At 71.3% G+C, this 113,741-nt stretch carries 103 protein-coding genes, 1 tRNA gene and 2 pseudogenes (1 of these 106 running past the window's edge); 53 read left to right on the top strand and 53 right to left on the bottom strand.

Annotated features, from left to right (window positions below; translation table 11 throughout):
- Positions 1-27: 27 nt before the first annotated feature.
- The gene (gene ppc / locus SNA_RS04325; protein ID WP_044363354.1) at positions 28-2,787 is read right to left on the bottom strand and encodes a phosphoenolpyruvate carboxylase; all 2,760 of its coding nucleotides are present in this window, start codon (positions 2,785-2,787) and stop codon (positions 28-30) included.
- Between the two features lie 405 nt (positions 2,788-3,192).
- Between ppc and SNA_RS04330 the strand changes: the two genes are divergently transcribed.
- Positions 3,193-4,155: an acyl-CoA desaturase gene (locus SNA_RS04330; RefSeq protein ID WP_030066911.1), complete on the top strand. Its 963-nt coding sequence runs from the start codon at positions 3,193-3,195 to the stop codon at positions 4,153-4,155.
- Between the two features lie 62 nt (positions 4,156-4,217).
- On the top strand, positions 4,218-4,904 hold the full coding sequence (locus tag SNA_RS04335; RefSeq protein ID WP_030066912.1) for a TetR/AcrR family transcriptional regulator: 687 nt from the start codon (positions 4,218-4,220) through the stop codon (positions 4,902-4,904).
- Between the two features lie 93 nt (positions 4,905-4,997).
- Here SNA_RS04335 and SNA_RS04340 read toward each other — a convergent pair whose 3' ends face one another.
- The gene (locus SNA_RS04340) at positions 4,998-5,819 is read right to left on the bottom strand and encodes a trans-aconitate 2-methyltransferase (RefSeq protein WP_030066913.1); all 822 of its coding nucleotides are present in this window, start codon (positions 5,817-5,819) and stop codon (positions 4,998-5,000) included.
- A gap of 210 nt (positions 5,820-6,029) precedes the next feature.
- Here SNA_RS04340 and SNA_RS04345 point away from each other — a divergent pair, with 210 nt between their 5' ends.
- From SNA_RS04345 to SNA_RS04355, 3 genes are all read left to right on the top strand, one after another.
- A complete protein-coding gene (locus SNA_RS04345) occupies positions 6,030-6,527 on the top strand; it encodes a MarR family winged helix-turn-helix transcriptional regulator (protein ID WP_030066914.1) in 498 nt (165 codons plus the stop codon).
- 113 nt (positions 6,528-6,640) lie between these two features.
- Entirely contained in the window at positions 6,641-7,438 is a 798-nt protein-coding gene (locus SNA_RS04350) for an SDR family NAD(P)-dependent oxidoreductase (protein ID WP_044363356.1), read from the top strand.
- Positions 7,439-7,478: 40 nt separating this feature from the next.
- On the top strand, positions 7,479-9,506 hold the full coding sequence (locus tag SNA_RS04355) for a beta-galactosidase (protein WP_030066916.1): 2,028 nt from the start codon (positions 7,479-7,481) through the stop codon (positions 9,504-9,506).
- Positions 9,507-9,543: 37 nt separating this feature from the next.
- Here the strand turns inward: SNA_RS04355 and SNA_RS04360 are convergent, their stop codons facing one another.
- The 4 genes from SNA_RS04360 to galT form a co-directional block, all read right to left on the bottom strand.
- Entirely contained in the window at positions 9,544-10,329 is a 786-nt protein-coding gene (locus tag SNA_RS04360) for a response regulator transcription factor (protein WP_044363359.1), read from the bottom strand.
- Positions 10,330-10,580: 251 nt separating this feature from the next.
- Complete coding sequence (gene galK / locus SNA_RS04365; RefSeq protein ID WP_030066919.1) at positions 10,581-11,771, bottom strand: galactokinase; 1,191 nt, start codon at positions 11,769-11,771, stop codon at positions 10,581-10,583.
- Positions 11,768-12,739, bottom strand: coding sequence for a UDP-glucose 4-epimerase GalE (galE, locus tag SNA_RS04370; protein WP_030066920.1), 972 nt, complete (start codon positions 12,737-12,739; stop codon positions 11,768-11,770). The genes galK and galE overlap by 4 nt, the downstream gene beginning before the upstream one ends.
- Positions 12,736-13,782, bottom strand: coding sequence for a galactose-1-phosphate uridylyltransferase (galT, locus tag SNA_RS04375; RefSeq protein WP_030066921.1), 1,047 nt, complete (start codon positions 13,780-13,782; stop codon positions 12,736-12,738). Before galT ends, galE begins: the two co-directional genes overlap by 4 nt.
- Positions 13,783-14,087: 305 nt before the next feature.
- On the opposite strand from galT, the gene SNA_RS04380 reads away from it, so the two are divergent.
- The 3 genes from SNA_RS04380 to SNA_RS04390 all read left to right on the top strand — a co-directional run bounded on the left by SNA_RS04380 (position 14,088) and on the right by SNA_RS04390 (position 18,049).
- Positions 14,088-15,758, top strand: a complete 1,671-nt coding sequence (locus SNA_RS04380) for a sodium:solute symporter family protein (RefSeq protein ID WP_030066923.1) — start codon at positions 14,088-14,090, stop codon at positions 15,756-15,758.
- An 82-nt stretch (positions 15,759-15,840) separates the two neighbouring features.
- Positions 15,841-16,146 carry a hypothetical protein gene (locus SNA_RS04385; RefSeq protein ID WP_030066924.1) on the top strand — a complete coding sequence of 102 codons (306 nt, stop codon included), beginning with the start codon at positions 15,841-15,843 and terminating at the stop codon, positions 16,144-16,146.
- Positions 16,147-16,336: 190 nt separating this feature from the next.
- Positions 16,337-18,049, top strand: a complete 1,713-nt coding sequence (locus SNA_RS04390) for a serine/threonine-protein kinase (RefSeq protein WP_030066925.1) — start codon at positions 16,337-16,339, stop codon at positions 18,047-18,049.
- Positions 18,050-18,102: 53 nt separating this feature from the next.
- On the opposite strand, the gene SNA_RS04395 is transcribed toward SNA_RS04390, so the two are convergent.
- The 9 genes from SNA_RS04395 to rsmI form a co-directional block, all read right to left on the bottom strand.
- A complete protein-coding gene (locus SNA_RS04395; RefSeq protein ID WP_030066926.1) occupies positions 18,103-18,630 on the bottom strand; it encodes a DinB family protein in 528 nt (175 codons plus the stop codon).
- Between the two features lie 143 nt (positions 18,631-18,773).
- Positions 18,774-19,511 carry a response regulator transcription factor gene (locus tag SNA_RS04400; RefSeq protein ID WP_030066927.1) on the bottom strand — a complete coding sequence of 246 codons (738 nt, stop codon included), beginning with the start codon at positions 19,509-19,511 and terminating at the stop codon, positions 18,774-18,776.
- Between the two features lie 197 nt (positions 19,512-19,708).
- Positions 19,709-21,508: an ABC-F family ATP-binding cassette domain-containing protein gene (locus tag SNA_RS04405; RefSeq protein ID WP_044363362.1), complete on the bottom strand. Its 1,800-nt coding sequence runs from the start codon at positions 21,506-21,508 to the stop codon at positions 19,709-19,711.
- A gap of 114 nt (positions 21,509-21,622) precedes the next feature.
- Positions 21,623-22,540, bottom strand: a complete 918-nt coding sequence (locus SNA_RS04410; protein WP_030066930.1) for a 4-(cytidine 5'-diphospho)-2-C-methyl-D-erythritol kinase — start codon at positions 22,538-22,540, stop codon at positions 21,623-21,625.
- Entirely contained in the window at positions 22,537-23,424 is an 888-nt protein-coding gene (rsmA, locus tag SNA_RS04415) for a 16S rRNA (adenine(1518)-N(6)/adenine(1519)-N(6))-dimethyltransferase RsmA (protein WP_044363364.1), read from the bottom strand. The genes SNA_RS04410 and rsmA overlap by 4 nt, the downstream gene beginning before the upstream one ends.
- A gap of 32 nt (positions 23,425-23,456) precedes the next feature.
- Entirely contained in the window at positions 23,457-24,611 is a 1,155-nt protein-coding gene (locus SNA_RS04420) for a resuscitation-promoting factor (protein ID WP_044363367.1), read from the bottom strand.
- 138 nt (positions 24,612-24,749) lie between these two features.
- Complete coding sequence (locus SNA_RS04425) at positions 24,750-25,658, bottom strand: TatD family hydrolase (protein ID WP_030066934.1); 909 nt, start codon at positions 25,656-25,658, stop codon at positions 24,750-24,752.
- A 48-nt stretch (positions 25,659-25,706) separates the two neighbouring features.
- Complete coding sequence (locus SNA_RS04430; RefSeq protein WP_030066935.1) at positions 25,707-26,189, bottom strand: hypothetical protein; 483 nt, start codon at positions 26,187-26,189, stop codon at positions 25,707-25,709.
- 171 nt (positions 26,190-26,360) lie between these two features.
- Positions 26,361-27,239 (bottom strand): 16S rRNA (cytidine(1402)-2'-O)-methyltransferase, encoded by an 879-nt coding sequence (rsmI, locus tag SNA_RS04435; RefSeq protein WP_044363370.1) that lies wholly within the window; start codon positions 27,237-27,239, stop codon positions 26,361-26,363.
- Between the two features lie 178 nt (positions 27,240-27,417).
- On the opposite strand from rsmI, the gene SNA_RS04440 reads away from it, so the two are divergent.
- The 3 genes from SNA_RS04440 (at position 27,418) to SNA_RS04450 (ending at position 32,105) form a co-directional block, all read left to right on the top strand.
- Positions 27,418-29,193: a dolichyl-phosphate-mannose--protein mannosyltransferase gene (locus SNA_RS04440; RefSeq protein ID WP_044363373.1), complete on the top strand. Its 1,776-nt coding sequence runs from the start codon at positions 27,418-27,420 to the stop codon at positions 29,191-29,193.
- Between the two features lie 200 nt (positions 29,194-29,393).
- Positions 29,394-31,052 carry a penicillin-binding transpeptidase domain-containing protein gene (locus tag SNA_RS04445; RefSeq protein ID WP_044363375.1) on the top strand — a complete coding sequence of 553 codons (1,659 nt, stop codon included), beginning with the start codon at positions 29,394-29,396 and terminating at the stop codon, positions 31,050-31,052.
- A gap of 201 nt (positions 31,053-31,253) precedes the next feature.
- Entirely contained in the window at positions 31,254-32,105 is an 852-nt protein-coding gene (locus tag SNA_RS04450) for a DMT family transporter (RefSeq protein WP_030066941.1), read from the top strand.
- A 60-nt stretch (positions 32,106-32,165) separates the two neighbouring features.
- Here SNA_RS04450 and SNA_RS04455 read toward each other — a convergent pair whose 3' ends face one another.
- The gene (locus SNA_RS04455) at positions 32,166-32,438 is read right to left on the bottom strand and encodes a putative antibiotic biosynthesis monooxygenase (protein WP_030066942.1); all 273 of its coding nucleotides are present in this window, start codon (positions 32,436-32,438) and stop codon (positions 32,166-32,168) included.
- A 148-nt stretch (positions 32,439-32,586) separates the two neighbouring features.
- Between SNA_RS04455 and SNA_RS04460 the strand changes: the two genes are divergently transcribed.
- Positions 32,587-33,168, top strand: a complete 582-nt coding sequence (locus SNA_RS04460) for a TetR/AcrR family transcriptional regulator (RefSeq protein ID WP_030066943.1) — start codon at positions 32,587-32,589, stop codon at positions 33,166-33,168.
- 116 nt (positions 33,169-33,284) lie between these two features.
- On the opposite strand, the gene SNA_RS04465 is transcribed toward SNA_RS04460, so the two are convergent.
- The 4 genes from SNA_RS04465 to SNA_RS04480 form a co-directional block, all read right to left on the bottom strand.
- Positions 33,285-34,502, bottom strand: coding sequence for a serine hydrolase domain-containing protein (locus tag SNA_RS04465; RefSeq protein WP_044363377.1), 1,218 nt, complete (start codon positions 34,500-34,502; stop codon positions 33,285-33,287).
- A gap of 160 nt (positions 34,503-34,662) precedes the next feature.
- Positions 34,663-35,448: an energy-coupling factor ABC transporter ATP-binding protein gene (locus SNA_RS04470; RefSeq protein WP_044363380.1), complete on the bottom strand. Its 786-nt coding sequence runs from the start codon at positions 35,446-35,448 to the stop codon at positions 34,663-34,665.
- Positions 35,436-36,197: a cobalt ECF transporter T component CbiQ gene (gene cbiQ, locus SNA_RS04475; protein WP_030066946.1), complete on the bottom strand. Its 762-nt coding sequence runs from the start codon at positions 36,195-36,197 to the stop codon at positions 35,436-35,438. Before cbiQ ends, SNA_RS04470 begins: the two co-directional genes overlap by 13 nt.
- Positions 36,197-37,348 (bottom strand): energy-coupling factor ABC transporter permease, encoded by a 1,152-nt coding sequence (locus SNA_RS04480; protein WP_030066947.1) that lies wholly within the window; start codon positions 37,346-37,348, stop codon positions 36,197-36,199. Before SNA_RS04480 ends, cbiQ begins: the two co-directional genes overlap by 1 nt.
- A 435-nt stretch (positions 37,349-37,783) precedes the next feature.
- On the opposite strand from SNA_RS04480, the gene SNA_RS04485 reads away from it, so the two are divergent.
- Entirely contained in the window at positions 37,784-39,004 is a 1,221-nt protein-coding gene (locus tag SNA_RS04485; protein WP_030066948.1) for an esterase/lipase family protein, read from the top strand.
- Between the two features lie 93 nt (positions 39,005-39,097).
- Here SNA_RS04485 and SNA_RS04490 read toward each other — a convergent pair whose 3' ends face one another.
- From SNA_RS04490 to SNA_RS04500, 3 genes are all read right to left on the bottom strand, one after another.
- Positions 39,098-39,295, bottom strand: coding sequence for a DUF397 domain-containing protein (locus SNA_RS04490; protein WP_030066949.1), 198 nt, complete (start codon positions 39,293-39,295; stop codon positions 39,098-39,100).
- A gap of 68 nt (positions 39,296-39,363) precedes the next feature.
- Positions 39,364-39,552 carry a DUF397 domain-containing protein gene (locus SNA_RS04495; protein WP_030066950.1) on the bottom strand — a complete coding sequence of 63 codons (189 nt, stop codon included), beginning with the start codon at positions 39,550-39,552 and terminating at the stop codon, positions 39,364-39,366.
- An 11-nt stretch (positions 39,553-39,563) separates the two neighbouring features.
- Positions 39,564-40,481 (bottom strand): helix-turn-helix domain-containing protein, encoded by a 918-nt coding sequence (locus SNA_RS04500; protein WP_338059798.1) that lies wholly within the window; start codon positions 40,479-40,481, stop codon positions 39,564-39,566.
- A 155-nt stretch (positions 40,482-40,636) separates the two neighbouring features.
- Between SNA_RS04500 and SNA_RS04505 the strand changes: the two genes are divergently transcribed.
- Positions 40,637-41,059: an ATP-binding protein gene (locus tag SNA_RS04505; protein WP_030066952.1), complete on the top strand. Its 423-nt coding sequence runs from the start codon at positions 40,637-40,639 to the stop codon at positions 41,057-41,059.
- A 36-nt stretch (positions 41,060-41,095) separates the two neighbouring features.
- On the opposite strand, the pseudogene SNA_RS04510 reads toward SNA_RS04505, so the two are convergent.
- Together SNA_RS04510 and SNA_RS04515 are read right to left on the bottom strand one after the other, a co-directional pair.
- Positions 41,096-41,655, bottom strand: a pseudogene (locus SNA_RS04510) (isochorismatase family protein).
- A gap of 9 nt (positions 41,656-41,664) precedes the next feature.
- Entirely contained in the window at positions 41,665-42,717 is a 1,053-nt protein-coding gene (locus tag SNA_RS04515; RefSeq protein WP_063752674.1) for an ArsR/SmtB family transcription factor, read from the bottom strand.
- Positions 42,718-42,899: 182 nt separating this feature from the next.
- Between SNA_RS04515 and SNA_RS04520 the strand changes: the two genes are divergently transcribed.
- Positions 42,900-44,228: an alpha/beta hydrolase family protein gene (locus tag SNA_RS04520; protein WP_052808876.1), complete on the top strand. Its 1,329-nt coding sequence runs from the start codon at positions 42,900-42,902 to the stop codon at positions 44,226-44,228.
- A gap of 194 nt (positions 44,229-44,422) precedes the next feature.
- On the top strand, positions 44,423-47,737 hold the full coding sequence (locus SNA_RS04525; RefSeq protein ID WP_044363382.1) for a S41 family peptidase: 3,315 nt from the start codon (positions 44,423-44,425) through the stop codon (positions 47,735-47,737).
- A gap of 111 nt (positions 47,738-47,848) precedes the next feature.
- Here the strand turns inward: SNA_RS04525 and SNA_RS04530 are convergent, their stop codons facing one another.
- The 4 genes from SNA_RS04530 to SNA_RS04545 form a co-directional block, all read right to left on the bottom strand.
- A complete protein-coding gene (locus SNA_RS04530) occupies positions 47,849-48,790 on the bottom strand; it encodes an RICIN domain-containing protein (RefSeq protein ID WP_157879861.1) in 942 nt (313 codons plus the stop codon).
- A 121-nt stretch (positions 48,791-48,911) separates the two neighbouring features.
- Entirely contained in the window at positions 48,912-49,793 is an 882-nt protein-coding gene (locus SNA_RS04535; protein WP_030066957.1) for an SDR family oxidoreductase, read from the bottom strand.
- The gene (locus SNA_RS04540; RefSeq protein WP_044363386.1) at positions 49,790-50,755 is read right to left on the bottom strand and encodes an alpha/beta fold hydrolase; all 966 of its coding nucleotides are present in this window, start codon (positions 50,753-50,755) and stop codon (positions 49,790-49,792) included. Before SNA_RS04540 ends, SNA_RS04535 begins: the two co-directional genes overlap by 4 nt.
- 73 nt (positions 50,756-50,828) lie before the next feature.
- On the bottom strand, positions 50,829-52,379 hold the full coding sequence (locus SNA_RS04545; RefSeq protein ID WP_044363389.1) for a flavin-containing monooxygenase: 1,551 nt from the start codon (positions 52,377-52,379) through the stop codon (positions 50,829-50,831).
- Positions 52,380-52,662: 283 nt separating this feature from the next.
- On the opposite strand from SNA_RS04545, the gene SNA_RS04550 reads away from it, so the two are divergent.
- Positions 52,663-53,409, top strand: a complete 747-nt coding sequence (locus SNA_RS04550) for a MerR family transcriptional regulator (RefSeq protein ID WP_030066961.1) — start codon at positions 52,663-52,665, stop codon at positions 53,407-53,409.
- Between the two features lie 28 nt (positions 53,410-53,437).
- On the opposite strand, the gene SNA_RS04555 is transcribed toward SNA_RS04550, so the two are convergent.
- From SNA_RS04555 to SNA_RS42095, 3 genes are all read right to left on the bottom strand, one after another.
- Complete coding sequence (locus SNA_RS04555) at positions 53,438-54,613, bottom strand: methyltransferase domain-containing protein (RefSeq protein WP_030066962.1); 1,176 nt, start codon at positions 54,611-54,613, stop codon at positions 53,438-53,440.
- A gap of 3 nt (positions 54,614-54,616) precedes the next feature.
- On the bottom strand, positions 54,617-54,739 hold the full coding sequence (locus SNA_RS44640; protein ID WP_275041983.1) for a hypothetical protein: 123 nt from the start codon (positions 54,737-54,739) through the stop codon (positions 54,617-54,619).
- A 174-nt stretch (positions 54,740-54,913) separates the two neighbouring features.
- Entirely contained in the window at positions 54,914-55,114 is a 201-nt protein-coding gene (locus SNA_RS42095) for a hypothetical protein (protein ID WP_030066963.1), read from the bottom strand.
- A 144-nt stretch (positions 55,115-55,258) separates the two neighbouring features.
- Between SNA_RS42095 and SNA_RS04560 the strand changes: the two genes are divergently transcribed.
- Both SNA_RS04560 and SNA_RS04565 read left to right on the top strand, forming a co-directional pair.
- The gene (locus SNA_RS04560) at positions 55,259-56,095 is read left to right on the top strand and encodes a helix-turn-helix domain-containing protein (protein WP_044363391.1); all 837 of its coding nucleotides are present in this window, start codon (positions 55,259-55,261) and stop codon (positions 56,093-56,095) included.
- On the top strand, positions 56,092-56,301 hold the full coding sequence (locus tag SNA_RS04565; RefSeq protein WP_104531906.1) for a DUF397 domain-containing protein: 210 nt from the start codon (positions 56,092-56,094) through the stop codon (positions 56,299-56,301). The genes SNA_RS04560 and SNA_RS04565 overlap by 4 nt, the downstream gene beginning before the upstream one ends.
- Before the next feature lie 60 nt (positions 56,302-56,361).
- On the opposite strand, the gene SNA_RS04570 is transcribed toward SNA_RS04565, so the two are convergent.
- Together SNA_RS04570 and SNA_RS04575 are read right to left on the bottom strand one after the other, a co-directional pair.
- On the bottom strand, positions 56,362-56,715 hold the full coding sequence (locus SNA_RS04570) for a hypothetical protein (RefSeq protein ID WP_030066966.1): 354 nt from the start codon (positions 56,713-56,715) through the stop codon (positions 56,362-56,364).
- Between the two features lie 189 nt (positions 56,716-56,904).
- Complete coding sequence (locus SNA_RS04575; protein WP_030066967.1) at positions 56,905-57,708, bottom strand: exodeoxyribonuclease III; 804 nt, start codon at positions 57,706-57,708, stop codon at positions 56,905-56,907.
- Between the two features lie 80 nt (positions 57,709-57,788).
- Here SNA_RS04575 and SNA_RS04580 point away from each other — a divergent pair, with 80 nt between their 5' ends.
- From SNA_RS04580 to gph, 7 genes are all read left to right on the top strand, one after another.
- Positions 57,789-58,313 carry a GNAT family N-acetyltransferase gene (locus SNA_RS04580; RefSeq protein ID WP_030066968.1) on the top strand — a complete coding sequence of 175 codons (525 nt, stop codon included), beginning with the start codon at positions 57,789-57,791 and terminating at the stop codon, positions 58,311-58,313.
- Positions 58,314-58,394: 81 nt separating this feature from the next.
- Complete coding sequence (locus tag SNA_RS04585) at positions 58,395-59,183, top strand: MerR family transcriptional regulator (RefSeq protein WP_044363394.1); 789 nt, start codon at positions 58,395-58,397, stop codon at positions 59,181-59,183.
- 63 nt (positions 59,184-59,246) lie between these two features.
- The gene (locus tag SNA_RS04590; protein WP_030066971.1) at positions 59,247-60,545 is read left to right on the top strand and encodes a glycosyltransferase; all 1,299 of its coding nucleotides are present in this window, start codon (positions 59,247-59,249) and stop codon (positions 60,543-60,545) included.
- 563 nt (positions 60,546-61,108) lie between these two features.
- Complete coding sequence (locus SNA_RS04595; protein ID WP_030066972.1) at positions 61,109-62,383, top strand: MFS transporter; 1,275 nt, start codon at positions 61,109-61,111, stop codon at positions 62,381-62,383.
- 199 nt (positions 62,384-62,582) lie between these two features.
- Positions 62,583-64,145 carry an L-tyrosine/L-tryptophan isonitrile synthase family protein gene (locus SNA_RS04600; RefSeq protein ID WP_078969677.1) on the top strand — a complete coding sequence of 521 codons (1,563 nt, stop codon included), beginning with the start codon at positions 62,583-62,585 and terminating at the stop codon, positions 64,143-64,145.
- Positions 64,142-65,644 (top strand): hypothetical protein, encoded by a 1,503-nt coding sequence (locus tag SNA_RS42100; protein ID WP_044363396.1) that lies wholly within the window; start codon positions 64,142-64,144, stop codon positions 65,642-65,644. The genes SNA_RS04600 and SNA_RS42100 overlap by 4 nt, the downstream gene beginning before the upstream one ends.
- Positions 65,645-65,658: 14 nt before the next feature.
- Positions 65,659-66,450 carry a phosphoglycolate phosphatase gene (gene gph / locus SNA_RS42105; RefSeq protein WP_157879862.1) on the top strand — a complete coding sequence of 264 codons (792 nt, stop codon included), beginning with the start codon at positions 65,659-65,661 and terminating at the stop codon, positions 66,448-66,450.
- A gap of 61 nt (positions 66,451-66,511) precedes the next feature.
- On the opposite strand, the gene SNA_RS04615 is transcribed toward gph, so the two are convergent.
- The 7 genes from SNA_RS04615 to galU form a co-directional block, all read right to left on the bottom strand.
- Positions 66,512-66,584: transfer RNA gene (locus tag SNA_RS04615), tRNA-Ala, on the bottom strand.
- Positions 66,585-66,687: 103 nt separating this feature from the next.
- Positions 66,688-67,719, bottom strand: coding sequence for a divisome protein SepX/GlpR (sepX, locus tag SNA_RS04620; RefSeq protein WP_044363399.1), 1,032 nt, complete (start codon positions 67,717-67,719; stop codon positions 66,688-66,690).
- A gap of 152 nt (positions 67,720-67,871) precedes the next feature.
- Positions 67,872-68,486, bottom strand: a complete 615-nt coding sequence (locus SNA_RS04625) for a GNAT family N-acetyltransferase (RefSeq protein WP_030069449.1) — start codon at positions 68,484-68,486, stop codon at positions 67,872-67,874.
- Between the two features lie 14 nt (positions 68,487-68,500).
- The gene (locus SNA_RS04630) at positions 68,501-69,004 is read right to left on the bottom strand and encodes a MogA/MoaB family molybdenum cofactor biosynthesis protein (protein ID WP_030069447.1); all 504 of its coding nucleotides are present in this window, start codon (positions 69,002-69,004) and stop codon (positions 68,501-68,503) included.
- A complete protein-coding gene (gene moaC, locus SNA_RS04635) occupies positions 69,001-69,483 on the bottom strand; it encodes a cyclic pyranopterin monophosphate synthase MoaC (protein WP_030069445.1) in 483 nt (160 codons plus the stop codon). Before moaC ends, SNA_RS04630 begins: the two co-directional genes overlap by 4 nt.
- Positions 69,484-69,546: 63 nt before the next feature.
- Positions 69,547-70,863: a molybdotransferase-like divisome protein Glp gene (gene glp / locus SNA_RS04640; protein WP_030069442.1), complete on the bottom strand. Its 1,317-nt coding sequence runs from the start codon at positions 70,861-70,863 to the stop codon at positions 69,547-69,549.
- A gap of 4 nt (positions 70,864-70,867) precedes the next feature.
- Positions 70,868-71,770, bottom strand: coding sequence for a UTP--glucose-1-phosphate uridylyltransferase GalU (galU, locus tag SNA_RS04645; protein WP_030069440.1), 903 nt, complete (start codon positions 71,768-71,770; stop codon positions 70,868-70,870).
- Positions 71,771-71,894: 124 nt separating this feature from the next.
- On the opposite strand from galU, the gene SNA_RS04650 reads away from it, so the two are divergent.
- Positions 71,895-72,569, top strand: coding sequence for a 5-formyltetrahydrofolate cyclo-ligase (locus tag SNA_RS04650; RefSeq protein ID WP_078969678.1), 675 nt, complete (start codon positions 71,895-71,897; stop codon positions 72,567-72,569).
- A 114-nt stretch (positions 72,570-72,683) separates the two neighbouring features.
- Here SNA_RS04650 and SNA_RS04655 read toward each other — a convergent pair whose 3' ends face one another.
- Complete coding sequence (locus tag SNA_RS04655) at positions 72,684-75,392, bottom strand: penicillin acylase family protein (protein WP_030069436.1); 2,709 nt, start codon at positions 75,390-75,392, stop codon at positions 72,684-72,686.
- A 173-nt stretch (positions 75,393-75,565) separates the two neighbouring features.
- Between SNA_RS04655 and SNA_RS04660 the strand changes: the two genes are divergently transcribed.
- The 5 genes from SNA_RS04660 to mscL all read left to right on the top strand — a co-directional run bounded on the left by SNA_RS04660 (position 75,566) and on the right by mscL (position 81,693).
- Positions 75,566-77,164, top strand: a complete 1,599-nt coding sequence (locus tag SNA_RS04660) for a potassium/proton antiporter (protein ID WP_078969679.1) — start codon at positions 75,566-75,568, stop codon at positions 77,162-77,164.
- Between the two features lie 339 nt (positions 77,165-77,503).
- On the top strand, positions 77,504-78,796 hold the full coding sequence (locus SNA_RS04665) for an MFS transporter (protein ID WP_030069432.1): 1,293 nt from the start codon (positions 77,504-77,506) through the stop codon (positions 78,794-78,796).
- A gap of 193 nt (positions 78,797-78,989) precedes the next feature.
- Positions 78,990-79,313: an FmdB family zinc ribbon protein gene (locus tag SNA_RS04670; protein ID WP_030069430.1), complete on the top strand. Its 324-nt coding sequence runs from the start codon at positions 78,990-78,992 to the stop codon at positions 79,311-79,313.
- A gap of 100 nt (positions 79,314-79,413) precedes the next feature.
- Complete coding sequence (locus tag SNA_RS04675; protein WP_078969680.1) at positions 79,414-80,313, top strand: S-methyl-5'-thioadenosine phosphorylase; 900 nt, start codon at positions 79,414-79,416, stop codon at positions 80,311-80,313.
- 885 nt (positions 80,314-81,198) lie between these two features.
- Positions 81,199-81,693, top strand: coding sequence for a large conductance mechanosensitive channel protein MscL (gene mscL / locus SNA_RS04680; protein WP_030069427.1), 495 nt, complete (start codon positions 81,199-81,201; stop codon positions 81,691-81,693).
- A gap of 39 nt (positions 81,694-81,732) precedes the next feature.
- Here the strand turns inward: mscL and SNA_RS04685 are convergent, their stop codons facing one another.
- Entirely contained in the window at positions 81,733-81,948 is a 216-nt protein-coding gene (locus tag SNA_RS04685; protein ID WP_030069425.1) for a hypothetical protein, read from the bottom strand.
- A 177-nt stretch (positions 81,949-82,125) separates the two neighbouring features.
- Here SNA_RS04685 and SNA_RS04690 point away from each other — a divergent pair, with 177 nt between their 5' ends.
- Positions 82,126-82,503, top strand: a complete 378-nt coding sequence (locus SNA_RS04690; RefSeq protein WP_030069423.1) for a MerR family transcriptional regulator — start codon at positions 82,126-82,128, stop codon at positions 82,501-82,503.
- A gap of 83 nt (positions 82,504-82,586) precedes the next feature.
- On the opposite strand, the gene SNA_RS04695 is transcribed toward SNA_RS04690, so the two are convergent.
- Positions 82,587-83,108 carry an AMP-binding protein gene (locus tag SNA_RS04695; RefSeq protein ID WP_241779542.1) on the bottom strand — a complete coding sequence of 174 codons (522 nt, stop codon included), beginning with the start codon at positions 83,106-83,108 and terminating at the stop codon, positions 82,587-82,589.
- Positions 83,109-83,379: 271 nt separating this feature from the next.
- On the opposite strand from SNA_RS04695, the gene SNA_RS04700 reads away from it, so the two are divergent.
- Complete coding sequence (locus SNA_RS04700; protein WP_078969683.1) at positions 83,380-84,735, top strand: MFS transporter; 1,356 nt, start codon at positions 83,380-83,382, stop codon at positions 84,733-84,735.
- Positions 84,736-84,842: 107 nt separating this feature from the next.
- Here the strand turns inward: SNA_RS04700 and SNA_RS04705 are convergent, their stop codons facing one another.
- The gene (locus SNA_RS04705; protein WP_044363406.1) at positions 84,843-86,222 is read right to left on the bottom strand and encodes an MBL fold metallo-hydrolase; all 1,380 of its coding nucleotides are present in this window, start codon (positions 86,220-86,222) and stop codon (positions 84,843-84,845) included.
- Positions 86,223-86,382: 160 nt separating this feature from the next.
- Between SNA_RS04705 and SNA_RS04710 the strand changes: the two genes are divergently transcribed.
- From SNA_RS04710 to SNA_RS04720, 3 genes are read left to right on the top strand one after another with little or no spacing between them, the layout of a single operon-like run.
- Positions 86,383-87,210: a GntR family transcriptional regulator gene (locus SNA_RS04710; RefSeq protein ID WP_044363408.1), complete on the top strand. Its 828-nt coding sequence runs from the start codon at positions 86,383-86,385 to the stop codon at positions 87,208-87,210.
- Between the two features lies 1 nt (position 87,211).
- Positions 87,212-87,973, top strand: coding sequence for a sulfite exporter TauE/SafE family protein (locus tag SNA_RS04715; RefSeq protein ID WP_044363410.1), 762 nt, complete (start codon positions 87,212-87,214; stop codon positions 87,971-87,973).
- A 48-nt stretch (positions 87,974-88,021) separates the two neighbouring features.
- Positions 88,022-89,233, top strand: coding sequence for an NAD(P)/FAD-dependent oxidoreductase (locus tag SNA_RS04720; protein ID WP_030072128.1), 1,212 nt, complete (start codon positions 88,022-88,024; stop codon positions 89,231-89,233).
- A 207-nt stretch (positions 89,234-89,440) separates the two neighbouring features.
- Here SNA_RS04720 and SNA_RS39160 read toward each other — a convergent pair whose 3' ends face one another.
- Together SNA_RS39160 and SNA_RS42110 are read right to left on the bottom strand one after the other, a co-directional pair.
- Positions 89,441-90,187, bottom strand: coding sequence for an ATP-binding protein (locus SNA_RS39160; RefSeq protein WP_052808877.1), 747 nt, complete (start codon positions 90,185-90,187; stop codon positions 89,441-89,443).
- Positions 90,184-90,429: a hypothetical protein gene (locus tag SNA_RS42110; RefSeq protein ID WP_030072122.1), complete on the bottom strand. Its 246-nt coding sequence runs from the start codon at positions 90,427-90,429 to the stop codon at positions 90,184-90,186. The genes SNA_RS39160 and SNA_RS42110 overlap by 4 nt, the downstream gene beginning before the upstream one ends.
- 215 nt (positions 90,430-90,644) lie before the next feature.
- On the opposite strand from SNA_RS42110, the gene SNA_RS04740 reads away from it, so the two are divergent.
- The 5 genes from SNA_RS04740 (at position 90,645) to SNA_RS42115 (ending at position 95,808) form a co-directional block, all read left to right on the top strand.
- Positions 90,645-91,514 (top strand): helix-turn-helix domain-containing protein, encoded by an 870-nt coding sequence (locus SNA_RS04740; RefSeq protein WP_030072121.1) that lies wholly within the window; start codon positions 90,645-90,647, stop codon positions 91,512-91,514.
- Positions 91,514-91,717, top strand: coding sequence for a DUF397 domain-containing protein (locus SNA_RS04745; RefSeq protein WP_030072119.1), 204 nt, complete (start codon positions 91,514-91,516; stop codon positions 91,715-91,717). The genes SNA_RS04740 and SNA_RS04745 overlap by 1 nt, the downstream gene beginning before the upstream one ends.
- A 214-nt stretch (positions 91,718-91,931) precedes the next feature.
- Positions 91,932-94,544, top strand: coding sequence for a hypothetical protein (locus SNA_RS38175; RefSeq protein ID WP_052808878.1), 2,613 nt, complete (start codon positions 91,932-91,934; stop codon positions 94,542-94,544).
- A complete protein-coding gene (locus tag SNA_RS04755) occupies positions 94,526-95,266 on the top strand; it encodes a hypothetical protein (RefSeq protein ID WP_030067647.1) in 741 nt (246 codons plus the stop codon). Before SNA_RS38175 ends, SNA_RS04755 begins: the two co-directional genes overlap by 19 nt.
- A 152-nt stretch (positions 95,267-95,418) precedes the next feature.
- On the top strand, positions 95,419-95,808 hold the full coding sequence (locus tag SNA_RS42115) for a hypothetical protein (protein ID WP_157879863.1): 390 nt from the start codon (positions 95,419-95,421) through the stop codon (positions 95,806-95,808).
- A 202-nt stretch (positions 95,809-96,010) separates the two neighbouring features.
- Here the strand turns inward: SNA_RS42115 and SNA_RS04760 are convergent, their stop codons facing one another.
- Positions 96,011-97,102, bottom strand: coding sequence for a MerR family transcriptional regulator (locus SNA_RS04760; protein ID WP_030067646.1), 1,092 nt, complete (start codon positions 97,100-97,102; stop codon positions 96,011-96,013).
- A 208-nt stretch (positions 97,103-97,310) separates the two neighbouring features.
- Positions 97,311-98,693: an amidohydrolase gene (locus SNA_RS04765; protein ID WP_078969685.1), complete on the bottom strand. Its 1,383-nt coding sequence runs from the start codon at positions 98,691-98,693 to the stop codon at positions 97,311-97,313.
- 179 nt (positions 98,694-98,872) lie between these two features.
- Between SNA_RS04765 and SNA_RS04770 the strand changes: the two genes are divergently transcribed.
- The 5 genes and pseudogenes from SNA_RS04770 (at position 98,873) to SNA_RS04790 (ending at position 104,050) form a co-directional block, all read left to right on the top strand.
- Complete coding sequence (locus SNA_RS04770; protein ID WP_030067644.1) at positions 98,873-99,904, top strand: methyltransferase; 1,032 nt, start codon at positions 98,873-98,875, stop codon at positions 99,902-99,904.
- Positions 99,905-100,045: 141 nt separating this feature from the next.
- Complete coding sequence (locus SNA_RS04775) at positions 100,046-100,372, top strand: nuclear transport factor 2 family protein (protein WP_030067643.1); 327 nt, start codon at positions 100,046-100,048, stop codon at positions 100,370-100,372.
- Between the two features lie 37 nt (positions 100,373-100,409).
- Positions 100,410-101,511 (top strand): annotated as a pseudogene (locus SNA_RS04780) (low temperature requirement protein A).
- Positions 101,512-102,010: 499 nt separating this feature from the next.
- Positions 102,011-102,835 carry a L,D-transpeptidase family protein gene (locus SNA_RS04785; RefSeq protein WP_030067642.1) on the top strand — a complete coding sequence of 275 codons (825 nt, stop codon included), beginning with the start codon at positions 102,011-102,013 and terminating at the stop codon, positions 102,833-102,835.
- A gap of 81 nt (positions 102,836-102,916) precedes the next feature.
- Positions 102,917-104,050, top strand: coding sequence for a P1 family peptidase (locus SNA_RS04790; protein WP_037791313.1), 1,134 nt, complete (start codon positions 102,917-102,919; stop codon positions 104,048-104,050).
- A 76-nt stretch (positions 104,051-104,126) separates the two neighbouring features.
- On the opposite strand, the gene SNA_RS04795 is transcribed toward SNA_RS04790, so the two are convergent.
- On the bottom strand, positions 104,127-104,843 hold the full coding sequence (locus tag SNA_RS04795; protein WP_044363413.1) for a VIT1/CCC1 transporter family protein: 717 nt from the start codon (positions 104,841-104,843) through the stop codon (positions 104,127-104,129).
- An 85-nt stretch (positions 104,844-104,928) separates the two neighbouring features.
- Here SNA_RS04795 and SNA_RS04800 point away from each other — a divergent pair, with 85 nt between their 5' ends.
- Positions 104,929-105,543, top strand: a complete 615-nt coding sequence (locus SNA_RS04800) for a YIP1 family protein (protein ID WP_241779543.1) — start codon at positions 104,929-104,931, stop codon at positions 105,541-105,543.
- 42 nt (positions 105,544-105,585) lie between these two features.
- On the opposite strand, the gene SNA_RS04805 is transcribed toward SNA_RS04800, so the two are convergent.
- Complete coding sequence (locus SNA_RS04805) at positions 105,586-105,846, bottom strand: hypothetical protein (protein ID WP_044363418.1); 261 nt, start codon at positions 105,844-105,846, stop codon at positions 105,586-105,588.
- 314 nt (positions 105,847-106,160) lie between these two features.
- Between SNA_RS04805 and SNA_RS04810 the strand changes: the two genes are divergently transcribed.
- Both SNA_RS04810 and SNA_RS04815 read left to right on the top strand, forming a co-directional pair.
- Positions 106,161-107,411, top strand: coding sequence for a CaiB/BaiF CoA transferase family protein (locus SNA_RS04810; RefSeq protein ID WP_044363440.1), 1,251 nt, complete (start codon positions 106,161-106,163; stop codon positions 107,409-107,411).
- A gap of 83 nt (positions 107,412-107,494) precedes the next feature.
- Positions 107,495-108,820, top strand: a complete 1,326-nt coding sequence (locus SNA_RS04815) for a L,D-transpeptidase (RefSeq protein WP_030067636.1) — start codon at positions 107,495-107,497, stop codon at positions 108,818-108,820.
- 424 nt (positions 108,821-109,244) lie between these two features.
- On the opposite strand, the gene SNA_RS04820 is transcribed toward SNA_RS04815, so the two are convergent.
- A complete protein-coding gene (locus tag SNA_RS04820) occupies positions 109,245-110,246 on the bottom strand; it encodes a sigma-70 family RNA polymerase sigma factor (RefSeq protein WP_030067634.1) in 1,002 nt (333 codons plus the stop codon).
- Between the two features lie 172 nt (positions 110,247-110,418).
- On the opposite strand from SNA_RS04820, the gene SNA_RS04825 reads away from it, so the two are divergent.
- Both SNA_RS04825 and SNA_RS04830 read left to right on the top strand, forming a co-directional pair.
- A complete protein-coding gene (locus SNA_RS04825) occupies positions 110,419-111,051 on the top strand; it encodes a GNAT family N-acetyltransferase (RefSeq protein WP_030067633.1) in 633 nt (210 codons plus the stop codon).
- Positions 111,052-111,391: 340 nt separating this feature from the next.
- Positions 111,392-111,952 (top strand): hypothetical protein, encoded by a 561-nt coding sequence (locus tag SNA_RS04830; RefSeq protein WP_030067632.1) that lies wholly within the window; start codon positions 111,392-111,394, stop codon positions 111,950-111,952.
- Between the two features lie 124 nt (positions 111,953-112,076).
- Here the strand turns inward: SNA_RS04830 and SNA_RS04835 are convergent, their stop codons facing one another.
- Positions 112,077-112,502, bottom strand: coding sequence for a pyridoxamine 5'-phosphate oxidase family protein (locus tag SNA_RS04835; protein ID WP_030067631.1), 426 nt, complete (start codon positions 112,500-112,502; stop codon positions 112,077-112,079).
- A gap of 349 nt (positions 112,503-112,851) precedes the next feature.
- Here SNA_RS04835 and SNA_RS04840 point away from each other — a divergent pair, with 349 nt between their 5' ends.
- Positions 112,852-113,741 carry the 5' portion of a questin oxidase family protein gene (locus SNA_RS04840; protein WP_044363421.1) on the top strand. 160 nt of this gene lie beyond the right edge of the window, so only the first 890 of its 1,050 coding nucleotides appear in the window; the start codon lies at positions 112,852-112,854; its stop codon lies beyond the right edge, outside the window.

Consider the following 113,741-nt stretch of genomic DNA (forward strand, 5'->3'; position numbering starts at 1 on the left):
GCCGTCGTGTGTGTGCCGTGCGGGTCGTCAGCCGGTGTTGCGCAGGCCGGCGGCGACGCCGTTGACGGTGAGGAGCAGGGCGCGAGAGAGCACCGGGTCGGCCTCTTCTCCTCGGGCGGCGGCCTCGCGCTGGCGGTGCAGCAGGGAGACCTGGAGGTAGGAGATCGGGTCGAGGTAGGCGTCGCGGATGTGGAAGGTCTGCTTGAGGACGGGGTTGGAGTCGAGCAGTTCCTTCTCGCCGGTGATGCGCAGGACTTCCTGGACGGTCAGTTCGTGTTCGGCCTTGATGAGGTCGAAGACGTGCTTGAGGTCGTCGGGGACGAGGGTGTCGACGTAGTGCTCGGCGATGCGCAGGTCGGTCTTGGCGAGCGTCATCTCGACGTTGGACAGGAAGTTGCGGAAGAAGTGCCAGTGTGCGTGCATTTCGTCCAGGACGCTGTCGAGTCCGGCGTCGCGGGCGGCCTTGAGGCCGGTGCCGACGCCGTACCAGCCGGGGACGATCTGGCGGGACTGGGTCCAGCCGAAGACCCAGGGGATGGCGCGCAGTCCGTCGAGTCCGGCGCCGGAGTCGGGGCGGCGGGAGGGGCGCGAGCCGAGGTGGAGTTCGGCGAGCTGGTCGACGGGGGTGGACGCGAAGAAGTACGCGGGCAGGTCGGGGTCTTCGACCAGGCGGCGGTAGGAGCCGTGGGCGGCCTCGGAGACGGTCTCCATGGCGGCGTCCCAGCGGGCGAGGGCCTCGTCGGACTGGCGGGGGGCGGTGTGCAGGGCGGATGCCTGGAGGGTGGCCGCGACGGTCAGTTCCAGGTTTTCGCGGGCCAGTGAGGGCACCAGGTACTTGTCGGAGATGACCTCGCCCTGTTCGGTCACCTTGATCTCGCCTTCGAGGGTGCCGTAGGGCTGGGCGAGGATGGCGTCGTGCGAGGGGCCGCCGCCGCGGCCGACGGTGCCGCCGCGGCCGTGGAAGAGGCGCAGCCGTACGCCGTGCCGGTGGGCGACGTCGCGCAGCAGGCGCTGGGCGCGGTGGATTTCCCACTGGCTGGTGGTGATGCCGCCGAACTTGGAGGAGTCGGAGTAGCCGAGCATGACCTCCTGGACGTCGCCGCGCAGGGCGACCAGGCGGCGGTAGGACGGGTCGGAGAGCATCTCGTCGAGCAGCTGGTCGGCGATCTTCAGCTCGTCCGTGGTCTCCAGCAGCGGGACGATGCCGATCTTGGCCCAGCCGGCGTGCAGATCGATCAGACCGGCCTCGCGGGCCAGGACGGCCGCGGCGAAGACGTCGTCGGAGCCCTGGCACATGGAGATGATGTACGACTCGATGACCTCGGGGCCGAAGGTGTCCTTGGCCTTGAGGACGGTGCGGAAGACGCCGAGGGTCTTGGCGCCGGCCTCGTCGAGGGGGGCGGGCGTGGGGGCGAGCGGGCGCCGGGAGCGCAGTTCCTTGGCCAGGAGCTTGCGCCGGTATTCGCGGGGCATGTCGACGTAGCGCCAGGATTCTTCGCCGAGGCGGTCGAAGAGCTGGCCGAGGGCCTGGTGGTGGGCGTCGGCATGCTCGCGGACGTCCATGGTGGCGAGCTGGAGGCCGAAGGCGGCGATGGTGCGCAGGGTGCGCTCCAGGCGGCCGTCGGCGACCAGGCCGCCGCGGTGTTCGCGCAGCGAGGTCTGGATGAGCGCGAGGTCGTCGAGGAGTTCGGCGGTGCCGAGGTAGTCGCGGCCGGGGACGTGGGGGGTGTCACCGGCGAGGCGTTCGCGGGTGTTGAGGAGCTTTTGCCGGATGCAGGTGGCCTTGAGGCGGTACGGCTCTTCGGCGTTGAGGCGCTTGTAGCGGGGGCTGAACTCGGGCAGCACTTCCAGGTCCCGCTTGAGCGAGTCGAGCAGCTCCTGGGTGGCTCCGCAGTTGCGGATGGAGTTCGACAGGGCGCCGCGCAGCTCGTCGATGTGCTCCAGGGCGTCGGTGATGCCGTGCTCGTGCTGGAGGATCAGGACGTCCCAGGTGACCTGCGGGGTGACGTTGGGGTTGCCGTCGCGGTCACCTCCGATCCAGGTGCCGAAGGTCAGCGGGCGGGTGCCGGCGGGCAGCTCGGTGCCGGCGCGCTCCAGTTCGGCGGCGAGGTCTTCGAGGACGTCGCCGACGGCGCCGCGGCCGAGCTCGTCGAGGTAGTAGATGGCGTTGCGGGCCTCGTCGGTGGGCTCGGGGCGGGCCACGCGCAGCTCGTCGGTCTGCCAGATGAGGTCGATGTTCTCGGCGAGGCGCAGGTCGGTGCGGCGGCGCTCGGTGGCGTCGGGGTGGTCCAGGAGCTCGGCGACCTTGCGCAGCTTGGTCAGAACGGAGCGGCGGGCGGCCTCGGTGGGGTGGGCGGTGAAGACGGGGCGTACGCCGAGGTTGCGGGCGGTCTGGGCCAGGTGCTCGGGGTCGGCGTCCTTGAGCATGTCGGCGGTGCGGGCCAGGATGCCGCCCTCGGCGGCGCGCCGGGCGCGCAGTTCGCGGCCGCGGTGGACCTGCTCGGTGACGTTGGCGAGGTGGAAGTACGTGGAGAAGGCGCGGACCAGCTTGGTGGCAGTGGCCAGGTCGGTCTCGCCCAGGAGCCGGGCGGCGGCCTCGCCGTCGGACCGGGTCAGGGCCCGTACGCGCTCGACCAGATCCAGCAGCTCGTCGCCTTCCTGGCGGACGAGGGTCTCGCCGAGGAGGTCGCCGAGGCGGCGGATATCGGCGCGCAGGGCGGTGTTGTCGCTGGCCGCGTCGTCCGTGGGGGTGGTTGCGGACGGGGCGGCGTTGTCGGCACTGCTCACAGGTGCGGCTCCTTGCAGCGGTCTAGGCGGGGCGTCGCGACCGGGCCCGTCTCGTGGGCGGTGGCGGGCGACGATGCCGTCTGGGCTTGCGGGCGGGTGCGGACCGCGCTGTCCGACGTCCCCAGGATAGGTCTCCCCGATTTCGGCGGATCACACCGTCCGAGTGCTGGGCAGCGGGTGCGGTGCGTGACGATCTCGGGAGCAATGGGGCGTCGCGACGCCGATCCCCTTGCTTCCCAGGGCGTAAGGGTGAGGCGCCTGTCACGGCCTTGCCCGGGACGGTCGCGCTGCCATACTTACGAATCCGTAGGTTACGGTCCCGTAGCCGCTGCTGAACCCCGCTCCGGGAGTGATCTTGCTCCCCGAGTTCCCCGAGCCCCCGAGACCCCCGCCGAGGGACATCACATGACCGCTGGTCCGGACACCGCCGAAGAGTCACCGATTTCCACCGTTTCGCCGCTGCCGTCGGCGACGTTGGGCAGCGACAAGAAGCGCTCGCTCGAACAGATCACCCTGCTGCTCTTCATCACCGTCCCGTTCCTGGCCCTGGTGGCCGCGGTGCCCCTGGCGTGGGGCTGGGGCGTGAGCTGGCTCGATCTGGGCCTGATGGTGACGATGTACTTCATCGGCTGCCACGGCATCACCGTCGGCTTTCACCGCTATTTCACCCATGGCGCCTTCAAGGCGAAGCGTCCGCTGCGCATCGCGCTGGCGATCATGGGTTCGCTCGCCGTGGAGGGCCCCCTGGTCCGCTGGGTCGCCGACCACCGCAGGCACCACAAGTTCTCCGACGCCGAGGGCGATCCGCATTCGCCCTGGCGCTACGGCGAGAGCGTCCCGGCGCTGCTCAAGGGGCTGTGGTGGGCCCATGTGGGCTGGATGTTCGACCAGGAGCAGACCCCGCAGCACAAGTACGCGCCGGATCTGATCAAGGACCCGGCCCTGCGCGCGGTCTCCCGCCAGTTCGTCCTGTGGACGACGGTCTCGCTGGTGATCCCGCCGCTGGTCGGCGGGCTGGCCACCTGGTCCTGGCAGGGAGCGCTGACGGCCTTCTTCTGGGGATCGCTGGTCCGTGTGGCGCTCCTGCACCACGTCACGTGGTCGATCAACTCCATCTGCCACGCGGTGGGCAAGCGGCCGTTCAAATCGCGTGACCGCTCCGGCAACGTCTGGTGGCTCGCCGTGCTCTCCTGCGGCGAGTCCTGGCACAACCTGCACCACGCCGACCCGACGTGTGCACGTCATGGCGTGCTGCGCGGCCAGCTGGACTCCAGCGCCCGCCTGATCCGCTGGTGCGAGCGGGCGGGCTGGGCCTACGACGTGCGCTGGCCGAACGCCTCGCGGCTGGATGCGCGGCTCCTGAAATAGGCGGGTGCCCGCTGGGGGTACCCCCCGGCGGTAGCGGGGGAAGGCATGATTGACGAGTGGCGATCGACGACAGCAGCGCAGACAGCAGCAAGGGCAAGGACCGACATACCCCGTCCGCGGGCAGCCGGCGGGCCCGCAGGGTGCGGATGACCGGCGCCGAGCGCCGCGAGCAGCTGCTGGACATCGGTCGCACACTCTTCGCCGAGCGCGGGTTCGAAGGCACCTCGGTGGAGGAGATCGCCGCGAAGGCGGGCGTGTCCAAACCGGTCGTCTACGAGCACTTCGGCGGCAAGGAGGGCCTGTACGCGGTCGTCGTGGACCGCGAGATGCGCCAGCTGCTCGACATGGTGACCGGCGCGCTGACCGCCGGCCACCCGCGTGAGCTCCTCGAACAGGCCGCGTTCGCGCTCCTCGACTACATCGAGACGTATACGGACGGTTTCCGCATCCTGGTCCGCGACTCCCCCGTCGCCCAGTCGACGGGCACCTTCGCGTCCCTGATCAGCGACATCGCCACCCAGGTCGAGGACATCCTCGGCCTGGAGTTCAAGGCCCGCGGTTTCGACCCCAAACTGGCCCCTCTTTACGCCCAGGCCCTGGTCGGCATGGTCGCCCTGACCGGCCAGTGGTGGCTCAACGCCCGCAAACCGAAGAAGGCCGAGGTGGCCGCCCACCTGGTCAATCTGGCCTGGCACGGGCTGGACGGGCTGGAGGCGAAGCCGCGGCTGATAGGGCACCGGAAGGCGTGAGGCGACGTGCGCCGGGCCGGCCGCGCACCAGGAGCCGCGGCGGGCGGTAGGCGGTCGAGGCCGGTGCTCACGGCGCGTCGCTCCCCCCGGGAGTCATTCCGTGGCTTTGTGGGCCACGGCGAAGATGCGGCGGAACGGGAAGACCGTGCCGTGGCGGCCGGGCGGATAGGCCTTGCGCAGCAGATCGCGGAATTCGGCGAGGAAGGCGTCGCGGGCGGCCCGGTCGTCGTCGAGGGCGGTCAGGACCGGGCGCAGAGCGGTGCCCTTGACCCAGTCCAGGACGGGGTCCTCGCCCTGGAGGAGCTGGACGTAGGTGGTCTCCCACACGTCGGCGGTGCAGCCGAGGTCCGTGAGGCGTTCGAGGTACTGGGCCGGTTCGAGGATGTGGACGAAGCGGCGGCCGTGGGTGGGCAGGCGGTCGCGCCAGTGCGGGGCGTCGCACAGCTCGCCCAGGAGGGCGTGGCTGGGCGAGGTGAAGTTGCCCGGCACCTGGAAGGCGAGGGTGCCGCCGGGCGTCAGGGCGTCGATCCAGCAGGGAAGGGACTCCGGGTGGTTGGGGACCCATTGGAGTGCCGCGTTGGAGACGATCAGGTCGTACGGCTCGTCCGGGGTCCAGTCGGCGGCGTCGGCCGGCGCGAAGTCGATCAGTCCGCCGCCGTGGGTCGGGCCCGCGTAGGTCTTGGCCTCGCTGAGCATCTCGGGGGAGTTGTCGAACCCCGTGATGTGCGCATCGGGCCAGCGGTCGGCGAGCTGGGCGGTGACGTTCCCGGGACCGCATCCGAGGTCGGCGATACGGGCGGGGCCCGTGTGCCGGGGGAGCTCGGGTATGCGGGTGAGCAGATCGTGGAACGGGCGGGTGCGGTGCCCGGAGTGGTGAAGATACTGCTGCGGATCCCAGGTTGGTGCGTCGTGCATGTTCGAAACCCCTTCGCTGGTACAGGGCTGACACTGTGCTCACCGGCGGTTGGTTCTGGCCAACGCTGATGGAGCGAGCTTCGGGCCGACGATGCCCAATAGTCCATCGAAATATATCTCGATAGCGAGATATTCGATTACGAGAAGCTTGATATCAAGATACTTTACACCAAGAGACTTCACATCGACAGACCCCTTACACTGATCGCCATGGAGGACGAGGTCGACCGACTGGTCGCAGCATGGCGCCGCGAGCGCCCGGACCTCGACGTGGAACCGCTAGAGGTCCTCAGCCGGGTCTCCCGGCTGGCCCGGCACCTCGACCGGGCCCGGCGGATCGCCTTCGCCGAGGTGGGGCTGGAGCCCTGGGAGTTCGATGTGCTGACCGCCCTGCGGCGGGCCGGCGCGCCGTATCAGCTCTCGCCCGGCGCGCTGCTCACCCAGACCCTGGTCACCTCCGGCACGATGACCAACCGCATCGACCGGCTCGCCAAGAAGGACCTCGTCGAGCGCCTCCCCGACCCCAGCGACCGCCGCGGCGTGCTGGTCCGCCTCACCGCCGAGGGCCGCGACAAGGCCGACCAGTCGCTGGCCGGACTGCTGGCGCAGGAACGGGCCATCCTGGCCGAGTTGTCGCGCCAGCAACGGCATGAACTGGCCGGACTGCTGCGCCGGCTGACGGGGCCTTTCGACAACATTCCGGGGTGAGCCCGCACGGCGGCGGCGCCCGGCGCCCGCCCGGCCGAGTCGTGTCGCCCCTGGGGTGACACCCGCCCCGCGCCCCCTTGCCCCCGCTCCCCCGCCGGGCCAGGATGCGCGCCATGAGTCAGCAGCGCGCACCGCACCCGGCGAGCGGCGGCCACGGCGGCGCCCGCTTCACCGGCCGGACGGTCCTGGTGACCGGGGCCGCGGCCGGGATCGGGGCGGCGACCGCCCACCGGCTGGCGGCCGAAGGGGCCGCCGTCCTGCTGCTGGACATCGACGACGAGCGCGGGGAGCACACCGCCCGCCGCATCCGGGCGGCCGGCGGGCGGGCCTCGTACGAGCACTGCGATGTGGCGGCGGAGGCCGACTGGCAGCGCGCCGTCCAGGCGGCGCGGCGGCGGTACGGCCCGGTGGACGGGCTGGTCAGCAATGCCTTCGTGCCGTATCTCGCGGCGGCCGAGCACACCACGCTCGCGGACTGGGAGCGGCAGCTGGCGGTGAACCTCACGGGCTCGTTCCTGGGGGTGCGCGCCGCGCTGGAGGATCTGCGGGCGCGGCAGGGCGCGGTGGTGCTCACCTCGTCCGTCCACGCCCTGGTCGGGCTTCCCGGACGCCCCGCGTATGCCGCGTCCAAGGCCGGACTGACCGGGCTGGGGCGGCAGTTGGCCGTGGAGTACGGGCCCGAGGTGCGGGTCAACAGCGTGCTGCCGGGGCCGGTGCTGACCGCCGCCTGGGACGGCATCGGCGAGGCGGAGCGGCGGGCCAGCGCCGGGGAGACCGCGGCGGGGCGGCTGGGGCGGCCCGAGGAGGTCGCGGCGGCGATCTCGTTTCTGCTCTCTGCGGAGGCGTCCTTCGTCACCGGGGCGAGCCTCGTCGTCGACGGCGGCTGGAGCGTGTACAAGAACTCGAGTTGAAGCGGAACAGCGAGAACCGAACTGCGACCCTGGGGGTCCGATGCGCGGCATTCACTTCGGCGGCGACTACAACCCCGAGCAGTGGCCCGAGGAGGTGTGGGCCGAGGATCTGAAGCTGATGAAGGCGGCCCAGGTCACCATGGTCACCGCCGGGATCTTCTCCTGGGCCAGGGTCGAACCCCGGCCCGGGGAATGGGACTTCGGGTGGTTCGACCGGGTGCTGGACGGGCTGGCGCGGGCCGGTATCGCGGTCTGCCTGGCCACGATGACCGCCTCGCCGCCGCCCTGGCTGAGCCGCGCCCACCCCGAGATCCTGCCCGAGGGCCCCGACGGGCAGCGCCGCTGGCCCGGCGGCCGGCAGCACTACTGCCCCTCCAGCCCCGTCTACCGCGCCCACGCCGTCCGCCTGGTCGAACAGCTGGCCGCCCGCTATGCGGGACACCCGGCGCTGGCCATGTGGCATGTGGGCAACGAGTACGGATGCCACACCCGGCAGTGCTTCTGCGAGGTGTCGGCCGACGACTTCCGGCGGTGGCTGCGGGAGCGCTACGGCAGCATCGAGGCGCTGAACGAGGCGTGGTCGACGGCCTTCTGGTCGCAGGGGTACGGGGACTTCGACGAGGTGCTGCCGCCGCGGACCGCGCCCACCTTCCCCAATCCCACCCAGCAGCTGGACTATCTGCGGTTCTCCGATGCGGCGCTGCGGGACTGCTATCTGGCGGAGAAGGAGGTGCTGGAGCGGCTGACGCCCGGGGTGCCGGTCACCACCAATCTGATGCCGCAGCACAAGCCCGTCGACGCGTTCGCCTGGTCCGCGCACATGGACGTCATGGCGCTGGACTTCTACCAGGACCCGTATGTGCCCGACGACCACATCCGGGCGGGGTACGTCTTCGATCTGATGCGCTCGGCGCGGGACGGGCAGCCCTGGCTGCTGCTGGAGCAGGCGCCCGGCGCCGTCAACTGGCGGCCGCGCAACGGGCCCAAGCCGCCGGGGGCGATGCGGCTGTGGAGCTGGCAGGCCGTCGCCCAGGGGGCGGATGCGGTGCTGTTCTTCCAGTGGCGGCAGTCGCTGGGCGGGGCGGAGAAGTTCCATTCGGCGATGCTGCCGCACGGCGGGACCGACACCCGCATCCACCGTGAAGTGACCGCACTGGGGCGGGAGTTGGCGTCGCTGCCGGAGATCGCGGGGTCGCGGTCGCGGGCCGAGGTGGCGCTGCTGGCGGACTGGCACAGCTGGTGGGCGCTGGAGGTGGACTCCAAACCGTCGACGGCGCTGGACCACTCGCAGATCGCCCTCGCCCACTACCGGCCGCTCTTCGAGGCGAACGTGCCCTGCGACATCGTCCCGCCGCAGCGGGAGCTGACCGGGTACCGGCTGGTGATCGTCCCCAATCTGTATCTGCTCACGGCGCGGGACGCGGCGCGGCTGGCCGCGTATGTGCGCGGCGGCGGGCAGCTGGTGGTGTCGTTCTTCTCGGGGATCGTCGACGAGCACGACCGGGTGCATCCGGGCGGCTGTCCGGCGCCGCTGCGGGAGCTGCTGGGGCTGCGGGTGGAGGAGTTCTGGCCGCTGGATGCGGGCCGTACGGTCGCCATCGGGGGCGGGGACGGGGTGTACACGGGGGCGGGCGACCTGTGGTCGGAGGCCGTCGATCTGGAGGGCGCGCGGGCCCTGGCGTCGTTCACGGACGGGGAGCTGGCGGGGCGGCCCGCGGTGACCCGGCACGCCTACGGGCGGGGCGCGGCCTGGTACGTCGCCACGCGGCTCGAACCACGGCTGATGCGGGCGCTGCTGGACGCCGTACGGGCAGCGGCCGGGGTGGCGCCCGTGCTGCCGGGGCTGCCGGACGGGGTCCAGGCGACGGTGCGCGAGGACCCCGAGGGGCGCTACGGGCGGTTCACGTTCCTGCTGAACCACCGGACCGAGCCGGTCGAGGTCGCGCTGCCCGTGCCGATGGCGGATGCGCTGGCGGACACCCCCGAGGCCGCGGCCGAGCCCGCCGAGCGGATCACCCTGGCCGGGCGGGGCGTGGCCGTCCTGACGGAGCCGGGGCCGGGCGCCTGAGACCCGTCCCGGTGCCGGGCGCCCGGGCCCTGTCGGCCTAGCGCACGCCCACCGGGGGGCCCAACGGCGCGGCCGCCTGCTCGACCTCCGCCGGGCCCACCCCGGCCCGGCGGGCCAGCGCCACCGCCGCGAGGGTGGAGTGCACCCCCAGCTTGCCGAGCACGTTCTGCATATGGGTACGGACGGTGTGCGGGGAGAGGAACAGCCGCTCGGCGACCGCCTTGCGGCCCAGGCCCGCCACCATGCAGCGCAGGACCTCGCGCTCGCGCGGGGTGAGCGTCTCCACCAGCCGTTCGCTCTCCGTACGGTGCCTGCGGGCCGCGGTCAGCTCGCGCAGGACGCCGGTCAGCAGGGCGGGCGGCAGATGCGTTTCATCACGCAGGACGCCGCGGATGACGGCGAGCAGCCGGGAGAGCGAACAGTCCTTGGCGACCCAGCCCGAGGCACCGGCCTGGAGGGCGGCGGCCGCGCGGCGCGGATCGTCGCGTTCGGCGAGGACGACCGTACGGAGGTACGGGTGGCTGGTGCGCAGGCCGGAGACGAGCGCGATTCCGGCCGCGGGGGCGGGGCGGGGGGCGCCGTCGCGGCCGGCCGTCGGCTGCGGCGGCACCGCCGCCAGCGGCGCGACGGCGGCCAGTTCGGCGTCGGCGAGCACCACATCGAAGCGGCGGCCCTCGGCGGCGGCGCGCTCCAGATTGCGCAGGGCGGCGGGGGCGCTGCCCGCCGCCGCCACGTCCACGTCCTGTTCCGCCGCGAGCGCGGCCGCCAGGGATTCGGCGAAGATGCGGTGGTCGTCGACCACCAGGACCCTGATGCGTTGCACGGGAGACCCCCTGTCGCGGTGAACGGACCCTAGCGGGCACGGCGCCCGGACTGAAGATCGCCTCCGCCGCACGGCCGCCGCCGTGCCGACTCGACTACCCCACCCCGGACGCCGTACCCGACGGCCTCGCCCCCTGATAGGCACCGGCCCCCACCGGCGCGGATCTCAGCATACGGACGGAGTCCGGCCGAGGGGGGCGATTGCCCGAACTGATTCCTACCGGCGGGATTTTTTTCCCGGGTTTCCGGCACCTATGCCAGGCGCCGGGCTCCCGCGCTCGGTACGGCCGGAAAAATGCGGGGGGCGATATGGCCCGCCGCGGCGAACGCCTTGGTGACCGCGGTGCCGATGTGCTCGGCGGCCGACCGCTCGGCCAGCACGAGGGCCGAGCCGCCGAAACCTCCGCCGGTCATCCGGGCGCCCAGCGCGCCCGCCGCGAGGGCCGAGTCGACCGCGAGGTCCAGTTCGGCGCAGGAGATCGCGAAGTCGTCGCGGAGGGAGGCGTGTCCGGCGGTCAGCAGGGGGCCGATCGCGCGGATCTCGCCCGCGTCGAGGCGGGCGATGACCTCTTCGACGCGGTGGTTCTCGGTGACGATATGGCGTACGAGGTCCCGGACGGCGGGGCCGGTGCCGGAGGCGGGCTCGGCGCCCGGCTCACCGTCGAGGCGGGCCAATGCCTCGGACAGATGCGCGTACGGCACATCGCGCAGAGCGCGCACACCGAGCGCCCGCGCGCCACCCTCACAGCCGGCGCGCCGCTGCGCGTATGCGCCGTCCCCCAGTTCGTGTTGGACGCAGGTGTCCACGACGAGCAGCTGGAGCCCCTCCGCCGCCAAATCGAACGGTACTTGACGCCGGGTGAGGTCCCGGGTGTTGAGGAAGAGGGCGTGGCCCTCGGTGCAGCAGGCGGCGGCCGTCTGGTCCATGATTCCGCAGGGCACGCCGACGAAGGCGTTCTCCGCGCGCTGGGCGAGGCGGGCCAGGCGCGGGCGGTCGAGCCCGAGGCCGTAGAGGTCGTTGAGGGCGAGCGCGGTGACGACCTCCAGGGCGGCGGAGGAGGAGAGACCGGCGCCGGTGGGCACGGTGCTCTCGTAGTGCACATCCGCGCCGCCCACCGGCAGTCCGGCCTCCCGCAGGGCCCAGACGATGCCCGCCGGGTAGGCGGCCCAGCCCGAACCGGGCGCGGGCCGCAGGTCGTCGGTGCGCAGTTCCACGATGCCGCCGTCGGCGCCGCCGGAGTGCAGGCGCAGCACGCCGTCCGGGCGGGCCGAGGCGGCGGCGACCGTGGTGTGCGGCAGGGCGAGCGGCAGCACGAAGCCGTCGTTGTAGTCGGTGTGCTCGCCGATCAGGTTGACCCGGCCGGGCGCCGCCCACAGTCCTTCGGGGGCGGCGCCGTAGACGGCGCGGAACCCTTCGGCCGCCGCTGCCTGCGTCGTGCTCACTCCTGGGTCGCCTTCTCCCGCTGCTGTGCGAACTGCCAGGCGTCGGAGACGATCCCGGCGAGGTCGGCGCGGCTGGGGCGCCAGCCGAGCCGGTCGATGGCGGTCTTGGCGGAGGCCACCAGGACGGCGGGGTCGCCGCCGCGGCGGGGGGCGATGACCTCGGGGATGGGGTGTCCGGTGACTTTGCGGACGGTCTCGATGACCTCGCGGACGGAGAAGCCGTTGCCGTTGCCGAGGTTGCAGATCAGGTGCTCGCCGGGGGTGGACGCATCCAGGGCGAGGAGGTGGGCCTCGGCGAGGTCGGCGACGTGGATGTAGTCGCGGATGCAGGTGCCGTCGGGGGTGGGGTAGTCGTCGCCGAAGACGGAGATCGCCTCGCGGCGGCCCTGGGCGACCTGGAGGACGAGCGGGATCAGATGCGATTCGGGGTCGTGGCGCTCGCCGCAGCTGCCGTAGGCGCCGGCGACGTTGAAGTAGCGCAGCGAGACGGCGGCCAGGCCGTGGGCGGCGGCCTCGCCGCTGATCATGTGGTCGACGGCGAGCTTGCTGGCGCCGTAGGGGTTGGTCGGCGCGGTCGGCGCGGACTCCGTGATCGGGATCTGCTCGGGCTCGCCGTAGGTGGCGGCGGTGGAGGAGAAGACGAGCCGGCGCACACCCGCCTCGCGCATGGCGGCCAGCAGCTCCATGGTGCCGCCGACGTTGTTGTCCCAGTACTTCTCGGGCTTGACGACGGACTCGCCGACCTGGGAGAACGCCGCGAAGTGCAGGACCGCGTCGTACGAGGCGTCGAGCCATTTGCCGGCGTCGCGGATGTCGCCCTCGATGAAGGCGGCGCCCGCGGGGACGCCCGCACGGAAGCCGGTCGAGAGGTTGTCGAGGACGGTGACCTCGTGGCCCGCCTCCAGCAGATGCTGGGCGACGACACTTCCGACGTAACCGGCCCCACCCGTCACCAGGTACTTGCTCATGACTCGCTCGCTACCTCTCGCAGTCGTTCGGCCGCGGCCTCCGGCGGCACATCGTTGATGAACACGTTCATGCCGGATTCGGAACCCGCGAGGAACTTCAGCTTGCCTGAAGTGCGGCGAATGGTGAAAAGCTCGAGGTGGAGGGCGAAGTCGGTGCGCTGCGGGGCGCGTACCGGAGCCTGGTGCCAGGCGGCGATGTACGGCGTCGGCGGCTGCCCGCTTCCGAAGATCCGGTCGAAGCGCCGCAAGACCTCCAGATAGAGCCGTGGGAACTCCGTGCGGGCGGCGTCGTCCAGGGCGAGCAGGTCGGGGACGCGCCGCTTGGGGTAGAGGTGCACCTCGTACGGCCAGTGGGCGGCGTACGGGACGAAGGCCACCCAGTGCGCGCCGTCGAGGACGATCCGGCGGCCGTCGGCCAGCTCGTCGGCGACGACGTCGTCGAAGAGGTTGCGGCCGGTGGTCTCGCGGTGGGCTGCCAGGGAGGCGAGCATCCGCTCGGTGCGCGGGGTGACGAAGGGGTAGGCGTAGATCTGGCCGTGCGGGTGACCGAGGGTGACGCCGATATCGGCGCCGCGGTTCTCGAAGCAGAAGACCTGCTCGACGCCCGGGAGTTGGGAGAGTTCCGCGGTGCGGTCGGTCCAGGCGTCGAGGACGAGGGCGGCCTGCTCGTCGGTGAGGCCGGCGAAGGAGGCGTCGTGGTCGGGGGTGAAGCAGACGACCTCGCAGCGGCCGCCGTCGCCGGCGAGGGAGGGGAAGCGGTTCTCGAACACGGCGACGTCGTAGTCGTCGGCGGGGATCTCCGAGCGCCGCCCCTCACGGGAGGGGCACAGCGGGCACTCGTCGGCCGGGGGGTGGTAGGTGCGGCCCTGGCGGTGCGAGGCGATGGCGACGCGGTCGCCCAGGAGGCGGTCGTGGCGGATCTCGGAGGCGGTGGCGACGCGGTCGAGGGGGCGGGCGTCGGTGGCGTCGCGTACGGCGTCGTCGCGTGCGTCGTAGTAGATCAACTCCCGGCCGTCCGCGAGCCGGGTCGTCGTCTTCTTCACCAAGAGCTCCTCACCCTGTACGGCCTCGCCCTGTACGGCAGACACCACACAGCGACCAAACATAACCAAACACAATGAAGCACAAGTGAACAGAGGCGTCAATCTGGGGCCGCACCCGGGGGCGGGCGGGGATCCAGGCCGAAATCTTGCGCCCGGAAGGGCGGACGTAACACCCCATAACCCCCCTAAAACCATCCGCTCCCATCACGATCCAACAACTCAACCGAACAAAACTGTTCAGTTTCTGACCGCCCGCGCGTAGCTTTCTGTGCGTTCCCATCGCTCCCGAGAAGGCGAGCTACGCCATGACCACCCTGGCCGAAGGCCTCCGGCTGCCCACCAACGGGCTCGACTACACGCTGCTGGCCCTCTACTTCGTCGTCGTCCTCGGCATCGGTTTCGCGGCCCGGCGCAGCGTGAAGACCAGCCTGGACTTCTTCCTCTCCGGCCGGTCGCTGCCCGCCTGGGTCACCGGCCTCGCCTTCGTCGCCGCCAACCTGGGCGCCACCGAGATCCTCGGCATGGCCGCGACCGGCGCCCAGTACGGCGTCGCCGTCGTGCACTGGTACTGGATCGGCGCCATCCCCGCCATGGTCTTCCTGGGCCTGGTGATGATGCCGTTCTACTACCGCTCACGGGTCCGCTCGGTCCCCGAGTTCCTGCTCCAGCGGTTCGACAGGTCCGCGCATCTGCTCAGCTCGGCGCTGTTCGCCTTCGCGGCGATACTGATCGCGGGGGTGAACCTCTACGCCCTGTCGATCGTCGTCGAGGCGCTGCTCGGCTGGCCGCAGTGGGTGGCGATCGTCGTGGCGGGCCTGTTCGTCCTCGCGTACATCACCATCGGCGGACTCTCCTCGGCGATCTACAACGAAGTGCTCCAGTTCTTCGTCATCCTCGCCGCGCTCATACCCCTCTGCATCATCGGCCTCAAGCGCGTCGGCGGCTGGGGCGGTCTGAGCCACTCCCTGGAGTCGTCACACGGCCACAACTTCCTCACCGCCTGGGGCGGTACGGGCATCGGCGACGCCAACCCGCTCGGCGCGAACTGGCTGACGATCATCCTCGGCCTGGGCTTCGTCCTCTCCTTCGGCTACTGGACGACCAACTTCGCCGAGGTGCAGCGCGCACTGTCCGCGAAGAACCTGAGCGCGGCGCAGCGCACCCCGCTGATCGCCGCCTTCCCCAAGATGTTCATCGTCTTCCTGGTGATGATCCCCGGTCTGGTCGCCGCCGTCCTCGTCCCCAAGCTCGGCGGGCCCGGCTCCGGCCTGACGTACAACGACGCGATCCCCTACCTGATGCAGGAGCTGCTGCCCAACGGCGTGCTCGGCATCGCCGTCACCGGTCTGCTCGCGGCCTTCATGGCGGGCATGGCGGCCAACGTCTCGTCCTTCAACACCGTGTTCACGTACGACATCTGGGCCAAGTACGTGAAGACGGACCGCGAGGACGGCTACTACCTGCGCTTCGGCCGCCTCATCACCGCGATCGGCGTCCTGGCCTCGATCGGCACGGCGTTCATCGCCTCGTCCTTCTCCAACATCATGGGCTACCTCCAGACGCTGTTCTCCTTCTTCAACGTCCCGATGTTCGTCGTCTTCATCATCGGCATGTTCTGGAAGCGCGCCTCGATGAAGTCGGGCGTCTGGGGCCTGCTCGCCGGTACCACGGCCGCGATGGTCAACTACTTCTGGATCTACAAGCAGGGCATCATCGCCATCCCCACCGACCAGGGCGCCAACTTCGTCTCCGCCATCGTCGGCTTCGTCGCCGGCGCGGTCGTCATGGTCGTCGTCACCCTCTTCACCGCCCCCAAGCCGGAGGCGGAACTCGCGGGCCTGGTCTACAGGACGACCGCCCCCGGCCTGGAGGAGCCGCCCGCCGCGGGCGACGACGCCTGGTACCGCAAGCCGGCCCTCCTCGGCTGGGGCGCGCTCGCCCTGGCCGCGGCCTGCTACCTCCCGTACTCCCTCTGACGTCCTTCCCCCGACCTGCTCCGTCGCTCTGCTCAACCCCCCTCTGCTCCACTCCCTCTGACGACCGGAGGCATGAATCCTCATGTCCGACCTTCAGCGCGAAGTCTCCGAACTGGAGCGCAAATCCGCCACCGCGGCCCGGCTGTTCGACATCCGGCTCATCATCGGCGGCCTGTTCACCGTCTACGGCGTGATCGTCACCGTCGCCGGGTTCACCGCGTCCGACGCCGACCTGAAGAAGGCCGAGGACATCAACATCAACCTCTGGACGGGCCTGGGCATGCTCGCCCTCGGCGTCTTCTTCCTGGCCTGGATGAAGCTGCGGCCCGTCGTACCGCCGACGGTGGAGGAGCCGGCGGCGGCCGGGGGCGCACCGCCGGAGCACTGAGCCGAGGGGGCCGCCCGTGCACGGCGGCATGCGGCGCGCCTGGCGGGGTACGGGTGCGAGAGCGCCTGGCTCACCGTGAGCCGTCCGGGCCGGGAATCCGCTGGCATGGCCATGTAATCGCCAGCGGTTATGGTGCTCCCGCAACATGTCCAGGCGCGCTCCGGCGTGCAATGAAGGCGAAGGTCTCACCGTGTCCGATCTGGGGCGCCTCGTAGCCGGTCGGTACCGGCTGCTGGAGCGCGTGGGGCGCGGTGGCATGGGCACCGTGTGGCGGGCCGAGGACGAGGTGCTCGGCCGGCACGTCGCCGTCAAGAAACTGCACGTCCCGCCGCATCTCCAAGACGACGAGATCCAGAAGCTCTACGAGCGCACCCGCCGGGAGGCCCGCAGCGCCGCCCGGATCACCCACCCCAATGTGATCGTGGTGCACGACGTCGTCGATGACGAGGGCCTGCCGTGCATCGTCATGGAGTACATCCCCTCGGTCACCCTGAGCGATGTCCTGAAGCGGCAGGGCGCGCTGCCGGCCGGCGAGGTGGCGCGGATCGGCCGCGTCATGGCCGCCGCACTGCGCGCCGCGCACGCGGCCGGGGTGCTGCACCGGGACGTCAAGCCCGCCAATGTGCTGCTCGGGAACGACGGACGCATCGTCCTGACCGACTTCGGCATCGCCGTGGAGTCCGGCACCCCGTCGCTGACCAAAACCGGGGAACTGGTCGGCTCGATCCAGTACCTCGCCCCGGAACGCCTACGCACCGGAATCGCCGAGCCCGGCCCCGCCTGCGACCTGTGGTCCCTCGGAGCGACGCTGTACCTGGCGGTCGAAGGCCGCCATCCGTTCCAGCGCGACACCCCGATCGAGACGGCGTACGCCATCGCCGTCGACGCGTACGAACCCCCGCGCAACGCCGGGCACTTGGCCCCGGTGATCGACGGCCTCCTGGTGAAGGAACCGGCCCGGCGGATGGACGCGGACGAGGCGGAACGGCTTCTCGGTGGGGCTGTTGGGGTTATTGGGGCTGTTGGGGCCGGGGCCGGGATGGGAGCCGGGGTCGCGTCGGGGACCGCGTCCGGAGCGGGGGCCGGAGCCGGGACCGGGGCCTGGACCGCGGCCTGGACCGGGGCCGGGGCCGGAACCGGGACCGGGGCCGGGGCCGGAACCGGGACCGGGACCGGAACCGTTGAGCCACCCACGCGACCCGAACCCGTGACAACGACACCCGCGGCAGCGCCCGTCGCCACGCCCGCCACGCCCGCCACGTCCGCCACTCCCGCCCGAGGCGGCAAGCGCAGCAACCGTACGGCCCTGTGGTGTGCCTCCGCAGCGGTGGTCGCCGCTGCCGTCACCGGTGGCGTACTCCTGTGGCCCGAGGAAGGAGCCGCGTCGACCACCCCCCAAGCATCCCCGTCCCACCCCGCCACCGACTCTCCAAGCCCAACCCCCTCCCCGCCGCCACCGCTTCCCGCCGGCTACCACCTTCGGAAGGCCGGCCAGGGCTTCTCCGTCCCCGTACAGGACGGCTGGAAACGCAAGATCGTGCCCGGCGGCGAAATCGCCTACGTCGACCCGTCCGAGCGGGTGGCCCTGAGGGTCGACGTCGTCGAGTTCGCGGGGTCCGACCCGCTCCAGCACTGGCATGACACCGAAGAGGCCCAGACCCGTCGCGACAACCCGGGCTATGAGCGGGTGCGGATGGGCCCCACGACCTTCCGAGGCCGCCCCGCCGGGTACTGGGAGTTCACCTTCAACGGCCGGCTGCGGGAATACCGCGCGGTGGAGATCGCCTTCTCCGGCACCGACGGCACGCAGTACGTCGTCTACCTCTCGGCACCGAACGCCCAATGGACCACCTACCGGCCGGTCTTCGACACCACCGTCAAGGGAATTCGTCTTCGCGAATAGCCGGTTTCGGCCACTGTGGTCGCCAACGGCTACGTGGCGGCCGGGTTGCCCCGTCACGCACCCGTGACGCCGTCGATGCCCTCCCGGATCAGGTCGGCGTGGCCGTTGTGGCGGGCGTACTCCTCGATCATGTGGACCAGGATCCAGCGCAGGGAGACGCCCTGGTCGCCCACGTGGGCGGCCTCATGGTCCGGGAGCCTGCCGGAATCGTCCAGCGATGCATCGGCGATCAGTTCGCGGCCCCGTGCCACTTCCGCGCGCCAGACGGGCAGTACCTCATCGATCCCACGGTCGGGGGCGAGCGCGAAGCCGTCCCCGGTGCCTTCTTCATACACCGGCGGCACGTCACGGCCCGCGAACACCCGCTGGAACCAGTTGCGTTCCACCTCCGCCATGTGCTGGACCAGCCCCAGCAACGTCATCAGCGACGGTGCTGCCGCAGCCAGGCGCAGCCGGCGGTCGTCGAGCCCTTCGCACTTCAACGCGAGTGTCGCCCGATGGAAGTCCAGCCAGTTTTCCAGCATGGCTCGTTCATCGGCGTACGGGGGCGGGATCGGACGGCCGTCCGGTGTCATAGCCATGCACGTCACCCTTGCACAGGTCGCCGGCCGGCACCGGGGAACCGGCGCAGCGACGGGGTGCGAGGGCAGGAGGACGTCGGCAGGGTTCGCCGGAGGCCCTGACCTCCGTCCGAGCGTCGCGCCGCGCCACCTCGTCCCCCTCGCTACTCGCCCCCCGATTCCGCCGCCTCCTGGGGCTCCGAGTCCTCCGAGGCCCCCGCGCCCGTGCGCCGCGCGCCCACCGCCGCCCGCTCCAGCAACCCCGTACGCGCAGCCAGCGCCGCCGCCTCCAGTCGGGAGCCGACCTCCAGCTTCATCAGGACCCGTTGGACGTGGGTGCGGGCGGTGCTCGGGGCGATGTCCATGCCCGCGGCGATCAGGCGGGTGTCCTCGCCGTCGGCTACCCGCATCAGGACCTCGACCTCGCGTGGGGTGAGGAGTTGGAGGAGGCGGGCGCCCTCGTCGTCGGGTTGGGCCGCCGGGTGCAGGAGTTCCTCGAAGGCCTGCTGCAACAGCAGGGGGGAGACCGCCGATTCGCCGGCGCGCGCCTTGAGCATGGCGCGCTCGACGCCCTCGATCCGTTCGTCGTTACGGACATAGCCGGACGCCCCGGCGGCGAAGGCGGCCGCGATCCCGCGGGGGCTGGGCACCGGGCCCAGCACCACCACCGAGATCTGCGGCCGTTCCTTCTTGATCCGTACGACGGGATCGAAGACGCCGGGCGCCGCGGGCGTGGCACAGCCCAGCAGGCACACCTCCGGTGCCCGGCTGACCACCAGGTCCGCGGCGCCGGCGCTCGGCGCCGCGGCCGCCAGCACGCGGTGTCCGCGCAGCTTCAGTGCCGAGGCCAGCGCCTCGGCGAGCAGCCGGTGATCGTCGACCACCATGAGCCGCACGACCATCGAGAACCCCCTCACCTCCCGGCGCGGGGCCCGCCCCCGGCCTCCGCCGGGTCCCTTTTTTGTCCCGCGAATTGTCCCCGGGAAGCTACACGTTCGGCCGACGCCGCGCGCCCCCTCCCCGGGGGAAGACCCCCAAAATGCGGGCTTCTTGGCCAATCCCGGCCGAGAGCCGCCCCCGCGGCCCCCGGCCCGCGCCGTCAGGCGTCCTCGGCCAGCTCCAGCCAGCGCATCTCCAGCTCCTCGCGTTCACCGGCCAGTTCCCGCAGCTGGGCGTCGAGCCCGGCGACCTTTTCGAAGTCGGTGGCGTGCTCGGCGATCTGGGTGTGGAGCTTGGTTTCCTTGTCGCCGATCTTGTCGAGCTGCCGCTCGATCTTCTGGAGTTCCTTTTGTGCGGCGCGGTTGACGGCCGCGGTCTTCTTGGGCGCGGCGGACTGCTGCGCGGGGGCGGGCGTCACGGCCTCGACGGCCTTGCGGCGGCGTTCGAGGTACTCGTCGATGCCGCGCGGGAGCATCCGCAGGGTGGCGTCGCCCAGGAGCGCGTGGACCCGGTCGGTGGTGCGCTCTATGAAGTACCGGTCGTGGCTGATGACGATCAGCGAGCCGGGCCAGCCGTCGAGCACGTCCTCCAGCTGGGTCAGGGTCTGGATGTCGAGGTCGTTGGTGGGCTCGTCGAGGAAGAGGACGTTGGGCTCGTCCATCAGGAGGCGGAGGATCTGGAGGCGGCGGCGCTCACCGCCGGAGAGGTCGCCGACCGGGGTCCACTGCTTCTCCTTGGTGAAGCCGAATTTCTCGCAGAGCTGGCCGGCGGTCATCTCCCGGCCCTTGCCGAGGTCGACGCGTTCGCGGACCTTCTGGACGGCCTCCAGGACGCGCCAGGACGGGTCCAGCTCGGCGACCTCCTGGGAGAGGTAGGCGAGTTTCACGGTCTTGCCGACGACGATCTTTCCGGCCGCGGGCTGCGCCTCGCCTCCCGTACGGGCCGCCTCGGCCAGCGCCCGCAGCAGCGAGGTCTTGCCCGCGCCGTTGACGCCGACCAGGCCGATCCGGTCGCCGGGGCCGAGCTGCCAGGTCAGGTGCTTGAGCAGTTCCTTCGGCCCGGCCTGGACGGTGACGTCCTCCAGCTCGAAGACGGTTTTGCCGAGGCGGGAGTTGGCGAACTTCATCAGCTCGGCGGTGTCGCGCGGCGGCGGCACGTCCGCGATCAGTTCGTTGGCGGCCTCGATGCGGAAACGGGGCTTGCTGGTACGGGCCGGGGCGCCGCGCCGCAGCCAGGCCAGTTCCTTGCGCATCAGGTTCTGCCGCTTGGTCTCTTCGCTGGCCGCGATCCGCTCCCGCTCGGCGCGGGCGAAGACGTAGTCGCTGTAGCCGCCCTCGTACTCGTGGATCGCGCCGCGCTGGACGTCCCACATCCGCGTACAGACCTGGTCGAGGAACCAGCGGTCGTGGGTGACGACGACCAGGGCGCTGCGGCGGGCCCGCAGATGGCCGGCCAGCCACGAAATGCCTTCGACGTCGAGGTGGTTGGTGGGCTCGTCCAGGACGATCAGGTCCTGTTCGGCGATGAGGAGTTTGGCCAGGGCGATGCGGCGGCGCTCGCCGCCGGAGAGCGGGCCGATGACGGTGTCCAGGCCCTTGTCGAAGCCCGGCAGGTGGAGATCGCCGAAGAGGCCGGTCAGGATGTCGCGGACGGTGGCGTTGCCGGCCCACTCGTGATCGGCCATATCGCCGATGACCTCGTGCCGGATGGTGGCGGCCGGGTCGAGGGAGTCGTGCTGGGTCAGGACGCCCAGCCGCAGTCCGCCGCTGTGGGTGACCCGGCCCTGATCGGCGTCCTCCAGCTTGGCGAGGATGTTGATCAGGGTGGTCTTGCCGTCACCGTTGCGCCCGACGACGCCGATCCGGTCCCCCTCGTTGACGCCGAGCGAGACACCGTCGAGCAGGGCACGGGTTCCGTAGACCTTGCCGACGGCTTCCAGATTGACGAGGTTGGTGGCCATTGCGCTCCTTGCTGCCGGCCCGCGCGGCTCCGGATCGGCGCGCGCTCGTGGGGCAACCACCAGGATCCCACGGAGCCGCCCGGAGGCCGAAAGCCAGGGCTCAGGGCCATCGGACTAGGCGAGGGTGGCCCCCGGCGCCGGGGAGTCCGCGAGACGTACGTCCCGGCAGGTGCCCGAGGCCGTCAGGGCCGCCGCGACCTGCTGCGCCGCCTGGTGGTCCTTGACGAGGAAGGCGGTGGTCGGGCCGGAGCCGGAGACCAGGGCGGCCAGGGCGCCCGCGTCCGTACCGGCGGCCAGGGTGGCGCTCAGGTCGGGCCGCAGGGACAGCGCGGCGGGCTGGAGGTCGTTGGCCAGGGCGCCGGCGAGGGCGGCGGCATCGCCCGCCTCCAGGGCGGCCAGCAGGGCGGGGTCGGCCTGCGGCGCGGGGACGGCGGTGCCCTCGGTCAGCCGGTCGAACTCACCGTAGACGGCCGGGGTGGACAGCCCGCCCTCGGCGACCGCGAAGACCCAGTGGAAGGCGCCGCCGACCGGCAGCGGGGTCAGCAGCTCACCGCGGCCGCGGCCCAGCGCCGCCCCGCCGACCAGGCTGAACGGCACATCGCTGCCCAACTCCGCGCAGATCTCCAGGAGTTCCTCGCGAGTGGCGCCCGTCGACCAGAGGGTGTCGCAGGCGAGCAGGGCGCCGGCGGCGTCCGCGCTGCCGCCTGCCATACCGCCCGCGACGGGGATGTCCTTGGCGATGTGGACGTGGACGTGCGGTGCGATGTCGTGGCGGGCCGCGAGCAGCTCGGCGGCGCGGGCCGCCAGGTTCGTACCGTCCAGCGGGATCTGGTCGGCGTCATGGCCCTCGGCGGTGATCCGCAGGGCGTCGGAGGGGGTGACGGTGATCTCGTCGTAGAGGCCGACCGCGAGGAAGACGTTCGCCAGGTCGTGGAAGCCGTCGGGCCGGGCCGCGCCGACCGCCAGCTGCACATTGACCTTGGCCGGTACCCGTACGGTGACCGTCGCACCGCTCGTCCCGCTTGCCCTCATCCGCCGTCTCCCTGTCGCTTGTTCTCCGCAATCCGCGCGAATTCCTCGACAGTAAGCGCCTCACCCCGCGCCTGCGGGGAAATCCCGGCCGCCACCAGCGCGGCTTCCGCCGCGGCGGCCGAACCGGCCCACCCCGACAGCGCCGCCCGCAGCGTCTTGCGCCGCTGGGCGAAGGCGGCGTCGACCACCGCGAAGACCTCGTCCCGGCTCGCCGTCGTCTCCAGCGGCTTCTCCCGCCGTACGAGGGAGACCAGCCCGGAGTCGACGTTCGGCGCGGGCCAGAAGACGTTGCGGCCGATCGCGCCGGCCCGCTTGACCTCGGCGTACCAGTTGGCCTTGACCGACGGCACGCCGTAGACCTTGTTGCCGGGGCGGGCGGCGAGCCGGTCGGCGACCTCGGCCTGGACCATGACCAGGGTGCGGTCGATGGTGGGGAAGGTCGCGAGCATGTGCAGCAGGACGGGGACCGCGACGTTGTAGGGGAGGTTGGCGACCAGCGCGGTGGGCGCGGGGCCGGGCAGCTCGGTGACGTGCATGGCGTCGGTGTGCACCAGCGCGAAGCGGTCGGCGCGCTCGGGCAGCCGGGCGGCGACGGTGGCGGGCAGCGCGGCGGCCAGCACCTCGTCGATCTCGACGGCGGTGACCCGGTCGGCGGCCTCCAGCAGCGCCAGGGTCAGCGACCCCAGCCCCGGCCCGACCTCGACCACCACGTCGTCGGGGCGCACCCCGGCGGTGCGCACGATCCGGCGGACGGTGTTGGCGTCGATGACGAAGTTCTGGCCGCGCTGCTTGGTGGGCCGTACGCCCAGCGCGGCGGCCAGCTCCCGGACATCGGCGGGCCCGAGGAGGGGGCCGGAATCGTCACTGCTGCTGCTGTTGCTCACCCGTGAAGCTTACGGCCCGTCCCCGCAGGTCCTCACCCGTGCAGCTGGTGCCCACAGACCGGCCAGGGGCTCGCGCCCCGCGTCAGATAGAGCTTCTTGGCCCGGTAGGTCTGCTCGCCGGCGGGGGCGTCCTGCGGGCGGCCGCTGCCGCCGAGGGCGTGCCAGGTGCCGACGTCGAACTGGTAGAGCCCGCCGTAGATCCCCGACGCATCGACCGCGTCCGGCCGCCCGCCCGCCTCGCACCGCGCCAGGTCGTCCCAGGCCAGATTCTCGGCGCCGGCGACGGAGTCCGGCAGCGGCCGGGTGCCGATGTGCACGATCTGCGGGTGCGGCCGGCGCACCACCTCGGCGGCCGTCCGCCGCGGCTTCTGCCGGACGCCGTTGACGGTGCGCAGCCGGTAGGTGACCCGCCGCACGCCGGGCCGCCCCTGCCGGACCACGGATTCGGTGCCGCGGGCCAGCGTGGGGTCGTGCCGGGTGACCGTACGGAACGGGATCGGCTCCTCGCGGACCTCCTTGCGGCCGGTGATCCGCAGCACCGAGATGCTCTGCCCCTCGCGCGGGAAGCTGTCCGGCGGCACCGAGGTGGTGTCCTCGCCGTGCAGGGCGAGCCCGGCCTGCGCCAGCGCCTCGCGGACGGTGGCGGCGTTGGTGCGGATGCGGTGCTCGCGGCCGTCGGCGAGGAAGACCACGGAGCGTTCGGTGCGCACGGCCAGCTCCAGTCCGTGCCGCTCGATACGGCGGGAGCGGGAGCTGGAGAGATAGGCGCCCTCGGCCCGTACGCCGAGCTGTTGGAGCGCGCCGTCGACGGTTTCGGCGCTGGTCCACACCCGCTGTTGCTGTCCGTCGAGGGTGAGGACGACGGGGCGGCGGTGCCGGACGACGACCTCGTCGCCGCTGTGGAGGACGTCGCCGGGGGCGGGGGCCACGATGTCGTGCGGGCCGACGGGCAGTTCCTCGTCGGTGAGCAGGTCCTCGACGTCGGCGGCGAAGGTGTGCAGGGTGCGGGGTCTGCCGTCGACGGTGAGGCGGACGGCCTTGTCATGGGCGATGAAGGCGGTGGTGCCGCCGGCGAGGAAGGCCACGACCAGGGCGCGGGGCACCAGTCGCCGCAGGGTTTCGGGGCGCCGGGAGGCGCGCCTGCGACGGCCGTGTGCGGCCCGGTGGCTGCTGGGTGAAGGACTCACGACGCTCCCGATGCCACAGATCCGTATCCGGTATCCGGTTGACGGGCGGAGGGTAGCGGGAGCGGCGGTCACTCTCCAAAGTCGTTCGATTACGGAGCGTGCCGTGGGGTGTGCGGGCCGGTGGTCGCGGCGGGCGGCTCAGTAGGCGAAGGCGCGTGCCGTGTTCGCCGCGACGGCCGAGGCCAGCGCGTCCTCGGTCATGCCCTTGACCTCGGCCATCGCGCGCAGGGTCAGCGGAATGAGATACGGCGCGTTCGCTCGTCCGCGGTACGGCGCGGGGGTGAGGAAGGGGGCGTCGGTCTCGACGAGCACCAGTTCGGGCGGGGCGACGGCGAGGGCGTCGCGCAGCGGCTGGGCGTTCTTGAAGGTGACGTTGCCGGCGAAGGACATGAAGTAGCCGGCCTCGGCGCAGACCTTCGCCATCGCGGCGTCGCCGGAATAGCAGTGGAAGACCACCCGCTCGGGCGCGCCCTCCTCCCGCAGGATCCGCAGGACGTCGTCATGCGCCTCGCGGTCGTGGATGACCAGGGCCTTGCCGTGCCGTTTGGCGATCTCGATATGGGCGCGGAAGGACCGCTGCTGGGCGGCCATGCCCTCGGGGCCGGTACGGAAGTGGTCGAGGCCGGTCTCGCCGACGCCGCGGACCTCGGGCCGGGCGGCCAGCGCGTCGATCTCGGCGAGCGCCGCGTCCAGGGCGGCGTCCCCGCCGGGCTCCCGCGCCCCCTGCCGTGACCAGCCGTCGGGGTCCCCGAGCACGATCCGCGGCGCCTCGTTGGGATGCAGCGCGACGGCCGCGTGCACGCTCTCGTAGGCCGCGGCGGTGTCGGCGGCCCACCGCGAACCGGCCAGATCACAGCCCACCTGGACGACCGTGGTCACCCCGACCGAAGCGGCCTTGGCGAGCGCCTCCTCGACCTCTTGGACTCTGGGGGCACCTCCCAGCGTTAGCTGGGGGAGCATGTCGAGGTGGGTGTGCGAATCCGCGACCGGGACCCGCAGCGGGGCGGGCAGCGGCGGCGGGGTGGTCTTGTCGTCCTGCGGTGCCATGGCCGCGATCCTACGAGGACCGCGGCCAGGGGCCTTATCCGCGGGCGGTCACTTGCGCATGGCCTGGATGGGATGCAGCAGGTCGGAGAGGTGCCAGTGGTGGCGCCCGTCGTCCCCGTCACCGTCCGTACAGTCCTCGGCCGCCTCGGAAGGGGCGGCCGATTTCTTTGCGTTCTTGGCGTTCTTCGCGTTTTTCGCGTGACCGCCCTGGCGCTGATGCATGTTCGCTATCGCGTCGGAGACCATCGAGACCTGGCCCGAGCGCATGATCCTGACGACGTTACTGCCGCAGCTCACGCACAGGGGCCGGGTCAACGGGGACGGCACACGCTCGCCGTCCGCGTAGTAGACGACGTGGAGCTCGCCCTTGGCGTCCACATGGTGCTCTATTTCGTACGCCTGCTCCCAGCCGTGGCCGCACCGCATGCACGCGAAGGCGTACGCCTCATGTGCCGCAGGCTCGGCGGACCGGGGAAAAGGGGAAACTCCGCGCGGGTTTGCCGTACTGGTGGTCTTGGCGATGTCGCTCATGTGCGCTCCCTCTTGTCCACAGGACAAGGCAAGGTTCCGGGACCGTACGTCCCACACCTAGTGGACGCCCTTTCCGGCCAGATGCGCAGCTCAGCTGCTTGCTATTGGCCCAGATTTGACAGGTGGCAGGGAAAACACCCGGCTGCGCGAGGACTGCCTTTACCTTCCAGGCTAGCCATTTACCTGCCCGTGGGTCGGTTCTGGGCGAGCGGCATTTTTGGCCGCGACCACCGCGTCGAAAACCTGCCGCTTGGGCAGCCCCAGTTCCGCCGCAACCGCCGCAATGGCCTCCTTGCGCCGCTCCCCCGCCTCCTCGCGCACCCGCACCCGGCGCACCAGCTCCTCGGGGCCCAGCTCCTGCGGACCGGCCTCCGGAGCGCCCTCGACCACGATGGTGATCTCGCCCCGTACGCCCTCGGCGGCCCACTGCGCCAGCTCCCCCAGCGGCCCCCGCTTGACCTCCTCATAGGTTTTGGTCAGCTCGCGGCACACCGCCGCCCGCCGCTCCGCGCCGAAGACCTCGGCCATCGCGGCCAGGGTGTCGTCCAGCCGGTGCGGCGCCTCGAAATAGACCAGGGTGCGGCGCTCGTCGGCCACCTCGCGCAGCCGCGAGAGCCGCTCGCCGGTCTTGCGGGGCGGGAAGCCCTCGAAGCAGAAGCGGTCCACCGGCAGACCGGACACCGCCAGGGCGGTGAGCACCGCGGACGGGCCCGGTACGGCGGTGACCTTCACCCCGCGCTCCACGGCCGCCGCCACCAGCCGGTATCCGGGGTCGGACACCGAGGGCATCCCGGCGTCCGTGACCAGCAGCACCCGCGCCCCGCCGGCCAGCGCCTCCGCCAGCTCCGGAGTGCGCGCCGCCTCGTTGCCCTCGAAGTACGACACGATCCGCCCGGCCGGCTGGACCTCAAGCGCCTGGGTCAGCCGGCGCAGCCGCCGGGTGTCCTCGGCGGCGATCACATCGGCGGCGGCCAGCTCGGCGGCCAGCCGCGGCGGCGCGTCCGCGATCTCACCGATGGGCGTCCCTGCAAGTACCAGCGTTCCAGTCACGCCCCCATCCTCGCAGGACCACCCGGACGGCACGGCACGCGGCGGAGGGCGGGCCGGGGCAGGAGCCGACGTCGGTTCCGGAGAAGCTGTGTTCCGGAGAACCTGTCGATCACCACACGGACGGCACGGCGCCCCGGTCCGCGGCGCTGAACGCCGGTCCACAGAGTGCTTCCCTACGATGGGCCGGGTGACGAGTGACACCACCGCGACCGAGACCGGCGCGCACCGCACCGGGTACCCGGACCGGCAGCCCGCCGTGTGGCAGCTGCGGCTGCGCCGTTTCGGCTACCGGGTCCGCCCGCACGGCGATCTGCGGACGCGGCTGGTGGCCCCCTACCCGGCGCCGGCACTGCGGCTGTGGGCGACGCTCGGCGTGGGCCCGGACGCCGCCGTACGGCTGGCGCGCTGGGCGGCCTGGACCGGCCCGCTCCTGGTGGCGCTGGTCGCGGGCATGCTGCGGTTCTGGCATCTGGGCAGTCCGCACGACGTGATATTCGACGAGACGTACTACCCCAAGGACGCCTGGTCGCTGCTCAAGTACGGCTACGAGGGCACCTGGGACAAGAACGCCAACGCGGCGCTCGTCGGACCGCATCCCAAGATCCTGCTCTCGCCCCAGGCGTCGTACGTCGTCCATCCCCCGATGGGCAAATGGCTGATCGCCCTCGGCGAGTGGGCGTTCGGTATGAACCCCTTCGGCTGGCGCTTCATGGTCGCCCTGCTGGGCACCGTGTCCGTCTTCCTCGTCTGCCGTATCGGGCGCCGCCTGATGCGCTCCACCGCGCTGGGCTGTCTGGCCGGTGCGCTGCTGGCGGTCGACGGGCTGCATTTCGTCATGAGCCGCACGGCCCTGCTCGACCTGATCGTGATGTTCTGGGTGCTGGCCGCCTTCGGCTGCCTCCTGGTGGACCGCGACCGCACCCGGGCCCGGCTGGCCGCGGCGCTGCCGATCGGCCATGGGGGCACCTCCCGTTCGAGCGGAGCCGAGAATGGGGGAGGCGTGATGCGCCCCGAGGAGACCGTCGGCGACCGGCTCCGCCTCGGCTGGCGCCCCTGGCGTATCGCGGCCGGTCTGTGCCTGGGACTGGCCTCCGCCACCAAGTGGAACGGCCTGTACTACATGGCCGCGTTCGCCCTGATGTCCGTCCTGTGGGACGTGGCCGCCCGCCGCATCGCCGGCGCCCGCCGCCCCTTCCGCTCCATGCTGCGCCGCGACGCCGTCCCCGCCTTCGGCGCCACCGTCGTCGTCGCCCTGGCCACTTATCTGGCGTCCTGGTCCGGCTGGCTCTTCACCAAGGGCGGCTACTACCGCGACTGGGCCACCACCCCCGAGGGCCGCACCGGCTCGTGGACCTGGCTGCCGGACTGGCTGCGCAGCCTGTGGCACTACCAGACCGAGGTCTACGCCTTCCACACCGGCCTGACCACGCCGCACACCTACCAGTCCAACCCGTGGAGCTGGCTGGTCCTGGGCCGCCCCGTCTCGTACTTCTACAAGGACCCCGCCGCCGGCCGGCAGGGCTGCACCGCCGCCGAGGGCTGCGCCCGCGAGGTCCTGGCGCTGGGCACCCCGCTCCTGTGGTGGGCCGCCTGCTTCGCCCTGCTCTACGCCCTCTACCGCTGGGCCTTCAAACGCGACTGGCGGGCCGGCGCCATCGCCTGCGGCGTCGCCGCCGGCTACCTCCCGTGGTTCCTCTACCAGGAACGCACGATCTTCCTCTTCTACGCCGTCGTCTTCGTGCCGTTCCTGTGCCTGGCGCTGGCGATGATGGTCGGGGCGATCATCGGACCGCCCGGCGCGAACGAACGCCGCCAGACGATCGGGGCGGTGGGCGCGGGAGTACTCGTCCTGCTGATCATCTGGAACTTCATCTACTTCTATCCGCTGTACACGGGGATGCCGATCCCCAAGTCGGCCTGGCACAACCGGATGTGGCTGGACAGCTGGGTGTAACGGCCGGCAGCCGCCCGCGCGGCCCGACAGCGGATGTAGCCGCCGTCACACCGCGATCACACCCGTACAGCAACGCGTCACCGGACCGTTCTCCGATCGAGACTGACCGGGAGCCGTTCACTTCCCCGTGTCCCTTAGAGTGCGACGGACGTTCTTGTGTGCGTATTCGGGAACGCGCTCTCTGGGAGGGGATCGGTGGCATGCGCCGCGAGGTGAAGTACGGGCTGATCGGCGGATCGGTGGCCCTGGTGGCGGGAGTCGTCGGCGGCTTCACGCTGTTCGGCGGCTCCGACGACGGTTCGTCGCCCCAGCAGGTCACGTCGGCGGACGCCAAGTCGGGCGGTGAGAAGCCGCACGTCAAGACCGGGCCGCTCACGGCCGAGGAAGTACGCGCGACATCGCAGGAATTCCTGAAGTCCTGGCAGAGCGGCGAGGCCGCCAAGGCCGCCGAGCTGACGGATGACCCCACCGCCGCGGAAAGCGCCCTGGCGGCCTTCAGCAAGCAGGCGCACTTCTCGAACGTGACCGTCACGCCGGGCACACCATCGGGCGACAAGGTGCCGTACACGGTCACCACCCAGATCGACTACAACGGCAAGAAGGTGCCGTACTCGTACCGCACCGCCGCCTCCGTCCAGCGGAACAAGACCACCGGGAAGCCGCAGATCGCCTGGCAGCCGGCGATCCTGCACCCGGACCTGGCCAAGGGCGACGAACTGCGCACCGGCGAGGCCGAGGCGCCGCCGATCAAGGCCGTGGACCGCAACGGCACCGAGCTGACCCCTAAGGCGTACCCCTCGCTGGCCGGGGTCCTCGACAGCCTGCGCGACAAGTACGGCAGCAAGACCAACGGCAAGCCCGGCGTGGAGCTGTTCATCCACCGCGCCACCGCCACCAAGCCCGCCGACCAGCAGCCCGACAAAACGCTGAAGGTGCTCTCCAAGGGCACCCCGGGCACCTTGAAGACCACCCTGGACGCCAAGCTCCAGGCGGCGGCCGAGAAGGCCGTCGCGGGCAAGAAGGAAGCCTCCGCCGCCGCGGTCAAGCCCAGCACCGGCGAGATCCTGGCGCTGGCCAACTCCCCGGCCAAGGGCTTCAACATGGCCACCCAGGGGTCGTACGCCCCCGGCTCGACGATGAAGGTCGTCACCTCGGCGCTGCTGATCGACAAGGGCCTGACCGCGCCGGACAAGAAGAACCCCTGCCCCAAGTACGTCACCGTCGGCGGCTGGAAGTTCCAGAACCTCAACAAGTCCGAGATCAAGGACGGCACGTTCGCGCAGAGCTTCGCCGCGTCCTGCAACAACGCCTTCATCTCGCACGCCAAGGACCTCCAGGACGACGACCTGACCAACGAGGCCCGGGACGTCTTCGGCATCGGCCTGAACTGGCAGACCGGCATCCCCACCTTCGACGGTGCGGTGCCGGTGCAGCACGACGCGCAGATGGCGGCGTCGCTGATCGGCCAGGGCGGCGTGCGGATGAACCCGCTGAATGTCGCCACGCTCGCCGCGACCGTGCAGTCCGGCTCCTTCCACCAGCCGTACATCGTCGCCCAGTCCCTCGACAACCGGACGTTCGCCAAGACCTCCGGCGGCTTCAAGTCGGGCACCCAGGCCGCGCTGAAGTCGCTGATGAAGCTGACCGCGACCTCCGGTACGGCAGCCGAGGCGATGGCCGGGGTCAGCGGTGACGTCGGCGCCAAGACCGGTTCGGCCGAGGTCGACAACCAGAAGAAGCCCAACGCCTGGTTCACCGCCTACCGCGACGACCTGGCCGCGGCGGCCGTCGTCCCGGCCAGCGGCCACGGCGGCTCCAACGCGGGCCCGGTGGTCCGCGCGATCCTGACGGCGGGCTGAGCTTCCAACCGGCCCTGGGGCGGGGTGCCTTCAGGTGCCCCGCCCCAGGCGCCGTTCGGGGTGTCCCGTCCGGACGTCCTCAGGGGTGGGGCACACCACATCCCACCTGCCGGAATTCCTTCACATGGCCCGTACAGCCTTCGCTAGCGTGCGGGCCATGACCGTTTCCGCCGCCCCCCTGGACCCCCGCGAGCGCACCCCGTGACGCCGCTCGTCGTCGCGGCCGTCCTCCTGGCCGCCGTCACCCACGCCAGCTGGAACGCGATCGCCCACGGCATACGCGACCAACTCCTCGCCTTCACCCTGGTGGGAGGCGGCGGCGCTCTGTGCGGCGCCGTCCTGCTGACCTGCACGCCCGTGCCCGTCCCGGCAGCCTGGCCCTACCTGGTGGCCTCCGCCGTGATCCACATCCTCTATCAGGCGCTGCTGATGCGGTCGTTCCGCCTGGGCGACTTCGGCCAGATGTACCCGATAGCCCGCGGCACGGCGCCCCTGGTGGTCACCGTCCTGGCCGCCGTCTTCGTCCACGAACTGCCCGACGCCTGGGCCCTGGCCGGGGTGGCTCTGGCGTCCGCGGGCCTGGTCGGGCTGGCCGTATGGGGCATCCGCGGCGCCGGGACCAGCCCTCACTGGGCGGCCATCGTCGCCGCGCTGGCCACCGGCCTGTCCATCGCCGCATACACCACCGTCGACGGCCTGGGCGTCCGCGCCTCCGGCAGCCCCCTCGGCTATATCGCGTGGCTGATGATCCTCCAGGGCCTGGTCATCCCCGCCTACGCGCTCGCCACCCGGCGCCGCCGACTGCTGACCGAACTGCGGCCCCTCGCCGTGCGCGGCGTGGCCGGCGGCATCCTCTCCGTCTTCGCCTACGGCCTGGTCCTGTGGGCCCAGACCCGCGCTCCCCTGGCCCCCATCGCCGCCCTCCGCGAGTCCTCCATCATTGTCGGCGCCGCCATCGGCGCCCTCTTCTTCAAGGAACGCTTCGGGGCCCCGCGGATCGCCGCCGCGGGCCTGATGGTCGTGGGCATCGGGCTGATGCTGCACACGGGGTGAGGCGGGGCGCGGGGCGGAGCGTGCGGCACGCGGTGAGGCGGGGCCGGGCCCGGCCGGGCGTCAGCGCCGCCGGCGGGTGAGGGCGGCGTTGGCCTTCATCAGCAGCGGGATCAGGCCGTAGGCGGCTATCGGCACGATGATCGCGGTCAGGATCAACGTCCGCACGAACAGCGGCAGTTGGGCCGTGACGGGGCCCAGCAGGCCGAGGACGAGCGTGACCGTCGGGTAGATGGCCAGCCAGGTGATCAGGGCCCGGCGGTGCACGGACGGAGCGCCCGGGGCGGCCCCCTGCGCGGTGGACACGCTCGTGGACGTACTCGTGGCCGTACTCATGGACGCGTTCGTGGACACACTTGTGGACGTCATCGCGCTCTCCCCCTCGGACCAAAACTCCAACCAACGGGTTGGAGTCTGCCACAGCAACGTCCGCTCTCCAACCCATCGGTTGGAAATGCCGCGGAGTCCGTCCTACAGTCGTGCGATGGCCTGGGACACCGCACGCACCAAGCAGCTTCTCCTCGACGCCGCGGTCGAGGAATTCGCCGCATACGGCCCCGAGGGCGCCCGCGTCGCCCGTATCGCGACCCGTGCGGGCATCAACAAGGAGCGGATCTACACCTACTTCGGCAACAAGGACCAACTGTTCGCCGCGGTGCTCGACTCCGAACTGCAAAAGGCCGCCGCCGCGGTCCCGCTCACCCCGGAACAGGCCGCCGACCTGGGCGATTTCGCGGGCCGGGTCTACGACTACCACCACCGGCATCCGCACTTCGCCCGGCTGCTCGCCTGGGAGGGCCTGCACTACCGGGGCGAGGTGGCCGCCGAACGCGAACGCACCGCCCACTACTGCGAGAAGATCGCCGCGGTGACCGGGGCCCAGCAGTCCGGCACCCTCACCGACGACCTCGACGCCGGCGCCCTGGTGCGGGCGGTGATCGCCCTGACCGCCTCCTGGTTCACCCTCCCCCAGCTGGGGCATCTGCTGACCCCGGCGGCCGCCAAGGGCCCCTCGGCCGCCCAGCGCGAGCTGCTGGTCGGCCTGGTCCGGCACCTGACGACCTGACGAGCGTCACCGCCACCGCGGACCGGCCGGGCGCGGCGCACCACTCAGCCGGCCCTGCCTCATGGCGCAGCCCGCACCGCTCAGCCGGCCACGCCCCACGGCGCAGCCCGCACCACTCAGCCGGCCACGCCCGATGCCGCGGCCCGTACCAGTGCCTGGGCCCGCGGATCCGCCGTCACGTTCTTCTGCATGCCGTTGGTGACGTATCCGAAGGCGAACCCGCTCTCCGGATCGGCGAACGCCAGCGCGCCGCCGCGCCCCGGATGCCCGAACGATCCCGGCCCCAGCAGCGGCGACGCGGCGCCGTGCAGCATGAAGCCGAGGCCGAAGCGCGTGCCCACCAGGAGCGTGCGGTCCAGCCCCGCCGACTCCTCGGTCCGCGCCAGGGTCAGCGTGGCCGGTGCGAACAGCCGCGGATGCCCGTCGACGGGCCCGATCAGCGCCGCATAACACCGGGCCAGCGCCCGCGCGGTGGCGATTCCGGCCGACGCCGGGAGTTCGGCGGCCCGGTATTCGGGGGCGTTCTCATCGGCCATGGGCGAAATGGCTTCGAACGCCCGCCGGGTGAGCGAGGACGGATCCGCATACGCCTCGGCCACCGACCGCTTCGTCCGCACCCGCAGCCCGGCGGCTCCCCCGCCCGCGGCCGCCGGCGGCTCGATCTCGGCCAGCCGCCCCACCCGGGGCTGCTCGCCCTCCGGAAGACCTATCCACATCTCCAGCCCGAGCGGCCCGGATATCTCCTCCGCGACCCAGCTGCCGAGCGTCCGCCCGGTCACCCGCAGCACCAGCTCACCGATGAGCCAGCTGTAGGTCTGTGCGTGGTAGCCGTGCTCGCTCCCCGGCTCCCATACGGGCGCCTGCGCGGCCAGCGCCGCCGCGCCGCTCACCCCGTCGATGGCCTGGGCGGGCGTCAGCGGCGTATCGAGAACGGGCAGCCCGGCGCGGTGCGAGAGCAGATGCCGGACCAGCACCCGCTCTTTTCCCGCCGCCTTGAATTCGGGCCAGTACGTGCCGACCGGCGCATCGAGATCCAGCAGGCCGCGCTGATGCAGCAGCAGCGGAACGATCGCCGCGATGCCCTTGGTGGCGGACCGGACGACCTGCGCCGTCCCCGCCTCCCACGGCTGTGCGGTGGCGGCGTCCGCGGCCGCGTCGCCGTCCTTGGCGCCGCCCCAGAGGTCCACCACTTTCCGCCCGTGGCGGTAGACGGCGACCGCCGCGCCCCGCTCGCCGCGCCGCGCAAAGTTGTCCACGAATGCGTCCCGGACCGGCTCGAAGCCGTCCTCGACCGTGCCCTGGACGTCCACCACTGATTCCCGCTTCCCACTCATCCGTCGCTTTGGTGACCCATCAATGGTGCAACGCGCAGATCAGTGCTGATGACCAGGTCCCCGGCCAGTGGGATTCATCACATGGAGCCGCCGGGACGGCAATGGGCGGCCCTCGGACCGGAAACGAACCGGCCCTCACACCGGAAACGAATCGGTTTCCTCACACCGGCAACGAAACCGACCGCGGATCGAATCCGAACGGCAATTCCAGCCGATGGCCGCGCATCAGTTCCTCGTCGCACAGCAATTCCTGCGTGCTGCCGTCCGCCACCAGCACTCCGCCCGACAGCACCACGGACCGCGGACACAGTTCCAGCGCATACGGCAGATCATGGGTGACCATCAAAACCGTCACCTCCAACGACCGCAGAATGTCCGCGAGTTCGCGCCGCGAGGCCGGGTCGAGATTGGACGACGGCTCGTCCAGTACGAGAATTTCCGGCCGCATCGCCAGCACCGTGGCCACCGCGACCCGCCGCCGCTGCCCGAAGGACAGATGGTGCGGCGGCCGGTCCGCGAACCCGGCCATCCCGACCCGTTCCAGCGCCTCCGTGACCCGCTCGGCCAGCTCCGCACCGCGCAGCCCGGCGGCCGCGGGACCGAAGGCGACGTCCTCCCGTACGGTCGGCATGAACAACTGGTCGTCGGGATCCTGGAAAACGATCCCCACCTTCCGCCGGATCTCCGCGAGGTTTTCCTTGCCCACCGGCAGTCCGGCAACGGCCACGGATCCCGCGCCCGCCTCCAGAATCCCGTTCAGATGCAGCACGAGCGTGGTCTTTCCTGCCCCATTGGGCCCGAGCAGCGCCACCCGCTCACCGCGCTCGATGGACAGATCGACCCCGAAAAGCGCCTGATGCCCGTCCGGATAGGCATAGGCGAGGCCGGAAACCTCCAGGGAGGGAGCGAAAGAGGCGGGCGGCATGGTCGTACTCACAGGGTCCATCCCAAAAGGCATACGGCAAGGGCGGAAAGCGGCAGCAGTGCGGCGCGGGTCCATTGTGCGCGGCCCGCGGCGGCGTCGGAGAGAACGGGCATGGTGCCGGTATAACCCCGGCTGACCATGGCGAGATGCACGCGCTCACCCCGCTCGTAGGAGCGGATGAACAGCGCGCCGGCGGATTTGGCGAGCACTCCCCAGTGCCGTACGCCCCGCGCCTCGAAACCGCGCGACAACCGTGCGATCCGCATCCGCCGCATTTCATCGGTGATCACATCGCCGTAGCGGATCATGAACGAGGCAATCTGGACGAGCAGCGGCGGCATGCGCAGCCGCTGGAGTCCGAGCAGCAATTCCCGCAGTTCGGTGGTCGACGCCAGCAGAACGGATGCGGCGACGCCCAGCGTGCCCTTGGCCAGGATGTTCCAGGCGCCCCACAGTCCGGAAACGCTCAGGCTCAGCCATCCGACCTGAACCCGCGGCCCCTCCGCCACAAACGGCATCAGCACCGCAAAGGCCACGAACGGCACCTCGATCAGCAACCGCTTGAGCAGAAATCCCGCCGGAATACGGGCCACACCCGCAACGGCCGCAATCAGCACCGCATACAGCCCGAAGGCCCATACGGCTTCCCTCGGTGTGGACACCACGATCAGCACAAAGCAGAAAACGGCGGCGATTTTGCAGTGCGGCGGCAGCGCATGCACCGGCGAATGCCCGTGACGGTAGAGCTTATGAGCATGCCCGGCGCCCATCAGGCACGCTCGCCCGCGACACCGGCCGCCGGGGCGGCGCCTTCGGCCTTGCGCCGCCGCAGCACGACGAAGACGCCGGTGCCGACGGCCAGGGTCGCGCCGACCCCGATGACACCGGCCAGCCCGCCCGCGAGGCGCGCATTGCCGATGTCCTTGACGCTGTAACCGGCCAGCGGCGAGTCCTCGGTCGCGTGCTTCTTGGTGTTCTTGTCGATGCCCTGGTCGTGGGCGACCTTCTCCAGGCCGTCGGGGCTGGCGGAGGCGTAGTAGCTGATGCCGCCCGCGCACACCAGCGCGGCGGCGAGCCCGGCGAGCCAGACCTTCCGCACGGAACGGCGGGGGGCGGCGGCGGGCGTCGGCGTGACCGGCTTGGCGGCCGTGGCCGGGACCGGTTCCGCTGCCGCCGCCGGGGCCGGGGCCGATGCCGGGGCCGATGCCGGTGCGGTCAACGGCGACGTCCGCAATTCCAGCGGCCTGGCCAGCCCCCGCGCCCCGTACACCAGATCCGGCCGTACGGCCATCACCGCGCCCACCGTCAAGGCCGTGATCACGGCCTCCCCCATGCCGATCAGCACATGCACGCCGACCATGGCGGTGAAGACCTTGCCGATCGACACATCGGCCGTCCCGCCCAGCGCATACATCCCGGTGAAGGCGACCGCCGCGGCCGGCACCGACACCAGCGCCGCCACGAAGGACGCCACCGTCACCGACCGGCGCCGCCTGGGCAGCACCTTCACCAGCCCGCGGAACAGGGCATAGGCGACGACCGTCGTCACGATCGCCATATCGGTGATGTTCACGCCAAGCGCCGTCAGCCCGCCGTCGGCGAACAGCACGCCCTGCATCAACAGCACCACCGACACACACAGCACACCCGTGTACGGCCCCACGAGGATCGCCGCGAGCGCACCGCCGAGCAGATGCCCGCTCGTGCCCGCCGCGACCGGGAAGTTCAGCATCTGCACGGCGAAGATGAACGCCGCCACCAGCCCGGCCAACGGCGCCGTCCGCTCGGCCCCGCCACCGCCCTGCCCCGTACCCGCCAGCTCCCGCCGGGCACCACGCAGACTGACCGCGACCGCGGTCGCGGCCAATGCGCCGGTCGCCGCCGACACCGGCGCATTGATGAATCCATCGGGTACGTGCATCTCAGGCTGACTCCACTCCAGCTCCGCTCCAGAGCTCCACTTCCGGCTCTGCAACCAGCCAATGGTGGGGCCTACTGCAAAGGAGTTGCAAGAGCGCCCGTAGTGCGGAACGTTACAGCCCGCAGTTACTGCCCCGTAACGCAACACACGCCCCCGGGGCAGCGCAGTGGCCCGCCAAAGGACCCGTCAAAGGGACCCGCCAAGGGACCCGCCAAGGGACCCGCCAGACAGCAGGTTCCGCTGAGCCAGACGGGGGGCGCATCGGCCGTAATCGCCTCCCGCCTCCATTGCCTCCTTATGAAGGAAGCGCCGGGCGGGCCGCGGCCCGACTCATGTCCGTTATGCCGATGATGTTCCGTATTCGTGCCCTTCGCAGTTCTCCGGCCCGGCTCCGACGGGCCGCTGCGGCATGCGCGAATACGGAAGGAGAGAACAGTGTCCGAGCAGCAGGATGAGAAGGCGGAGCAGAGCGTCGGGGAGTTCACGCTCGCGGGTCCGCTGAGCTCCACACCGCCGGATGCGCTGGCGCATCCGGTCCCGGAACCGGACGACGTATGGCAGCTGCCGAACGGTTTCGCGCATGTCTTCTACGGCGAAGGAAACAAAGGGATCACCCGGCCGGTGATCATGGCCGACGGCTTCTACCTCGGCAAGAGCGACCTCAAGTGGCTCTACGCCGGCCTCAACGGCGACTTCCCCTTCCTCAGCGAACTGCGCCGCCGGGGCCGGGACGTCATCCTGCTGGGCTTCGACGAGCGCAGCGCCTCGATCCTGGACAACGCCGAGACCGCGATGGCGGCCATCATGCGGACCATCGCCGAGCAGATGGGCAGCGCGCCGCTGACGGTGGGCGGCTTCAGCATGGGCGGCATGGTCACCCGCTATGCGCTCGCCAAACTGGAGCAGCAGCAGGTCGACCACCGCGCCCGCGTCTACTTCTCCTACGACAGCCCGCACCGCGGCGCCGTCATCCCCGTCGGCCTCCAGGCGTTCTCGCACTTCATCCCCGTCCCCAACCCCTTCGCCCGGCAGATGAACAGCCCCGCCGCCCGGCAGATGCTCTGGCGGCACTACGACCCGAAGAGCGGGAAGATCGGGATCGCGCCCGAACGCACGGAATTCCTGCGGAAGCTGGAGGAGGTCGGCGGCTGGCCGCGTATGCCGCGCATCTTCGCGCTCGCCAACGGCCGCGGCGACGGCACGGGCCTGGCGATCCCGCCCGGCGAGACCGCCATGAAGGTCGAGCGGATCTACCCGGGCACCACCTTCTACGCCCAGGCACAGGGCAAGGACGTCATCGTCGCCGAGCTGAAGCGGCGGTTCCCCCCGGCCGAGAAGACGGTGACGACGAACGACTTCCCCGAACTGGACGGCGCCCCGGGCGGCACCCTCCGCTCGTACGGGATCCTCGGCGACATGCTGAAGAAGTTCGGCGCCCGGGTCGACCTGCGGCACGAGGAGATCTGCTTCGTCCCCGCCGTCAGCGCGGTCGCGATCCGCGACATCGACCGGCAGAAGGACCTGTACGCGAACATCGACGACCTCGACCCGTCGGAGAGCGAGTTCGACGACTTCATCTGCTCCTCGACGACAACGGAGCACGCCGCCGTCACGGAAGAACTGTGCGGGTGGCTGCTGGACCGGCTGCCCGACTGACCACCCTCCCGCCGCCCCCGGGTCGGGCCGTGAGTTTCTGACGGCCCGACCCGGGCTACCGCGCCGGGCGCGGTCCGCCGACGGCGCTACGAGTCAGTTACGCGCGCCCGACCCGGCGCGTATGTGCCCTATGAAAGCGGCCAGCCCGGATGGCGTGGCCGCCAGGATCCGGTGCGGAGTGTCGCTCTCCCGGAGCAGCACGGTCTGGTTGGTGGCGGCGAGCTCGACGCAGTTGGGCGCGTCGCCACCGCTGGAAAACGACGACTTCTGCCACACAATGCCGTGTGCCATGTCGGGCCTCCCTTCGCCTAGGCCCTTCACTTGTAAAACACCGGAAGGGTCACTTGGGTTGCCGATGGTTACCTTGCCTCGCATCGCAAGTGCCACACAAGCGCCGCGAGTTGAGTGGGAGTGGCCGAAAGCACCTGCGTCGGGGCGTCGCTCTCGCGGAGAAGTACGCCGTCCTCGGCCATGGCAAGTTCCAGGCAGTTCGGTGCATCCTGCCCGCCGGAGAACGACGACTTCTGCCACACGACGGCCTGTGCCATGGCGGAACCTTTCACATGCTGTGGACGAGGCGCTGGATGAATTCCCTCGACTCTACGGTCCCCAACGCCGCCTTCTCCACCTCGTCCAACAGGGCTCGATGCCGGATGAGTTGGGCCTCGGCACCCACGAACGACCCTCCTTGTGGACTATCCATCAGAACGGTATCGAGCTGGGGCACAGGCCCGCCTGCGTACAGCATGGGGAAGCACAGACCGGCAAAGTCCTCCGCAGCGAACGGCACCACACGCAAGGTGACTTGCGGCAACTCGGACTGCTCCAGAACGTGGCGAAGCTGCCTGCGGGCAACGCTGCTGTCGCCGGCCTTGATGCGTAGCGCCGCTTCGTGGATGACGACGTCATAGCGAGCAGGCCGTTCGCCGACGAGGAACTCCTGACGGCGCCGCCGGAACCGGACCCGTGCCGCGATTTCGTCGTCCGACAACTGCGGCGTCGACACAGCGAACATCGCGCGAATCTGCTCTTCGGTCTGGAGCAAGCCCGGGATGCTCACGCTCTCGAAGGCACGCAAGCTGGCGGCATGGTGCTCCAGTTCGGCCATGTCCAGGTAGCCGGACGGCACCAGCCCCCGGTACTCCTCCCACCAACCGCGGCCACGTTCGTTCGCCATGGCCACCAGCGCATCCACGAATGCGGCGTCACCACACGCGTATTGGCTGCCGAGAAACCGGACCCGTTCCTCGCTCACTCCGACGCGTCCCGCCTCCGTCATGGAGATCTTGGTCTGCGCAATACCCGTCGCCTCGGACGCCTGACGGATCGACCAGCCTGCCCGCTCCCGAAGTTTGCGCAGCTCGGCACCCAGCCGCTCCTGCCGGGCGGTGATGACGGTCCTCGCTGGCATGCACCCTTCCCTTCCTGAGAGTTGAGAAGTGTGAGTATTCCAGTCCGGCTTGACCAGGGTGAGCACTCACCCCTACCTTGAGTGACGCATCGCACACGCTACGGATCCGGAAACACCGGAAGCGCATCGCCCCGTCATGCCGTGACGGCCGCGACATTGCCACCGGCGCCGTTCATTCGCCGCGTACGTCTCAACTCCCTCACTCCCAACCGGAGTTACGCATGCCTGGAATCACTGACGTCGACGCGATCGAACCCTGGGAATACTCCCTCTACATCCCCCACGACGCCCGCGCCGTCCCCATCACCCGCCGCACCCTCCGTCTCATCCTCACCGCCCACGGCCTGCCTGGTCTCCTCGACGTCGCCGAACTCCTGGCCACCGAGCTGATCACCAACGCCGTACGCCACACCAAGGGCCCCGCGGCGCTGCGTATCCACTGGGCGGACGGCATCCTCCGTATCGGGGCCTGGGATACGGACCCGACCCCGCCCGCGCCCGTACTGCGCCTGACAGAGGTTCCCGAGACGGGGCGCGGGCTGGACCTCGTCCACCACTGCGCGGACAAGTGGGGCTGGTATCCGCTGCTGAGTGCCGGGGACCTGGGCAAGTACGTGTGGTGCGAGCTGGCCGCGGCCGCATGACGGGGGCGGGATTGCCCCAGGGCTCGACGACGGCAGTCAGGACGCGCCGTCGAAGGCGACGTCCTTGGTCGCGACCGTCCCGGCCGTCCGCCCCGGCGCCGCCTGACGGCTCCAGTACAGGTTCGTGTGGGCTATGACCTGGTCCGGCGGCGGCGCCCCCCACGCCGTCTTGTCGAACGTCGTGTGGGCATCACTGACAAGGGTGACGTCGTACCCCCGGACGAACGCGCCGTGGAGCGTCGAGCGGACGCACGCATCGGTCTCCGAGCCGACGACGACGAGCCGCCCGACCCCGAGACCCGAGAGCACGGTCTCAAGGGCGGTGTCCTCGAAGGAGTCGCCGTAGTTCTTCTCGACGAGCGGCTCGGCGTCGTCCGGAGTCAGCTCGGGGACGATCCGCCAGCGTCGCTCCCCCTCACCAGTTCGTCGTCGGAGTGCTGGACCCAGACAACCGGGACCCGCTCCCGCCGCGCCTGGTCGACCAGGCCGGCGATGTTCGCGACGACCGCATCGCGCTCATGAGCCGCCTCGACGACGGCGTTCTGCACGTCGACGACGAGGAGTGCGGTGTTCGGACGGTTCTCAAGTGTGGTCATGGTCTCCCCCTACTCACGCTGCTCGCGCTTGCTCCCGTTTCCACGCAGCGTAGCCCCGCCCACTGACAGCGAGTCTGCGCGTTGCGGATCATCCCCGCCCCGCCGGACCAGCAGGCTCCCCAAGGCTGTTCGCCGATGCAGGACCGAGCGGCCGGTGCGGGTCGTCGTGATCAGACCCGCGGCCCGTAGCGCGGCGGTGTGGGCGGAGGCGGTGGCGTTGCTGATGCGCAGGCGGCGGGCGAGTTGGGTGGTGGTGTGGGGGTCGGCGAGGTGGTGGAGGGCATCGGCGCGGGTGTGGCCGAGGACTCCGGAGAGCGCGTTGTGCGGGTCGCCGCCCGGTCCGGGAGGCGTGGGCGGGAGGCCCGTACCGGCCGGGTAGGTCAGGTGGAGGGGGCCGCCGGGCGGGTCGGCGATGAGGGGGTGGCCGGTCCAGTGGAAGGTGGGGACGAGGACCAGGCCGCGGCCCTGGAGGGTAAGGGTACGGTCCGTTGGGGACGCCAACTCCCATGTGTTGCAGGAGAGTTGGGATCCGGGGAGCGCCGAGGTCAGCGCGTGGGCGACGCCCTGTTCGGCGGTGGTTACGGCGTGGCGGGTGAATTCCGCGTGGTGCAGGTCCTGGATCAGGGGCCATACGGGGCGCAGCACCGCCTCGAAGGCCGCCTGCTGGGCGCGACGGAGGACGTGCCAGGCGTCGGCGTCGCCCCGGTGGAGGCCGCGGATCCATGGGGGCGGCGGGGCCGGGTGGGGCGCGTGGACGCGTGCGAGTTCGGCGCGGACCAAGGCGGGCGGCGTGGCCCGTACGGTGTCGAGGCCCTCCTGGAGGGTGTCGGCGAAGACGTCGAGGAAGAGCGGGGCCGTGTCCCCGGGGACCAGGTCCCGTAGCGCGCCTACGGCCGGCGGTAGGGAGCGGAGCAGGCGGCGGCGCCAGCGGCCGAACAGAAGGGCGTCATCCGGGAGGCACATCTTCATCAGGGCCACGTTCAGCTCTTGCAGCGGGGCCGGGCGGCGCGCGAAGCGGACGCGGGCGAAGTCGTCGGCGGCGAAGTGGATACGGATCGCCATATTTCCCGTCCTCGTGTCGCGCCAGCGTTTCGGGCAGGGCCTCAACCTTCGCTCGTCCCCCCTCCGTCGGCCAGCATTCGCCAGAGACGCAGCAAGGCACAAGCAAGTAGCGGCGCAGGGGGTAGCGGGCGATGTTCGGCACAAAAACGGACGGTTACGGGGGCCGTAGGGAACACGGTGGCGTGGCCCGGCGGACGCTCGTCGCGTCGGCCACCGCCGCGCTGGGCGCGGGGCTGGTGTCGGCGGGATGCGGCGCCGTGCAGGGCACGCGGGCCCGGCGCGGAACGGACCGGACCCGCGCCGGGCTCGTCCTCCGCCTTCCCCCGCCCACCGGGCCGTACCGGGACCGGATCGGGGTCGCCGCGCTCTATCTGGTCGACCGGTCGCGGCGCGACCCGTGGGAGGCGGGGATCGCCGTACGGGAGGTGATGGTCTCGGTGTTCTACCCGGCCCGTGACGTCGGCGCGGGTCATCCGGTCACGCATCCGGTCACGCATCCGGTCACGCATCCGGTCGCGCATCCGGTCGCGCATCCGGTCGCGCATCCGGTCGCACCGCAGATGAGCGGGGGCGCGGCGGAGGTGTTCCGGGCCGTCGACGTCGCCGTGCACCGGTTGCCGAAGAAGGGGGTGGACTGGGGTGCCACCCGGACCCATGCGCACACGGGCGCGCCCGCGGAGCCCGTACGCCGCCCCGTGCTGCTGTACACCCCGGGCGGCGGCGATGCGCGCACCCTCGGCACGGGGACGGCCGAGGAACTGGCGAGCCATGGCTATGTGGTCGTCACCGTCGATCACCCGGGGGACGCCGGTGAGGTCGAGTTCCCGGTGGCGAGGGCGGGGCGGGGGTTGGTCCGGCCCACCGTCTTCCGCGGGGATCCGCGGGCGCGGCCGCGGCAGTTCCGCACGATGATCGATGCCCGGATCGCGGACCTCCGGTTCGTACTGGACCAGTTGGCGGCGCTGGCGGCGGGGCGGAACCCGGACGCGGCGGGGCGCGCACTGCCCGCGGGCCTAGGGCGGGCGCTGGACCTGCGGCGGGTGGGCGTCTACGGGCATTCGGCGGGCGGCACCGCCGCGGCGCAGGTGATGGACGAGGACCGGCGTATCCGGGCGGCCGTGAACCTGGAGGGGTTCCTGGACCGTCCCTCGGATACGCCCGGCCGGGAGCCGGAGCCCTACCCCGTCGCCCGGCAGGGCGCGGACCGGCCGCTGCTCCTGCTCGGCAGCGAGCACTTCCCCGCCCGGAGGGAGCTGGAGCGGTCCTGGTCCGCCCTGCTCGCCCACGGGGGAGGAGGTACCCGGCGGGACCGGATCGACGGCGCCGCGCACTGGGTGTTCAGCGACTACGGCGCGCTGGCTCCGCAGTTGCAGGGCGCCGGGCTGATGCCGGCCGAGGACCGGAACGCGCTGGTCGGGGCAATCGATCCGGCCGTCTCGGTGCCCCGGGTGCGGCATCTGGTGCACGGGTTCTTCGCCCGCCACCTGCCGGTCCCAGGCCCCGGCCGCTGAGCCGCCCCACCGCCCCACCGCCCCGCCGCTAAGGCGCCCCGCCGCCCGGCCGAGTTGCCGCCCTCCTCCCGCGCCGAAACCATGGATCCGTGAGCGACGCACACGAGGCCGTCGAACCGCCCCGGGGTACGCACCAGGGGCGGAAACCGGAAGCGCCGCCGGCCCCGCCCCCGGAAGCGCAACCGGAGACGGCCATGGCGGCGGCCAAGGAAGCGCCCCCGCGGGCCCCCGGCTCCTACCTGCGGTTTCCGCATCTGCACGGGGATCTGCTCTGCTTCGCCGCCGAGGACGACCTGTGGGTGGCGCCGCTCGCGGCTGCGGGCGAGGAGCCGGGCCGGGCCTGGCGGCTGACCGTGGACCGGACCCGCGTCGGGCATCCCCGCTTCTCGCCCGACGGGCGGCACATCGCCTTCACCACCTGGCGCAGCCTCGACCCGGAGATCCATCTCGCGCCGGTCGAGGGCGGCCCGGCGCGGCGGCTGACGTACTGGGGCAGTACGGATGCCCGGGTGTGCGGATGGACGCCGCCGGACTACGACGGCGCACCGCACATCCTGGCCGTCTCGTCGCACGGGCAGCCGTTCTCGTACTACTCCTGGGCGTACAGCCTGCCGACGGACGGCAGTCCCGGTGGCCGGCTGCCCTGGGGGCCGGTCTCCGACATCGCGGTCGCGGATGTCGACGGGGAGCACAAAACGCTGCTGCTCAGCGGGAAGCCGCCGCACGAACCGGCCTCGTGGAAGCGCTACCGGGGCGGTGCGATGGGGCGGATGTGGCTCCAGGGCGCGCGGCTGGTGCCGGATGTGTGCGGGCATCTGGACTCGGTGATGTTCGTGGCCGGCCGGATCGCGTTCCTGTCCGACCACGAGGGCGTCGCGAATGTCTACTCCTGCCTGCCGGACAGCAGTGATCTGCGGCGGCACAGCGATCACGCCGACTTCTACGCGCGGCATGCCGCCACCGACGGCTCCCGCATCGTCTACCAGTGCGCAGGCGACCTCTGGCTGATCGACGATCTGAGCCCGGGGGCCCGGCCGCGCAAACTGGCGGTGAAGCTGGGCGGGCCGCGGGCCGGCCGGCGGCCGTACCAGGTACCGGCCGCCTCGCATGTGACCTCCCTGGCGGTGGACGCCACCGGGCGGGCCAGTGCGGTGGGGGTGCGCGGCAGCCTGTACTGGCTCACGCACCGTGACGGGCCCGCGCGGACGATCCACGATGTGCCGGGGGTCCGGGTCCGGCTGCCGGAGATGCTGGGCTCGACCGGGCGGATCGCCTATGTGACGGACGCCGAGGGCGACGATGCGCTTGAGATCTGCGATCTGCCGCGGGCCAGCGCCGCCCATACGCCGCTGCGGCTGGCGGTGGGGAAGCTGGGGCGGGTGCACGAGCTGGTCTCGTCCCCGGACGGGGAGCAGGTGGCGGTGGCCTCGCACGACGGGCGGCTGCTGCTGGTGGACGTCCAGCCGCCCGAGGACGCCGAGAAACCCGGCCCGCCCGGGGAGGTCACCGAGCTGATCGCCTCCCGCAACGGGCCGGTCCGCGATCTGGCCTTCTCCCCCGACTCCCGCTGGCTGACCTGGTCGCATCCGGGGATCGGCCGTTCGCTGCGGCAGATCAAGATGGCCCGGCTGGCCGACGGAACGGTCGTGGACGTCACCAACGGGCGCTTCGAGGACGAGCAGCCGGTGTTCACCCGGGACGGGCGCTACCTCGCGTTCCTCTCGTGGCGCGGCTTCGACCCGGTCTATGACGTACACACCGGGGATCTGTCCTTCCCCCTGGGCTGCCGTCCGCATCTGGTCCCGCTGTCCTCGGCCACCCCCTCCCCCTTCGCGCTGTCCCCGGAGGGGCGGCCGGCGGCGGGCGGGCTGGACCCGGCGGAGAATCCGCCGCTGGGGGAAGGGCCGGTGACGGTGGAGGTGGAGGGGCTGGAGAACCGGGTGACGCCGTTCCCGGTCGCCGCCTCCAAGTACTCCGCGCTGGAGCCGGTCGCCGGGGGCGGGCTGGTGTGGATGCGCTGGCCGATCTCCGGGGCGCTGGGGGAGACCTTCGCCAACCCCGCCGATGTGTCGGGGCGGCCCACCCTGGAGCACTTCGACCTGGTCAAGGCCCGGCGCAGCGAACTGTCCGGCTCCCTGGACTCGTTCGCGCTCAGCGGTGACGGCTCCCGGCTGGTCGTCAACGACGAGGGCGATCTGCGGGCCGTACCGGCGACCGAACTGCCCGATGCCGACTCGACGGTCTTCCTCGACCTGCGGCGGATCCTGCACGACGTCCAGCCGGGGTGGGAGTGGCGCCAGGCGTTCGACGAGGCGGGCCGGCTGATCCGGGCGTACTTCTGGGAGCCGCGGATGTGCGGTATCGACTGGGACGCGGTGCTGGCGCAGTACCGTCCGCTGGTCGAACGGGTCGCCGCCCCCGACGAGTTCGCCGATCTGCTGCGCGAGGTGCTGGGGGAGCTGGGCACCTCGCATGCGTATGTGGCGGGGGCGCGCAGGAACGAGGGGCCGCCGCACTACCAGCGGCCGATCGGGCTGCTGGGGGCCAATCTCTATCCCCGCGACGGGCGGTGGATCGTCCAGCGGATCCTGCCGGGTGAGTCCTCCGACCCCAAGGCCCGTTCCCCGCTGGCCGGTACGGGCATCCGCGAGGGCGCCGCGCTCACCCATGTGGACGGCCGGCCGGTCGATCCGGTGACGGGCCCGTATCCGCTGCTGGCGGCGGCCGGGGGCACCACCGTCGAGCTGACCTTCGTCCCGGCGGAAGGCGACGGCCCGGCGCGCCGGGTGGCCGTCGTCCCGCTGATCGACGAGCGGCCGCTGCGCTACCAGGACTGGGTCGCCAAACGGCGCGCCGTCGTACGGGAGTTGAGCGAAGGCCGATGCGGCTATCTGCACATCCCCGACATGGGCGGCTCGGGCTGGGCGCAGTTCAACCGCGATGTGCGCCGGGAGATGTCGATGCCCGCGCTGATCGTGGACGTACGGGGCAATGCGGGCGGCAACATCTCCGAGCTGGTCATAGAGAAGCTGACCCGCACCATCATGGGCTGGGACCTGACCCGCAACGCCCAGCCCGTCTCGTACACCAGCAACGCCCCGCGCGGGCCGGTGGTCGCGGTCGCCGACGAGATGACCTCCTCCGACGGCGACATGATCACCGCTGCGTTCAAACTCCAGGGCATCGGCCCGGTGGTGGGCATGCGCACCTGGGGCGGGGTGGTCGGGATGACCGGGCGGCACCGGCTCGCGGACGGGACGCAGATCACCGTGCCGATGAACGCGGCGTGGTTCCAGCTGTACGGGTGGGGCGTGGAGAACTACGGCGTCGAGGTGGACATCGAGGCGCTGCGGTCGCCGCTGCACTGGGCCGAGGGGCGCCATCCGCAGCTGGGCGTGGCGGTGCGCACCGCCCTGGAACTGCTGGAACGGCATCCGGCCGCGACCCCGCCGGACCTGTCGGACGTACCGGACCGTACGCGGCCGGAGCTGCCGCGGCGGGACGGGTGACGGCGCGGGGGCGGTGGCGGCCTGGAGCGGGTGGCGGCCCGGGGCAGGTGGCGGCCCGGGGCAGGTGATGGACCGGTGCCGGTGACCGCGCGCCGCCCCACCCCCGCCCCGCTACTTCGCGCCGATCAGGAACCGCTGCCCGTCCGCCCCGGTGCAGCGCTCGGCCTGCGCGAGGGCGCCGGAGGCGGTGGCCCGGCCGCCGTCGATGCCCAGGCAGCTGTCGGCGCCGTCCTCGGCGGTCAGCTCGATCCGGTACGCCGCCTTCCCGGCCGGTTCGATACGGAAGCGCTGGGTGGGCCCGGTCGCCGAGCAGTCGTCGTCGGGCTCCAGCAGCCCTTCGACGCCCAGCCCGCTCAGCAGGGCCAGGCAGCCACTGTCCGCGGTGCCGTCCCACTCGATGCGGTAGCGGTCCGGGCCCGCGGCCTTGAGGTAGGTGTGCGGCGGCACCGCCTGCGCGCAGGGCCGCTGGACGGCGACGGTGTGGACGGCGTGGGCGCGCCGTAACCGTTCGCCGGTCAGACACAGGCCGGGCGCCCGGAGCGGATGGATGCGGACCTCCCCGGCGGGCAGCGGCGGCGCGGTCTCCTGCGTCCCGGCGTCCGGGGCCGCGCCGTAGCCGATCAGCAGCCGTACGCCGAGGATGACCAGCGCGGCGGCGAGCGCGGCGGCCGCGGCCAGCAGGACGGGCCGGCGGCTCTTACGGTGCGAGGTGTGGGCCCGCGGCCGGACCGGGGCCGCGTCCTGGACCGGGTCCAGCCGCGCCACGTCCTCGATGCGCTGCCGCGCCGTCAGCCACTCGTGGACCTCGGCGTCGGTGCCCCCGCAGGCCCGTACGAACGCCTCGACCACCTCGGGCCGGGGCAGGGCCCGTCTACGCAGGAGGTCGGCGAGCGCACCGGGGGCGAGCCCCTCCCCCCATTGAGCCGACCACCACTCTATCTGATGCTCCGTCAATTCTGCGTGATCCATGAGCTGTTGCAGCATTCCGACGAATGCGGCGGCATCCATCGCCGCGCCGGGCCGCAACGCCCCCGATCCCCCCACAGTCCCCATGCGCGTCATTGAACCGCTACCCGGCGCACACGACAACGAGCTCTCCGCGATACGGCCAAACACCGCGCCGGCCTGGCCGAACAGCGACGGACCGTCGGGGACCGCGGGGGCCGCCCGCCCCCTACCGTTCCGCCCGCGCCTTCTCGTCCGCCTCCCCGCCCGCGCCGACCAGCCCGGTCCGCATCCCGTCCAGCCGGTCGTCGAAGCGCCGCATCTCACGCTGGCCCACCGACCCGATGACCGACGGCAGACAGCCGCGGACCGACTGCATCCCGCGCAGCCACCACTGCCCGTAGACATGCGCGGAACGGCGTTCGATGCCCGCGACGATCCGGTCGACGGCGGGGCCCAGCGGATAGGTCTTGTTGGACGGCCAGGGCAGCCGGGAACGCAGTTCGCGCATGATGTCGTCCTGGTCGGCGCCGCGCACCATATCCGTATCGGTCCAGCTCAGATAGCCGACGCCGACCCGTACGCCCTTGTGGCCGACCTCGGCGCGCAGGCTGTGCGCGAACGCCTCGACGCCCGACTTGGACGCGCAGTACGCGGTCATCATCGGCGCCGGGGTGATCGCGGCGAGCGAGGCGATCTGGAGGAAGTAGCCGCGGGACTCCATCAGGACGGGCAGGAAGGCGCGGCCGGTGACCGCGCCGCCTATCAGGTTGACCTCGATGACCCGCTTCCATGCCACCGGGTCGGAGTCGACGAACGGGCCGCCGGTCGCCACCCCGGCGTTGGCGACGACCGCATCGACCTTCCCGAAACGCTCCTTGACCTCGTCCGCGACCCGGGCCATCGCCTCGTGGTCGGTGACATCGGCGTGCCAGTGGTGGGCCGGGCCGTGCAGCGCGGCGGCCACCTTCTTCAGCTCGTCCGGCTCCAGCCCGACCAGCGCCAAGGTCGCACCGCGCGCCGACAGTTTGCGGGCCAGCAGCGCACCGACCCCGCGGGCCGCCCCGGTCACCACGACGACCTGTCCGTCCAGGCTCCTGCTTCGACTCATGCGGACTTCTTCTCCTTCGGCTGCCGCTTGCCCCGGGAGGCGGGGGCGCGGGTGGTCAGGTGGTCGCGGACGAGTTCGCGCAGCCGGCCGGCGACCGCGCCGGGGTCCTCGATGGGCGTCATATGGCCCAGGCCGGGCAGCTCGGTGATGCCACGGCAGTCGGGGAGCACGGCGCCGAGCCGGCGGGCGTGCACGAAGGGGGTGAGGCGGTCGGCGGTGCCCGCGACGATGGCGGTGGGCAGCTCCAGCCGGGCCACCGAGCCGGTCAGTTCGAGGGCGGCCAGCATCCGGCCCCAGTGGGACCGTACGCCGGTCGGGCAGGCGTGCACGATGCGCGCACATGCCTCGATCTGGTCGGCGCTCGCGCCGGGGCCCATGGTGGCGTACCGCAGCGCCCATTTGGCGACCGGTGAGACGGGGCCGAGCGGGGCGCGCGAGTGCAGCATCAGCCGGTGGGCGCGGCGCCTGCCCTGCGGGGTGCGCAGCGGGAACACCCGGGATTCCGCGGCCAGTTGGGCGCTTCCCGTACTGCACAGCAGCGCCGCGGCGGCCCGTTCGCGCAGCTCGGGCCGTTCGGCGGCGGCCATGATCGTCATACCGCCCATGGAGTGCCCGCCGACCACGACCCGCTCCCCCGCCGTCAGCGTCGCCTCCAGTACGGCAACGAGGTCGTCGGCCAGGGCCCGGGTGGTGTACGCATCGGCGGCGACGGCGGGGCTGCGGCCGTGTCCCCGCTGGTCGTAGACGACCACCCGGTGGTCGGCGGCGAGGTCGCGGACGACCGGGGCCCAGAAGGCGGTCGAGCAGGTCCAGCCGTGGGCGAGGACGACGGCGGGGGCGCCGTCGGGACCATGGGTCTCGGCGTAGAGGCGGGAGCCGTCGGCGGAGGTGACGGTGGTCGTCGTACGGGGCACCGGCGGCGCGTAGGGGCCGCTGGTCACGTGTCCGGGTCGGCGGTTCATGCCAAAACCTCGCTTCGCTCGGCCCGGCATTCGCCAGGTGTGCACCTCTCGACGATGACCTCGCTGCGCTCGCTCATGCCGTCACCTCCGCGGGCGCGGTAACGGACCGGACGGGCGTCGCGCCGGGGTCCGGGGGCCGCAGCACCTCGTACTCGGCCAGATCCACCTGCCGGGTCACCCGCCGGAACTCCGCCGTCGTTCCCGGCCAGGCGGTCGTGTTGCGGCCGTTGGCGTCGAGATACCAGCTGTCGCAGCCGCCGGTGTTCCACACCGTGCGCTCCATCCGCCGCTGGATCATCCGCGTCCAGCCCTGGACCGCCTCCGGCCGGGCGCTCAGCGCGATCCGGCCGCCCAGCACGTCGAGCTGGCGCAGGAAATCGGCCAGGTAGTTCAGCTGGGACTCGATGATCAGGATCATCGAGCTGTTCCCGAGGCCGGTGTTGGGCCCGATGATCGTGAGGAAGTTGGGGAAGCCGGCCGCGGTCGCGCCACGCAGCGCCTCCATACCGTCCTTCCACTCCTCGGCGAGCGTGGTGCCGTAGGCGCCGGTCACCCGCTGCGCGATGGGCATATCGGTGACGTGGAAGCCGGTGCCGAAGATGATCGCGTCGGCCTCGGTCTCCGTACCGTCCGAGGCCACCAGCGTGCTGCCGCGGACCTCCTTCAGCCCGGACGACACCAGATCCACATTGGGCCGGGCGAGCGCCGGGTACCAGCTGTTGGACAGCAGGATGCGTTTGCAGCCGATGCGGTAGTCGGGGGTGAGCCGGGCGCGCATCTCCGGGTCCTTGATCGCCTTGCGCATATGGGCCGCGGCGAGGCTCTCGATCAGGCCGAGCTCCTTGGGCCGCTTGGTGAACGCGCTGACCTGTAGTTCGCGGATGCCCCACAGCACCTGGCGGCGCAGCGCCCGGGTCGCGGGGATCCGGGTGTGCAGCCAGCGCTCCACGCCGGTGATCCTGCGGTCGGCGCGCGGCATGACCCAGGGGGGTGTGCGCTGGAAGACGGTGAGCCGGCCGACGTCGGGCTGGATGGCCGGCACGATCTGGATCGCCGACGCCCCGGTGCCGATCATGGCGACCCGCTTGCCCCGCAGGTCGTAGTCGTGGTCCCAGCGCGCGGAGTGGAAGACCTTGCCGGGAAAGGCGTCCAGCCCCGGCACATCGGGCAGCTTCGGGTCCGACAGCGGCCCGGTGGCCGAGACCACCACGTCCGCGGTCAGCGCCCCGCGCGCCGTCTCGATCTCCCAGCGCAGCGCCTGGGCGTCCCACCGCAGACCGCGCACCTCGGAGCGAAGGCGCAGATGCGGCCGCAGCCCGAACGTGTCCGTCACCCGCTCCAGATACGCCCGTATGTGCGCCTGCCCGGAGAAGTTCCGCGGCCACTCCGGATTGGGCGCGAAGGAGAACGAGTACAGGTGGGACGGCACATCACAGGCGCATCCCGGATAACTGTTGTCCCGCCAGGTGCCGCCCACCGCATCGGCCCGCTCCAGCACCACGAAGTCGGTGATCCCCTCGCGGCGCAGCCGCACGGCCGCCCCGAGCCCACCGAACCCCGATCCGATCACCGCCACCCGTACGTGTTCCCGCGCCCGCTGCCGCTCACGCTCGCGCTCGGCCATCCCGCCGCCTCCCGAGTTCGACGTCCACTGTGGCCCTCGCGCCCCTTGCATCGACCATGCCAGCAATCACTGGCGCGATTGGCTGATAGGGAGCGTAGGGCAGCCGCGTACCGAGCGGTAGGGGTCGGACGGCGGGAAGTTACCGGCGGTCGCACTTCACCCCTGAGGGGCCGCCCCGGCATAGGGTGAACGGGTGGCAGCGAACGAGAACGACGCGGCGGACGAGCGCGGCACCAGGAGCGGGGACGAGTCCGGCACACCCGGCCCCGCCCGCGAGTTCCGCATGGCCGAGCTGGCCAAGGAGGCCGGCATCACGGTCCGCACGCTGCGCTTCTACCGCGAACGCAAACTCATCCCGCCACCCCGCCGCGAAGGCCGTATCGCCTGGTACAACGAACACCACCTCGCCCGCCTGCGCACCATAGGCGCCCTGCTGGAACGCGGTCACACCCTCGGCGGCATCGGCGAACTCCTCGCCGCCTTCGAGAGCGGCCGCGACGTCGGCGAACTCCTCGGCCTGGACGCCCCCCTCGTCCCCCCGTGGTCGGAGGAAACCCCGGTCCGCCTCACCCCCGAGGAACTGGCCGACCACTTCCGCGACGACATCACCCCCGAGAACCTCACCGCCTCCCTCGACATCGGCTATCTCGCCGTCGACGGCGACGAGTTCGTGCACATCAGCCGCCGCCTCCTGGACGCCTCCACGGAACTGGTCAACAAGGGCGTCCCGCTGGCCGCCGTCCTGGAGGCGGGCCGCCAGGTCCGCGCCCACGCCGACGCCCTCGCCGACCTCTTCACCGCCCTGATCCGCACCCACGTCCTCGCCGACGTCCTCCCCGCCACCCCCACCGACCGGCCCCCCACCCCGCAGGACGTCGGCCGCATCGCCGACACCATCGACAAACTCCGCCCCCTGCCCAAGGGCGTCGTCGAGGCCGAACTCTCCATGGCCATGGACCGCCGCATCCGCAGAGAAATCGAGCAGTGGCTACGGGCGTGCGGGGACGAGGAAGACGGGGAGGGGGGCTGAGGGGGCGGGCCGGGGAGCCTCACCTGCCTCACACGGTCCAGGCTTCGGCCGGATCGTCCAACCACGCGGATTGCCCTTCTGCTGTCACAGTGAGCCCGAACCGCTCGCATCCCGGCTTGCCTTTCCCCTCCCACCATCGGTAGGCGGCTTCCGCCTCATCCCACAGCCGGCGGGGCCCGGACTGCCAGACGCGGGCCACATCTCCCTCACGGAACCAGGCGCACGCCCAAGAGCGATCGGTCATGCCGTAGAACCACACCGGCCGCCCACCGTCGCGCTTCTCGGCCACGACATGCAGACAATGCGGCACGCGAAGACCAAGGGCGAACCGTTGGGGGCTGAACCGGCCCGCAACGAACTCGGTCTCTGTGATCGTCGTAGACGTCTCGTCCCCGTCGGCCACACTTCCTGACACGTACTCCGAATGCGCCGCAGGGGACAGCCGTTGGGCCCGAAGCTTCATGAACTCCACAGGCCCGGTGAACGTCCCGCACGCACTCTTGCCGTCGGGAGCAACGGTCAGCCGTGCCACCGCGTCACCGTTGCTGAAGTGCGTCCCCCAAGGGGCCACGATGATGCCCCCCGGTCGACACTGCTCGATCCACGCGAAGGGGAGGGACCGGAGCCCACACGTGGCGATCACCCGGTCATGGGGCGCCCCGTCCGGATATCCCTGGAATCCGTCGCCATGAACAACCCGGATACGGAGGCCGAGCCGGTCGGCCGTTGCCCGGGCAGTCGCCGCCAGTGCCGCATCCACTTCGATGGTGACGACGTTGTCCGGGCCCGCACGGTGCGCCATGAGAGCGGCGTTCCAGCAGGTAGCAGTGCCGATCTCCAACACCTTGTGGCCGTACCGTAGTTCCAGATCCTGGAGCATCCGGAACACGACGGAGGGCATGGACGCGGAGCTGGTGGAAGACCTCCCCGGATCGGTGCCCGTGTGGTTTCCGTCGTCCCATTGCGTGACGATCGGCACGTCGGAATCCGCGTACCCGTACCAGGCGCCAGGATCCTCCGACTTGGAGACCGGCACACTCCGCCCGGCCTCCATATCGAATGGCCACATCACATCGGGCAGGAAGTCGGAGCGCGGCACGGCCGCATACGCCGGTGCCCAATCCGCAGAAAGGGCACCGGCAGACATCAGGACGCGCCCCAGCTCCGTACGGCCGGGGCGCTCCTTGTACGCGTCGGTGGCCACTGATCAGGCAGCCTTGGGCGGGTTGGGCACGCCGGGGCCGCCGTCCGGGGTCGGGGCCGGGTGCGGGCCCGGGTAGGGCTCTCCCGGAAGCTTGTCCCCACCGTCGGTCCAAAGAACTGCGTTCATGCTTCCTCCTCTTGAAGCTTCCGGCACAGAGCCTTTCCCTGTGCCGTCGATAGCGCGACGAGAGTCCTGGTGGTGTCGTGACAGACCAGCGTTACCCCATGGTCGTCACAGCGGTACATCCAGCTGCGCACCTGCGTGATCTCATGCGCTCCGCGAGGGCACCGCATGTGCCGCTCAGGCACGATGACCACACCCGTGGTTCCTGATGCGCTGGCTCGCCACGACGGCAGCAGCGAACTTCCGAAGTTTCCGGGCCTCGTAGCGCTCCTCGTCCAGCGCGTTGCACTCGGAACAGCCCGGAACCGGGTCGGGGATGAGATCGGCGTACGGCTCGCTGAGGACAACGGGGCGTTCCGGGTAACGGTTGCCGCTCACCGCCGCGTTGCCTTCTTTAGCGCCATCGCCATGGGAGCCCTCCTTGCTCTCTGTAGCGCTTCCACTACCGGGATGGCTCAGCGTGGCCTAGAGTCAGAGGGCATTCAACCTGTCATTTGCAGACGGATGGACGGTGAACGCCCTTTGAATCGCAACGAGTTGAATCCCGATGCCTCCCCTCAGGCAGCCTATGGAGCGCGTTTACGCAGTCTGCGAGAGGCACGTGGCTGGACTCAGGAGGACCTGGCCGAACGCGCGGAATATTCCAGCGTGCATGTTTCAGCCGTCGAAAATGGTCGGAAGCCTCCGACTCTCCGGTTCTCGCGTAGCGTGGACCGCGTCTTCGGCCTTGAGGGCACGGCAGAATCGTTCGAACGCAAGTACCGCGAGATCAAACACGGCAGCCTGCTGGAGGGCTTCCCGGAGTACGTCGGGTACGAGGGTCGGGCAGTAGAGATCCGGCTGTACACCATTGGGATCATCCCGGGCTTGCTTCAGACACCGGAGTACGCACGTGTGCTGGTGGATAGCGCCGTGCGGCGGGGTGCCATCACACCCGAACAGGCGGATGAACGTGTCGCGTTTCTGGCGGAGCGTCAGGCGGTGCTGGAGCGGCCCCGGCCACCCATGGTGTTTGTGACCCTGGACGAAAGCTGTATTCGTCGGCCGGTCGGCGGCTCCACTGTCATGGACGCACAGTTGGCGCAGCTGGTCGAGTTTGCCGACCTGCCGAACACGCTGTTGCAGGTGGCACCGTACGAGATAGGGGAGCGCCGCACGCTCAACCTGCCCGTCAACCTCTTGACGCTGCCGGACCGGTCCCTGGTTTGCTACGCCGAATCCCAGGCTCAAGGAAACCTGGACCGGGAAAGTGCTTCTGTGGTGCCCGTGCTGACGGCATACCATCAATTGCAGGCCGAAGCGTTGTCGCAGGCGGCATCCGTAGCCATGATCGAGCAAGCACGAAAGGGCACCCCGTGATAGCCGACTCTCCCCGCTGGTTCAAATCCTCCTACAGCGACAACGGCGGCGACTGCATCGAGGTCGCCGCAAACCTCATCACCACGCGCGGCGTGGTCCCCGTCCGCGACAGCAAGAACCCTCACGGCCCGGCACTCGCGATTGCGCCGTCGGCTTGGTCCTCGTTCGTATCGGCCGCAAAGACCGGCGAGTTCGGCGCCGTCTGATCCGCCCCGCCGCTCAGACAGGCGAGCCCCCGCCACTGCCGACGGAGGCTCGCCTGGGCGTCAGGCGTTCCGCCGGAAGAACGCTCGCACCTTCATGATGCCGCGGTAGCCCAGGTAGCCGAAGAAACCGAAGAAGACGACGAGGACAAGGATCGCCTCCCACCACGGCATCTTGCCGTGGGAGCCGGTGCCCGTCCCGTAGCTGTGGTGACTCGTCCCGAAGCCGTGGTGACTCGTTCCGAAGCCGAAGTGACTCGTCCCGGAACTGTGGTGACTCGTCCCGGAGCTGTGGCCGCCCTTGAAGACGAGTCCCACCTTGCTGACGCGGCCGTTCGACGGCGCCGCATACGCGGCCGTGGCCGGTGCGGCCCCGAGCAGGGCAGCAAGCAGCAGAAGGACGGTGGCGGAACGCATGAAGAAAAGACCCCCTGAATGACGGCGAACCACGGTCGCCATGTGCACGGCAATGCACGCTAGGGCATCCGGTGATGCACGCGCCACAGACACCCACCGTGCGAGACCCGCAGGAAATCCGTTCCTCACCAGTCCTTCACCGGCGGTGCCCGCGCAGGCCGTCCGGAGCCTTACCGTTCACCCGGAGTCCTACAGGTCGAACACCGCGGTGACCGGCGCATGATCGCTCCACCGCTGGTCATAGCTGTCCGCCCGCTCCACGTACGCCTTCACCGCCCGCCGCGCCAGGCCCGGCGTGGCCATTTGGTAGTCGATACGCCACCCTGCGTCGTTGTCGAAGGCCCGGCCCCGGTAGGACCACCAGGAATACGGGCCCTCGGTGTCCGGGTGGAGGGCGCGGACGACGTCCACGTACCCGCCGCGTTCCTCGGCCAGGACATCGGTCAGCCAGGCGCGTTCCTCCGGGAGGAAGCCGGACTTCTTCTGGTTGGCCTTCCAGTTCTTGAGGTCGGCTTCCTGGTGGGCGATGTTCCAGTCGCCGCAGACCACGACCTCGCGGCCGTCCGCCGCGGAGCGTTTGCGCAGGTCGACGAGGTAGGGGAGGAACTCCGCCAGGAAGCGCTCCTTCTCGTCCTGCCGCTCGGTGCCGACCTCGCCGGAAGGCAGGTAGAGGCTGGCGACGGTCACGCCGGGCAGGTCGGCCTCGACGTAGCGCCCGCTGTCGTCGAATTCCGCCGAGCCGAAGCCCACCCGCACACGGTCCGGCCGCCGCCGGGTGTAGAGGGAGACGCCGGCCCGGCCCTTGGCGGCGGCCGGGGCGTGCACCGTGTGCCAGCCCTCGGGGTCGCGTACCTCGTCGGGCAGCTGCGCGGTCTCGGCCCGTACCTCCTGGAGGCAGAGCACGTCGGCCCCGGTCTCCGCCAGCCACGGGACGAAGCCCTTCTTGGCCGCGGCACGCAGCCCGTTCACATTCACAGTCGTCACGGTGAGCACCGGGGCACGATACCCATCCCGCCCGCCGCCCCCGAACCCCGTCTCATGCCGCGCCGCCGCTCCCCCGTACGCTTGCGCGAATGGAGACACGGGAGACATCCGCGATACGCCCCGTCGACATACACCCCGTCCGCTACGACCACCCGGACGCGGTCACGCTCGACGCGCTGGTGCAGCAGGAGTACGCCCGCCGCTACGGGGACGGCGACATCACCCCGCTCGATCCGGGGATGTTCCTCCCGCCGCACGGTCTGTATCTGATCGCTTACGAGGGGGACCGGCCGCTGGCCACCGGCGGCTGGCGGGCGCAGGAGGACGCCGCCGAGGGATACGCGGCCGGTGACGCCGAAATAAAGCGGATGTTCGTGCTCCCGGAGGCGCGCGGGCGCGGGCTGGCCCGGAAGATCCTCGCCGCCCTGGAGGCGGATGCGCGGGCCGCGGGGCGGTCCCGCATGGTGCTGGAGACCGGCACCAAGCAGCCCGAGGCGCTGGAGCTGTACGCGTCCAGCGGCTATGTGCCGGTGACGAAGTTCGGGCTGTACCGGACCTACGACGACAGTCGCTGCCTGGCAAAGCCGCTGGTAGGAGGGCTCCCACCCGCTTGACCCTCACCCGACGTCAGGCCGCACTCTGATCGACGGCGGGGACATCGGGCCCCGGGCCGTACGGGAGGGAAGGGCGCTGCGATGGGCTACTCGGTCGGACAGGTCGCCGGCTTCGCAGGGGTCACGGTGCGTACCCTGCACCACTACGACAAGGCGGGCCTGCTCTCCCCGAGCGACCGCAGCCCGGCCGGCTACCGCCTCTACGGTGACGCCGACCTCGCCCGGCTCCAGCAGATCCTCTTCTACCGGGAACTCGGCTTCCCCCTCGACGAGATCGCCACCATCCTGGAGGACCCCCAGGCCAACGCCCTGGACCAGCTGCGCGCCCGGCACCGCCTGCTGACCGAGCAGATCACCAAGCTCCAGCGGCTGGTCGAGGTCGCCGAGCAGGCGATGGAGGTCCAGCAGACGGGTGTGCGGCTGACTCCCGAGGAACGGTTCGAGGTCTTCGGCGAGATCGCCTTCGATCTCAGCTACGCCACCGAGGCGCAGCTGAAGTGGCGGCACAGCGAGGGGCATCAGCGCTCCATGGCACGGGCCGCGACGCACTCGAAGGAGGACTGGGCGCAGATCATGGCCGAGGCCGCCGCGTGGCGGCAGCGGCTGACCGCCGCGTTCGATGCGGGGGAGCCGGCGGACGGCGAGCGCGCCATGGACCTCGCCGAGGAACACCGCCGGCACATCTCCCGCTGGTTCACGCCGTGCCCCACCGCCATGCATGGCCGCATCGCCGACGACTTCGCCGCCGACCCCCGCGCCTTCGCCCTGGTGGTCCCGCCGAGCGAACAGCGCCCGGCCCTCGCCGCGTACCTGCGGACGGCGGTCCACGCCAACGCCGTACGGCAGGCGGACGCGAGCGGCGAGAGCTGACCGGCTCTCTTCCCCGCGGGCCACCCCCATCACCTCGACCTCCGAGCAGGAGATGACATAGTCATGCCAAAAATCCTGATCACCGCCGCCGGCTCCTACGGCGACATCGCCCCGTACACCGGCGTCGGCGCCCGCCTCCGCGCCGCCGGACACGAGGTCGCCCTCGCCACCCACGACGCCTACGCCCCTCTCGTACGGGCCGCGGGCCTGGAATTCCGTCCCCTCCCGGCCGACCCCCGCACCGCCCGACCCACCGCGGGCCAGGAGCCCGGCCAAGAGGAGCGCGGCCGGCAGGAGCCTGCCCGGCAAACGCCCCCCACCGGCGGCAACCGGGCCCTGATGCGCCAGGCCGCTGCCTTCATCCACCGCCTCGGCGACGGGCTCGCCGAGGCGGTGCGCCCGGACACCGAACTCCTGCTCCTCTCCGCCACCACGGCCCCGCTCGGCCGCCAGATCGCCGAGGCGATGGGCATCCCGTCGCTGGACCTGCCCCTCGTCCCCAACGCCCCCACCGGCGACTTCGCCCCCGTCGTCAGCGGTGGGCGCTCCCTGGGCCGCTGGGGCAACCGCACCGCCGGCCGCCTCGCCCTGCGCGTCATCGACCGCCTCTACGCCGAGGCGACCCGCGACCTCCGCGCCCACCTCGGGCTGCCGCCCGCCTCCCGGCGTACGGTCCGCCGCCGCACCGAGGCGGCCGCGCCACCCGTTCTCCACGGCTTCAGCGAGGTCCTGGTCCCGCGCCCCGCCGACTGGCGCCCCGGCCTGGAGGTCGTGGGGAACTGGTGGCCCCACCACTCCCCCGACGCGCAACTTCCCTCCGTCGTGGAGGACTTCCTCGCTTCCGGCCCGCCGCCGGTCCTCATCGGCTTCGGCAGCATGGCCTCCGGCGAGGGCGAACGGCTGGGCTCCCTGGCCGTACGGGCGCTGCGCCGCGCCAAGGTCCGCGGCATCCTCCAGTCCGGCTGGGCGCAGCTGGCCGCGGAACCGGCCGACGGCGACATCCTCACCATCGGCGCGGTCCCGCACGCCCTGCTGCACCCGCGGATGGCCGCGGTGGTCCACCACTGCGGCGCGGGTACCGCCGCCGCGGGCCTGCGTGCCGGGGTGCCCACGGTGCCCGTCCCCGTCACCGCCGATCAGCCCTTCTGGGCCGCCCGCCTCACCGCCCTCGGCGCCGCAACCGCCCCGATCCCCTTCGGGGACCTCGCCTCCCCCGACGCCGAGAGCCGCCTCGCCCAAGCCCTCACCCGGGCCACCACCGACCCCGCCCTCCGTGCGCACGCCACCCGGGCCGCCCACCGCCTCGCCGCCGAAGACGGCGCCGGTGCGGTCGTCGCCGCGGTGGGCCGCCTGGCGCCCTGACACCACCGCGCCCCGGCGGTCATCCCGACGGCCGGGCGTACCGGATTCCTCCCTTCCGGGAGGCTTTATCGGCCAATCCTGAAGGCATTTACGGAAAGCCGACCGAGCGGTCGGCAGGTAATTGCGAGAGCACTGCGGGCCAGAAAAGCGGAATCCCTTATACCGTTTCGATGGGCGGGCCACCCGGAATCCCCCGCGAGGCGGTACGCATGCCAACGGTACGGCGGAGACGGCGGGAATTTGCAGCGTGGCCACATGGTTGTCACAGCGCCGTTAGATCGACGCAAAGACTTCGCAGCAGACCGCCACCGACCAGGACACCGCAGGTCACTGGGGGTACGCGGACACCGGAGAGAGGGACGGGAAATGTGCTTGCGCGTCCGCGACAACTCAGTGAGTCTTATTGCCGCCGGCGTCAACAGGTATTTCGCCGCACAGAGTTACCCGAGTTCTCAGAGGAATCCCAAGGTGGACATGAAGGAACGACCGCCCTCCGGAACGGAATCCGGCAGCGCGCCCGGGATGCACGCGTTCCCGGCCTCCTCCCGTTTAGGGGAGCGCTGATGGCACAGCCCACCCAGGATGCGAACGAGAAGACCACAACGGCATCCGCGCAGCGGCCGGAGCCCGCCGCGCAGCATCGGCGGCGCACCATGACGCTGCTGACGACCAGTCAGATGCTGTACTACTTCGGCATCAGCATCGACCTGACCCTCACCGGCCTGGTCGGCCTCAAGCTGGCCCCCGTGCCCGCGCTCGCCACACTGCCGTTCGCGCTCATCAGCGTCGGCTCCTGGTGCGCCACCTATCCCGCGTCCGCCTTCATGAGGCGCTACGGACGCAAGGCCGGCTTCCTCGTCGGCTCCGGCGCCGCGATGCTCGGCGGCCTCGCCTCGGTCACCGCCCTGTATACCCAGCAGTTCGTGCTGTTCTGCTGCGGCATCGCCTGCATCGGCGTCTACCAGGCGTTCGCCGGCTACTACCGCTACGCGGCGGCCGACATCCACCCGCCCGAGCAGCGCGGCAAGGCCATCTCGACCGTGCTGTCCGGCGGTGTGATCGCGGCGGTCATCGGGCCGTTCCTGGCGACCACCGTGAAGGACGTCCTGCCGGTCGAGTTCGCCGGCTCCTATGCGCTGGTCACCGTGCTCGCGCTGATCTCCCTCGGCGTGCTGTCGCTGCTGACGGCGGACGGCCCCGCCGCCCCGGCACCGGCCACGGCCGGACCCGAGCCCGAGGAGAGCCGCGCAGCGCGCACCCTCAAGGAGATCGCCCGGCAGCCGGTCTTCCTCGCGGGTGCCGTCGGCTCGTGCGTGGGCTATTTCGTCATGTCGTCCCTGATGACCGCCGCCCCCCTGGCCGCGGTCCGCGCCGGGCACACCGTCCACGACGGCGCGCAGGTCATCCAGTGGCACATGGTCGGCATGTACGCCACCGCCTTCGTGTCCGGACGGCTCACCAAGAAGATCGGGGCGGGCTGGACGCTGCTGATCGGCGGCGCCATCAGCGCGCTGGGCACGGCCGTCGCGATGGCCGGTCCGTCCCATATGAACTTCATGATCGCCCTGGGCCTGATCGGCGTGGGCTGGAACCTGATGTACGTCTCCGGCTCCGCGCTCGTCGCCAACTCCTACCGCCCGCAGGAACGTTCCGTCATCCAGGGCGTCGGGGAGATCTTCACCCTGGGCGGATCCGCGGTCGGCTCGCTGAGCGCCGGGCCGGTGCTGGACGCCCTGGGCTGGACTCCGATGAACGCCGCTCTGCTCGCTCCGATCGCGCTCAGCGCCCTGATCACCCTCGGCTACCTGCTCCGCTCCCGCACCACCCGGCGCGGATAGCGGCCAACCGCCCGCGCCCGCCGAGCACGGCGACCGACGAGCACGGCGACCACCGAGCACGGCGACCACCGGGCAACACGACCACCGACCCGTACGCAGCCGACCACTCCGTACGCCGACCCATACGCACGTCGACCCATCTGCAAGCCAACCCATACGTACGCCGACCCATACGTACGCACATCAACGGGGGATCAGCATGTCCTTAACCTCGCACACCGGTGCCTTAACGACCGGGCCCGCCCAGTCCGCAGCGGCCCTCATCGGCGCGCAGCGCGCCCTGTCGGAGCGAGATCTCCACGAGGAGCAGCGCAAAAGCCAGATATCCGACGGCCATCGGCTGATCAGGAATGTGCGCCGGCATCCGTTCGCCCTCTACTCCCAGGGGGAGTTCGCCACCAAGGCGGTGGGCATGGACGCCGACTACTGGCTGGATTTCGTCCTGCCGACGCTGCGCGCCAATGTGTCCCGCGCGGCGGCGGGCAAGGTCGACGCCGCCCTGGCCCGGGCCCGCAAACGGCACGGCGAGTACGGGACGGCCCGGCCGGGGGCGCCCGAGGTGATCGCCGAGGCGCTGTTCGACACCAAGTGGTTCCGGACCAAGAAGGACCATCTCACCCGCGCCGAACTGCGCGACCGCATAAGGGACGTGATCGCCCGGGGAGAGCCCGTCCAGCTGGTCTTCCCCGTCTTCTCCCGCAAGCCGTACTCCCCCGTCAAGAACCGCGGCGTCGCACCGGACACCGCCGAACTGCACTCGCTGGCCCGCTGCGCGGCGCTCGCGCACGTCATCGACGTCCTCAGCCCCACCGGCGGCCGGTTCACCCTCCTCGCCGACGGCCGCAAGTACAACAGGGCCTGCCGCACCCCGGACGCGGTCGTCGAGGACTACCAGAGCACCCTGCGCGACTGGATCGGCGAACTCGGCGCGAGCGACGTGCTGCACGTCGCCGACTACGAGGAGTGGCTGCGCGACGGCCTGAGCGCCGACCTCTTCCAGGCCCGCCAACAGCACTACGCCACCTGGGAGAAGCGGCTGCTGACCAGTTACGGGGAGCTGTTCGACCCGGAGGACCCGCGGTCCTGGCTGGCCGGCCTCGCCGACCACGACGAGATCGGCAGCCAGCTCGTCCACACCTTCTGGTCCATCGCCACCTCGGCGAACTACGAGGCGTTCGCCACGGCGCGCGACGAACACGGCGGCTGGCCGGACGCGGCCCGGCGCGCGTACGCCTACTACGTCGCCTCGCTGCCCAGGAGGCTCTCCCGCCACCGGGGACGTCCCGACATGGGCCTGGCCGCGGGTGCCGGATACGACGTGACGACCCTGCACCGGACGCTGCGCCGCGAAGCCTGGCATGCCGCGTGCCGCTACGTGGCCATCTCACTGGCCGACCGGGACCTGAACCTGATCCGCCAACTCGCCCCCGACTCCGTCAAGTTGACGATCCACGGCAAGCCCGGCGAGCTGCATCTGGTCACCGCCACCTCCAAGGACGCCAATATGACCGCCCAGCACTCCACGGGCGGCTACAGCATCTCCGGGGGACAGGCCAAGCCGACCTACACCTACCTGATCGACCGGGAGGCCCGCGGCGAGATCCCGGTGCTCATCAAGGGCACACCCCGGCACGGCAGCGACCCGCGCCACCGGGCCCTGGCCCGGCTGGAGGCCACCGGGCAGCCCCTCGCCTACGTCGACGATGCCGAGCCGGTGCTCCGCCACACCCTGCACCGGATGCTGGAAAGGACCGAGGTATGACCACCACCACTCCCGAACGCATCGTCAGCGACAGCGGCCTTCCCGCACTGCTGCGCAACGACCCCGACGCGGCGCTGCGCACGCCCTACGGCCTCGCGCCCGGCTCCGGCCCGCTACTGGACCCGGCGACGCTCCGGGACCAGATCCTTCCGCGCTGGCGGGAGGGGGTGGACCGGCAGGTCAAGGCGCTGGTCAAACGGGCCCGCAGCACACTGGAGACGCTCTCCGGCGACGCCCTGTACAGCAGGCTGGACGACCCGCTGCACCGGCGCGCCGCCCTGATCGCCGAACTGTTCCGCACCCATACGGTGGTCAAGAACGCCGGCCGGCTCGACGTCCGCACGCTCCAGCAGTCCCTGGCCGGGGCGCTGGAAGCCGGGGGGCCGCTCCGCTTCGAGATCGCCTGGGGCCAGGTCAAGCGCGGTCTGGCCGGGCTGAAGACGGCGGGCCCGTATGCCGATCTCGCCGAGGCCCTGGCCATCGGGCGGCTGACCGCCCTCATGCGGGCCGCGGGCCAGTTACTCGACGGCGAGGTGCGGCTGACGGTCCTGACCGGCGGCACCCGCTTCCAGGACGCGCTGCTGACCCGCCCCGAGCAGCTGGCGGCGTACGACGCGCAGCGGCAGGCCGTCGCGGACGCGCTCGGGGCCTCCGGCACGGTCGTCTTCGGCGACTTCGTGGCCGCGCGAACCGACGCGGACCGTACGGCGTGGCAGGAGATCTACCAACGCACCCTCGCCGCGACGAGCGACGAGGAGATCACGGCGCGGCTGCACACGGTGGCGTTCAACGTCGACTGGGACACCGTCCTCACCCAGGCCGCGGACGGCGCCGCTCCGCACGGGGTGGCCCTGCCGGACCGCCTCACCGCATGGCTGGCCGGCGCCCCCGCCGAACGCGGCCCGTTCCTGATCCGCGCCGCCACCACCTGCCTGGTCAACCCCGGCCTCCAGCAGCACTGGGAGCAGCAACTGGCCGACACCGAGGACGGCGAGGACCTCCTGGAGGACGCCATCGACTTCTTCGCCCACATCGCGTGGGAGGCCACCCGCCGCTATGCGGCGATCCACGCCGCGGACCGGGAGGCGGCGACCGGCGGGACCACCGGGGCCGGCGCGACCACCGGGACCGACACAACCACCGATGCACCTTCCGCGGGCGGGGAAGCCGCCCCGGCTCGCGCGATCCGGCTGACCGTGCACGAGAAACGCGACCGCCCCGCCATGCCGGCCCTGGCGATCCTGGGCATGCGCGCCCCCGGCCTGCTGCCCCAGCACCTCGCCGCGCACCTGGCCGACGGCGGCCGTACGGAGGTCGGCACCATGGCCGAACTCCATTCCCAACTCCCCTCGGCGCTCCCCGTCCACCTGACGGACGAAGCAGCGGCACACCCGGTCTTCGACTGGCTGGCGGGCACCGGACAGCCCCTGTGCCTGGTCTCCCCCGACACGGACTGGCAACGCTCCCTGGCCCTCGCCCTCGACCCCGAGCAGGGATGAGGGGGCAACGGAAGATGAACCCGACCACCACCACACTCACCACACCGGCCACCACAGGCCCGGCCCCAGCCCCAGCCCCAACGCCATCCCCATCCCCAGCCCCAGCCCCAGCCCCAGCCCCAGCCCCGACTATCAACACGGTCGTCTTCGATCTCGACGGCACGCTCGTCGACACCGTCGCCGATATCGCCCACGCCGTGAACCGGGCGCTGCAACCGGCCGGGCTGCCCGCCCTGACCCTGGCCGAGGTACGCGGCCAGGTGGGCCTGGGCGGCACCGCGCTGGTGCGGCGGGCGCTGGCGAAGGCGGGCCGGGAAGCCGGGCACGAAGAGGTGGCCGAGCTCCAGGACGCCTACCTGACCGCCTATGCCGCCGAACCCGTCCGCCACTCCACCGTCTACCCCGGCGCCGCCCGGCTCCTGGACGAACTGCGCGGCTGTGGCGTACGCCTGGGGATCTGCACCAACAAGTCCGGCCGGATCACCGGTGAGTTGCTGGCCGCCCTGGACCTGACCGAACGCGTCGACGCCGTCGTCACCGGCGACACCCTGCCGGTCCGCAAACCGGACCCCCGGCCCCTGCGGCACACCGTCGAGCTGGCCGGGGGCACGGCGGCGCTGATGGTCGGCGACAGCACCAGCGACGTCCGCGCCGCCCGTGCCGCCCGACTCCCGGTCGCCTGCGTCGCGTTCGGCTACCACGACGACGTGGCCGCGCTCGCCCCGGACGCGGTACTCACGGACTACGCCACCTTCTTCACCACGGTGCGCGGCGCAGGCATCCCGCTCCCCGCCCCCACACCCTGACAAACGCCGAGATCCCGGCCGGACGGTGATCGTCTGACCGGGATCTCGTGTTGTCGTGCGGTGGACCTGAGGGGACTCGAACCCCTGACCCCCTCGTTGCGAACGAGGTGCGCTACCAGCTGCGCCACAGGCCCTTGCGACGAGAGAAACTCTAGCATCCCGGTCGCGGTGCCCGGAAATCGCTTTCGGTGCTGGTCAGTGGAGGGGCCGCCGGGGCGTGCGCCGGGGTGGTGTGGGTCACTCGTTGGCGGCGCGGGGGCGGTCCTCGTCCTCGTACTGGTCGAAGAGGGGGGTGCGGCCCCGGGGGCGGCGGTCGGTGTGGGGGGTGTCGTGGGGGTGCTCGGGGGCGGCGCTGGAGCGGGCGGAGCTCCAGGCGTCGTCGGCGTCGAGGTCCACGTGGCTGGTGGCGCGGGGGGCCACCGGGGCGGTGACGTAGGTGGGGAGGGGGACGGGGACCGGGTCCCAGCTGCCGGAGGCGGGGCGGGGGCGTTCGCGTTCGCGCTGCTGGTCGACCCACTCGGCGTGGTCGGTCTCCTCGACGAGGGCGCGACGGCCGGCGGTGTGGTGGGAGGCGGGGGCGGCCGGGCGGGGCGCCTCGGGGGCGGCCTCGGCCGGGGCGTCAGCGCGGACGTCGGGCTGGTGGTCGTCGGCGGGCGGCTGGTCGGCCGCCTGCTGAGGGCGGGGCCGGCCCTCCCGCAGTCGCTGGGCCGCCACCTCCGCCTTGCGCTGGTCCATGGTGAAGACGAAGCGGCGGCGCTCCTGGACGCGGAGGTAGACGATGTAGGCGGTCAGGAGGGCCGCGGGGAGGGCGGGGGCCCACAGGAGGGGGAGGCCGCCGACGGCCGCGGCGATGGCGCCGATGGTGAAGACGAGGAAGAGCACCGTGATGGTGCGGCGGCGGCGGGCGAGGACCCGGGCGCGCTTGGTCCGCTCGGCGAGGGAGGGGCGGTGCGGGCCCGCCTGGATGCGGGTGTGCGGGGCCTCGGCCTCGGGGAGCGGTTCGGGGTCGCCGAAGGACCCGGCGCCGGCCTCGTCGGCCAGGGCGTCCGGGTGCTGCTCGTCGCCGGCATCGTCGGCAGGGCACTCCTCCTGCCCCTTGTCGTAACGGCGTTGCATGGCCGCACGACCGGACAGGAGCCGGATGGCAGTGCTGAAGCGTTCGGTCGGACGGGCCTCGTTGAGCTCGTCCTGCCTACGGAGCCACATCGGCACCAGATAGGCGGCCCAGGCCCCGACGATGACTGCGTAGATGAGGCCGCTGCTTCTCACAACTCACACGGTAGAGGGGTTTGCGCGGGGCCATCCGCCAATTGAGCCGGTGTGTCGCACGATCTGGCTGATATCTCGAACTTTTTTTGCGATTGTCAGAGAGACCTGGTCGGCAATGCGGTCAGGTCGGACACTTTATTCGAACATTTATTTCATTTGTGGGGTGTGCCCGGTGTACTGGGGCGCCGCCGGCGCCAGCGGTTGAGCAAGCCCTCGGGCACTTCTTCCGCAGTCAGCGCGAATACCGCATGGTCGCGCCAGGCGCCGTCGATGTGCAGATAGCGCGGGCGGATGCCTTCTTCACGGAAGCCGAGTTTCTCCACCACCCGCAGGCTGGGGGTGTTTTCCGGCCGAATACAGACCTCGATGCGATGCAGTCCCACGGCGCGGAAGCAATGGTCGACGGCGAGCGCCACGGCGGTCGGCATGACGCCGCGTCCGGCGACTTCCTTGTCGACCCAATAGCCGATATGCCCCGAGCACATGGAGCCCCAGGTGATACCGGCGACGGTGAGCTGTCCGGCGAGGCGGCCCTGGTATTCGATGACGAACGGGAGCATGCGGCCCGCCTGGGCCTCGGCGCGCAGATGCCGGACCATCTGGCGGAAGGTGGGGCGGTGCGGCGAGGGAATGCCGGGCGGGGGCGGCGGGATGGTGGCTTCCCAGGGGCGCAGCCAGTCGCGGTTGCGGCGGTTGACCTCGCGCCAGGGGCGCTGGTCGCGCGCCTTTATCGGGCGGAGGGTGATCTCACCGTCCGTCAGGACCACCGGCCAGAACGCGTTCAGCTCGGGCTCCCGGTGGGTCTGGGGTGATCGCCGCCGTGGATCTGGTCGACGGCGTGCGGGAGGAGGTCCGCAAGGACGGCCAGCCCGTCGCGTACGCCGCCGGTCGAGCCGGGGAGGTTGACGATCAGGGTCCTACCGGCCACGCCCGCCAGGCCGCGGGAGAGGGCGGCGGTGGGGACCTTGTCGCGCCCGGCGGCGCGGATGGCCTCGGGGATGCCGGGGACCTCGTAGTCCAGGACGCGGCGGGTGGCCTCGGGGGTGCGGTCGGTCGGCGAGAGGCCCGTACCGCCGGTGGTGAGGATGACGGCGTAACGGGCGGAGTCCACGGCGGCGCGGAGGGCGGCTTCGACGGGGTCGCCGTCGGGCACGATCTGGGGGCCGTCGACGGTGAAGCCCATGGCGGTGAGGCCCTCGGCCAGGAGCGGGCCGCCCTTGTCGGGGTAGACGCCGGCGGCGGCGCGGTTGGAGGCCGTGACGACCAGGGCGCGGGCGGGGCTCATCCGCGGGTCCAGTCGCCGGACTTGCCGCCGGTCTTCTCCTCGACGCGGATGTCGGAGATGACGGCCGCCTTGTCGACGGCCTTGATCATGTCGACGACGGTGAGGGCGGCGACGGAGACGGCGGTCAGCGCCTCCATTTCGACGCCGGTGCGGTCGGTGGTCTTGACCGTGGCGGCGATCTCGACGGCCTCGTCGGTGAGGGTGAGGTCCACCGTGACGCCGGAGACGGCCAGGGGGTGGCAGAGCGGGATCAGCTCGGGGGTGCGCTTGGCGCCCATGATGCCGGCGATCCGGGCGGTGGCCAGCGCATCGCCCTTCGGCATGCCCTCACCCCGCAGCAGCTCGATGACCTGCGGCGATACCAGGACGCGGCCGCGGGCGCGGGCGGTGCGGGCGGTGACGGACTTCTCCGATACGTCGACCATCCGGGCCGCGCCCGCCGCGTCGATGTGGGTGAGGTGTTGCTGGCCGCTGCTCATCGTTCTCCTGGACCGTGCCGTGCCGCGCCTGTGGGACGACACCGTACCCGCACCGCCCGGCGGCTACCCGAGCAGGACGACCTCCACCTTGTCGCCCGCGGCGACCTCGGTGACGTCCTCCGGGACGATGATCAGCGCGTTGGCATGCGCCAGGGCCTTGATCAGATGGGAGCCGGTGCCGCCCACCGGGGTGACCTTGCCGGTCTCCGGGTCGTGGGAGCCGCGCAGGAACTGGCGCTTGCCCTTGGGCGAGGAGGCGAGGGGCTCGGTGCACTCGGCCTGGGCGGTGGGACGGTGGGCGTCCGGCAGGCCCATCAGGGTGCGGATGGCGGGGCGGACGAAGAGCTCGAAGGAGACGTACGAGCTGACGGGGTTGCCGGGCAGCGCCATCAGCGGGGTGCGGTCGGGGCCGATGAGGCCGAAGCCCTGGGGCTTGCCGGGCTGCATGGCCAGCTTGCGGAACTCGACCGTGCCCTCCTCGGCGGAGAAGTCGGTCAGGGTCTCCTTGACCACGTCGTAGGCGCCGACGCTGACTCCGCCGCTGGTGACCAGGATGTCGGCGCGGATGAGCTGGTCCTCCAGGGTGGCGCGCAGCGTCTCGGCGTCGTCGGCGACGGCGCCGACCCGGTAGGCGATGGCTCCGGCGTCGCGGGCGGCGGCGGTGAGCTGGAAGCTGTTGGAGTCGTGGATCTGGCCGGGGCCCAACGCCTCGCCGGGCTGGACCAGTTCACTGCCGGTGGACATCACCACGACCCGGGGGCGGGGGCGGACCTTCACCGTGCCGCGGCCGATGGCGGCGAGCAGGCCGATCTGGGGCGGGCCGAGGACCGTACCGGCGCGCAGGGCCGGCTCGCCCGCGGTGACATCACTGCCCTTGGCGCGGATATGGGCGCGCGGCTCCACGGGGCGGTGGACGCGGACCTCGCCGGTGGCGTCCTGGGGGGCGGCGGTGGCATGCCTCATGGTCAGGACGGGGCCCTCACCGCTGCCGCCGTCGGTCCATTCGACGGGGACGACGGCCTCGGCGCCGGGCGGAACCGGGGCGCCGGTCATGATGCGGGCCGCCTCCCCGGGGCCGATGGCGGGCGGCTCGCCGCTGCCGGCCGCGACATCGCCGATGACGGTGAGGGCGGCGGGGAACTCCTCGGTGGCGCCCGCGACATCGGCGACGCGGACGGCATAGCCGTCCATGGAGCTGTTGTCGAAGGGCGGCAGGGCGAGGGGGACGGTGATGTCCTCCACCAGGACGCAGCCCTGGGCGTCGAGGAGTTGCAGCTCGATCGGCTGGAGCGGATGGATCTTGGAGAGCACGTCGTCGAGATGCTCGGCCACCGACCAGACGCGGTCCTGGTGGCGGGTCTGGTCGGTGGTGCCGTTCAACGTCCTACATCTCCTCGGTGACGTAGCTGCGAAGCCAGGCCCTGAAGTCCGGGCCCAGGTCTTCACGTTCGCATGCCAGTCTGACAATGGCACGCAGGTAGTCGCCACGGTCTCCGGTGTCATAGCGCCGGCCCTTGAAGACGACGCCGTGTACGGGGCCGCCGAGGGCGGGGTCGGCGGCCAGTGCCTGGAGGGCGTCGGTCAGCTGGATCTCGCCGCCGCGGCCCGGTTCGGTCTTGCGCAGCACCTCGAAGACGGCCGGGTCGAGGACGTAGCGGCCGATGATGGCGAGGTTGCTGGGGGCGTCGGCGGGGTCGGGCTTTTCCACCAGGTCGGTGACCACGACGACGTCGTCGTCACCGGTGGGGGTGGCGGCGGCACACCCGTACAGGTGGATCTGGGACGGGTCGACCTCCATGAGGGCGATCACCGAGCCGCCGTGCTGCTCCTGTATGTCGACCATGCGCGCCAGCAGGGGGTCGCGGGGGTCGATGAGGTCGTCGCCGAGGAGGACCGCGAAGGGCTGGTCGCCCACGTGGGGCTCGGCGCACAGGACGGCGTGGCCCAGGCCCTTGGGGTCGCCCTGGCGTACGTAGTGCATGGTGGCCAGGTCGCTGGATTCCTGGACGCTGGCGAGGCGGGACCGGTCGCCCTTGCGGTGCAAGGCCTCTTCGAGCTCGTAGTTGCGGTCGAAGTGGTCCTCGAGGGGGCGCTTGTTGCGGCCGGTCACCATCAGGACGTCGGAGAGTCCGGCGGCGACCGCCTCCTCCACCACGTATTGGATGGCGGGCTTGTCGACGACCGGGAGCATCTCCTTCGGTGTGGCCTTCGTAGCAGGGAGAAACCGGGTGCCGAGGCCGGCTGCCGGGATGACAGCCTTGCTGATCCGTGTGTGCGATGGAGTCATGCGCGACACCCTAACCGGCTCATTCGGCACGATGATGAGGGTCCGGTGAAAAGAGCAGGAGAGCGGGAGCAAGGGCCCACAAGTGAACTCTGGTCACACGTCTGATCACGATAGAAAGCGCAGGTTGCGGCGGGATCTCCTGGAGGTGAGGAGAGCGTTGCCGCCGGATGTCGTCGCGGCCACGGGCGAGGCGCTGGCCCGCCGGACGCGGGAACTGGCGGAATTCCGTGCCGTGCAACCGGGGGAAAGTACCAGCAGGCCGGGTGAGCCGGGTGAGACGGGTGGTTCCTCCGGCGGGGCCGGTCCGCTGACCGTGGCCGCCTATGTCTCCATCGGGCAGGAGCCCTCCACGCGTCCGCTGCTGGATGAGCTGCGGGCGGCGGGGGTGCGGGTGCTGCTGCCCGTCCTGCTGCCGGACAACGATCTGGACTGGGCCCCCTACGAGGGCGTCGAGCGGCTCGTACGGGCCGGCTGGGGGCTGCTGGAGCCCGCCGGTGAGCGGCTGGGACCGGACGCCGTCACCGGGGCCGATGTGGTGCTGCTGCCGGGGCTGGCGGTGGACCGGCGGGGGCTGCGGCTGGGGCGCGGCGGCGGCTCCTACGACCGGGTGCTGGCGCGGCTGGAGCGGGCGGAGGCGCCGGCGTCGCTGGTGGTGCTGCTGTACGACGCGGAGGTGCTGGACGAGGTGCCGGTGGAGGAGCACGACCGGCCGGTGGACGCGGCGGTGACGCCGTCGGGCGTACACCGCTTCGCAAAGCCCGACAGGACCGGAAAGCCCGGAAAGCCCGGAAAGGCGTAAGCCGGAATGCCGTAAGCCCGAGAACGCCGTCGGGCGGGCCGGGAACGTCCGGCCCGCCCGACGGCGTGATCTTGCTGGTGCTGCGGTCTCAGGGCGCCCCCTGAGGCCGCGCCCTTACGGGGACAGCGTCAGCGTGTCCTTCGTCCTCTTCTTGACGGCCGCCTCGCCGAACGCCCAGGGCAGCAGTTCGCCCTTGGCCCACTTGTCGGTCTGGTCGTAGTAGTGGTCGCTGTAGGCGTGCCCGGAGGCCCCGGTGAGGTTGATCCAGCGCGACTTGTCGAGGTCGGCGAGGTTGACGACCATCCGCATGGACGGGACCCAGGTGACCTTGTAGCCGCCCGCGGCGTTCCAGCCGGTGGCGTCCACCGCGGCCTCGCCGCCGCCGACGTTCCACGGCCCGCGGTTGAACAGGCCCTGGAGCAAGCCGGGTCCGTCGGTGCCCAGCGTCTGGTTGTTCAGGTACAGCTGGTGCAGGCGGCCCCAGCTCCAGTTGTCGATGTTCTTGCCGAGCTTGGCGGTCAGCTCGTAGCGGGCGTCCTTCATGGCCTCGGCGAGCAGCTGGTCGCGGTTCTTGTCACCGGGGTGGCCGGGCCGGTCCTCGGTCTTCCACCAGGCGTTGTTCGGGTCGTCCAGGATGCCGCGGACGACCTCGTACCAGCGGTCGCCACCGTCGGGCTGCGCCGAGTCGGCGGCCCGCCGGCCGCATTCGCGCACCCATTTGTCGAGGTCGTCGGCGGGGCCGGTCTCGTTCGCCGGGTGGACGGTCAGGCACTGGCCTTCCAGCCGCAGTTCCTTGGGCATCTTGTTGCCGAAGGCGAGCTTGAGGGTGTTGCGCCAGACGGCGTTGAAGTAGGCGGCCGCGGCGGAGTCGGGCTCCTGGGTGAAGTCCCAGCCGTCCAGCAGCTGCTGGGCGTCGCGGACGTACTTGTCCTTGATGTCGATCTTCGTCAGGTACGGGGTCAGCAGCCGGGCGATCTCGCTGCTGTTGTCCTTCTGGAAGGTCTGCATATCGTCCGTGGAGACCTTGCCGCCGTCCTTGATCTTCGACTCGATCAGGTCGTTGATCCGCTGGCTGCGGGCGCCGTAGCCCCAGTCCTTGGTGAGGAGGTAGGGGTACTTCTTCTCGTCGATGACGGCCTGGTTGGCGGTGACGATGTAGCCGCGCTTGGGGTTGTACTCGTAGGGCAGGGCCTGCTGGGGGATGAAGCTCTTCCACTGGTACTTCGGGTCCCAGCCGGGCGCCGGGTAGGTGCCGTCGCCGGCGCCGCGGACCGGGATGCGGCCGGGCGCCTGGTAGCCGATGTTGCCCTTGGTGTCGGCGTAGATCAGGTTCTGCGAGGGGACCTCGAAGTGCTCGGCGGCCTTGCGGAAGGTCGTCCAGTCCTTGGCGCGGTCGAGCTCGAAGACGCCGTCCATGGACTTTCCGGGGTCCAGGGCGGTCCAGCGCAGCGAGACGGCGTAGCCGTCGCCGCGGTCGGGCGCGGCGTTGCCGACGGGGGCGTCCTTGCCGACGCCGGCCAGCTCGTCGTCGCGGTCGGAGACGATCGGGCCGTTGTTGGTGGACCGGACGGTGATGTGGTGACTCTCCCCGCCGGCGACCTTGATGGTCTCCTTGCGCGTGAGGAAGGGGCGCTGCCGGTTGTCGTAGAGGTAGCCGCCGGCGCTGATCTTCTCCAGGTAGAGGTCGGAGACATCGGCGCCCAGGTTGGTCATGCCCCACGACACGTTCTGGTTGTGGCCGATGACGACGCCGGGCATGCCGGAGAAGGTGAAGCCGGAGACGTCGTAGTTGCACTTGGGGCCGACGGTGCGGCAGTGCAGGCCCATCTGGTACCAGAGCGAGGGCATCTGCGGGGCCAGGTGCGGGTCGTTGGCCAGCAGCGGTTTGCGGGTGGTGGTGTGGTCACCGGAGACGACCCAGGAGTTGGAGCCGATGCCGTTGCCGTTGGGGCCGAGCAGCGCCGGGACCTTGTCGAGGGTCGTGGACAGCGACGACAGCTTCGACTGCACGCCCGCGACGGCGGTGCCGGCCGGGGCGGCGTTGACCGCGCCCTTGGGCCGGAACTGCTTGGTGGCCCGGTCGACCGAACCGCCCTCGACGATCGGCTTGTTCCGCTGGTACGGGTACGCGGGGTAGAGCTGGGCGATCTGCTCGGGGGTGAAGCGGCTGGTCATCAGGGACCGGTCGATCTCCTGCTGCATGTTGTCGCGCAGGTCCCAGGCCATCGCCTTGAGCCAGGCGACCGAGTCGACCGGCGTCCACTTCTCGGGCGTGTAGTCGTTCTGGAGGCCCAGCGCCGCGTACTCCAGGGACAGGGCCGAGCCCTGGTGTTCCTTGAGGTAGGCGTTGACGCCGTCCGAGTAGGCCCGGAGGTACGCCTTCGTGCTGGGCGACAGCTTGGTGTCGTACTCCTTCTGCGCGACGTGGTGCCAGCCCAGCGTGCGCAGGAATGCGTCGGTCTTGACCTGGCCCTTGCCGAACATTTCCGACAGCCGGCCGGCGGTCATGTGACGGCGGACGTCCATCTCCCAGAAGCGGTCCTGGGCCTGGACGTAGCCCTGGGCCCGGAAGAGGTCCTCATCGGTGTCGGCGTAGACCTGCGGGATGCCGTTGCCGTCGCGGGCGACGTCCACCGGGTGAGCCAGCCCGGGAAGTTTGAGCGAGCCGGTGGTCTGCGGCAAGGAGGCACGTACGGTGCTGACGCCCCAGTACGCGCCACAGCCGATGCCCGCCACGAGCAGCAGCACGACCGTGATGGCGACGAGACGGCCGCGCCGCCCCTTCTTCTTCTTTGGGGCTGGGCCGGACTTGTTGGCGGGCATCTCTGTCCTTCGAGGGGCAGGGTGGGAGTGCTGGAGCAACCATAGGCGCACGGCTCCGGCGAGCCCTACGCGGAGTCACAACCGGCACCTCAAACGTTCAAGCAATGGTAAATTGTTAGCCTCAGTAACTAGATACGGTAAGGATCGTAGGGACACAACCGCCCGTAAAGCCCATAACCGGCCCAAGGCCCCCTCCGGCCCGTGCGAGAAAGGACCGGCTCCTGACTGTCCACCATCTCAACGAACTCCTGCTGGTCTGCTCGCTCGTACTGCTCATCGCCGTGGCCGCGGTACGGCTCTCCTCGCGCAGCGGGCTCCCCAGCCTGCTCATCTACCTGGGGATAGGCATCGCCATAGGGCAGGACGGCCTCGGCGGCATCGTCTTCCACAACGCCGAGCTGACCCAACTGCTGGGCTACGCGGCCCTTGTCGTCATCCTCGCGGAGGGCGGCCTGGGCACGAAGTGGAAAGAGATCAAGCCGGCGCTGCCACAGGCCGCGATGCTCTCTACGGTCGGTGTTGCGGTGAGCGTGGGGGTCACCGCGGCGGGCGCGCACTATCTGGCCGGGCTCGACTGGCGCCAGGCGCTGCTGATCGGCGCGGTGGTCTCCTCGACGGACGCGGCCGCGGTCTTCTCCGTCCTGCGCAATGTGCCGCTGCCCTCCCGCCTGACGGGTGTCCTGGAGGCCGAATCGGGCTTCAACGACGCACCGGTGGTCATCCTGGTCGTGGCGTTCTCCACGGCCGGACCCGTCGAGCACTGGTACGCCCTGCTCGGGAAAATAGCCCTGGAGCTGGCCATCGGCGCCGCCGTCGGACTGGCCGTCGGCTGGCTCGGCGCGTACGGCATGCGGCATGTGGCACTGCCCGCCTCCGGCCTCTACCCGATCGCCGTCATGGCCATCGCCGTCTCCGCCTACGCGGCCGGCGCCCTGGCCCACGGCTCGGGCTTCCTCGCCGTCTATCTGGCCGCCGTCGTCCTCGGCAACGCCAAACTGCCGCACGCCCCGGCCACCCGCGGCTTCGCCGAGGGGCTCGGCTGGATCGGCCAGATCGGCATGTTCGTCCTGCTGGGCCTGCTGGTCACCCCGCACAACCTCCTGGACGACATAGTCCCGGCCCTGGTCATCGGCATGATCCTGACCCTCGTGGCCCGTCCGCTGTCGGTCCTGCTGAGCCTGCTGCCGTTCCGCGTTCCCTGGCGGGAGCAGACCCTGCTGTCCTGGGCCGGTCTGCGCGGTGCGGTGCCCATCGTCCTGGCGACGATCCCGATGGTCACCAACATCCCCGGCAGCGAGACCGTCTTCAACATCGTCTTCGTCCTGGTCGTCGTCTACACCTTCGTCCAGGGCCCGACGCTGCCCTGGCTCGCCCGCCGGCTCCGGCTGGGCGACGGCGAGGAGGCCGCCGACCTGGGCATCGAGTCCGCCCCTCTGGAGCGGCTGCGCGGCCATCTGCTGTCCACCTCCATCGGCCCCGCCTCCCGGATGCACGGCGTCGAGGTCGGCGAGCTGCGGATGCCGGCGGGCGCCGCGGTCACCCTCGTCGTACGGGACGGCTCCAGCTTCGTACCGTCGCCGACGACCGTGCTGCGGCGGGGCGACGAGCTGCTGGTGGTGGCCACCGATCCGGTACGGGACGCGGCCGAGCGGCGGCTCCAGGCGGTCTCCCAGGGCGGCAAGCTGGCCGGCTGGCTGGGGACGGGCGGGCACCTGGGGCACCGCGGTCACCGGGGGCAGGGCGGTCAGCGCGGGGGCCGCGCCGCCGGGTGAGCGGGGCAGCCGGGCCCCCGGGCGAGCAGGGGCGACCCGACCGGCCGGTATGTGCCGCATCTCTCCACGGATCCCAAGGAATTCCGCGTGAAGCCCTGGTTAATCCCAGGGCTTCACGGGCCGGGATCTGTACTATGAAGGGGAAAGAAACGAACCACCTCTGCCTGATGCAGAGCTGGCGCGACCGCTCGGCGGCCGCGGTCCACTGCCACACACGCAGCCACTTCCTTTAGTGGGGACCACGCGGTATCACTCGGTCCTGCGCGAGAGGACAGCTCTCGGCGCGTACCCGTGACGACCTCGCGGCGGCGCGCTACCAGGCGGCAGAAAGGCCCGGCCGTGGCATCCGCGGTCAAGGACTCCCGTCCCGGTTACGGACACCTGCTGCGCACCCCCGGTGCATGGACCTTCGTGCTTCCCGGCTTTCTGGCCCGGCAGCCGTTCGCCATGCTGACCATCGGCATCACCCTGCTCGTCCAGTCGACCACCGGCTCCTACGGCTCCGCGGGCGCGGTCACCGCGGCCACCGGCGTCTCGATGGCGCTGTTCGCCCCGCAGAGCGGCAAGCTCGCCGACCGCTTCGGCCAGCGCGCGGTCCTGCTCCCCGGCGTACTGATCCACGTCGTCGGCGTCGCCTTCCTGACCACCCTCGCCCTCGCCCACGCCCCCCTGTGGGCGCTGCTCGCCGTCGCCGTCCCCACCGGCGCCTCGACGCCGCAGGTCGGCCCGATGGTGCGGGCCCGCTGGGCGGCCAAGCTCGGCGGCAGCCCGCTGATGCCGACCGCCGCCGCCTTCGAGTCGGTCACCGACGAGTTCACCTTCGTCGTCGGCCCGGTGCTGGCGACCGCGCTGTGCACCGGCATCCACCCGGCCGCGGGCCTGGTCGCCGAGGCCGTGCTCACGCTGGCCGGCGGCCTGCTGTTCGCCGCGCAGCGACGCACCCAGCCGCCCGCCCACCGCACCCCGGCCGACGACCGCCCGCACGCCTCGGCCCTGTCGGTGCCCGGCGTACGCGTCCTGATCGTGGCGTTCCTCGGCATCGGCACCGTCTTCGGCGGCATGCAGGTCTCGCTGACCGCCTTCACCCAGCACATCGGCCACCCCGGCATCAACGGCCTCCTCTACGGGATCTTCGCGGCCGGCAACATGCTCGCCGGTATCGCCTGCGGCGCCATCGCCTGGAAGGTCGGCCCGCGCCGCCGCCTCCTGGTGGCCTACGGACTGCTCGCGCTGGCCACCACCCCGCTGTGGACGGCGACCGCGGTGCCGCTGCTGGCCGCCATCGGCCTGGTCGTCGGCCTGTGCATCGCCCCGGCCCTGATCTCCGGCTACACCCTGGTCGACTCCCTGGTGCCGGCCGCCGCCCGTACGGAGGCCTTCACCTGGCTGACCGGCGCGGTGGCGCTGGGCCAGGCCGCCTCGTCCTCCATGGCCGGCCAGCTGACCGACCGCTTCGGCCCGAGCGCCGGGTTCCTGGTGCCGCTGGCCGGTACGGCGCTGGCGCTGACCGTGCTGCTCGCGCTGCGCGCACATCTGGCGCCGCGCGCCTCGACGGTGGTCGCCTCCCAGGGCTCCGCCGCCGCGGCCGACGCCGCCCACGAGGAGCGGGAGCGCGAGCTGGCGAGCGCCTGAGCGAAGCCTGAAGTGGCGGTGCGGTGAGCGGCTTCCGGGCCGCGGGGCGGGCGCCCCGACGGACGTGGGGCGGGCCTCCGTCCGGACGTGGGGTCGGTCACCGTATCCCGTCCACAGTGGACTGACGGGCCGGAATACTGCACTATGGAACGTCGTTAGCACTCATCGAGTGAGAGTGCCAGGAGGAAGTCACGTGCCGACCTACCAGTACCAGTGCACCGCGTGCGGCGAGGGCCTCGAGGCGGTCCAGAAGTTCACCGACGACGCGCTCACCGAGTGCCCCAGCTGCAACGGACGCCTCAAGAAGGTGTTCTCCGCGGTCGGCATCGTCTTCAAGGGCTCCGGGTTCTACCGCAACGACAGCCGCGGCTCGTCGTCCAGCAGCAGCCCCGCCAAGAGCTCGTCCTCCTCGGACTCGTCGGGCTCCTCTTCCTCGTCGAGCGGCTCCGGCTCCTCCGACACGAAGTCGGCGGCCCCGGCCGCCGCATCCTCGGGCAGCAGCAGCTCCGCGGCCTGACCAGCGTCTTTGCGGACCCCGCCGGCACCGCCGGCGGGGTCCGTTGCTTTTCCCGGGCCAACCGGGTGCCGACGGGGCCTGCCCCGATAGTGTGACCGGCATGTCTGACGCGGAGAGCGGAACGGGGACGGGGAACGGGACGGGCGCGGGGGCCGGGGCTTCTGCGGCCGGCGCGGCGGAGATCGGAGTGATCGGCGGCTCGGGGTTCTACTCCTTCCTCGACGACGTGACCGAGGTCACGGTGGACACCCCGTACGGGCCGCCCAGCGACTCCCTGTTCCTGGGCGATGTGGCCGGCCGACGGGTCGCCTTCCTCCCCCGGCACGGCCGTGCCCACCACCTCGCACCGCACCGCATCAACTACCGCGCCAACCTGTGGGCGCTGCGCTCGGTCGGCGTACGCCAGGTGCTGGGTCCGTGCGCCGTCGGCGGCCTGCGCCCCGCATACGGTCCGGGCACCCTGCTCGTCCCCGACCAGCTGGTCGACCGCACCAAGGCCCGCGCCCAGTCCTATTTCGACGGCGAACCGCTGCCGGACGGGCAGGTGCCCCACATCGTCCATGTCGGGTTCGCCGATCCGTACTGCCCCACGGGCCGCCGCGTCGCCCTGGCCGCGGCCCGCGGCCGCAACTGGGAGCCCGTCGACGGCGGCACCCTCGTCGTCATCGAGGGCCCCCGCTTCTCCACCCGCGCCGAATCGCAGTGGCATGCCGCGCAGGGCTGGTCGGTGGTCGGGATGACCGGCCACCCCGAGGCCGTGCTCGCCCGCGAACTCGGCCTGTGCTACGCCTCGATGGCCCTGGTCACCGACCTGGACGCGGGCACCGAGAGCGGCGAGGGCGTCTCCCACGAAGAGGTCCTGAAGGTCTTCGGCGAGAACGTCGGACGGCTGCGCGAGGTCCTTTTCGACGCGGTCGCCGCACTGCCCGACGGCGCGGCGCGCGAGTGCGGGTGCGCGGACGCCCTCAAGGGCTGGGACCTGGGGATCACGCTGCCGTAGGGGCCGGATCCGGGTGGCCCGGGTGGCCCGGGTGGGTTGAGTGGATTGAGTGGCTCGGGTGGGCGGTGCGGTTCGCGTGGGTGACCGGAGTTGTCCACAGCGGGCGGCTCATCCACAGCCCGAAGCGGGCCGGGCGGAATTCCGGCACGGTGGTGATCGCCGGTTCCGAATTCCGCACCTACCCGACAGGCGGTGACCACGATGACCCTCCCGACGCCCACGCCCACGCCCACGCCCGAGCCCGAGCCCACCCCGACGCCCGAGCCCACACCGATGCTCCGGCCTCCTCTCGGCCCTTTCCCTGCCGACGGCACCTCCCCCGGCGGCTCCCTCGGCACCTCCCCCGGCGCGCCCGCCGCCGTAACCCTCCCTGCTGCCGCCGGCGCTCCCTCCCCCAGTGCCCTCACCGCCCCCTTCGACGGCTTACGGCTCCCGGCGGCCGACGCCCCCGACCCGCCCCTTCCGACGCCCCTGACATGTGAAGTGCCCCACTTCGCCCCGGTACGATCCGGCGGCGGCCGGTGCCGCCGACCGTGGGCGGCGCGCGGGCGGCTGATCGCGGCCGGACTGGCAATGGCCGCCGCAGCACTGGCCGGCGGCGTTTCGTACGGTGCCGTACGAACGGCTCCTGCGGCCGGATGCCCGGCGGCGGCGCTCTCCGGAGGGCGATAGCCATGCGCCAAGATCGAGTGGCATCCCCTCTCCTCGCACGGAAAACTTCTCCGGGTGGCTCGGAGGGCAGGCCGCCGTGCCGGATCCGCACTCACGCCCTGGCCGATCGCCGATTCGCGTGGAGCGACTGGACACCGCCGCCCTGCCCTGCCGTAAGTTGCGGTGCCGAGTGTCGGCACATGGTCCGTACCGAGCGTGGAAAGAGGCTGTCAGGTGAGCGAGAAAAAGGGCGTCCTTCAGGGATTCAAGGAATTCCTGATGCGCGGCAACGTCGTCGAGCTCGCGGTCGCGGTCGTCGTCGGTGCGGCATTCACCAATATCGTCAATGCCGTGGTCAAGGGCGTGATCAACCCGATCATCGGCGCGCTCGGCTCGCAGAACCTCGACAACTACAAGTCCTGCCTGAGCAACAGCTGCCACCCGGACAAGAAGACGGGCGCGTTCACCGACGGGATCTTCATCCTGTGGGGCTCGGTGCTCAGCGCCGCGCTGACGTTCCTGATCACCGCCGCGGTCGTCTACTTCCTCATGATCCTTCCGATGAACAAGTGGAAGGACCGCCAGGCCGCGAAGAGGCCGGCCGAGGACACCCCGGCCGACCCGACCGAGGTCGAGCTGCTGATGGAGATCCGCGACGCCCTGCTCGCCCAGCGCAACGGCTCGGCCCCGGCGTCCGCCACCGTGATCAAGCAGAAGACTCAGCCTTAGCGAGCGTTCCGGAGCGCATGGGCCGCCCCGTCGCCTCGCTCAGAGGTGGTGGGGCGGCTTTTCGTCGAGGAAGCGGGCCAGGTCGGCGGCGCTTCCGGAGGAAGTGGGACGGTCGCCCCAGCCGCGGTCGGTGTCGTCCGAGGACTGCTGGTCCAGCGGGTCGTCGAAGATCAGCGCGGCGGGGCGCGGCGCGGGACGGGCCGCCTCGGGCTGCTCGGAGGCGGGGGCCGGTTCGGGATCGCGGGTGGTGCTCACGTCTTCAGGGTACGGGCGGGGGCGCGGGAGGCGGCACAGGGCGCCGGCACATCGGCGGGGCCGGTCCAGTGCCGATCCGGGGCCGGTGCGTCCGCTGCGTCCGCTCGAATACGTACGCTCGGACCATCGCGTCGATGTGATGGAACTGATCTGACGGTCAGGGGCGAGGGGGAGCGGATGCGTATCGGAGAGCTCTCGGAGCCGACCGGCACGCCTCGGCGGCTGTTGCGGTACTACGAGGAGCAGGGGCTGATCGTCGCGCAGCGGGCCGCGAACGGCTGTCGCGAGTACGACGAGCGGTTTGTGGACCGGGTCCTGCAGATCAGGGGGCTGCTGGACGCCGGGCCGCCCACGAGGATCATCAAGCAGATCCTGCCGTGCCTGGACAAGCCCCGGGTCATTCACTTCGCCGACGCGACACCGGAGATGCTCGGCACGCTGGAGCTGGAACGCGACCGTATGACGGCGCGTATCGAGTGCCTGACGCGGAACAGGGATGCCGTGGCCGGGTACCGCGAGGTGGTGCGGAACAACCGGAGGACGGAGGACGGCTAGGGGGTGGCGCGGGAGGGGTGGGGCGGGGCGGGGGGCGGGGCCCCCGGGGGGGGTGGGTCGGGCGGGCGGCGCAGGTTGTCGTGTCAGGACTCGTCGAGTGCCTCGTGCCACCAGCGGTCGCGTCCCGGTGTCCAGGAGACGGGACGTGCGCATCGGTTCACCACCAGGACCGTACGGGCCGGGTCGCCGCCCGTGGCCCGGCCCCGTGCCAGGGCGTGGTCGAGTACCGCCTTGACCGGACGGATGGCTCCTTCCCAGAACGCCGCATCCGCCGTGATCAGCACCCGGGCCCCCAACTCCCGGGTGCGGGAGGCCAGTTCGGGCACCGTGAGCGAGACCGGTAGCGTGATGCGTATCGCGTCCAGGCGGCCGCAGGCGAGCGTGGCGATCACCGACTCGGGCACCAGTGGCAGATGCACCGCCACCTGGTCACCGGCCCGCACCCCCAGCCGCGCGAGCGCCGCGGCCGCGCGATCGGCCTGGTCGAGGAGCATGCCGTGGGTCAGCTCCTCCATCCGGCCCGGCTCCCCGGTCCAGGTGAGGGCGATCTGTGACCCCTGCGGCTCTTGAATGTCCGGGGCGTCATCTGCATGCTCTGTGGTCACACGGCGCAACATGCGCTTCAGCATGAAGATGAGCGATCAACGATCGCTGAACGTTTGTTGTACGGCTCTGTCGGCCGTAAGGCCGTGCCGGTAACTCGGCCAGTCGTACGGCTTCTTGCACCTGCCGCCGCCCGTCGTCTTCCGCGGCCGCTCGGGCCTTTCTGCCCCGCTTCCGGTGCCTCCAATCCCGTCGCGTACGCCCGAATGTCCCCGACTCGTGGTGTCGCGCGCGGCGTATGTATGTGCGCCGTGCACGCGTGAGAGGCAGCCGATGACCCGCCGCAGGTCCCGTCCCGTATCCCTGAACCGCGACCCGTTCCCCCTCAACCGCGCCCCGTCCCCGACCCGCAACCCCGCCCTGCTCGCCGTGGCTCTCGGTGCCTTCTGCGTGCAGCTGGATGCGTTTGCGCTGAATCTGGTGCTGCCCGTCCTCCGTACCGACCTGCGCGGCTCACCGGCCGCGACTCCGTGGATCGTCAGCGGCTATCTCCTCGCCGCAGGCGCGCTGATGCCGGTCGCCGGGCGGCTCGGCGATCTGTACGGCAGGCGCCGGATGCTGCTGCTGGGGCTGGGCCTCTTCGGCGGCAGTGCCGCATGGTGCGCGCTCGCGCCGTCGGTGCCCGTCCTCGTGGCGGCCCGGGTGGTCCAGGGGGCGGGCGGCGCGCTGATCATGCCCGTGGGGCTGGCGTTGCTCACCAACGTCTTCCCGTCACAGTGCCGCCGAAGGGCCATCGGCCGGGCCCTGGGACTGGCCGGACTGGGCACGGTCGGCGGCCCGTTCCTCGGCGGCGCGCTCGCTCAGGGCGCCTCGTGGCGGGCCGTCTTCTGGCTCACGGTTCCGCTCACCGCGGCCGCCGTGCTGTGCGCCCGGCGCGCCACCGAGTCCCGCGACCCGGCCGCCACCGGTCACCCCCTCGACGCCGCTGGGACCGTCACCGCGACGGCCGCGCCCGCCTGCCTGGCCCTCTGGCTCCAGCACCCCGCCGACTGGGCCTGGGCGGCCGGTGCGCTGCTGCTCGGCGCCGCCTTCGTCCGCGCCGAGCGCCGGTGCCGCGCCCCGCTGGTGGACCTCGGGCTGTTCCGTAACCGGCCGTATGTCGCGCTGACGGCGGCCGGGGCGGTGGCCAACTCGGCGACCGTGGCGCTCTTGTACGCCGTCCCGCTGACGCTCCAGCAGACGCCGGGACGGTCGCCGCTGGGCACCGGGGCGGCATTTCTCGCCCCGGCCGCGGCGCTGGCGCTGGGCGGCCCGCTCGCCGGGCGCGTGCGGCCGGCCGCGGCCGTTCCCGTGATGGCGGGCTGCCTCGGCACCGCGGCGCCGGCCCTGATGGCCGTCGGGTGTGCCACCGGACCGGCCGCGCTCCTGATGGCGGCGACCACCGCCGCGCTGGCGCTGGGGGCGGCGGGCGGGCTGGCGCTCACCGGTACCCAGGCCGTCGTCCACCCCGGGCGCGCGGGCGAGGCGTCCGGTGTGACCAAGTCCGTGATGACGGTGACCGCGGGCGTCGGGCTCACCCTGTCCGGGACCCCGGCCGCGCCCGGCGCGCACCCGGCACTGGTGCTCCCGGCCGCCCTGTGCCTGACGACGGCGCCGGCCGTGGCGCTGGCCGTACGACGCTTGCGGTGACGGCCGTACGGGACACCCGACGCGCCCCCGCTGTCCGGCCATCCGGCGAACGCGCTGATGTCCGTACGGGGCACCCCAACCCGCCCCCACCACGCGGCGCGCCGGGCTCACCCCGCCACTCCCTCCTCCACCGCCCCCTGATACCCCCCGACCACATCCCGCACGTCCCCGAACCCCCGTGCCTCCAGGAGGGCCGCCGCGATGACCGAGCGGTTGCCGCTGTGGCAGTAGACGACGACGGGGCGGGTGCGGTCGAGGTGGTCGAGGTGGTGGGTGAGGGTGGCCAGGGGGATGTTGCGGGCGCCGGGGAGGGCGCCCGCCTCGTATTCGGTGGGGTTGCGGACGTCGATCAACTGGCAGGGGGCGGCGGCGAGTTCGGCGGCCGACAGGCGGCGGGTGGAGGTGGTCAGCACGGGCTCGCGGGCCAGGGCGGCGGTCGGGTCGGGGACATGGCCCAGGACACGGTCGTAGCCGATACGGGCGAGGCGGAGGCGGGCCTCGTCCTCCGTACCGGGGTCGGCGAGCAGCACGATGGGAGTGCCGGGGGTCACCACGCAGCCCGCGTATTCGGCGAACCGGGTGTTCAGCCCCGTGTGCAGGGAGCCGGTGAGGTGGGCCCGGGTGTAGGCGGCGAGCGGCCGGCAGTCCAGGAGGGCGGCGCCCTGTTCGTCGCGGGCCGTGCGGGCCTCCTCCAGGGTGAGGGCCGGCAGCGGCGTGGCCTCCAGGAGGGGATGCCCGTCCCGGTTGAGCGCCGCGTCATGGGCGAAGTAGCCGGGGGCGGCGGGCTGTCCGGCGGTGACCAGCTCGACGAAGGCGCTCTCCGGCATGGGTTGCAGGGCGTAGTTGAGGCGCCGCTGGTCGCCGATGGTGGAGCTGGTCTCGGTGGACAGATTGCGGCCGCAGGCCGAGCCGGCGCCGTGTGCGGGGAAGATCCGGGTCGCGTCCGGGAGGACCATGAGTTTGGTGTGGAGGGAGCGGTGCAACCGGGCGGCCATCTCCTGCGGGGAGTGTCCGGCGGAGGAGAGGAGGTCGGGGCGGCCGACGTCGCCGACGAAGAGGGTGTCGCCGGTCAGCACGCCGAACGGCACGTCGTCGTCGGGGTGTTCATGGATGACCAGGCAGATGGACTCGGGGGTGTGCCCGGGGGTGGCGAGGACGGTGAGGGTGACCCCGTCGCCCGCGATGCCGCCCAGGGAGAGGCGCTCGCCGTCGCGTAACCGCCGTATCGGGAAGCCGGTTTCGGCGGCCTCGCCGAAGGCGATGGTGGCGCCGGTGGCCTGGGCGAGTTCGAGGTGGCCGGAGAGGAAGTCGGCGTGAATATGCGTCTCGATGACGAGTTCGATGCGCAGACCGAGCTCGTCCGCGTCGCGCAGGTAGTCGTCGATGTCGCGGCGCGGGTCGACGAGGACGGCGCGTCCGGAGCGCTGATCGCCGATCAGGTACGACGCCTGGGACAGGCAGTCGAGGTAGTACTGCGCGAAGTGCACGGTGGCCTCCAGAGCGGGTGCCCGAGGTCCGCCTCGGGCAGAGTCCGTTGTGCGGATGCACGGATGTACGTACATTAGCGTCGGGGTGTACGGACCTGAAGCGCCGGGATGCGGAGGCAAGCGGCGCGCCGCACTCCACCATGCCCTGCGGAGGAGCCTCATGACGAACCCTCAGCCGGTCGCCGACCACGGCCCGCGCCCCCTGGACCGGCGCTCGCCGCTCCCCCTGTGGGCGCAGCTCTTCGACGATCTGCGGCGCCGGGTGGCGGCCGGGGAGTTCACCGAGGAGTTCCCGGCCGAGCACCGGCTCACCGGCGAGTACGAGGTCAGCCGGCACACCGTGCGCGAGGCGCTGCGCAAACTGCGTGCCGACGGCCTGGTGATCGCCGAACGCGGCCGCGCCAGCCGCCTGGACACCCGCCGCATACAGCAGCCGCTCGGCTCGCTCTACAGCCTCTACCGCGATCTGGAGGGGCAGGGCGTCGAGCAGCGCAGCGAGGTCCTGCGGCTGGAGCGCACCGTGGACGGCACGATCGCGCGGCATCTGGGGCTGGGCCCGGACGCGCCGCTGATCGTCCTGGAACGGCTGCGGCTGGCCGACGGCGAACCGCTCGCCCACGACACCGCGTATCTGCCCGCCGAGATCGCCGAGCCGCTGCTGGCGACGGACTTCGGGCACACCTCGCTCTACGGCGAACTCTCGCGGCGCTGCGGGGTGCAGGTCACCGGCGGCCGCGAACGCATCCAGCCGTTCCTGCCGGACATCCGGCAGGCGTGGCTGCTGGGGCTGGCCGACCGGGAGGCGGCGTTCGCCATCGAGCGGATGGGGCGGGCCGGGGCGCGGCCGGTGGAGTGGCGCGAGACGGTGGTCCGCGGCGACCGGTTCGCCTTTGTCGCGGAGTGGGCCGACGGGACGGGGGCGGTCGCGCTGTCACCGGCCTCGCCACCCGCCTCGTCGCCCGCCGCCCCGACCCGTCCCTCCGCCTAGCGTGTCCGTCGTCTTAGCCGCGACGGCGGCCGGGTGCGGGCTGCTGATAGGTGGGCTGCTGGGCGCGCTCGGCGGCGGCGGATCGATTCTGGCCGTACCGGCGCTGGTCTATCTGCTGGGCCAGTCGCCGCACGAGGCGACCGCGGGCGCCCTGGTGGTGGTCGCGGTAGGCGCGGTGAGCGGGCTGCTCTGCCACGCCCGCGCGGGCCGGGTCCGCTGGGCGGCCGGGGCGGTCTTCGGTGCGCTGGGCACGGCCGGCAGCTACCTCGGCACCCGGTGGAGCGCGGCGCTGGACCCGTCGGTGCTGATGGCGGCGTTCGCGGGGCTGATGCTCGCGGTGGCGGCGGCGCTGCTGTTACGGGGCCGGCGGGAGCGGGGAGCGCCCGCCCGGCGCCGGGCCCCCGCCCGGATCGCCGCGACCGCCTCCGCGGTCGGCCTCCTCACCGGCTTCTTCGGCGTCGGCGGCGGCTTCGTCGTCGTACCGGCGCTCACCCTCGTCCTGGGCCTGGAGATGCCGGTCGCCATCGGCACCTCCCTCCTCGTCATCCTCGTCAACTCCGCGACGGCGCTGGCCAGCCGGGCCGGTACGGGCCACCTGGACTGGCCGCTGCTGGCCGGTTTCGCGGCCTGTACGGCGGCCGGCAGCTATTTCGGCAACCGCCTCGCCGCCCGGCTGCCCGCGGCCGCCCTGACCAGGTCCTTCGCCGCTCTGGTCGGCGTTCTCGCGCTGACCATGGCGGCCACCGCGATACCCCGCCTCTAACGCGGGCCGGCACCGCAACGTACCCATCCCCCAACCGAGAGGACCCACATGACGCCGCCCCCCGCCCCGCACCACCACCAGATCCTGATCGTCGGCGGCGGTACCGCGGGCATCACCGTCGCCGCCCGGCTGCGCCGCGCCGGCATCCGGGACATCGCGCTGCTGGAGCCGTCGGAGACCCACTGGTACCAGCCGCTGTGGACGCTCGTCGGAGGCGGCCAGGCCCCGCTGCGCGCCTCCCTGCGTACCGAGGCGGAGGTGATCCCGCCCGGCGTGCGCTGGCTGCGCGAGCGGGCGAGCGCCGTCGATCCCGTCGCCCGTACGGTGACCACCGCATCCGGCCGGGTCTTCTCCTACGGGCGCCTCGTCCTCGCCCCCGGCCTCCACCTGGACTGGGACGGCATACCCGGCCTGGCCCCGGCCCTGGGCCACGGGGGCGTCAGCAGCAACTACCGGCCCGATCTGGCCCCGTACACCTGGGAGGTGATCCGCCGGATGCGCCGCGGTACGGCGCTGTTCACCATGCCGTCCGGCCCGGTCAAATGCGGCGGCGCACCGCAGAAGATCGCGTATCTGGCGGCCGACCACTGGCGCAAACGCGGTGTCCTCGGGGCGATCCGTACCGTCCTCGTGCTTCCGGAACCGGCGATGTTCAAGGTGCCGGTGTTCGACCGGGCGCTGACCGAGACGGCCCGCCGCTACGGCATCGAGGTGCGGCTGAGCTCGGAGATGACGAGCCTGGACGGCGCCGCCCGCGAGGCCGTCGTCACCGATCACACCACCGGCGCCACCGAGACCCTGCGCTACGACCTCCTGCACGCCGTCCCCCCGCAGCGCGCCCCGCAGTGGCTGGCCGAGAGCCCGCTCGCCGACCCCGCCTCGCCCCACGGCTACGTCGCGGCGGACCGCGCAACCCTCCAACACCCGGACTTCCCCGAGGTGTTCACGATCGGCGACGCGGCCCACCTGCCCACGTCCAAGACCGGTGCGGCCATCCGTAAACAGGCCCCCGTCCTCGTCGCCAACCTCCTCGACGACCTCCGCGGCCGCCCCGCCGCCGCCCACTACGACGGCTACACCTCCTGCCCCCTGGTCACCGCCCGCCACAAGATGCTCCTGGCCGAGTTCGACTACGACCTGCGGCCCGCGCCGTCGATCCCGTTCCTCGACACCACCCGCGAGCGCACCGACATGTGGTTCCTCAAGCGCTACGGGCTGCCGCAGCTGTACTTCAAGGGGATGCTCAAGGGGCTGGCGTAGCGGCCGTTGGCTCGCGCCCGGGGTCCGGGTACGCCGCGATCCGGGCGCGGGCCTGGTTATCCTGAGCCGGCCTTCAGCAAAAGCCTGGTTCACCTGGCCGTTCTGCTCCGGACCGTCACCTGGCGCCGGGCCGATGTGAGGTGAGCCGCCCGTGGCCTTCGGCACGGGGAGGCGACGTCGGAGGGGCGGGACGAAACATGACGGGTTCTACGGGGCACCGCCCTCGGCCGACCCACCGACAGCAACCTCGGCCCATACGGTGTGCCCGTCATCCGTGGTGTCCTGCCCCCACCGCTCGCTCATCGCCGCGACGATCAGCAGCCCGCGCCCGTGCTCCTGCTCGGCGGGCGGCCCCTGCCGTATGGCCGCCCAGCCCTTCCCTTCGTCGCGCACACCGACCCTCATTACCGCGCCCGTGCGCGCCAGCTCGACGCCGAGGAAGCGACTCTTGCTGTGCTCCAGCGCGTTGGCGACCAGCTCCCCGGTGACAGCCTCCAAAACGTCGGCCGCCTCCCGGGGCAGCCGCCACGACCGCGCCATGTCCCGTACGAAGCGACGAGCGACGCACGCTGAGGCAAGCTCCCCACCGGGCAGCGAGGCCAGCACTGACGCCTGTAGCTCGACAGGAACCACGCCCGACTCCTCCTCGTCCTTCTCCTCCTCATCCGCCGACGCGAGCCGGAGCCTGCGACTCTCGGCAATGAACAGCGCATCGTCCAACGCATCCACCAACTGCGCACACAAAAAACGGAGTTCGGAAGCCACTGCGGGACCACACTCCGCGAGGACGTTCCGCCCCTGTCCGAGCACCCTCCCCGCGAGGCCGAGCTGCACGGCCTCGATCCGGTTGGCCAGCCGCGATACGGGGCCCGTGCCGTCGGTGGACAGATAACAGGGCCGCCCGTCTCCGACGGTCCGGGGCAGCGCCCGCACGCCCGGGTCATCACCGTTCACCGCGCCGCCTCCACCGTGAACGGGAGGAGATAGGGGCGGACCATCGCGGTGGCGTCACCGTCGATCGGGACATCGGCGGCGTACGGGCCGGGGCGACGGGTGCAGCTGGCCGCGGCGCTGCGGGCCGGTGAGGCGGGGCGGACGGGACGGGGTGGGCGAGCTGGCGACTTGGCGCGGTGGTGACCTTGGGGGACGAAGAGAGCTTGGAGGCGGTTACGGGTGCGGCTGATGAGGTTGGTCATGTTCTCAACTCCCGTTCGGATGGACGGCAGCAACGAATGGCGCAGATCGTCATCACCTGCATGCGGTGAGTAACTTCAGTTGGAGTATGGCACTGCCCATCTCGCCATGTGAATCTCACGGTGAACTTCCCTCGAAGGTGTGTCAGCTGACGAGTGCTGTTTGCTGGCTTCCCGTGCGACTCGGGAGAATGGCGCGACCTGGGCACGAGGAGGGCATGACAGTGGGGCCGACAACTCGCCGCCGCCAGTTGGGGGCTGAACTCCGCAGGCTGCGGGACCGCAAGGGGCTGACACTGGAGGTCGCCGGGCAGGCGGTGGGGATCTCGCGTGCCACCGTGAACCGTTACGAATCCAATCAGGGGCCCGTGAAGTGGATCGTGGTGGAAGCACTGTGCCGCGCTTACGAAGCATCTGACACCGAGCGGGAGGCCGTCGTTGCACTGGCCAAGACGGCCAAAGTGCAGGGCTGGTGGAAGGGCTACAGCGATGCGATCCCCGAGTGGATCACACCGCTTCTGACGTTGGAGGACGAGGCCGTCGAAGAGTGTCACTGGGCGAATGCCTATGTCCCGGGACTGCTTCAAACGCGCGCGTACGCCACCGCTGTTATCCAGGCGGCGGAAGTCCGAGCGGATGCAGAGACGGTCGAGCGGATGGTCGACGTCCGGATGAAGCGGCAGGAGGTGCTGAAGCGGGAGGTGCCACCGCATCTGTGGGCCATCATGGACGAGGCTGTAATCCGGCGTCGCGTTGGGAACGCCGGGGTGATGGCCGAGCAGCTACGGCATCTTTGCGACAGCAGCAAATCTCCCTACGTGACCTTGCAGGCGTTGCCGTTCGAAGCTGGGGCGCATGCCGCGGAAAGTACGGGTTTCATCATCATTCGCGGCCAGGAGCCGTCGTTGGACGTAGTGCATCTGAGCAACCTCAGCGGGGCTTTGTACTTGGAGAAGGACGCCGAACTGGAGCGGCATAGAATGGTGTTCGAGTACCTGCGATCGCAGGCGCTGAGCGCCAGTGACAGCAGCCGGCTGCTCAGGACCCAAGCTGAACAGTTCGCAGCCCAAGCGCGCAAGGAGTCATGATGCCCGCAGCTGACCACCGAACCGACAACCTCCACTGGTTCAAGTCCTCGTACAGCGGCGGAGCGGGCAGCGACTGTATCGAAATAGCCGACCTCCATGGCCGGGTCGCCGTCCGCGACTCCAAGGACCCGGACGGGCCCGTCCTGGCCTTCCCCACGCCCGGGTTCGCTGCGTTCGTCGAGGGGGTCCGGGGTACCAACTGACGGTCGCCGTGCCCCGTGGCGACCGGAAACCGATGGATTGTCAGTGCCGTCTGGCATGGTGAGGGTGTTGCCTCGTTCGGCGACGCAATCCGCTTGCGTGCGCTCGTACGGTGCCGGTTGGGTGGTGGACAAGGACCTGCACCCGGACAAGGGCGCCGGCAATGACGGTCACGACGGAACACGCGGCGGCGGCGGAAAGTAGGGGGACTTACACGTGAGCGCCGACCACATCGATCCGTCCGGCATCCTCACCTACACGGGCAACTTGGAAGAGGTGGAAGCGCGCGCCAAGGCGCTGAAGAAGGAAGCGGGCGCGATCCGCGACAAGGGCGCGGATGTCCACTCTTCCTTCCAGGGGCTGCGGGCGTACTACTCGGCGCCGGAGGCGGAGCAGCTGTTCGCCTCGACCAAGCCGGTCGCCACCAAAGCGCATCACTTCGCCGACGAGCTGGAGAAGGTCGGCGCAGCCCTGGACACCTTCGCGGCCGAGGTACGCCCGCTGGTCGCCAGGCTTCACAAACTCGAAGGAGCTGCGTCCCACTTCGTCGCCGACATCAAGCAGGACGAGGACTGGCAGTACGACCCGGTCAAGGTCGCCGTCAACAAGCAGCTGATTCAGGAGGTCTCCGCGACCGTCCAGGCGTTCTGGGCGGCGGAGGTGGCGGCCGCCAACAAGATCACCGCTCTTGTTTCCCACGGCACCCACTGGACCCTTGGCGACGGTACGAAGAAAAAGGGCGGCCACACCTACGGCCTGACCAAGGAAGCGATGTCCTCGGCGGGCGATACGCCGTGGGGCAAGGTCGTCGACCAAAAACGCCACTGGTACGACCCCGGTGCCGTGGTCAGCTGGGTCAAGAACTTCGTCTGGGACGGCACCGTCGTCGACGGCATGTGGGGCACCCTCAAGGGACTGTGGTCGCTGACGCCGTGGGGCGACAACTTCGGCGCCGCGTGGAAGAGCATGGGCCACCTGGCCACCGTGACAACCGTGCCGCTTCTGCTGCCGCTTGTCCCGTTGATGCCCGATGGCAGCGTCAAGTCCTGGATGACGGACAGCATGAAGACGAGCGTTGAGGTCGGCAAGTCCATGGTCGCCTGGGACCAGTGGGACAAGAACTCGGGCCGGGCAGCGGGAGCATCGTTCTTCAACATCGGGACCCTGATCGCCACCCGTGGCGGCAGCGGCGCCGTCAAGACGGGCGCCGAAGCGGCCGGGGCGGGCGCCAAGATCGCCAACGCGGCCGCCCGGGTCGGCAGAGTCACCCACTACATGGACCCGACCACCCACATCGTCAACGCCGTCGGCGCCGCCGCCAAGCTCACCAAACTCGATGCGGCGATCGGCAGCGCCTTCAAGGCCGTCAAAACCAGCACGGCCCTCGACCACCTGCGCGAGACCTTCACCGTCACCGCCAAAACCAGCCCCTCAGGCGCGGTACACCTGCCCAGCGGCCAGCCCGTGCACCTGGACGGCCCCCTCCCGGACCTGCCCCCCGGCAAAACCGCCATCCACCTCGCCGACGGCGCCGGCAAGGTCCCGCCGGGCTCGATGATGTACGACCACAACGAATTCCTCACCCCCGACAACAAGGTGATCGACGCCCACGGCATCCCCAAGACGGGCTCCGACGCGCCGTGGGAGCCATCAGCCGCCCAACGCGATCTCCTGCACAACACCCCACCCGACAGGGCCGCTGCACCCACGGACCACCAACTGGCCTCTGTAGGCGCCGAACAGCGCCACCACGCCGCGGCCCATGCAGGCGATACCGATGCGCCGCGTGGTGACCGCAGCCCGCAGGCAAGCCACCAGTCCCCTGAGGCTGTCGGATCGGGAGACAAACGCCCGGGACTTGGGCACGAGCAGCCGAGAAACCAAGGTGGGACCGGCCAAGGCCACGGGGCACCGTCAAGAATCGGTCATGACCATCACACATCGGGTCGCGGCGGGACAGGCGGCCGCGAGACAAGCGGGTATCCGACCGGTGATCACGCGCAGGTTGGTCACGGCCATGGGACAGGCGCTGGCGATGTCGCTCCGCCGGAACATCCACCGGGTGATCCGCACAGCACGCCCGACGAGACATTGGCACGAGACAACGAGACACCCGCCGACGCACTAGAACATACCCCTGAGCAGCGGACGACCATCCCCGAACGTCGCCATCAGGCCGAGGCCATACTCGGCCCGACTGCGTCGAGGGTGCTTGATCTGGACAAGTGGCTGGAGTTCCATAAAGACAAGGTCAATGCGCAATTCGAGCAGCAGGTCATGCATGAGATGCGGGAAGCAAGGAGACTCCTAGAAGAAAACCCGGGTCATGTCATCCACACTGCTCTGGAAGCAGATGCTCCCCGATCGCCGATCAATAATGCTCCTACCGCAGAATTTGATCTAGGCCTCTCCCGTCCGGATGGAGAGATAACGCGACGCGTTGAAGTGACAACTGTCGTGGAGCCCATATCGCAAAAAGTGGACATAACCAAAGCCCTGGGGCACGCTTTCAAGAAAATTACAAAGCGAGAGAATTATGGGGTCCCAATACCACATCCCCGTGATGTAAGCGTCTACCTGAAGGTGCAGACTGAATATTCTGCCAGAAAGGGTGGCATCAAGGAGAGGTTGGCGGATGGCACTTTCATCCGAAGGAGGCCGGACGGCGTCCAAATCGGAGAGGCGACCAACCTTTTCGATGAAATATTGAACCATTTGAGTAAGATTCCGGATGCCCGTAAACTGGACCACATAGTCGTTGCGGATCCCGACATCGGAGTGCTCGCAGAATACGCTAACGACGGAGCTGCATGGAGGCGGGTGAGGTGATGAGCGCGACGATGCATGATTTCCCAGGATATAACGTCCGGCTCAGAATGAACGTAGAAGATGATGCCGCAGAAGATCACACCCATTTGGCAAGGTTGGCGATTGGTGCGGTATTCAGCTTCTCAGAGGGGTTGTGCATCCCGCTTGCCATGGAGTTCTCGGTTGCGTACTGGGACAGCGATTTCGATATCCCGATTGATTCGCCGGAGCGTAGCAAGGGGAACGGAATGCTGCGACGTCGAACTCTCCCCCCGGAGCTTGACGCAAAGCCTTACTATCTCAACTCTCAGATGAGCCTAGCTGAAGAGATAGATTCGGCTGCGGCTATTAGCTTCATCGAGAATTTCCTCTCGCGGGATGAGAGTGACATTGACGGCCTGACGGTCGGATGGCAGGAGATGCAGTTCAACGCCACCATGGCACGCCTGCCCGATGATGATAGCCAGCGTGATCACAATGCCGTCCGCCTTGAGGTCGCGGGTCATTCCATTGACTACCCGATCGAAAACCGTGACGGGAGTGACTGGGTAAACGGCCCTGTTGGGGCATCCGTGATCCATGCCCCATTCGAGTACCGAATCCACAGAGATTCGGGAGAAATGATATTTGATATCACGATCTATTGGTCAACCTGGTCGCCCGGCGGGCCGGGATGGCCCGCTGTAGAGCGCGGTATCGCCCGCTTGACCGGGGGCGAGTGGGAGCGAGAATGGGTGAATTAGTTCATCGAGCCGCCTGATTATTGACTGCGTCCCTGCTAGGTAGATGCTTCGGGGTGACTGTTTCTGGCGGTGGCTGAAGGTGGAGCGGGCGACTTCTTGAGCAGAGCAGGGGTTGGTCTGTGACTCATGAGGGCTTCGCGGGACCGATTTGCGTGAAGATGCTTCCGGTTTTTGAGGAAGTTCAGGCAGAGAATCAAGACTTGTTCCAGCAGGCATCCCTCACTCAACTGGCAGGGCGTCTGCCTCCTTCCCTGCGTGAGCCATTGGCGAAGTACTTGTCCGGCTCATATTCGCTCCTTGCGGCCGGAAATGTCCGAGATCCAATGAACGCCGAAAAGGGAGCGGTTGTTCCCTTTGGGTACTGCACTGATGGAGAATGGGTATGGCCAGCGTACTGGGGATACTTTGTGCAGGAGTACGGGGTGAAACTTCCCGACGAATTTATCGAGCATGCGCGGAGGCATAACTTCACCCCGGTCGCTCTGTCTGAAGAGGAACTGGACCGGGTAGAGGGAGAATTTGAGGAGAAGTTTTTCGACTGATCTTCTCCCGTCGGTCAGAGTACTGCGCGCGGCCCTATAGAGGTCTCCTCTGCAAGGTGTCGACTCCGGCTAGCCACCGTTCCATAGCGTCTCCGACAGCTTTCCAGGCAGGTAGTCGACAAGGGGCGTAGGCCACAGCCTGTACGAGCAGCGGGCCACCGGCCGCACGGGCCAAGGGCCTACGCCCCCCGCGGTCGGCCCGCTAGGCCAACTCCCCCACCGCGCACCCCACATTGTCCGGCGCCCCCGCCTCGTGGGCCAGGGCGATCACCTCGCGTACGGCGTCCTGGGGGGTGGGGGCGGCGGCGAGGGCGGCGGCGAGGGACTCGGCGGGGACGACGCCCGAGATGCCGTCGGTGCACAGGAGGTAGCGCTCACCCGGGCGGGCCTCCAGGAGCTGGAGGTCGGGGGCGACGTCGTCGCCGCCGGCGCCGAGGGCGCGGAGCAGCAGGGCGCGGTCGGGGTGGTGGGGGGCCTCCTCCGGGGTGAGCCGCCCCTCGTCGATCAGGGACTGGACCACGGTGTGGTCATGGGTGATACGGAAGAGGCCGGAATCGCGCAGTACATAGGCGCGCGAGTCCCCTACGTGCAACAGCCCCAGCTGCGAGCCCGAGCGCAGCAGTGCGGTCAGGGTGCAGCCGCTCTCCCCGTCCGCCATCGGGACCGCCCGGTGGGCGCGCCGGGCCGCCTCCTCCAGGGCGCCGAGCAGGTCCGCACCGGCGAGGTCCCGGTCCTCCAGGGGCCGGAGCGCGTCGAGGGCGGCGGCCGCGGCGTGCTCGCCCCGTTCGCCGCAGCCGTCGGCCACCGCGAGCAGCCGCGGTCCGGCGTGGGCGGCGTCCTGGTTGACCGGGCGGACCAGGCCCCGGTCGGTCCCGGCGGCGTAGCGCATGGTCAGGGAACGGTCCGGCGTGGGTGTGGCGTCTGTGGCCATGGTGGTGGTGGTGTCCTTCCGCTTCAGCTGGTCGACGAGGAAGGCGGCCAGGTCCCGGCGGGCGGCGGTGTCGGCCTCGACCTGCGCCCAGTACGCGGCGACCGCCTCGGCCGCCGCGCCCGGTGCCAGCTCGCACACCTCGCGGATACGGGCCAGCGGCATGCCGACCCGGCGCAGCCAGGCGACCAGCCTGGCTCGCTCCAGCTGGGCCGGGGCGTAGCGGCGGTAGCCGTTGTACGGGTCGACCCGGGCCGGGGCGAGCAGGCCGAGGTCGTCGTACAGCCGCAGCGCCTTCGGCGACAGCCGGGAGGCACGGGCGAAGGCGCCGATCGTCAGCAGTTCGCCGCCGCGGTCCGCGCTCATCCGTCGTCCCTCCCGTCCGCGTTCATCCGGCGGCCCTCACGATCGCACTCGTCCGTCGGCCCGCCCCGTCCCCGCTCATCCGTCGGGACTCCGGTCCGCCGCCCTCCTCGTACCGGGCCTCTCGCCCGGCACGCCCGATGCTGGGCCTTCCCCCAGGGACAAGGTCAAAGGGGAGGGGAGCAGGCGAGAGGGAAGCGGCGGACGACCCTCAACCTCCCTGCCCTGCCAGTCGGTTCAGGGCACCGGAGACCAGTGCCTGGACCCCCATCGTCAGCGTCGGCCGGACCACCGGCACGAAATGCGGGGAGTGGTTGGAGGGAATGTCCTGTGCCAGGCGTCCCGCGGCCAGTGCGGTGTGGAAGGCGTCCGGGTCCCAGCCGCCCAGCCACCAGTAGTACAGCGGTGCGTCGGCGGCGGTGGCCAGGAGGCCGGCGTCCTCGCTGCCGGAGGCCGGGGCGTAGGGGAACAGGCGCTGTTCGCCGAAGAGTTGGGTGAACTGGGCGTTGACCTGGTGCAGGGTCCGGGAGTCGTTGACCGTGACGGGGAAGGAGTCGAGGATCTTCATCTCGGGGGCGCGGTCGGCGCCGGAGGCGGTGGCCTCGGCACCGGCGATGCGGTCGATGGCGGCCAGGACCCGGGTGCGTACGGTCTCGTCGAAGGTGCGCACGCTCATGCTGACGACGGCCTGGTCGGGGATGACGTTCGCGGTGTCGCCGGCGTGGAAGGAGCCGACGCTGACCACGGCCTGGTCCTTGGCGGCGACCTCCCGGGCCACCACGGACTGCACCCGCTGGACGAAGGAGGCCGCCATCAGGATGGGGTCGATGGTGGTCTCGGGGCGGGAGCCGTGGCCGCCGATGCCGTGGAAGGTGATCTCCAGGCTGTCGGCGGCGGCCATGCAGGCGCCGGGGCAGTAGGCGATCAGCCCGGCGCCGAACGGGGCGACGTGCTGGGCCAGCACCACATCCGGGACGGGTACCAGGCCCTTGCTGTAGAGGCCGTCGTCGAGCATCGCCTGGGCGCCGTTGCCGATCTCCTCGGCGGGCTGGAAGAGCACGATCAGGGTGCCGGACCACTGCTCGCGGGCCGCGGCGAGCAGATCGGCGGCGCCCAGAAGGCAGGTGACGTGGACGTCGTGGCCGCAGGCGTGCATCCGGCCGGGGTTGGTGGAGGCGTAGGCGAGGCCGGAGCGTTCGGTGACGGGCAGGGCGTCCATGTCGGCGCGCAGCAGGACCACCGGGCCGGGGCCGTTGCGCAGGACGCCGGTGACGCCGGTGCCGCCGATGCCGGTGGTGACGTCGTAGCCGTGTGCCGTCAGCCGGCGGGCGGCCTCGGCGGCGGTACGGGTTTCCTGGAAGCCGAGTTCGGGGTGGCGGTGCAGATCCTCGTAGAGCGCCACCAGGTCCGCGAGGCGGTCGTCGAGCGGGGCCAGCGCGGCGTCGAGGACGGGCCGGGCGACGAGGGGCCCGGAGTCGGGCGAGGCGCCGTCGGGGGAGGCGCCGTCGGGGGAGGCGCCGTCGATGGGCGGCTTGTCGCCGTGGAGGGTGCGCGAGAGGTCACTTACGGGTCGGGAGTGGTCACTGTCGCTCATACACGAATTCGACCATGAACGGCCGCGGCCGCGCCCTGGGGTGTACGTACCGGACGGCATCGGTCCGCCCGCGTCCCGGCTGGCCGGACTTCGCGGGTCGTCGCTGTCAGCCTCGTGACACCCGCGCCCCCTCCTGCCACCGTGAATCAGCCCGCCCACGCCGTTGATTGGAGGCAGACATGGCCCCCGCATCCACCCCGCCGAACGGCGCGCCCGGCGACATCGCGGCCCATCTGATGGAGCAGGCGCTGGGCCATCTCTTCTCCGCCGCGCTGCGCACCGCGGCCCAGTACCGGATCGCGGACCATCTGGCCGAGGGCCCGCGCACCGTCGAGCAGCTGGCCGTCGCCACCGACACCCATGCCCCGCATCTGCGCCGGGTACTGCGCTATCTGGCCACCCGTGGCATCTTCCGGGAGGACGCCTCGGGCGCCTTCCACCTGACGCCGGCGGCCCGGGTGCTGCGCACCGGCATCCCCGACTCGCTGCATCCCGCCGTGATGCTGGTCACCGATGAGCTGTTCCGGCGGACGGCGGAGGGGATGCCGGAGGCGGTACGGGAGGGCGGCGCGGCCTTCGAACGGCTCGTCGGGGCTCCGCTCTTCGCACATCTGGCGGCCGATCCGCAGCGGCGTGCGCTGTTCGACACCGGGATGGCGTCGCTGTCGGGTCCGGTGGACGAGGCGGTGGCCGCGGCGTATCCGTTCCCGCAGACCGGCACGGTCGTGGATGTGGGCGGCGGCCGCGGCGGTCTGCTGCGCGCCGCGCTGCGCCGTCATCCGCAGCTGACCGGCGTGCTCTTCGATCAGCCGCCGCCGCTGGCCCGTCATCTTCTGGACGGCGACGAGCTCAAGGGCCGCTGGCGCACCGAGGAGGGCGATTTCTTCGTGTCCGTGCCGGGGGGCGGGGACGTCTACGTCCTCAAGCATGTGCTGCACGACTGGCCCGATGGGGACTGCCGGCGGATTCTGCGTACCTGTCACGGGGCCATGGCCCGCGGCAGCCGGCTGCTGGTCGTCGACTCTGTGCTGCCGCCGGGCAATGCCCCGCATTTCGGCAAGACGATGGATGTCGCGATGATGGCGCTGCTGGACGGGCGGGAGCGGACCGCGGAGGAGTTCGCGACGCTGCTGTCGGACGGGGGGTTCCGGCTGACCCGGGTGCTGCCGACGGCGGCGTTCCCCTCGATCGTGGAGGCGGTGGCCGAATAGCGGCCCGGCCGGGGCGCGGCCGCGACACGACACGCCGCGCCCCCGCTGTGCTCGCCGGTGCCGGGGCCCGCGCGGGTTGTACTGATGCCACCCGCGCCGCCGCCCGGGGCCGGAGTCCGTGCACGGAGCCAAGGAGCCGCCATGCCCACCCCGTCGCTGCCCGCGCCCGTCGACCGTGCCCTGCGCGCCGCCAACGGCGGTGACATCGACGGTTTTCTCGCCGCCTTCGCCGACGACGGGGCGGTCAACGACTGGGGGCGGGAGTTCCGCGGGCGGGAGGAGATCCGTGAGTGGAGCGACGCCGAGTTCATCGGCCGCCAGGTGACCTTGGAGGTGACGGCCGTACGGGCGCAGGGCGCCACCACCGTCGTCAGTCTCCAGGTCGGCGGCAACGGCTACACCGGACCGTCCGATTTCGCCTTCACCGTCGAGGGCGACCGCATCGCGCTGATGCGGATCACCGGCTGACCGCCGCCCGGGGCGAGGATCTGCCGTGACGGTCCCCATGCGGGCGCGCAGCCGCCGGGAGGCGCATCGCGCCGCCACTCCGCTGGAGCTCTTCTTCGACCTGTGCTTCGTCGTGGCCATCGCGCAGGCCGGCCGTCAGCTGGTGCACGCCCTGGCCGCGGGGCACTGGGGGCACGGCATCGTGGGCTATCTGATGCTGTTCTTCGCGGTGTGGTGGGCGTGGATGAACTTCAGCTGGTTCTCGTCGGCGTACGACACCGATGATGCGCTCTACCGGGTGGTGACCCCGGGCCTTCGCCGCCGGCGATTTCGGGGTGGTGTGGTTCGGCTTCCTGGTGATGCGGCTGGCGATGGTCTCGCAGTGGCTGCGGGCCGCGTACGGCAGCACGGGCGCCGAGCGGCGGACCGCGCTCAGTTATGCGCTGGGGGTGACGGTCTGCCAGGTCGGCTGGCTGGGACTGCTGATCGTGCCCTCGGGGGACGTGGTGTGGGTGTTCGTCGTGGTGGGCGCGCTGGAGCTGGCGGTGCCGGCGGTGGCGGAGCGTACGTGGCAGACGGCCTGGCATCCGCATCACATCGCCGAGCGCTACGGGCTGTTCCTGATCATCGTGCTCGGCGAGACCATCTCCGCGGCCACCGTCGCCGTGCAGTCCGCGCTGGACGAGAACGACGAGCTGGGCGTCCTGCTGCCGCTTGCGGGCGGCGGGCTGCTGCTGGTGTTCGCCGCGTACTGGATCTATTTCGCGGTCCCCATCCATCTGCATCTGCGCTCCAACCGCCAGGCGTTCCTGTGGGGCTACGGCCACTATCTGGTGTACGCGTCGGCGGCGGCGGTCGGCGCGGGCATCGAGATCGCGGTGGAGGAGTCGGTGGGCTCGGCGCATCTGTCGCTGCGCGCGGCGTCGGCGTGTGCCACGGTGCCGGCCGCGCTGTTCATGTTCACGGTGTGGCTGATCCACTCGCGCCACCAGAAGCGCGGTCTGGCGCAGCAGCTGGTGCTTCCGGTGTCGTCGGTGGCGGTGCTGGCCTGCACGTTCGCGGGTGAGTTGGCGGTGCTGGCGGCCGGGCTGGTGGCGGCGGTCACGGTCGCGGTGGGAGCCACCCTGACGGCGCGGCAGGGGACGGCGCTGGAGGGGTAGGGCCCCAGGACCGGTCCGGGCCGGGTGCGGTGCGTTACGGGTTGCGCCACGGCTTCGCCCGTAAGCGTGCCGAACGGCCGTACGCGGTCACCGGACCGGGCGAACACCGCGAGGATCTGCGGGGGTGCGGCAACTGCCGTGCGTCCGCGCCTACTTGGTGATGGATTCGGCCATCTTGGGCCGTCCGGGACCGCCCGCCCCGTCGCACCCACCGACCCCGCAATCCCCGCCAATTCCCCGCGAACGGCGATCACTTCCGGTGACTTCACCCTCTTGCTCCTCACCCTTCACCGGGGGCGGGGGCCGGGCGCCGACACGCACGCGCTAGGGTGCAGATTGCCCTTTTTATGCCTGCGGGTTTTCGTCCCGGCGGCCCGTCAGCGGCGGTCCGGTACGGGAATTGCGCGCGGCACGAAAAGGGCGCCGGTCGTGCCGTGGGGTGCAGGATCGGCCCGACACGGCCCGTCACGGTCCGTCCGTATCCGAGGAGACGCCCGCCATGGCCCGCCACGCACAGCCCAGCGCGCCCAAGAGCCTGTCCCGGCGCAGCAAGGCCGTCGGCGGCCTGGCCCTGACCACGCTGGTGGGCACCGCGCTGTGGGCCTGGCCCGCCTCGGGGGACGATCACAACGGCCTGGCCGACGGCAAGCAGCCCGCGCCCAAGACGGCCAGCAGCCCGGACGCCACCCCCAAGGCCCCCGCCCCGAAGACCGCACCGGACCTCGCGTCCGGTCTGCTCCGCGCCATCCCCGGGCTGAGCGACATCGTCCGCAAGCAGATACCGAAGAACGCCCGCCAGGTCCTGGTCGTCAGCGGCCGCAACGGCGACTCGTACGAGTCCCGCGTCGTCCTCTACACCCGCGCCAAGGGCGCGGACGAGTGGCGGCCCGGCCGTGCCTGGGACGCGCACAACGCCGCGCACGGCTGGACCGACGACCACCACTACGGCGATCTGCGCTCCCCGGAGGGCGTCTACACGCTCACCGACGCCGGTGGCAGGCTGCCCGCCCCGACCGGCACCAAACTCCCCTACGACCACAACCACGACTTCGTCGCCCATGGCACCGGCGTCGAGGGCGAGCCGCTGGCCGGCGCCTTCGACTACGTCATCGCCATCAACTACAACCGGGTGCCGGGCACCTCGCCGCTCGACCAGCAGCGGCCGGACGGCGCGTTCAAGGGCGGCGGCGTCTGGCTGCACGTCGACCACGACGGCCCCACCCAGGGGTGTGTGAGCCTCAAACCGGACGCGATGCGCGACCTGCTGCGCACCCTGGACCCGGCGCTGCACCCCGTCATCGTGATGGGCCCGTCCGTCCGCTGACACTCCCCCAGCTACCGCTGGGGGATCCCCGGCATGCGCCATCGCCCGGCCGCGCGCGGGCCGGCGTGGTACCCATGAGCCATGGCTGACGCACCGCAGCAACCGCACGCGCCGCACGGGCCCCATCTGCCGGGGCCGCACGACGCGCTGACCGACGTCGTCGGCCTGCGGGTGGGCCATGCCGAACGCACCTCCGGCGGCTATCTGACCGGCACCACCGTGGTGCTGGCCCCCGAGGGCGGCGCGGTCGCGGCCGTCGACGTACGGGGCGGCGGGCCCGGCACCCGGGAGACCGACGCCCTGGACCCGCGCAATCTCGTCCAGCGGGTGGAGGCGGTCGTGCTGACCGGCGGCAGCGCCTTCGGGCTGGATGCCGTCTCCGGTGTCATGGCCTGGCTGGAGGAACACCGCCGCGGTTTCCGGGTCGGCGCCGATCCCGCCCAGGTCGTCCCCATCGTGCCCGCGGCCGCCCTGTTCGACCTGGGGCGCGGCGGCGACTGGCGAGCCCGGCCCGATGCCGCACTGGGCCGGGTTGCGGTCGAGGCGGCGGCGCACAGCGATCCGCGCTCGCCGGTGGCACAGGGCAATACCGGCGCCGGTACGGGCGCGGTGGCCGGGGGCCTCAAGGGCGGTGTCGGGACCGCGAGCGCCGTCCTGGACTCGGGCGTCACGGTCGCCGCGCTGGCCGCCGTCAACTCGGCCGGGGATCTCGCCGACCCGGACACCGGCGCGCTGTACGGGCGGCTCGCGGGCGGCCCGGCCGCCTTTCCCTCCCCTGAGGTGCACGCCGCCGCCCAGCGCCGCCTCGCCGAGACCCGGGACCTCTCCCGGGCCCGCGCCGCCGCCTCGCTCCGTCCGCCGCTGAACACCACCCTCGCGGTGGTCGCCACCGATGCCGCCCTCGGCCGCGCCCGCACCCACAAGCTCGCCGGTGTCGCCCACGACGGCCTGGCCCGCGCCGTCCGCCCGGTCCATCTCCTCTCCGACGGCGACACGGTCTTCGCGCTGTCCACCAGCACCCGCCCGTTGGCACCCGAAGAGCCCCTGGCCGACCCCGTGTTCGGGGTGCATGCCGAGGCCGGTGCGCTCAACGAGATCCTCGCCGCCGGGGCCGATGTGCTGATGCGGGCCGTGGTCAAGGCGGCGCTGGCGGCGGAGACGGTGGACGGGCCGGGCGGGTGCTTTCCCTCGTACCGGGATCTGTACGGAGGCTGACGGGCCGTACCGGGGCCCGTACGGGACTGACGCGTCCTCAGCAGGCGGCGACCCGACCCGTGTCACCCCCCCAGCGTCACGTCCCCGTAGCCCCCAGCAGCACACCCGCCAGATAGGTCACCGCCATCGCCAGCGCTCCGCCCCCGGTGTTGCGCAGCACCGCGCGGCCGGGCGGGGCGGCGCCCATCCGGGCGCTGCTCCAGCCGCACAGGGCGAGCGCGGCGAGCACCGCGCCGACGGTGACCGGCAGGCGCGCCGCGGCGGGCGGCAGCACGATCGCCAGCAGTGGCAGCAGGGCGCCCGCGGTGAAGGCGAGGAAGCTGGCACCGGCCGCATGCCAGGGGTTGGTCAGCTCGTCGGGGTCGATGCCCAGCTCGACCTCGGCGTGGGCGCGCAGCGCATCGTGGTCGGTGAGCTGCTCGGCGACCTCCCGGGCCAGTTCGCGGCTGATGCCCTTGCCCTCCAGCAGCTCGGTCAGCTCGGCGAGTTCGGCGTGCGGGGCGGTGGCCAGTTCGCGCTTCTCCAGGGCCAGGGCGGCCTTTTCGGAGTCGCGCTGGGTGGAGACGGAGACGTATTCGCCCGCGGCCATCGACATGGATCCGGCCAGCAGTCCGGCCAGTCCGGCGGTCAGAAGCGTGCTGCGGTCACCGGTGGCGCCGGCCACGCCGACGACGAGTCCGGCGGTGGAGACGATGCCGTCGTTGGCGCCGAGGACCGCGGCCCGCAGCCAGTTGAGGCGGCTGCCGAGCGTGCCGCCGCGCGCCTCGTCATGGTCCGGTCGTGGAAGACTCACCGGCCGAGCGTCTCATTCACGGCCGTGGTGGCGCCGCCCGACGCCCCCGCCCCGTCGCGGAAGGGCCGGTGGTAAAAACGGCCGTATGTCCGCACCACCACCTCCCCCCTCGCCTCCGCCCACGCTCGTCCAGCCGCCGTCCCGGCCGCCCGTGCCGCGCCGCCGGATGTGGTGGCACCGGCTGATCCTGGGGTTGTGGTACCGGCCGGTGGAGACCCTGGACGAGGCGCGGGACCACGGCGCATGGGGTGCGGCGGTGATGCTGTCGCTGGTCAGCGGGCTGATCGGGGTGATGTCGATGACGCCGTTCCGGCAGCAGTGGACGGCCGACCGCGCCGCGGCGCTGCAAGTGGCCGGGCTGGCCGAGGCGGGCATTCTGGTGGCCAGCCTCGGCCTGGGGTCGGTCACCCATGCCATAGCGCGCACGCTCGGCGGCAGCGGCCGCTTCGCGCCGACCGCAAGCCTGTTCATCGTGGTGTTCTGGGTGACGGATCTGCCGCGGCTGGCGATCGTGGCCTGGCTGCCGACCGACGCCACCTTCGTCCAGGCCGCCACCTATGCGACCTGGGGGTTCGGCTTCGTCCTGGCGGTGCTGCTGATTCGCGGTCAGCACCATCTGACGACGGCGAAGTCGGCGGCCGCGGTGTCCGTACAGATGCTGGCCGCGCTCGCGCTGCTGCGGCTGGGCCCGGTCCGCTGACGGAGGCGGCGGGCCTGGCGGGTTTGGCGGGATTGGCGAACGCTAACCGCGGCCGGTCAGCTGCCGTACGAGTCCGGCGAACGCCTCCCGCTCCGCGGCGCTCAGCTCCACGCACTCCGAGGGCGGGCCGCCGGGCCCCGTCTGCCGCGGCACCGAGCCGAGCAGCCGCCGCCGTCCGCGCCCGCCCGAGGCCGGCTGGCGGGCCCGCCGCACGAGTCTGACCAGGGCGAGGGCCCAGGCGACGGTCGCCGCGAGCAGTACGGCGAGCATGACCTGCTGCAGAATCGAAACGGAGGGGAGCATCCGGTCCTCCAGTCGGGCGCGGGGCTGGGGTCTGCCGGGCGGATCGGGCCGTTCCCGGGCAATGGACCGGCCGCTTCCGCCGGTTCCATTGGACACCACGGGCCACGGCTTCCAACAGGGGATCTAGCCCGTAATTCGCTAAGTGACGTATCTCCTATGACATTTCGGCGCATTCCGCTCGACTGACCCGTGGCGCGTCTCGGGCAGGCCCTCACCCCTTCCGGCGCGGCCAGATCGGTCCGGCCGCCTTGGACAGCCCGGAGCCTTCCCCTTGGCGAAGATCGCCCGTGACGATGGCGGCGCCCGTCCCCGACATGAGGAGTACGCACGTGCCGCAGCAGCCCCAGCCGCCCCAGCGTCCCTGCCCTGCCGCCCTCGACGGCATCCTCGTGGCCGACTTCAGCCGGGTGCTGGCCGGGCCGCTGGCCGCCGCGACCCTCGCCGACCTGGGGGCCGAGGTGATCAAGGTGGAGCGGCCGGGCACCGGCGACGACACCCGCAGCTGGGGCCCGCCGTTCACCCCCGACGCCGCGCCCGCGGGCGACGGCGGAGCGCAGCAGGGCAAAACCGCCGCCTACTTCGACGCCGCCAACCGTTCCAAGCGCGGCCTGGCCCTGGACCTCGGCGACCCGGACGACGCCGCCGCGGCCCGCGAACTGGCCCGCCGGGCCGATGTGCTGATCGAGAACTTCCGCCCCGGCTCGCTCGTCAAGTACGGCCTCGACGCCGCCGCCACCCGCGCCGCCAACCCCGGCCTCGTCCACTGCACCCTCACCGGCTTCGGCTCCGGCGCGGGCGCCTCCCTCCCCGGTTACGACTTCGTGGTGCAGGCCGTCGGAGGGCTGATGAGCATCACCGGGGAGGCGGGCGGTCCGCCGCTGAAGGCGGGTGTGGCGCTGGTGGACGTGCTGACCGCCAAGGACGCCACCGTCGGCATCCTGGCCGCGCTGCGGCACCGCGACCGCACCGGCGAGGGCCAGCTGGTGGAGGTCAATCTGCTGTCCTCGCTGCTCGGCTCGCTGGTCAACCAGGCGTCCGGACACCTGGCCACCGGCCGCGACCCGGGCCCGATGGGCAACCGCCACCCGAGCATCGCGCCGTACGAAACGCTGGCCTGCCGCGGCGGCTTGCTGGCGGTGGCGGTGGGCAACGACCGCCAGTTCCGGGCGCTGGCGACGGAGCTGGGGGTGCCGGAGCTGGCGGACGACGCCCGCTTCGCCCGTAATCAGGACCGGGTGCGCCACCGCGGGGACCTCGTCGCGGCGCTGGAGGAGCGGCTGGCCGCGGACACCCCGCAGGGCTGGACGGAGCGGCTGGGTGCCGTCTCGGTGCCGTGCGGTCCGGTCAATTCGCTCTCCCGGGCGCTGGAGCTGGCGCAGCGGCTGGGGCTGGACCCGGTGGCCCCGGTCGGGGAGGGACGTATCCCCCAAATCGCCAGCCCGCTACGGCTGTCGGGCACCCCGGTCGCCGCGCCCTTCGCGCCACCCCGTCTGGACGAACACGGCACGGCGCTGCGAACCTGGTTGTCGGGGCCCGCCGACCAGCCCCTCCCCCCGCGGATGTGACCTTCGTCACATCATGGCCATGTCCGCAACCAATTTCGCCCGCAGGTGCTGTTTACCAGCACGGAAATACACAACACCCCTGTATGGAGCAGCTCGTGACATCGCCGGACAACCCCGCACCCGCCTGGTCCCGCACCCCGCACCAGCCGCTCCAGACAGCCGGGCAGTCCGCCACTGCTCCGCGCCTCACCCGCCGGACCCGCCGCACGCTGGCCGTCACCGCACTGATCGCGGCGGGCGCGCTGGCCCTGTCGGCCTGCGGCGGCGACGCCGAGGCGGGCGGCCATGACGCCAAGAACGGCCAGGCCGGTGCGGACGCCGCGGCCAAGAAGGACTCGTCGGACGCCAAGATCACGGTGTCGGCGAAGGACGGCGCCACCGACGCCAGCATCAACGACACCGGGGTGAAGGTCACCGGCGGCACGTTGACCGATGTGAAGCTCACCGTGGCCGACACCGGCGCCCCGGTGGCGGGTGCCATATCTGGCGACAAGTCGTCCTGGAAGCCCGGCGTGCAGCTGGAGCGGGGCACCAAGTACAAGATCGTGGCGAACGCCAAGGACGCCAAGGGCCGTCCGGCCACCGAGAACGCGACCTTCAGCACCGTCTCGTCGGCCAACAGCTTCATCGGCTCCTTCACCCCCGACAACGGCAAGACCGTCGGCGTCGGCATGCCGGTGTCCTTCAACTTCGACAAGGTGATCAGCAACAAGAAGGACGTCCAGTCCCACATCAAGGTGACCTCCAGCAGCGGCCAGCAGGTCGTCGGCCACTGGTTCGGCGCCCAGCGCCTGGACTTCCGGCCGCAGGACTACTGGAAGGCCGGCTCCAAGGTCACCATGAAGATCGACCTGGACGGGGTGAAGGGCGGCCAGGGCATCACCGGCGTGCAGTCCAAGACGGTCACCTTCACCATCGGCCGCTCCCAGGTCTCCACCGTCGACATGGACACCCAGACCATGACGGTCAAGCGGGACGGCAGCACCGTCAAGTCCATCCCGATCTCCGGCGGCAGCCCCGACCACCCGACCTACAACGGCCAGATGGTGATCTCGGAGAAGTTCGAGCAGACCCGCATGGACGGCTCGACGGTCGGCTTCGGCGGCGAGTACGACATCAAGGACGTCCCGCACGCCATGCGCCTGTCGTCCTCCGGCACCTTCATCCACGGCAACTACTGGGGCTCCCCCTCCGTCTTCGGCAAGTCCGGCACCAGCCACGGCTGCGTCGGCCTCCAGGACAACAAGGGCGGCGGCGGTGACACCCAGGCCAAGTGGTTCTACACCCAGTCGCTGATCGGCGATGTGGTCATCGTCAAGAACTCCCACGACAAGACCGTCCAGCCGGACAACGGCCTCAACGGCTGGAACCTGTCGTGGTCGGAGTGGAAGGCGGGCAGCGCGGTCTGATCTGACCCGATACGCCTGAGAGCGGGCCGGTCCCTTACGGGGCCGGCCCTTTGGCTTTTGCGGGGCGGGGCTGTGGGGGCGGGGCTGCGGGGGCGGGGCTCAGCCCTTCTTCCGGCGCGCACGGAGCCGCAGGAAGAAGAAGAGCGCCGACCCGGCGTGCGTCACGAACACCGCAAGGAGCGGAAGGTCCTTGCGGTGACCCTCCGCAAAGGCCAGATACGTCCACACCACCGCATATCTGGCGGAACGGCACCGGGAAATCAGGGCGGAGCGCGAGGCGGCGGGTCACCCGGGCGCGACCCCGCCGCGCCATCGTGCCCGCGGCTGACCAGGCGTCAGGAGGCGGCCGCCGCCCGCCGTTCCCCGGCGGCGGCCGTTGTGGCTTCGGCTCCGGCTTCGGCTTCGGCTTGGGGCGAAGGCCCGGCTACGCCGCCGCGTCGAACCCCGTGTCCCGCGCCATCCGCTTCAGCTCCAGCAGCGCATGCTTCTCGATCTGGCGGATCCGCTCGCGGGTCAGGCCGTGCTGCTTGCCGACCTCGGTCAGGGTGCGCTCACGGCCGTCCTCGATGCCGTAGCGCGCCTTGATGATCGAGGCGGTGCGCTGGTCGAGACGGTCGATCAGATCCTCCAGCTCCTCGCTGCGCAGCAGCGAGAGCACCGACTGCTCGGGGGAGGCGGCGGAGGTGTCCTCCAGCAGATCGCCGAACTGGGTCTCGCCGTCGTCGTCCACCGACATGTTCAGGCTGACCGGGTCGCGCGCCCAGTCCAGGACGTCGGTGACACGGGCGGGTGTGGAGCCCAGCTCGCCCGCGACCTCCTCGGGCTCCGGGTCGCGGCCGTTCTCGCGGTTGAACTCGCGCTGCACGCGGCGGATCCGGCCCAGCTCCTCGACGAGGTGCACGGGCAGGCGGATCGTGCGCGACTGATCGGCGATGGAGCGGGTGATGGCCTGACGGATCCACCAGGTCGCATACGTCGAGAACTTGAAGCCCTTGGCGTAGTCGAACTTCTCCACGGCCCGCACCAGTCCGGCGTTGCCCTCCTGGATCAGGTCGAGCAGCGGAAGACCGGCGCGCGGGTAGCGGCGCGCCACGGCGACGACCAGCCGCAGGTTGGAGCGGATGAAGATGTCCTTGGCCTTGGCGGCCTCCTCGGCCAGGGCCTCCAGCTCCTCGGGGGCGGCACCCGCGGCATTGCCGTCGGTGACCTCGCCGTCCAGGATCTGCCGGGCGTAGACACCCGCCTCGATGGTCTGGGACAGCTCGACCTCCTTGGCGGCGTCGAGGAGGGGTGTGCGCGCGATCTCGTCGAGATACATGCCGACCAGGTCGCGGTCGGCGATCTCCCCGCCTACGGCGCGAACACTGTTGGCCCCGTCAGAATCGCGGCTGCTTTCCTGGCGGCGGGCGACGGCACGGGTTGCCATGCGTGTGCTCCCTTTGCGATGAGTCGGTCGCGGGACAGTGGAGCGGGAGACTCGATCTTTGACCGAGCGACCCGTCCGAAGGAAACAACGGCTGGAATCCGGACAGAATTCCCATGCCGCGACCCTATTTTTCTGATCATGCAGTACCCTGCCTCCGCGCAAGGGAGGCGAGATGCGGCCCAGGAGCGGGGACGTGCAGGTCAGAGCGGGGGTCGAGGCCGATCTCACGGCCCTGACGGAGCTCTACAACCACTACGTTCGCGAGACGTCCATCACGTTCGACACCGAGCCCTTCACTCCCGGTCAGCGTCTCCCGTGGCTGCGCTCCCACCCCAAAGACGGTCCCCACCGGCTTCTGGTTGCGCAGGAGAGGGGGTCGGTCGGGTCGGCGGGGGCAGGACGCGGCGCGCCGCCCGCCGCCGGGGCGCCTGCCAGCGGGGCGCTCGCCACTGCGACCTCTGCCGCCGGGGCGCTGCTCGGTTACGCGACCAGCAGCCCCTTCCGTCCGAAGGCCGCCTACGCCCCGTCCGTCGAGGTCACCGTCTACTGCGCCCCGCACGCCACCGGCCGCGGCATCGGCAGCCTGCTCTACGGGGCCCTCTTCGAGGCGCTGGCCACCGAGGACGTGCACCGCGCCTTCGCCGGCGTCGCCCAGCCGAACGCGGCCTCACACCGCCTGCACACCCGCTTCGGCTTCCGCCACGTCGGGACCTACACGGAGGTGGGCCGAAAGTTCGGCCGCTACTGGGACGTCGCCTGGTACCAAAAGGATTTCGACGCCGCCGCCTTTGCCCCTGCCCACTGAGCCCGGCCGGCTGCTGGGCGCGCCGCCCGCTGGGTCCGCGCCTCCGCTGCCGGCCTCCGTTCCCCGCCGCTCCGGTTGACGCATGCCGCACGCGGGTGTCGCCTGGACGGAGAGCCCTTACGGGAGAGCAGCCCATACGAGGGAGCCGACCCGGCGGGGTCCGTCGGGCCGACTCGGCGGGGTCCGTCGGGCCGACCCGGCGGACCGAGCCCGCGCGGCGGAACCGGTGCGCGACGCCATCGCAACCGGTGCGGGCCGCCATGGCAACGCCGGCGAGGCCGCCACAGCGACACCGACGCGACCGTCTCCCGTACGGCAGGGCGAGCGAGAGGAGTCCGGTATGGAAACGCACCCCGAGCGGCGCGAGACCCCGCAGACCCCCGAGGCGCGGGCGGCCCGCTCACACGGCACCGTTGAGCCGGAGCACGGAGCCAGCGCCGTCAGCCCGGACACCGGCCTCCGGATTCCGGGCACCGCGCGCCGGGTCCCGGCGACCGTCGCCGCGCCGATTGTCGCGGCGCTCGCCTTCGGCTGCTTCACGATCTTCCGGACGCACACCGCCGGCATCAAAGGCGGCCAGGCCGTCCTCTACGGACTGGCCACGGCCGTGGTCACCGGGGCCCTGGGGCTCTATCTGGTGCACTTCCAGCGAACCATGATCACCGAGACCCGTGCGGTGTCCTACGGCGCCCTCTTCGGGGCCTCGATCGGCTGGGTCTACAGCCTCGGCGGCGAATCGGTCCTCAAGTCGACCGGCTTCGGCCTCGGCATGGGCGCCGTGATGTTCGTCGTCTCGCTCTACGTCTTCCGCACGCACCGCATCCGCGAACCACACGGCCTGCACCGCCCCCACCCGGCCCACCGAACCCGCCTCCCCCAACGCGTCCACGCGGCACACTGACGCCCCCACCAGCGCCATCGGCCTGCCCGACCCCGGCCCCTTGTCCTCGGGGCGGTAGCCCGATCACCGCATGCGGTGCACTGCGGCAACGGTTCGCCGCGGCACGCTTCACGGCACCGCGCCATCACCCCGAAGGGCCCAGATCCGCCGCATTCCACCGCTCCGGGCGCAGTCGTACGCCGATCAGTTCCTCGCCGTGCGCCAGCACCCCCGCCGCGTACTCCGACACCTTCTCGGCCGCCAGATAGCGGCCCGCCACCTCGTTGACCAGCTCCGGCGTCACCTCGACGAAGGCGGCACGCCCCTCGACGGCCGCGTAGCGATAGGTCGGCGAGGTGCGCTGCACGGTCAACGTGAAGCGGCCGGCCTCCTGTATCAGCCGGGCCTTGCGCGACGTACGGCCCGTGAAGAGCACGACGTCGCCACCGGGGCGGTACGCGTACCAGACCGGCGCCGTCACCGGCCCGCGCTCGCTCCCCGCAGTGACGGACAAGACGGCCACCAACGGCTCGGCGAGAAACCGCTCACGCTCTTCCACGGACAGCGCCATGACAGCCTCCCGACGTCACGCCCCCTCGGCTCGCAGACTCCTGACTTCCAAACGCCCGACTTGCAAACCCCTGACACATCCCAGCCCCCTCCCTTCCACGCTCACACACCCCCGCCATACCGCCACTCAGCCCGGCACCACGCTTCCCTCCCCCCACTCCCCCGGCTCCCCACCACCCCGTCCGCACCCACGACTTCAGCGTGCCACCCCCCACTGACAATCCCCTCCGCCGCGCCCGCCACCACGCCCTGCCCCCGCCCTCGCCCTCGCCCTCGCCTGCGGCCTTACGACCACCGGCGTAGGGCCGCAGCCCGTTACGCGGCGCCCGGTGCCGACCTAGCCTCGGGCCATGGACACGACGAGCGGCACCCTCGACGAAGCCCTGGAGCGCCTGCACACCACCGGCCCCGAGTTCCACGGCTTCTTGAGCAATCACGGGCCGATGGCCGTAGAGGCCCTGGTCCGGCACGGGCAGGCCGGAACCGTTCACCGCTGGCTCGATGCGTACGCGGCCAAGCTGGAGGACGTACCGAGCCCGCAGTCCCCCCTGGACGACACCAACTGGCAGGAAGCGCTGGGTGATACGCGCCGGGTCACCGACTGGACCGCCTATCTGACGCGACAGGTGGCCGAACGCCCCTGGCGCGAGGTGCTGGCCGAGTGGTGGCCGCGGCTGCTGCCCGGTATCGCCGGTGCCGCCACGCACCCCGTGATCCGCGTCGGCCATGCCGTACGCGTCCTCCTGGAGGAGGGCGAAGAGGCGCCGCGCATCGCCGAGTTGGCGCATGCGATCGGGTACTGGGCGGCCCGGCACACCACCCTCCCGGTGACCGTGCGCCCCACCGGCACCGCCTCCCCCGCCGACGCCCTGGCTGCCCTTCCGCGCGTCGCCGAACCGTTCGTCCGCCCGCGCGACGGGCTGGCCCAGCTGCCCGGGACGGACGGATGGCTGACGGCCGCCGAGGCGATGAACGCCCCGCAGGACCCGGACGCCGCCCGCGACCAACTGGCCGCCGTCGTAGGGGCCGCCACCCACCGCTATGCCGCTTACGGCCACGGCAGTCCGGTCCTGCTCATCCACGCGGCCACCGCCCCGAACGCCGTACTGCGTACCCTCCCGGCCCTCCCCCGCGCGCTGTGGGCACCGTCCCTCGGCGCCGCCTGGGCCGCCACCGCCGCGCTGACCTCCGTCTATTCCGCCGCGGAACCGCTGCCACCGCTTCGGCCGGGCACGCTCAC

This window comes from Streptomyces natalensis ATCC 27448 (genome assembly GCF_000935125.1).
GTDB classification, from domain to species: Bacteria; Actinomycetota; Actinomycetes; order Streptomycetales; family Streptomycetaceae; genus Streptomyces; species Streptomyces natalensis.

What these genes read in the sequence shown, in the direction of transcription:
- SNA_RS04460 (WP_030066943.1), top strand. Translation starts at nt 32,587, where the DNA reads ATGGCCTGGGACACCGCACGCACCAAGCAGCTTCTCCTCGACGCCGCG.
- SNA_RS04405 (WP_044363362.1), bottom strand. Translation starts at nt 21,508, where the DNA reads ATGGCCACCAACCTCGTCAATCTGGAAGCCGTCGGCAAGGTCTACGGA.
- SNA_RS04490 (WP_030066949.1), bottom strand. Translation starts at nt 39,295, where the DNA reads ATGGCACACGGCATTGTGTGGCAGAAGTCGTCGTTTTCCAGCGGTGGC.
- galU (WP_030069440.1), bottom strand. Translation starts at nt 71,770, where the DNA reads ATGACTCCATCGCACACACGGATCAGCAAGGCTGTCATCCCGGCAGCC.
- SNA_RS04385 (WP_030066924.1), top strand. Translation starts at nt 15,841, where the DNA reads ATGTCCGACCTTCAGCGCGAAGTCTCCGAACTGGAGCGCAAATCCGCC.
- SNA_RS04530 (WP_157879861.1), bottom strand. Translation starts at nt 48,790, where the DNA reads ATGGGGACTGTGGGGGGATCGGGGGCGTTGCGGCCCGGCGCGGCGATG.
- SNA_RS04355 (WP_030066916.1), top strand. Translation starts at nt 7,479, where the DNA reads ATGCGCGGCATTCACTTCGGCGGCGACTACAACCCCGAGCAGTGGCCC.
- SNA_RS04675 (WP_078969680.1), top strand. Translation starts at nt 79,414, where the DNA reads ATGTCTGACGCGGAGAGCGGAACGGGGACGGGGAACGGGACGGGCGCG.
- SNA_RS04465 (WP_044363377.1), bottom strand. Translation starts at nt 34,502, where the DNA reads ATGAGTGGGAAGCGGGAATCAGTGGTGGACGTCCAGGGCACGGTCGAG.
- SNA_RS04580 (WP_030066968.1), top strand. Translation starts at nt 57,789, where the DNA reads ATGGAGACACGGGAGACATCCGCGATACGCCCCGTCGACATACACCCC.
- SNA_RS04545 (WP_044363389.1), bottom strand. Translation starts at nt 52,379, where the DNA reads ATGGCCGAGCGCGAGCGTGAGCGGCAGCGGGCGCGGGAACACGTACGG.
- SNA_RS04740 (WP_030072121.1), top strand. Translation starts at nt 90,645, where the DNA reads ATGACAGTGGGGCCGACAACTCGCCGCCGCCAGTTGGGGGCTGAACTC.
- SNA_RS04585 (WP_044363394.1), top strand. Translation starts at nt 58,395, where the DNA reads ATGGGCTACTCGGTCGGACAGGTCGCCGGCTTCGCAGGGGTCACGGTG.
- SNA_RS04825 (WP_030067633.1), top strand. Translation starts at nt 110,419, where the DNA reads ATGCGGCCCAGGAGCGGGGACGTGCAGGTCAGAGCGGGGGTCGAGGCC.
- SNA_RS04350 (WP_044363356.1), top strand. Translation starts at nt 6,641, where the DNA reads ATGAGTCAGCAGCGCGCACCGCACCCGGCGAGCGGCGGCCACGGCGGC.
- SNA_RS04770 (WP_030067644.1), top strand. Translation starts at nt 98,873, where the DNA reads ATGGCCCCCGCATCCACCCCGCCGAACGGCGCGCCCGGCGACATCGCG.
- SNA_RS04720 (WP_030072128.1), top strand. Translation starts at nt 88,022, where the DNA reads ATGACGCCGCCCCCCGCCCCGCACCACCACCAGATCCTGATCGTCGGC.
- SNA_RS04410 (WP_030066930.1), bottom strand. Translation starts at nt 22,540, where the DNA reads ATGAGGGCAAGCGGGACGAGCGGTGCGACGGTCACCGTACGGGTACCG.
- SNA_RS44640 (WP_275041983.1), bottom strand. Translation starts at nt 54,739, where the DNA reads ATGAACGCAGTTCTTTGGACCGACGGTGGGGACAAGCTTCCGGGAGAG.
- SNA_RS04480 (WP_030066947.1), bottom strand. Translation starts at nt 37,348, where the DNA reads ATGCACGTACCCGATGGATTCATCAATGCGCCGGTGTCGGCGGCGACC.
- SNA_RS04455 (WP_030066942.1), bottom strand. Translation starts at nt 32,438, where the DNA reads ATGAGTACGGCCACGAGTACGTCCACGAGCGTGTCCACCGCGCAGGGG.
- SNA_RS04810 (WP_044363440.1), top strand. Translation starts at nt 106,161, where the DNA reads ATGAGGAGTACGCACGTGCCGCAGCAGCCCCAGCCGCCCCAGCGTCCC.
- SNA_RS42110 (WP_030072122.1), bottom strand. Translation starts at nt 90,429, where the DNA reads ATGACCAACCTCATCAGCCGCACCCGTAACCGCCTCCAAGCTCTCTTC.
- SNA_RS04535 (WP_030066957.1), bottom strand. Translation starts at nt 49,793, where the DNA reads ATGAGTCGAAGCAGGAGCCTGGACGGACAGGTCGTCGTGGTGACCGGG.
- SNA_RS04655 (WP_030069436.1), bottom strand. Translation starts at nt 75,392, where the DNA reads ATGCCCGCCAACAAGTCCGGCCCAGCCCCAAAGAAGAAGAAGGGGCGG.
- SNA_RS04630 (WP_030069447.1), bottom strand. Translation starts at nt 69,004, where the DNA reads ATGAGCCCCGCCCGCGCCCTGGTCGTCACGGCCTCCAACCGCGCCGCC.
- SNA_RS04775 (WP_030067643.1), top strand. Translation starts at nt 100,046, where the DNA reads ATGCCCACCCCGTCGCTGCCCGCGCCCGTCGACCGTGCCCTGCGCGCC.
- SNA_RS04745 (WP_030072119.1), top strand. Translation starts at nt 91,514, where the DNA reads ATGCCCGCAGCTGACCACCGAACCGACAACCTCCACTGGTTCAAGTCC.
- SNA_RS04540 (WP_044363386.1), bottom strand. Translation starts at nt 50,755, where the DNA reads ATGAACCGCCGACCCGGACACGTGACCAGCGGCCCCTACGCGCCGCCG.
- SNA_RS04470 (WP_044363380.1), bottom strand. Translation starts at nt 35,448, where the DNA reads ATGGACCCTGTGAGTACGACCATGCCGCCCGCCTCTTTCGCTCCCTCC.
- cbiQ (WP_030066946.1), bottom strand. Translation starts at nt 36,197, where the DNA reads ATGGGCGCCGGGCATGCTCATAAGCTCTACCGTCACGGGCATTCGCCG.
- SNA_RS04830 (WP_030067632.1), top strand. Translation starts at nt 111,392, where the DNA reads ATGGAAACGCACCCCGAGCGGCGCGAGACCCCGCAGACCCCCGAGGCG.
- moaC (WP_030069445.1), bottom strand. Translation starts at nt 69,483, where the DNA reads ATGAGCAGCGGCCAGCAACACCTCACCCACATCGACGCGGCGGGCGCG.
- SNA_RS04820 (WP_030067634.1), bottom strand. Translation starts at nt 110,246, where the DNA reads ATGGCAACCCGTGCCGTCGCCCGCCGCCAGGAAAGCAGCCGCGATTCT.
- SNA_RS04380 (WP_030066923.1), top strand. Translation starts at nt 14,088, where the DNA reads ATGACCACCCTGGCCGAAGGCCTCCGGCTGCCCACCAACGGGCTCGAC.
- SNA_RS04760 (WP_030067646.1), bottom strand. Translation starts at nt 97,102, where the DNA reads ATGAGCGCGGACCGCGGCGGCGAACTGCTGACGATCGGCGCCTTCGCC.
- SNA_RS42100 (WP_044363396.1), top strand. Translation starts at nt 64,142, where the DNA reads ATGACCACCACCACTCCCGAACGCATCGTCAGCGACAGCGGCCTTCCC.
- gph (WP_157879862.1), top strand. Translation starts at nt 65,659, where the DNA reads ATGAACCCGACCACCACCACACTCACCACACCGGCCACCACAGGCCCG.
- SNA_RS04340 (WP_030066913.1), bottom strand. Translation starts at nt 5,819, where the DNA reads ATGCACGACGCACCAACCTGGGATCCGCAGCAGTATCTTCACCACTCC.
- SNA_RS04505 (WP_030066952.1), top strand. Translation starts at nt 40,637, where the DNA reads ATGCCTGGAATCACTGACGTCGACGCGATCGAACCCTGGGAATACTCC.
- SNA_RS04755 (WP_030067647.1), top strand. Translation starts at nt 94,526, where the DNA reads ATGGAGGCGGGTGAGGTGATGAGCGCGACGATGCATGATTTCCCAGGA.
- galE (WP_030066920.1), bottom strand. Translation starts at nt 12,739, where the DNA reads ATGAGCAAGTACCTGGTGACGGGTGGGGCCGGTTACGTCGGAAGTGTC.
- SNA_RS04595 (WP_030066972.1), top strand. Translation starts at nt 61,109, where the DNA reads ATGGCACAGCCCACCCAGGATGCGAACGAGAAGACCACAACGGCATCC.
- SNA_RS04515 (WP_063752674.1), bottom strand. Translation starts at nt 42,717, where the DNA reads ATGGCGATCCGTATCCACTTCGCCGCCGACGACTTCGCCCGCGTCCGC.
- SNA_RS04440 (WP_044363373.1), top strand. Translation starts at nt 27,418, where the DNA reads ATGGGCCGGGTGACGAGTGACACCACCGCGACCGAGACCGGCGCGCAC.
- SNA_RS04800 (WP_241779543.1), top strand. Translation starts at nt 104,929, where the DNA reads ATGTCCGCACCACCACCTCCCCCCTCGCCTCCGCCCACGCTCGTCCAG.
- SNA_RS04700 (WP_078969683.1), top strand. Translation starts at nt 83,380, where the DNA reads ATGACCCGCCGCAGGTCCCGTCCCGTATCCCTGAACCGCGACCCGTTC.
- SNA_RS04345 (WP_030066914.1), top strand. Translation starts at nt 6,030, where the DNA reads ATGGAGGACGAGGTCGACCGACTGGTCGCAGCATGGCGCCGCGAGCGC.
- SNA_RS04805 (WP_044363418.1), bottom strand. Translation starts at nt 105,846, where the DNA reads ATGCTCCCCTCCGTTTCGATTCTGCAGCAGGTCATGCTCGCCGTACTG.
- SNA_RS04495 (WP_030066950.1), bottom strand. Translation starts at nt 39,552, where the DNA reads ATGGCACAGGCCGTCGTGTGGCAGAAGTCGTCGTTCTCCGGCGGGCAG.
- SNA_RS04690 (WP_030069423.1), top strand. Translation starts at nt 82,126, where the DNA reads ATGCGTATCGGAGAGCTCTCGGAGCCGACCGGCACGCCTCGGCGGCTG.
- SNA_RS04790 (WP_037791313.1), top strand. Translation starts at nt 102,917, where the DNA reads ATGGCTGACGCACCGCAGCAACCGCACGCGCCGCACGGGCCCCATCTG.
- SNA_RS04570 (WP_030066966.1), bottom strand. Translation starts at nt 56,715, where the DNA reads ATGCGTTCCGCCACCGTCCTTCTGCTGCTTGCTGCCCTGCTCGGGGCC.
- SNA_RS04445 (WP_044363375.1), top strand. Translation starts at nt 29,394, where the DNA reads ATGCGCCGCGAGGTGAAGTACGGGCTGATCGGCGGATCGGTGGCCCTG.
- SNA_RS04395 (WP_030066926.1), bottom strand. Translation starts at nt 18,630, where the DNA reads ATGGCTATGACACCGGACGGCCGTCCGATCCCGCCCCCGTACGCCGAT.
- SNA_RS04835 (WP_030067631.1), bottom strand. Translation starts at nt 112,502, where the DNA reads ATGGCGCTGTCCGTGGAAGAGCGTGAGCGGTTTCTCGCCGAGCCGTTG.
- SNA_RS04550 (WP_030066961.1), top strand. Translation starts at nt 52,663, where the DNA reads ATGGCCGAGCTGGCCAAGGAGGCCGGCATCACGGTCCGCACGCTGCGC.
- SNA_RS04590 (WP_030066971.1), top strand. Translation starts at nt 59,247, where the DNA reads ATGCCAAAAATCCTGATCACCGCCGCCGGCTCCTACGGCGACATCGCC.
- SNA_RS04765 (WP_078969685.1), bottom strand. Translation starts at nt 98,693, where the DNA reads ATGAGCGACAGTGACCACTCCCGACCCGTAAGTGACCTCTCGCGCACC.
- SNA_RS04785 (WP_030067642.1), top strand. Translation starts at nt 102,011, where the DNA reads ATGGCCCGCCACGCACAGCCCAGCGCGCCCAAGAGCCTGTCCCGGCGC.
- SNA_RS04430 (WP_030066935.1), bottom strand. Translation starts at nt 26,189, where the DNA reads ATGAGCGACATCGCCAAGACCACCAGTACGGCAAACCCGCGCGGAGTT.
- SNA_RS04425 (WP_030066934.1), bottom strand. Translation starts at nt 25,658, where the DNA reads ATGGCACCGCAGGACGACAAGACCACCCCGCCGCCGCTGCCCGCCCCG.
- SNA_RS04710 (WP_044363408.1), top strand. Translation starts at nt 86,383, where the DNA reads ATGACGAACCCTCAGCCGGTCGCCGACCACGGCCCGCGCCCCCTGGAC.
- SNA_RS04815 (WP_030067636.1), top strand. Translation starts at nt 107,495, where the DNA reads ATGGAGCAGCTCGTGACATCGCCGGACAACCCCGCACCCGCCTGGTCC.
- SNA_RS04330 (WP_030066911.1), top strand. Translation starts at nt 3,193, where the DNA reads ATGACCGCTGGTCCGGACACCGCCGAAGAGTCACCGATTTCCACCGTT.
- SNA_RS04525 (WP_044363382.1), top strand. Translation starts at nt 44,423, where the DNA reads ATGGCGGCGGCCAAGGAAGCGCCCCCGCGGGCCCCCGGCTCCTACCTG.
- SNA_RS04600 (WP_078969677.1), top strand. Translation starts at nt 62,583, where the DNA reads ATGTCCTTAACCTCGCACACCGGTGCCTTAACGACCGGGCCCGCCCAG.
- SNA_RS04400 (WP_030066927.1), bottom strand. Translation starts at nt 19,511, where the DNA reads ATGGTCGTGCGGCTCATGGTGGTCGACGATCACCGGCTGCTCGCCGAG.